Source organism: Oligoflexia bacterium (assembly GCA_035326705.1).
Classification (GTDB): domain Bacteria; phylum Bdellovibrionota_G; class JALEGL01; order JALEGL01; family JALEGL01; genus JALEGL01.
This window is the reverse complement of the sequence record DAOLES010000006.1, coordinates 1-90,266: the sequence shown is the minus strand read 5'-3', so window position 1 is coordinate 90,266 and position 90,266 is coordinate 1. Positions and strand designations below refer to the sequence as shown.

General features: G+C 36.0%; 89 protein-coding genes, 2 tRNA genes and 1 pseudogene. 41 read left to right on the top strand and 51 right to left on the bottom strand.

Annotation, left to right across the window (positions count from 1 at the left end; translation table 11 throughout):
* Positions 1–76: 76 nt before the first annotated feature.
* Both PKC21_09090 and mgtE read right to left on the bottom strand, forming a co-directional pair.
* Positions 77–1,642 carry an N-acetylmuramic acid 6-phosphate etherase gene (locus tag PKC21_09090; GenBank protein ID HMR25494.1) on the bottom strand — a complete coding sequence of 522 codons (1,566 nt, stop codon included), beginning with the start codon at positions 1,640–1,642 and terminating at the stop codon, positions 77–79.
* Positions 1,643–1,671: 29 nt separating this feature from the next.
* Positions 1,672–3,024 (bottom strand): magnesium transporter, encoded by a 1,353-nt coding sequence (gene mgtE / locus PKC21_09085; GenBank protein HMR25493.1) that lies wholly within the window; start codon positions 3,022–3,024, stop codon positions 1,672–1,674.
* A 135-nt stretch (positions 3,025–3,159) separates the two neighbouring features.
* On the opposite strand from mgtE, the gene PKC21_09080 reads away from it, so the two are divergent.
* Genes PKC21_09080 through PKC21_09070 form a run of 3 tightly spaced genes read left to right on the top strand, consistent with a single transcriptional unit; the run spans position 3,160 to position 5,642 of the window.
* A complete protein-coding gene (locus tag PKC21_09080) occupies positions 3,160–4,347 on the top strand; it encodes a cytochrome c (protein ID HMR25492.1) in 1,188 nt (395 codons plus the stop codon).
* 48 nt (positions 4,348–4,395) lie between these two features.
* Positions 4,396–5,373: a hypothetical protein gene (locus PKC21_09075; protein HMR25491.1), complete on the top strand. Its 978-nt coding sequence runs from the start codon at positions 4,396–4,398 to the stop codon at positions 5,371–5,373.
* The gene (locus tag PKC21_09070) at positions 5,370–5,642 is read left to right on the top strand and encodes a hypothetical protein (GenBank protein HMR25490.1); all 273 of its coding nucleotides are present in this window, start codon (positions 5,370–5,372) and stop codon (positions 5,640–5,642) included. The genes PKC21_09075 and PKC21_09070 overlap by 4 nt, the downstream gene beginning before the upstream one ends.
* Positions 5,643–5,675: 33 nt before the next feature.
* On the opposite strand, the gene ruvB is transcribed toward PKC21_09070, so the two are convergent.
* From ruvB to PKC21_09050, 4 genes are all read right to left on the bottom strand, one after another.
* A complete protein-coding gene (ruvB, locus tag PKC21_09065; protein ID HMR25489.1) occupies positions 5,676–6,743 on the bottom strand; it encodes a Holliday junction branch migration DNA helicase RuvB in 1,068 nt (355 codons plus the stop codon).
* Positions 6,719–7,330 (bottom strand): Holliday junction branch migration protein RuvA, encoded by a 612-nt coding sequence (gene ruvA / locus PKC21_09060; protein ID HMR25488.1) that lies wholly within the window; start codon positions 7,328–7,330, stop codon positions 6,719–6,721. The genes ruvB and ruvA overlap by 25 nt, the downstream gene beginning before the upstream one ends.
* Positions 7,331–7,394: 64 nt before the next feature.
* Positions 7,395–7,946 (bottom strand): crossover junction endodeoxyribonuclease RuvC, encoded by a 552-nt coding sequence (gene ruvC / locus PKC21_09055; GenBank protein ID HMR25487.1) that lies wholly within the window; start codon positions 7,944–7,946, stop codon positions 7,395–7,397.
* Positions 7,939–8,685, bottom strand: a complete 747-nt coding sequence (locus PKC21_09050) for a YebC/PmpR family DNA-binding transcriptional regulator (protein HMR25486.1) — start codon at positions 8,683–8,685, stop codon at positions 7,939–7,941. The genes ruvC and PKC21_09050 overlap by 8 nt, the downstream gene beginning before the upstream one ends.
* A 122-nt stretch (positions 8,686–8,807) precedes the next feature.
* Here PKC21_09050 and ispE point away from each other — a divergent pair, with 122 nt between their 5' ends.
* Both ispE and PKC21_09040 read left to right on the top strand, forming a co-directional pair.
* Complete coding sequence (gene ispE, locus PKC21_09045; protein HMR25485.1) at positions 8,808–9,674, top strand: 4-(cytidine 5'-diphospho)-2-C-methyl-D-erythritol kinase; 867 nt, start codon at positions 8,808–8,810, stop codon at positions 9,672–9,674.
* Between the two features lie 8 nt (positions 9,675–9,682).
* Positions 9,683–9,757: transfer RNA gene (locus tag PKC21_09040), tRNA-Gln, on the top strand.
* Between the two features lie 59 nt (positions 9,758–9,816).
* On the opposite strand, the gene PKC21_09035 is transcribed toward PKC21_09040, so the two are convergent.
* Positions 9,817–10,866 carry an AI-2E family transporter gene (locus PKC21_09035; GenBank protein HMR25484.1) on the bottom strand — a complete coding sequence of 350 codons (1,050 nt, stop codon included), beginning with the start codon at positions 10,864–10,866 and terminating at the stop codon, positions 9,817–9,819.
* A 215-nt stretch (positions 10,867–11,081) separates the two neighbouring features.
* Here PKC21_09035 and PKC21_09030 point away from each other — a divergent pair, with 215 nt between their 5' ends.
* The 7 genes from PKC21_09030 to dnaB all read left to right on the top strand — a co-directional run bounded on the left by PKC21_09030 (position 11,082) and on the right by dnaB (position 17,709).
* Positions 11,082–12,413 carry a mechanosensitive ion channel family protein gene (locus PKC21_09030; protein HMR25483.1) on the top strand — a complete coding sequence of 444 codons (1,332 nt, stop codon included), beginning with the start codon at positions 11,082–11,084 and terminating at the stop codon, positions 12,411–12,413.
* A 131-nt stretch (positions 12,414–12,544) separates the two neighbouring features.
* Positions 12,545–13,495, top strand: coding sequence for a ribose-phosphate pyrophosphokinase (locus tag PKC21_09025; GenBank protein ID HMR25482.1), 951 nt, complete (start codon positions 12,545–12,547; stop codon positions 13,493–13,495).
* A 228-nt stretch (positions 13,496–13,723) separates the two neighbouring features.
* Complete coding sequence (locus tag PKC21_09020) at positions 13,724–14,389, top strand: 50S ribosomal protein L25 (protein ID HMR25481.1); 666 nt, start codon at positions 13,724–13,726, stop codon at positions 14,387–14,389.
* Positions 14,390–14,430: 41 nt separating this feature from the next.
* Positions 14,431–15,000, top strand: a complete 570-nt coding sequence (gene pth / locus PKC21_09015; GenBank protein ID HMR25480.1) for an aminoacyl-tRNA hydrolase — start codon at positions 14,431–14,433, stop codon at positions 14,998–15,000.
* Between the two features lie 103 nt (positions 15,001–15,103).
* Complete coding sequence (rpsF, locus tag PKC21_09010) at positions 15,104–15,709, top strand: 30S ribosomal protein S6 (GenBank protein ID HMR25479.1); 606 nt, start codon at positions 15,104–15,106, stop codon at positions 15,707–15,709.
* Entirely contained in the window at positions 15,706–16,170 is a 465-nt protein-coding gene (gene rplI / locus PKC21_09005) for a 50S ribosomal protein L9 (GenBank protein HMR25478.1), read from the top strand. Before rpsF ends, rplI begins: the two co-directional genes overlap by 4 nt.
* Before the next feature lie 213 nt (positions 16,171–16,383).
* On the top strand, positions 16,384–17,709 hold the full coding sequence (gene dnaB, locus PKC21_09000) for a replicative DNA helicase (GenBank protein ID HMR25477.1): 1,326 nt from the start codon (positions 16,384–16,386) through the stop codon (positions 17,707–17,709).
* A gap of 71 nt (positions 17,710–17,780) precedes the next feature.
* Here dnaB and dusB read toward each other — a convergent pair whose 3' ends face one another.
* Both dusB and PKC21_08990 read right to left on the bottom strand, forming a co-directional pair.
* Positions 17,781–18,776, bottom strand: coding sequence for a tRNA dihydrouridine synthase DusB (dusB, locus tag PKC21_08995; GenBank protein ID HMR25476.1), 996 nt, complete (start codon positions 18,774–18,776; stop codon positions 17,781–17,783).
* Positions 18,777–18,818: 42 nt separating this feature from the next.
* Positions 18,819–19,547: a phosphoribosyltransferase family protein gene (locus PKC21_08990; protein HMR25475.1), complete on the bottom strand. Its 729-nt coding sequence runs from the start codon at positions 19,545–19,547 to the stop codon at positions 18,819–18,821.
* Between PKC21_08990 and lspA the strand changes: the two genes are divergently transcribed.
* A complete protein-coding gene (gene lspA / locus PKC21_08985) occupies positions 19,546–20,031 on the top strand; it encodes a signal peptidase II (protein HMR25474.1) in 486 nt (161 codons plus the stop codon). The two genes, PKC21_08990 and lspA, sit on opposite strands and share 2 nt — an antisense overlap.
* Here the strand turns inward: lspA and PKC21_08980 are convergent.
* The 5 genes from PKC21_08980 to PKC21_08960 all read right to left on the bottom strand — a co-directional run bounded on the left by PKC21_08980 (position 20,028) and on the right by PKC21_08960 (position 28,284).
* The gene (locus PKC21_08980; GenBank protein HMR25473.1) at positions 20,028–22,214 is read right to left on the bottom strand and encodes a hypothetical protein; all 2,187 of its coding nucleotides are present in this window, start codon (positions 22,212–22,214) and stop codon (positions 20,028–20,030) included. The two genes, lspA and PKC21_08980, sit on opposite strands and share 4 nt — an antisense overlap.
* The gene (locus PKC21_08975) at positions 22,199–23,647 is read right to left on the bottom strand and encodes a serine/threonine-protein kinase (GenBank protein HMR25472.1); all 1,449 of its coding nucleotides are present in this window, start codon (positions 23,645–23,647) and stop codon (positions 22,199–22,201) included. The genes PKC21_08980 and PKC21_08975 overlap by 16 nt, the downstream gene beginning before the upstream one ends.
* A 12-nt stretch (positions 23,648–23,659) precedes the next feature.
* A complete protein-coding gene (locus tag PKC21_08970; GenBank protein ID HMR25471.1) occupies positions 23,660–24,967 on the bottom strand; it encodes a glycine--tRNA ligase in 1,308 nt (435 codons plus the stop codon).
* An 89-nt stretch (positions 24,968–25,056) separates the two neighbouring features.
* Positions 25,057–25,980: a hypothetical protein gene (locus PKC21_08965; protein HMR25470.1), complete on the bottom strand. Its 924-nt coding sequence runs from the start codon at positions 25,978–25,980 to the stop codon at positions 25,057–25,059.
* Positions 25,981–26,043: 63 nt separating this feature from the next.
* On the bottom strand, positions 26,044–28,284 hold the full coding sequence (locus PKC21_08960) for a protein kinase (protein HMR25469.1): 2,241 nt from the start codon (positions 28,282–28,284) through the stop codon (positions 26,044–26,046).
* 93 nt (positions 28,285–28,377) lie between these two features.
* On the opposite strand from PKC21_08960, the gene PKC21_08955 reads away from it, so the two are divergent.
* Entirely contained in the window at positions 28,378–29,421 is a 1,044-nt protein-coding gene (locus tag PKC21_08955; GenBank protein HMR25468.1) for an NTP transferase domain-containing protein, read from the top strand.
* Between the two features lie 3 nt (positions 29,422–29,424).
* A complete protein-coding gene (glmS, locus tag PKC21_08950) occupies positions 29,425–31,245 on the top strand; it encodes a glutamine--fructose-6-phosphate transaminase (isomerizing) (protein ID HMR25467.1) in 1,821 nt (606 codons plus the stop codon).
* 86 nt (positions 31,246–31,331) lie between these two features.
* Here glmS and PKC21_08945 read toward each other — a convergent pair whose 3' ends face one another.
* The gene (locus tag PKC21_08945) at positions 31,332–33,668 is read right to left on the bottom strand and encodes an SEC-C metal-binding domain-containing protein (protein HMR25466.1); all 2,337 of its coding nucleotides are present in this window, start codon (positions 33,666–33,668) and stop codon (positions 31,332–31,334) included.
* A 270-nt stretch (positions 33,669–33,938) separates the two neighbouring features.
* Between PKC21_08945 and PKC21_08940 the strand changes: the two genes are divergently transcribed.
* Positions 33,939–34,172, top strand: a complete 234-nt coding sequence (locus PKC21_08940) for a hypothetical protein (protein HMR25465.1) — start codon at positions 33,939–33,941, stop codon at positions 34,170–34,172.
* Between the two features lie 157 nt (positions 34,173–34,329).
* Here PKC21_08940 and PKC21_08935 read toward each other — a convergent pair whose 3' ends face one another.
* Positions 34,330–34,554, bottom strand: a complete 225-nt coding sequence (locus PKC21_08935; protein HMR25464.1) for a hypothetical protein — start codon at positions 34,552–34,554, stop codon at positions 34,330–34,332.
* 624 nt (positions 34,555–35,178) lie between these two features.
* On the opposite strand from PKC21_08935, the gene PKC21_08930 reads away from it, so the two are divergent.
* The 4 genes from PKC21_08930 to PKC21_08915 are packed head-to-tail and all read left to right on the top strand — an operon-like array spanning position 35,179 to position 40,471.
* Positions 35,179–36,642 carry an ABC transporter substrate-binding protein gene (locus PKC21_08930; protein ID HMR25463.1) on the top strand — a complete coding sequence of 488 codons (1,464 nt, stop codon included), beginning with the start codon at positions 35,179–35,181 and terminating at the stop codon, positions 36,640–36,642.
* Positions 36,617–37,474, top strand: coding sequence for a hypothetical protein (locus PKC21_08925; GenBank protein ID HMR25462.1), 858 nt, complete (start codon positions 36,617–36,619; stop codon positions 37,472–37,474). The genes PKC21_08930 and PKC21_08925 overlap by 26 nt, the downstream gene beginning before the upstream one ends.
* Positions 37,458–38,738, top strand: a complete 1,281-nt coding sequence (locus tag PKC21_08920; GenBank protein ID HMR25461.1) for a hypothetical protein — start codon at positions 37,458–37,460, stop codon at positions 38,736–38,738. The genes PKC21_08925 and PKC21_08920 overlap by 17 nt, the downstream gene beginning before the upstream one ends.
* A complete protein-coding gene (locus PKC21_08915) occupies positions 38,714–40,471 on the top strand; it encodes a HAMP domain-containing sensor histidine kinase (GenBank protein ID HMR25460.1) in 1,758 nt (585 codons plus the stop codon). Before PKC21_08920 ends, PKC21_08915 begins: the two co-directional genes overlap by 25 nt.
* Before the next feature lie 141 nt (positions 40,472–40,612).
* Here the strand turns inward: PKC21_08915 and PKC21_08910 are convergent, their stop codons facing one another.
* From PKC21_08910 to PKC21_08875, 8 genes are all read right to left on the bottom strand, one after another.
* On the bottom strand, positions 40,613–41,443 hold the full coding sequence (locus PKC21_08910) for an SUMF1/EgtB/PvdO family nonheme iron enzyme (GenBank protein ID HMR25459.1): 831 nt from the start codon (positions 41,441–41,443) through the stop codon (positions 40,613–40,615).
* Positions 41,422–43,152, bottom strand: a complete 1,731-nt coding sequence (locus tag PKC21_08905) for a WD40 repeat domain-containing protein (protein HMR25458.1) — start codon at positions 43,150–43,152, stop codon at positions 41,422–41,424. Before PKC21_08905 ends, PKC21_08910 begins: the two co-directional genes overlap by 22 nt.
* A complete protein-coding gene (gene ribA, locus PKC21_08900) occupies positions 43,149–43,853 on the bottom strand; it encodes a GTP cyclohydrolase II RibA (protein ID HMR25457.1) in 705 nt (234 codons plus the stop codon). The genes PKC21_08905 and ribA overlap by 4 nt, the downstream gene beginning before the upstream one ends.
* 431 nt (positions 43,854–44,284) lie before the next feature.
* Positions 44,285–45,343: a class I SAM-dependent methyltransferase gene (locus PKC21_08895; GenBank protein HMR25456.1), complete on the bottom strand. Its 1,059-nt coding sequence runs from the start codon at positions 45,341–45,343 to the stop codon at positions 44,285–44,287.
* 26 nt (positions 45,344–45,369) lie between these two features.
* Positions 45,370–46,581, bottom strand: a complete 1,212-nt coding sequence (locus tag PKC21_08890) for an MFS transporter (protein HMR25455.1) — start codon at positions 46,579–46,581, stop codon at positions 45,370–45,372.
* Between the two features lie 114 nt (positions 46,582–46,695).
* On the bottom strand, positions 46,696–48,561 hold the full coding sequence (locus PKC21_08885; protein ID HMR25454.1) for a hypothetical protein: 1,866 nt from the start codon (positions 48,559–48,561) through the stop codon (positions 46,696–46,698).
* A 359-nt stretch (positions 48,562–48,920) separates the two neighbouring features.
* Positions 48,921–49,379, bottom strand: coding sequence for a hypothetical protein (locus PKC21_08880; GenBank protein ID HMR25453.1), 459 nt, complete (start codon positions 49,377–49,379; stop codon positions 48,921–48,923).
* A gap of 77 nt (positions 49,380–49,456) precedes the next feature.
* Entirely contained in the window at positions 49,457–49,987 is a 531-nt protein-coding gene (locus PKC21_08875) for a hypothetical protein (GenBank protein ID HMR25452.1), read from the bottom strand.
* A gap of 267 nt (positions 49,988–50,254) precedes the next feature.
* Here PKC21_08875 and PKC21_08870 point away from each other — a divergent pair, with 267 nt between their 5' ends.
* Entirely contained in the window at positions 50,255–50,725 is a 471-nt protein-coding gene (locus PKC21_08870; protein ID HMR25451.1) for a GFA family protein, read from the top strand.
* A gap of 60 nt (positions 50,726–50,785) precedes the next feature.
* Here the strand turns inward: PKC21_08870 and PKC21_08865 are convergent, their stop codons facing one another.
* On the bottom strand, positions 50,786–51,364 hold the full coding sequence (locus tag PKC21_08865) for a polyhydroxyalkanoate synthesis regulator DNA-binding domain-containing protein (protein HMR25450.1): 579 nt from the start codon (positions 51,362–51,364) through the stop codon (positions 50,786–50,788).
* Between the two features lie 328 nt (positions 51,365–51,692).
* Between PKC21_08865 and PKC21_08860 the strand changes: the two genes are divergently transcribed.
* Positions 51,693–52,820, top strand: coding sequence for a patatin-like phospholipase family protein (locus PKC21_08860; protein HMR25449.1), 1,128 nt, complete (start codon positions 51,693–51,695; stop codon positions 52,818–52,820).
* A gap of 1 nt (position 52,821) precedes the next feature.
* On the opposite strand, the gene PKC21_08855 is transcribed toward PKC21_08860, so the two are convergent.
* The 5 genes from PKC21_08855 to deoC form a co-directional block, all read right to left on the bottom strand.
* The gene (locus PKC21_08855; protein ID HMR25448.1) at positions 52,822–54,120 is read right to left on the bottom strand and encodes an NAD(P)/FAD-dependent oxidoreductase; all 1,299 of its coding nucleotides are present in this window, start codon (positions 54,118–54,120) and stop codon (positions 52,822–52,824) included.
* 144 nt (positions 54,121–54,264) lie between these two features.
* Positions 54,265–54,651 carry a RidA family protein gene (locus tag PKC21_08850; GenBank protein HMR25447.1) on the bottom strand — a complete coding sequence of 129 codons (387 nt, stop codon included), beginning with the start codon at positions 54,649–54,651 and terminating at the stop codon, positions 54,265–54,267.
* A gap of 40 nt (positions 54,652–54,691) precedes the next feature.
* Positions 54,692–55,222 (bottom strand): hypoxanthine phosphoribosyltransferase, encoded by a 531-nt coding sequence (gene hpt / locus PKC21_08845; protein ID HMR25446.1) that lies wholly within the window; start codon positions 55,220–55,222, stop codon positions 54,692–54,694.
* Positions 55,219–56,049, bottom strand: coding sequence for a purine-nucleoside phosphorylase (locus PKC21_08840; protein HMR25445.1), 831 nt, complete (start codon positions 56,047–56,049; stop codon positions 55,219–55,221). Before PKC21_08840 ends, hpt begins: the two co-directional genes overlap by 4 nt.
* Before the next feature lies 1 nt (position 56,050).
* The gene (deoC, locus tag PKC21_08835; GenBank protein ID HMR25444.1) at positions 56,051–56,869 is read right to left on the bottom strand and encodes a deoxyribose-phosphate aldolase; all 819 of its coding nucleotides are present in this window, start codon (positions 56,867–56,869) and stop codon (positions 56,051–56,053) included.
* On the opposite strand from deoC, the gene PKC21_08830 reads away from it, so the two are divergent.
* From PKC21_08830 to PKC21_08820, 3 genes are all read left to right on the top strand, one after another.
* Positions 56,861–58,354, top strand: coding sequence for a VCBS repeat-containing protein (locus PKC21_08830; protein ID HMR25443.1), 1,494 nt, complete (start codon positions 56,861–56,863; stop codon positions 58,352–58,354). The two genes, deoC and PKC21_08830, sit on opposite strands and share 9 nt — an antisense overlap.
* A gap of 31 nt (positions 58,355–58,385) precedes the next feature.
* Positions 58,386–58,628, top strand: coding sequence for a BolA family protein (locus PKC21_08825; protein HMR25442.1), 243 nt, complete (start codon positions 58,386–58,388; stop codon positions 58,626–58,628).
* 77 nt (positions 58,629–58,705) lie between these two features.
* Positions 58,706–59,515 carry a hypothetical protein gene (locus PKC21_08820; protein ID HMR25441.1) on the top strand — a complete coding sequence of 270 codons (810 nt, stop codon included), beginning with the start codon at positions 58,706–58,708 and terminating at the stop codon, positions 59,513–59,515.
* Between the two features lie 27 nt (positions 59,516–59,542).
* Here the strand turns inward: PKC21_08820 and PKC21_08815 are convergent, their stop codons facing one another.
* Genes PKC21_08815 through PKC21_08800 form a run of 4 tightly spaced genes read right to left on the bottom strand, consistent with a single transcriptional unit; the run spans position 59,543 to position 62,881 of the window.
* Positions 59,543–60,484, bottom strand: a complete 942-nt coding sequence (locus PKC21_08815) for an NDP-sugar synthase (GenBank protein ID HMR25440.1) — start codon at positions 60,482–60,484, stop codon at positions 59,543–59,545.
* A complete protein-coding gene (locus PKC21_08810) occupies positions 60,481–61,560 on the bottom strand; it encodes a phosphotransferase (protein ID HMR25439.1) in 1,080 nt (359 codons plus the stop codon). Before PKC21_08810 ends, PKC21_08815 begins: the two co-directional genes overlap by 4 nt.
* A 52-nt stretch (positions 61,561–61,612) precedes the next feature.
* Positions 61,613–62,071 (bottom strand): hypothetical protein, encoded by a 459-nt coding sequence (locus PKC21_08805; GenBank protein HMR25438.1) that lies wholly within the window; start codon positions 62,069–62,071, stop codon positions 61,613–61,615.
* Between the two features lie 27 nt (positions 62,072–62,098).
* Entirely contained in the window at positions 62,099–62,881 is a 783-nt protein-coding gene (locus PKC21_08800) for a hypothetical protein (protein ID HMR25437.1), read from the bottom strand.
* A gap of 353 nt (positions 62,882–63,234) precedes the next feature.
* On the opposite strand from PKC21_08800, the gene ffh reads away from it, so the two are divergent.
* From ffh to PKC21_08755, 9 genes and pseudogenes are all read left to right on the top strand, one after another.
* Positions 63,235–64,578, top strand: a complete 1,344-nt coding sequence (ffh, locus tag PKC21_08795; protein HMR25436.1) for a signal recognition particle protein — start codon at positions 63,235–63,237, stop codon at positions 64,576–64,578.
* A 67-nt stretch (positions 64,579–64,645) separates the two neighbouring features.
* Entirely contained in the window at positions 64,646–64,876 is a 231-nt protein-coding gene (gene rpsP, locus PKC21_08790) for a 30S ribosomal protein S16 (GenBank protein ID HMR25435.1), read from the top strand.
* 3 nt (positions 64,877–64,879) lie between these two features.
* Positions 64,880–65,113 carry a KH domain-containing protein gene (locus PKC21_08785; GenBank protein ID HMR25434.1) on the top strand — a complete coding sequence of 78 codons (234 nt, stop codon included), beginning with the start codon at positions 64,880–64,882 and terminating at the stop codon, positions 65,111–65,113.
* Positions 65,097–65,648 (top strand): ribosome maturation factor RimM, encoded by a 552-nt coding sequence (rimM, locus tag PKC21_08780; GenBank protein HMR25433.1) that lies wholly within the window; start codon positions 65,097–65,099, stop codon positions 65,646–65,648. Before PKC21_08785 ends, rimM begins: the two co-directional genes overlap by 17 nt.
* Positions 65,638–66,330 carry a tRNA (guanosine(37)-N1)-methyltransferase TrmD gene (trmD, locus tag PKC21_08775; GenBank protein HMR25432.1) on the top strand — a complete coding sequence of 231 codons (693 nt, stop codon included), beginning with the start codon at positions 65,638–65,640 and terminating at the stop codon, positions 66,328–66,330. The genes rimM and trmD overlap by 11 nt, the downstream gene beginning before the upstream one ends.
* A gap of 202 nt (positions 66,331–66,532) precedes the next feature.
* Positions 66,533–66,868, top strand: a pseudogene (rplS, locus tag PKC21_08770) (50S ribosomal protein L19).
* A gap of 326 nt (positions 66,869–67,194) precedes the next feature.
* Positions 67,195–67,476 (top strand): cell division protein ZapA, encoded by a 282-nt coding sequence (locus PKC21_08765; protein ID HMR25431.1) that lies wholly within the window; start codon positions 67,195–67,197, stop codon positions 67,474–67,476.
* Positions 67,476–68,051, top strand: a complete 576-nt coding sequence (locus PKC21_08760; GenBank protein ID HMR25430.1) for a 5-formyltetrahydrofolate cyclo-ligase — start codon at positions 67,476–67,478, stop codon at positions 68,049–68,051. Before PKC21_08765 ends, PKC21_08760 begins: the two co-directional genes overlap by 1 nt.
* A 19-nt stretch (positions 68,052–68,070) precedes the next feature.
* Positions 68,071–68,859 carry a TIGR00282 family metallophosphoesterase gene (locus PKC21_08755; protein ID HMR25429.1) on the top strand — a complete coding sequence of 263 codons (789 nt, stop codon included), beginning with the start codon at positions 68,071–68,073 and terminating at the stop codon, positions 68,857–68,859.
* 191 nt (positions 68,860–69,050) lie between these two features.
* Here PKC21_08755 and PKC21_08750 read toward each other — a convergent pair whose 3' ends face one another.
* Genes PKC21_08750 through gatC form a run of 6 tightly spaced genes read right to left on the bottom strand, consistent with a single transcriptional unit; the run spans position 69,051 to position 74,344 of the window.
* A complete protein-coding gene (locus tag PKC21_08750) occupies positions 69,051–69,575 on the bottom strand; it encodes an inorganic diphosphatase (protein ID HMR25428.1) in 525 nt (174 codons plus the stop codon).
* 24 nt (positions 69,576–69,599) lie between these two features.
* Positions 69,600–70,058, bottom strand: coding sequence for a hypothetical protein (locus tag PKC21_08745; GenBank protein ID HMR25427.1), 459 nt, complete (start codon positions 70,056–70,058; stop codon positions 69,600–69,602).
* Positions 70,030–71,085: an S-methyl-5-thioribose-1-phosphate isomerase gene (gene mtnA / locus PKC21_08740; GenBank protein ID HMR25426.1), complete on the bottom strand. Its 1,056-nt coding sequence runs from the start codon at positions 71,083–71,085 to the stop codon at positions 70,030–70,032. Before mtnA ends, PKC21_08745 begins: the two co-directional genes overlap by 29 nt.
* Positions 71,085–72,539 (bottom strand): Asp-tRNA(Asn)/Glu-tRNA(Gln) amidotransferase subunit GatB, encoded by a 1,455-nt coding sequence (gene gatB / locus PKC21_08735; protein HMR25425.1) that lies wholly within the window; start codon positions 72,537–72,539, stop codon positions 71,085–71,087. Before gatB ends, mtnA begins: the two co-directional genes overlap by 1 nt.
* A gap of 24 nt (positions 72,540–72,563) precedes the next feature.
* On the bottom strand, positions 72,564–74,030 hold the full coding sequence (gene gatA, locus PKC21_08730; protein HMR25424.1) for an Asp-tRNA(Asn)/Glu-tRNA(Gln) amidotransferase subunit GatA: 1,467 nt from the start codon (positions 74,028–74,030) through the stop codon (positions 72,564–72,566).
* A complete protein-coding gene (gene gatC / locus PKC21_08725; protein ID HMR25423.1) occupies positions 74,027–74,344 on the bottom strand; it encodes an Asp-tRNA(Asn)/Glu-tRNA(Gln) amidotransferase subunit GatC in 318 nt (105 codons plus the stop codon). Before gatC ends, gatA begins: the two co-directional genes overlap by 4 nt.
* Before the next feature lie 197 nt (positions 74,345–74,541).
* Here gatC and PKC21_08720 point away from each other — a divergent pair, with 197 nt between their 5' ends.
* Genes PKC21_08720 through PKC21_08710 form a run of 3 tightly spaced genes read left to right on the top strand, consistent with a single transcriptional unit; the run spans position 74,542 to position 76,665 of the window.
* Positions 74,542–75,120 (top strand): penicillin-binding protein activator LpoB, encoded by a 579-nt coding sequence (locus PKC21_08720; GenBank protein HMR25422.1) that lies wholly within the window; start codon positions 74,542–74,544, stop codon positions 75,118–75,120.
* Positions 75,110–76,264, top strand: coding sequence for a tetratricopeptide repeat protein (locus PKC21_08715; protein HMR25421.1), 1,155 nt, complete (start codon positions 75,110–75,112; stop codon positions 76,262–76,264). The genes PKC21_08720 and PKC21_08715 overlap by 11 nt, the downstream gene beginning before the upstream one ends.
* Positions 76,265–76,278: 14 nt before the next feature.
* Positions 76,279–76,665, top strand: coding sequence for a hypothetical protein (locus tag PKC21_08710; protein ID HMR25420.1), 387 nt, complete (start codon positions 76,279–76,281; stop codon positions 76,663–76,665).
* A 13-nt stretch (positions 76,666–76,678) separates the two neighbouring features.
* Here the strand turns inward: PKC21_08710 and PKC21_08705 are convergent, their stop codons facing one another.
* The 6 genes from PKC21_08705 to PKC21_08680 form a co-directional block, all read right to left on the bottom strand.
* A complete protein-coding gene (locus PKC21_08705) occupies positions 76,679–77,935 on the bottom strand; it encodes an EAL domain-containing protein (protein HMR25419.1) in 1,257 nt (418 codons plus the stop codon).
* A 137-nt stretch (positions 77,936–78,072) separates the two neighbouring features.
* On the bottom strand, positions 78,073–78,540 hold the full coding sequence (locus tag PKC21_08700) for a type II secretion system F family protein (GenBank protein ID HMR25418.1): 468 nt from the start codon (positions 78,538–78,540) through the stop codon (positions 78,073–78,075).
* Between the two features lie 269 nt (positions 78,541–78,809).
* Positions 78,810–79,490 (bottom strand): type II secretion system F family protein, encoded by a 681-nt coding sequence (locus PKC21_08695; GenBank protein ID HMR25417.1) that lies wholly within the window; start codon positions 79,488–79,490, stop codon positions 78,810–78,812.
* Between the two features lie 62 nt (positions 79,491–79,552).
* Positions 79,553–80,800 carry a CpaF family protein gene (locus PKC21_08690; protein ID HMR25416.1) on the bottom strand — a complete coding sequence of 416 codons (1,248 nt, stop codon included), beginning with the start codon at positions 80,798–80,800 and terminating at the stop codon, positions 79,553–79,555.
* Positions 80,801–80,811: 11 nt separating this feature from the next.
* Positions 80,812–82,203, bottom strand: coding sequence for a pilus assembly protein N-terminal domain-containing protein (locus PKC21_08685; protein HMR25415.1), 1,392 nt, complete (start codon positions 82,201–82,203; stop codon positions 80,812–80,814).
* 150 nt (positions 82,204–82,353) lie between these two features.
* A tRNA-Leu gene (locus PKC21_08680) sits at positions 82,354–82,441 on the bottom strand.
* Positions 82,442–82,697: 256 nt separating this feature from the next.
* Between PKC21_08680 and PKC21_08675 the strand changes: the two genes are divergently transcribed.
* Together PKC21_08675 and PKC21_08670 are read left to right on the top strand one after the other, a co-directional pair.
* The gene (locus tag PKC21_08675) at positions 82,698–82,940 is read left to right on the top strand and encodes a FeoA family protein (GenBank protein ID HMR25414.1); all 243 of its coding nucleotides are present in this window, start codon (positions 82,698–82,700) and stop codon (positions 82,938–82,940) included.
* Positions 82,941–82,950: 10 nt separating this feature from the next.
* Positions 82,951–84,774: a ferrous iron transporter B gene (locus PKC21_08670; GenBank protein ID HMR25413.1), complete on the top strand. Its 1,824-nt coding sequence runs from the start codon at positions 82,951–82,953 to the stop codon at positions 84,772–84,774.
* 34 nt (positions 84,775–84,808) lie between these two features.
* Here the strand turns inward: PKC21_08670 and PKC21_08665 are convergent, their stop codons facing one another.
* From PKC21_08665 to PKC21_08650, 4 genes are all read right to left on the bottom strand, one after another.
* Positions 84,809–85,258: a MerC domain-containing protein gene (locus PKC21_08665; protein HMR25412.1), complete on the bottom strand. Its 450-nt coding sequence runs from the start codon at positions 85,256–85,258 to the stop codon at positions 84,809–84,811.
* Positions 85,259–85,368: 110 nt separating this feature from the next.
* Positions 85,369–86,673: a dihydropteroate synthase gene (gene folP / locus PKC21_08660; protein HMR25411.1), complete on the bottom strand. Its 1,305-nt coding sequence runs from the start codon at positions 86,671–86,673 to the stop codon at positions 85,369–85,371.
* Positions 86,654–87,037, bottom strand: a complete 384-nt coding sequence (locus tag PKC21_08655; GenBank protein HMR25410.1) for a dihydroneopterin aldolase — start codon at positions 87,035–87,037, stop codon at positions 86,654–86,656. Before PKC21_08655 ends, folP begins: the two co-directional genes overlap by 20 nt.
* Positions 87,031–87,699 (bottom strand): CADD family putative folate metabolism protein, encoded by a 669-nt coding sequence (locus PKC21_08650; GenBank protein HMR25409.1) that lies wholly within the window; start codon positions 87,697–87,699, stop codon positions 87,031–87,033. Before PKC21_08650 ends, PKC21_08655 begins: the two co-directional genes overlap by 7 nt.
* 85 nt (positions 87,700–87,784) lie before the next feature.
* Between PKC21_08650 and PKC21_08645 the strand changes: the two genes are divergently transcribed.
* Entirely contained in the window at positions 87,785–88,693 is a 909-nt protein-coding gene (locus PKC21_08645; protein ID HMR25408.1) for a LysR family transcriptional regulator, read from the top strand.
* A 30-nt stretch (positions 88,694–88,723) separates the two neighbouring features.
* Positions 88,724–89,542 (top strand): LysR family transcriptional regulator, encoded by an 819-nt coding sequence (locus PKC21_08640; protein ID HMR25407.1) that lies wholly within the window; start codon positions 88,724–88,726, stop codon positions 89,540–89,542.
* Between the two features lie 14 nt (positions 89,543–89,556).
* Here PKC21_08640 and PKC21_08635 read toward each other — a convergent pair whose 3' ends face one another.
* Entirely contained in the window at positions 89,557–89,940 is a 384-nt protein-coding gene (locus PKC21_08635) for a phage holin family protein (GenBank protein HMR25406.1), read from the bottom strand.
* Between the last annotated feature and the right edge of the window lie 326 nt (positions 89,941–90,266).

The following is a 90,266-nucleotide window of genomic DNA, read 5'->3' as shown; positions in this document are numbered from 1 at the left end:
TCAGCCGAGTGTTCATTAAAAATAATCTGTACTATATCTTTGTTAAAGCACTATAGTCTAGAGCAGATAAGGTTTCTTAAGCAAACAGTCTTAAAATATCATAATAATCACTGACCAAATGCCAGCCGTGTTCTTGCGCCATTTCTTTTAAGTTTTGGTTATGTGGCGTGATATAAAAAATGGGGAAGCCTACTTCATCAAGAATTGTAAAGTCATTGGATGAATCACCTACATAAATAATGTTTTCTGGCTTTAGCTTATGGTTTTTGATCAGCTTGCCGTAACAAGCATGTTTATCAACATAAGGAACGTCTAAGTTGACAGTTCCATCAAAAACATGACCATCATGATTGAAGGTATTGGCCATATAAAAATCTAGATGAAATTGGTTTTGCATAGATTCTGCCACCATACTTAAACCACTGCTGAGAATTCCCACTTTAAGATGTTTTTTAAATAGGGGTAAAGCTGTTTGCAAGCCTCTATTGTATGGAGCAGTACCTGCACTACAGAATAAGCTTTTTTTAGCAATGTTTATAGGTTGATCTTTTAAGGCTTGCGCACATAGAGTCCAAATATCGGCATAAACTATTTTTTTTGCTTTGTATTGCTCTATCCAAAGCTCCATTTGATCATAAATATTATACGCCCAACCTAGGGCGGCCCAAGTAGAAAAGCCAATGGGTAGATGATAGCGCAACATGCTGCCATCCATATCAAGAATAAGCGCAGAGTAATGATCCAAGTGTAACTTTAAATTGTCACTCAAGGCTTGTCTTAAATGGCCTTTATGTTGGGTTAAAAGTTTTGCACTGTCAGCAAAGGATGTTTGTGTTTTTTCTTGTAAGATATAATGTTTAAGACCTTGTGTAAAAGGTTCTTGTGGAGCTTTAAGCAATAAGCTGTCTATGATGCGCAATGTTCTCTTAGAGAGTTTTGTGTTGGTGGCTTTCATATCCACCATTAAATTACCAAAGGTATGGCCCAATTTGATCATGCAGGCACTGGAAAAACAGTTGAGGAACATTTTTAAAGCCGTACCGGCCTTCATGCGCGTGGAGCCTGTCACTACTTCTGGACCGGTTGCAAGGTAGACATAATGGTGGCTAAAGTCTGAGTGTTGCAAAGGATTATTACTGATCATCCAAGTGGAGCAACCTTGTTGCTGTGCAAAATCCAAAGCTGATAAAACGTAAGGTGTGGTCCCACTGGCAGATAAACCAATAACAATATCTGTATTTTTAAGTTTGATGTTTTTAAGATCCGTGATGGCTAAGTCAGTATCATCTTCAGCGCCTTCAACGGCAGTGTGCAAAGCTTGTTTGCCACCGGCAATCAGTGCAATGATGGTTTCTTCACCTTGATTATAGGTGGGGAGACACTCAACCGCATCTAAATAACCCAAGCGCCCACTGGTGCCCGCCCCAACATAAATAATACGGCCACCTTGTTCTATTTGAGAAACAGCGGTGTTGACCAACAGCGTGAGTTGTTCTTGAACCTGTTTTAACAGCTGAGGTAAATCCTGATCATTGTTTTGAATAATATCAATCACTTGTTCAGTGCTGCGAGCATCAATATCTAGAGAGTTGGCTAAGGCTTGTTCAGTTAGCAAAAGGGTGTTCTGATTTTTCTCATTCATAAAACTGCTTTATAGGGAATAACCAGGTATTACAAATCTAATAAAACTTTGGCCACTGAAAAATAAATAACAATACCAATAACATCTACAATTGAGGCCACAAAGGGAGAGGACATGATGGCTGGATCTTGTCCCAAGTGTTTAAAAATAATAGGGAGTAGAGAGCCAACCAAAGCTCCAAAGGTCACCACACTGATCAAAGATATCCCAACGGCAATGCATAAATAAAGATCTGCTCCCCAAATAAAATGAGCCCAGACAATACCAATCAAACTTAAAAACAAACCCAAAAGCAAGCCTACCAAAGTTTCTCTACGCAAAACCTTAAAAAAATCTTTGCTTTTGACGTCTCCTACAGCCAAACCACGGGTAATCAAGGTAACAGATTGTGAACCGGAGTTTCCACCTGAGGATATGATGAGGGGTACAAAAAACATGAGCATGACGGCTTTTTGCATGGTGGACTCAAAGTATTGTAAGGCTGAAAAGGTAAAAAACTGTCCTAAAAACAATAACATCAACCAAAACCCACGTTTTTTGACAATGTCCATGATTTTAGACTGAAAGTAAGGATCTTCCAAGGGCTGCATGGCCCCCATTCTATGCGCATCTTCAGTATTTTCTTCAATAACGGTGTCAAAAGCATCATCATGGGTAATAATACCCACCAATTTCATCTCGTGGTCAACCACAGGAACGGCCAATAAGTCATATTTTTCAAAAGTTTTAACCACATCTTCTAAACTACTGTCCACTGACAAAGCAATGGGGTCTTTGGATAAAATCTTGCTAATGCTTAGTTCATCATCTGCCAAAACCAAATCACGCAAGGAAACCGTACCAATTAATCTGCGGTCATTGTCAACAACATAGACATAATAAATGGTTTCTTTATCCAGAGCGACTTTCTTAATATGAGCCAAAGCGCTTTTTACATTCATATCAACTGGGATGTTGACATATTCTGTGGTCATCAGTGCCCCAGCACTATCTTCCTGGTACTGTAAAAGTTTTTTAATTTCTTCACGTTCCGTACGTGCTATGAAAGGCAATAAAGTTTTGACAGTTTGATCCGGAAGTTTTTGAATCAAATCCACCCGGTCATCCGAGGAAAGTTCTTCTAAAATATTAACGGTTTCAGTTCTACCTAAATGATTTAAAACATTGGCTTGAGTTTGCAAGTCTAACTGTTCAAATACGTGAATTCCACTTGGGAAACGCAAAAAACGAATAATAGCGGCAACATGTTCGCTGGAGAGTTGATTGGCAATTTCAGCAACATCACTTGGGTGAAGATCTTTGAACAGCGTTTTAAGGCGTTCTAAGTCACCGTTTTCGATTGCCTGAACAATCTCGGGTAATATTACTTGTGAATCTTCCATATCGGATGCTAATGTAACACATTGTTGGGTAATCAAAAATGAAATTAATGGATAAGCTCGCAATTTCTTACGTTATTTTTGCATTTTTGGGCTGTATGAAAACTAAAGATTTTCTTTAAGTGCGCTTTTCTTTTTTTGATTAATGGTTATAATAATAAGATCACGTACTCTTCAACATATACAGTTCTTATTTTTTCACTCATTCTATTGTGTTTCTCTGCAATTGAAGCAGGTCCACTAGAAACAGATAATTTGGTTTGTGATCAAGAAGATAGACGTTTACTTGTATCAAAATTAGATTATGTATACCGGCATTATCGTTACGCTGTTTCAGAGCAACCCGTTAAGGTTATCTCTATTGATAAATATAAAATTGTGGAAAGAGTGTTAAAAAACGCCATGGAACAGGCTAAAAAATGCCTATCTAACCCTGTTACCCCAGAATTGGCTTATGTAGAGCAAATTGTAGCCGATTATAAAAACATTGCCAAACCCAGCAAGCTTGAAAGCAATATTGAACATATAAGAAATGATTTGATTAAAAAGTTTGATTTAAGCACTTCTCCTAAAAATATTCCAGATCTTAAAAAAGGTAAAAAAGTTTATGACACAATATGCGCGCAATGTCATGGAGATCGTGGAGATGCCAATACCGCCGTATCACAAACGTTTAAAGTAAAACCTACAGCATTTTCTGATCCTAATATTGTTGATCGGCTGTCACCTTTTCAAATGGCCAATACAATTAAAGATGGTGTAGAAGCAACAAATATGCCGTCATTTGCGGGTCTTAGTGAAAAAGAAAGATGGGCCGTGGCCAATTATATTTTGTTTTTAGCATCAAAAGAAAATTCTGGAGGGACTGCAAAAAAATCTGTGTATGTTCCTTGGTATAAAACCATGGACTTAACCAACGGTGAACTTAAAACAAGAATACAACGATTAGGGGTTATTCCGTCAGCATTGAATGCAAGTGTGAGTTACATAAGATCATTAGAGATGTATCAAGATAAAAAATTGCAAGCCCCACTCAATAGACTGTATCAAACTGAACTATTATTTGTTAAAACACGGATGCTGATTGAAAAGGATAATCAAAGAGAAGCCAGACAAATTGCTTTAAAAGCTTATTTTGATTACTTTAAAAAAATAGAGCCGTGGTTGGTTAAAGAGGGTTATGCGCAAGAGGTGACTGATTTTGAAACCCAGATGTTTAATTTTACGTCATCTTTTTCTAGGCCTGAATTAAATCAAGCGGATCTTTTAAATATAATTATAGAACATATTCAAGGTTTATCTAAAGATCTCATTAAAAAAACATAATTAGCACGGTATTGATTTACTGGCATATCCATTGCACCTAGAAAGCCTATGCTTTTTGATTTGCAAATTGATGACTGCATAAAAAAAACACAATACAGAAAACTTTTGTTTAAAAAAAATTACGGTATTGGAAGATCAATAAAAAACGATATTGTTATTTTAGATCGTGAGATCCCATTGTTTTGGAAAAAAATTAAACGCCAAGGGTTTCATTATATGATTGATGAACTGCCAAACCCTACAAAGCATGAAAATAAGTTTTTAATCAGTGTTGAGTACAGTCGTTTTTTTTATATTGCCTGTCTTATCATTGCAGCCAGCATTGCCTATGGCTTATACATCTTATTTAACAATGTAAATCCCAATTCTTTATTAGAGCAGGAAGTCTTTTTACCCGGTAAGAGTTCTTATGGAGTGTTAAATGATCAAGAACTAGCAAAACTAAAGATAAAATTTTATTTTAATCAAAATGATCTTGATAAAATAACTGACAAACAATTACATTTTAGTGTGGGTAATATTAATGATACGGATCAATTGAGTGTTTTTATTAATCAACAGTTAATAGGTTATGCCCAAGCATCTGGTTTTGGCTCCTGGGCAAAAGAACAACGTTTACGGATTCCAAAAGACATTATTCATAAAGGTAAAAATGAAATACATTTTCAACTGCAACGTAAAGATATTCATGAAAAAAAATGGGGGGTAAGAAATATCTATATTGAGCAAACTGTAAAAAATACAGGGTATGATTTAGATGAAGGTAGCATTAGGCAATATTTAGAAAACTTTTTAAAATTACCAAGTCCAGATGAGAATGATTATAAAAGATTTAATACAATGCGGTTAAAGTACAAACAATTAAAAGTAGAAAAAAATAAAAATTTTAAGCCATCAACTTTAGATAAGTTGTTTGAAGCCATTGAGTATCAAGAAGAGCAATTTTTTAAAACAAAAAGCTTGGTGCAGCAAAGACACAAGCAATTGCTTGAACAGGATAACTATGATGATGAGGAATATGATTGATGTGGTTGTATGTTTATTCAGATGAATCAGAATACAGTTATGTTGTGGATGAAGATGTAAAAAAAATCTTCTTAAAAGAAGTATCTTTGTATTATGATGGATGTGTACAAGACAATAATACTTTTAGAGTTTCTAAAATGAAGGATGGAAGTATTTTGTATAAGTCTGGAACCTATAGGCATAAACAACTTAAGCCATCGTATTGGCAACAGACATTGTTTTTTTGTGCATTATTTAGCCTGTTGTATTTAATGTTAACACAACTTTAAGCTCCAGGTTTGCTTGTGCCCTGTCAGGGGTGTTTATTTAGAATTAAATAACGAGTTTTGTTGATGCAAATAAGATGTTTGAGGAGGTTTTTTTCCTAAATGTTCATAAGCGGTTATGGTTACAATCCTGCCTCTTGGCGTTCTCTGAATAAACCCTTTTCTAATTAAAAACGGCTCATAAACTTCTTCCAAGGTATGGCGTTCTTCACTGATAGCAGAAGATAAAGTGTCAAGCCCCACGGGTCCACCATTAAACCTGTCTATGATAGCCAAAAGAATGGTTCTATCCATGGCATCAAAACCTTGTTGATCTACTTCTAAAAGTTTTAGGGCCTCTTGTGCATTTTTTATGTCTATACAGCGCTGACCATTGACTTGAGAAAAATCACGCACTCTTTTTAATAGTCTGTTGGCAATTCTTGGGGTTCCGCGTGAGCGTCTGGCAATTTCCAATGCCGCTTGTGGTATAATATCAATGTTAAGTAGCTTGGCTGAACGAGTGACAATTTTTTGTAACTCATGATCATCATAAAATTCTAAACGTTCTACTACACCAAAACGATCTCTTAAGGGTGAAGTAAGCAAGCCTGAACGAGTTGTAGCCCCCACCAAAGTAAAAGGAGATAAATCAATTTTAACTGTTCTAGCTGAAGGTCCTTGGCCAATAATAATATCCAGCTGATAGTCTTCCATGGCTTGATATAAAATTTCTTCAATGGAACGATTCATGCGATGGATTTCATCAATAAATAAAACGTCTCTTGGTTCTAAGTTGGTTAAAATGGCTGCTAAGTCACCAGCTTTTTCTATGGCTGGTCCTGAAGTTGATTTAAGTTGAACTCCCAGCTCCTTGGCAATAATCATAGCCAAGGTGGTTTTGCCTAAGCCTGGAGGGCCGCTTAATAAAGTGTGATCCATGGCCTCATTGCGTTGCGATGCAGCTTTTAAAAAAATAGATATTTTATTGATCAACTTGTTTTGACCAACATATTCTCCCAAACTTTGTGGACGTAAAGAATATTCATCTTGATCAACAATGCTGGTGACTTGGGGGTCAAGTTCACGGATAGTGGGATCTATTGTGAAAGAATTTTCAGACATTCTTTAAACGTCCTTTCAAAACTTAAGGGTTGTTCTTGTTTTATGCTACCAAGGGCATTGATGATATGTTCACGTTTATAACCAAGATTAGATAAAGCTGAAATAATTTCTTCTGAAGGTTCAGCAGAAATAGTTTGGTGATCAAAACTAGCAGCATGCATGCCTTTGTTTTCAAGGATCAGATTGCCCAATCTATCATTGAGTTCAACAGCAATACGTTGTGCAGACTTTTTGCCAATGCCAGGACAACTGGCAATGGTTTTTACATCTTTATGAATAATGGCATTGATTAAACTGTCATAGGACAGGGTTGCTAGCATGTTTAAAGCGGTTTTAGCGCCCACACCTGACACGGATAAAAGTTTTAAAAACAAAGCTTTTTCTTTTTTTTCTGCAAAACCAAATAAGCTGATTTGATCTTCTCTAACATGGGTGTAAATAAAAAAGGTATTTTTATGGCCTATTAAATGGCTTAGGCTTTGCTGTAATTTAGGGGAGATATAAACTTCGTAACCCACGCCTTGACAGTCAACCGTAACGGTTGCATCGTCTACAGAAAGTATTGTGCCATTAAGCAAGCCAATCATATTCTCATTCTTATCCCGTCGTTAATATTTTAGCAAGCTTGAAATGTGTAACGCAAATTTTACATTAGTCTGTTATTGCAGAGTTAGAAATCGCCTGCTGGGTTTTTTGTTGTAAAGTAGGGTGAGTATTCAGGTGACATAAAGCAACAGACAGAGCATCACTTTCATCAGCTTTACTTTTTTCTTTATGAGCAAACTTTGGAAAAAGATGTTGAATCATGCTGGCCACTTGATCTTTGCTGGCTCTACCGTAGCCTGTACAAGCAATTTTTACTTCAAGCGGTGAGTATTCATAGACCTTTAGTTTATGTTGCGCTGCCAAGAGCAATGCCATGGCTCTAGCATGAGCTAGAATCAAAGCGGACTTCACATTTTTTCCATAAAAAATAGATTCTACCGCTACGCTTGTTACTTGGTGCTTGAGCATAACAAGCTTTAAGGTCTCATAAATAAAGTTCAAACGTTGTTCAAAGGCTAAAGATTTATTGGGTGAAATGACGCCGCTATCAATATAAATCAAACGACTTCCTTGTTGGCTAAGCACCCCATAGCCAGTGTGAAGCGAGCCGGGATCAATGCCTAAAACTTTTTCTGTATGTAGCTTGGTTTTAAGCATCCAAAGCTTCTAAAATGGCCTCATCTATATCTGAGTTGGTGTAAACATTTTGCACATCATCATTGTCTTCAAGCATATCAACCAGTTTCAAGACCTTTTCAGCGCTGCTTTGATCAACTTTAACCCAATTTTTTGCAATTTTAACCAGCTCAGCACTTTCAATTTTTAAGTTGTTACGCTCTAAATTCTGTTTTACTTGATACAAGGCATCAGGAGCAGTGGTAATTTCAAAACCTTCAGCAGTGGTTGCAATATCATCTGCGCCGGCATTGATGGCCAATTCAAACAGTTCTTCTTCAGTCTTTTCAGTTTTAGTGATGGTGATCATGCCTTTAGAATCAAAGTTCCAAGCCACAGAACCCGGCTCACCCAAACTGCCACCATTTTTACTGAATATATGACGGACGTCGGCAACGGTTCTTATTTTATTATCTGTCAAGGTGTCTACCAATATAGCTGTGCCTGCAGGGCCATAACCTTCATAACAAATCTCTTCATAGTTAACATTGTCAGCATCACCGCTCCCCTTTTTAATGGCACGGTCAATATTATCATTAGGCATACTTTGTGACTTAGCCGTAGCAATTGCTTGGCGTAAACGCGGGTTTGCATCTGGATCACTTCCATTTTTTGCGGCGACAGTGATTTCTCTGATCAGTTTGGTGAAAATTTTACCTCGTTTAGCATCGTTGGCGCCTTTTTTACGTTTAATTTTACTCCATTTTGAATGTCCTGCCATAGGGGCATTACTACCAGAAAAAATAAGAGGGGAGCTAGTTTTTTAATGAGTTTTTTAAAAGTAAAATGCCAAGGCGCTTGTCGTGACAAGTGGAAATAACCTGCGTATGAAGAAGATACATCATGTACAAAAAATCTTTTGCCAAAATCAACTACAACCTTAAGGTCTATGAAAAAATGGCCAATGGTTACCATGCCATGCAAAGTTATATGCAAAAGGTATCTTTGTATGATGAAATGAGTTTTATAATTGAGCCCAGTAAACAGTTTGATCTTAAGGTTATCGTAGAAGGTGATTTACAACTCAGTGGACCGCAGAATATTGTTTTTAAAGCAGCTCGCTTGTATTGCTCACAAGCTGAGATCCAATCATCCATTGCGGTAGAGATAAAAAAAAATATATTTTTAGCGGCAGGCTTGGCTGGGGGCAGTTCTAATGCAGCTACATGTTTATTAGCTTTAAATGAGTATTTTAAGGCGTACTCCTTTGAGGAGCTGTTGAATCTAGCCAAGCAGTTGGGCTCAGATGTTCCCTTCTTTCTGTATGAGCATGATCTTATGTATGTTGATGGCAGAGGCGTTGATTGTAAAGCTGAACATAGTGTTGAAAAAAAGCCTCTTTTACTGGTCAATCCTATGCAAGCTGTATCAACGGCTAAAATATATGAAGCTTTAAATCGCGGGCAAAGGCCTATGCAAAAAATCATGTACAGGCCAGTACAAAACTGGCAAGACCTTGATTTTATTATGCAGCAAGGCAATGATATGCAAGAAAAAGCCATAGCCTTATGCCCCAAGATACAAGATATTTTAGACATTTTGTCTGAACAAGCGGGTTGTAGGTATACACAAATGAGTGGAAGTGGGGCTACCGTATGGGCTTTGTTCGATTCTGAGGAGTTTGCTTTGGCCTCGGCGGCGGCATTAAAAAATGTAGGAAAAATCATTTTTACGTGGACAGGAACATCATCTTGTTTTAATAGGCTTTGAATAATCGTTGGGGATTCGTCAAGTGGTAAGACACTGGTTTTTGGTACCAGCATTCGGAGGTTCGAATCCTCCATCCCCAGCCAAAAAACCCAGACCTCTTTATTTAGGGGGCCTGGGTTTTTTGTTTTATAGGCTTTTAAATTTATACTTCTCCATCACTCATAAGGTAGGCGGTGGCTTTAAAGTGATCTGAATGTGATAGAAAGATTCGGATGATCCCAGACACAGGCACAGCCATCAATGTTCCAAAAATACCCCAAACAGTTGTAAATAAAGCTAAGGCAATCACCGTTGTGAGGGGGTTAACACCCACACTGCCGCCTAAAATCCATGGTTCCAGAATATTGCTTTCAATAAATTGATATAAAAAAATGGTTCCAATTGTCATGGATGCCACAAACATACTGTTGTCTGATAACAGAGATATTAATACTAAAAATACAATACTAATCAGGTTTCCGGCGTAAGGAATGATATTAAATAAAGCAACCATAATGGCCACTGGAATAGCAAACTTTAAGCCAATGATACTGAAAAAAATACTGTAAACAACAGCAAGTATACCTGTAAGCAATAATCTTCCCCATACATAGCTGTTGATGGTTTCTATAGATTCCCTTAGCGCAGAAAAAATTATTTTTTGTTTATCTTTTGGGTAAAGCTTTTTGAAAAAACCTTCTATTCTTTCCTTTTCTAAAATGATTAATATCATAAATAAAAAAGCAGTTCCTAAATAAGCAAGCATTGATAAAAAAGAGCCAACTAGGCCTATGACTGCTTCTTGCAAGGCTTGAAAGATGCTTTCAAGTGTTGGTTTAAAATAACTATTTTTACCTGATGACAGAGAGTTAATGGTTTTTGAGGCCTCACTATCTGAATAGCTTTGTTGAGTTTTTGTAATTTTCTTTTCAATGTCAGACCACTTTGAAGAGATGATGGATGCTTGCAAGGCTATGCCTGAAAGGAAAATAGCGATAAAAACGGCGAAACAAACAATACTGAATATTTTTGCAAGTACAATAGGTATTCCTTTGTTTTGAAAAAACTGAATGATGGGAATAGTAATCATTGCAAACAAAGTACCTAAAACCAAAGGAAGCAAAATGGTCTGGGCGTATATAGCAAGTAAAATGAACCCTGATAGCAAAAGTATTTGTTGTACAGTGATTAAAGAGCCTTTTTTTGTTTTCATTATTTATTCTTTCTCATGCCATATGCACTCAGGTTAGCATTTTTTTCAATTTACATATTAACAAAGTTTAAACTTCAGAAACCTAACTTTTGGTTAAAAGCTTAAAGCTTATTTTTTTAAAACTTTTGATCCTTACTCAATTTTTCTCAGTATGATATTCAAAGTGAATGATTACTTTTAGATTATTTTTAGTGTTGTTTGGGCTAGGGGTATGCATGGTTTTTCCTCAGAAAAAACCTATCCATGATGTTTCAAATTTAACACTCAATGATGAAAATATTCAAATTGATCCAAAACCCAAAGACGTTTTGATCCAACAGAATTTAAACAATATTTTTAAAACCATGGGTTGGTATGACAATGTTGAGCTTAACGTAAAAAACGGAATTGTTTTTCTCAATGGTACTGTTGTTGAGGAATCTCATAAACGTCTTGCCTCTGAGCTAATCAGTAAAATGCCTGATGTTATTGCCAATGTTAACAATATCAATGTTGCCAGTCCGCAAAACATTGATCTGAAGCCTGCTATCCAGGAAGTTAGTTTTCTTAAAACAAAATTTTCTAGAATGATTCCTTATTTTGTTTCTGCACTAATTATCTTTATTTTATTTTTCTCTCTGGCTTTTGCAATGCATACTTTGTTAAAAAAAGCTTTAAATAGAAAACTGGATAGTCCTTTATTTGTCAATGCGGTAGCAAAGATATTATCAGCTCCATTTATTTTATTAGGGCTTTATTTTATGATTAAAGTCAGTGGCCTCAATGCTTTGGCTACAACAATTTTAGGTGGTACTGGGGCGTTGGGTTTGATTTTGGGTCTTTCTTTAAAGAGCACCTTAGAGAACTATATATCTAGCTTGATGATCAGCTTAAAGAAACTATTTTCTAAAGGAGATATTGTACAAATAGGTGAGCACAAGGGAATTGTTCACAGTGTTACCACATCTGGAACAACCTTAATTGATTATGATGGAAATCAAATCATCATACCTAATTCAAAAGTATTTTCTGAAGTCATAAAAAATTTTTCTTCTAATCCCAAAATGCGAGATGTTATTAAACTGGGGATTGGTTTTGATGACTCCATTGGTTTGGTAAAAGAGTTGATTTTTAGTGAATTAAGTCAGTTTGGTGAAAGAGTTTTAAAAGATCCAGAGCCTAGCATTATAGTGAATGAATTGGGTTCGGCTACGGTCAATTTGTTAGTCTATTATTGGATAGATATGCGTTACACCAGTGCGGTAAAAATTAAATCTGCAATTACACAGAATATCAAAGAACGCTTAATGAGAGAAAATATCTCCATGCCAGATGATGCCAGAGAAGTGATTTTTGCCAATGCTCTGGATATTAAAATGCTCAATTCAGATTCAAGTGCTATTCAAGATATCCATAAAAGTAGTGATTCAGATAAAAAAACACAGTCAAAAACAAGAGCGCAAGATCTTCAATCCAATAAGGCAGATTTAGAAACCGAAAAATATGATTTGCAAGAGCAAGCCAGCAAGAGTGACATCCATAGAGAAGAGGATAATCTTTTACAGTAATGTTAAGCATAATTTTCTGTGGCTAAAGGCGGTGACGGAAATTCTTGTTCTTAGAACAGCAATTTATTAAAAAATATTATAACTTATTGATTTTAAGCAAAAACACCTTGTCATTCTGGGCGATTTCATCTATGTCAAAGTCACTTATGAAAGTATTTACAGGTAATTCAAATCAAGGTTTAGCGGTCAAAGTATGTGAATATTTAGGAGTAGGCTTAGGGGATGCTATTGTAACATCCTTCAGTGATGGTGAAACCTGGGTTGAAGTTAAGGAGAACGTGCGTGGAGAGGATGTATTTATTATCCAGTCTACGTGTTATCCTGCCAATGATAATTTGATGGAGCTTTTGGTATTGATAGATGCCTTAAAACGAGCATCTGCCAAAAGAATTACGGCTGTTATTCCTTATTATGGTTATGCTCGCCAAGATCGTAAAGTAGCCCCCCGTACCCCAATTTCTTCAAAATTGGTTGCGGATTTATTAGAAGCGGCAGGCGCAGATAGAGTGTTATCAATGGATTTACATGCAGCTCAAATTCAAGGTTTTTTTAATATTCCTTTTGATCACTTGTACGCAAAACCTGTTTTGGTTAATTATTTTGAAAAGCTAAAGCAAGCGGAAGACCCTTTGGTTATTGTATCTCCTGATGCTGGCGGCGTAGAGAGAGCACGTTCTTATGCAAAACATTTAGGCGCCTCTTTAGCCATTATCGATAAACGTAGAGAACAAGCCAATGTATCCAAAGTGATGAATCTGATTGGTGAAGTTAAAGACATGACCGCAATTATTTTGGATGACATGATTGATACGGCGGGCACATTAACTCAAGCTGTGCCAGTTCTACTTGAACGAGGCGCAAAAAAAGTGTATGCAGGAGCAGTTCATCCGGTATTGTCAGGTCCTGCCATTGATAGAATTGCTGATTCTGCTTTAGAGGCTGTTGTTGTATCGGATAGTATTCCTTTAAGTGAAGAAGGAAAGAAGTGCGAAAAAATTAAAGTTTTATCGGTTGCCAAGTTGATTGGTGAAGCAATGAAAAGAATTCACAATGAAGATTCAGTGAGTTCATTGTTTATATAAGGTTTACCTGAGGAAAAGAAGGTTTATCCTGAATTTTCCCCGGGTGGGCGCCACGACAAGCGTGGCATAAGTTATACTAGATCATCGCAAGGCCAAAGCCTTGCTCTTCACAAGTATAGCTTTATGAATTGGTCAAAAACTACGTTTTTTGACCGAGAAGGGGGGAAGATCCCCCCTTGAAAAGAAACAACAGAGGACTAAGTACCCAGAAGGGAATGGAGTAAAATTATGGAAACTATCAATTTAAAATTAAGTTTAAGAGAAGAAAAAGGTAAAGGTGCTGCACGTAAAACTCGTGCCAATAAAGATTTACCAGGTGTTTTTTATGGTCCAAGCATGAAGACTCCTTTAACAGTAACTGCAAATACCCTAGAGTTTGCTAAAGTTCATAAAAAAGCCCGTGTAAACTCTATCTTAAAAATTGAGTCTGATCATAAAGATCTTGTTGGTAAAATGGCATTGCTTAAAGAAGTCCAATTGCACCCAGTAACGGAAGACCGTTTGCACTTTGACTTGTATGAAGTTAAAGCAGGTGAGCCATTTAAATTGACTCTTCCAATTGTACTTGAAGGTAAACCAAAAGGTATTGCTGAAGGTGGCAAGCTACAACAAATCAGAAGAAGCATTGAGATTAAATGTTTGCCTAAAGATATTCCAACTCAATTGAATGTTGATGTCAGTGAAATGAACATTGGTGATATTTTGCATATCAATGATATCACTTTACCAGAAGGAGTCAGTGTTCTTGGTACTGCCAATGTGACCATTGCGTCTGTTGTGCTTCCACAAGAGAAGAACTTAACACCAGATACAGATGCAGCTGAAGAGCCAGAAGTGGCTGGTGAAGGTGGCGCTGAAGCAACTGCAGAGGCAGCAGAAAAACCTGCTGAATAATTTTTGCTTCTAGTCTGAATCTGCTACGGTATTTTGTACATATGGAACAAACAATAAAACTGATTGTAGGTTTAGGAAATCCAGGGCAGCAGTATATTGAAACCCCGCATAACGCGGGGTTTTTACTTTTGGATCATTTTTTAGATGAGTGTGTGTCTGAGCCTGTGTCTTGGAAAGAAAAAGGTCACGCATTATTTTGCAAAGTCAATTATCAAAATCTGGACTATTATTTTTTAAAGCCACAAAACTTTATGAACAGAAGTGGGCCGGTGATTCAGAATTTTTCACAATTTTATAAAATTAATCAGCAAGAAACCTTGGTTATTCATGATGAAGTGGATTTGCCATTGGGTAGTTGTAAATTAAAATTTTCTGGTGGAGCGGGGGGCCACAATGGCTTGCGGTCTATTTTTCAGTCTTGGGGCAAAGACTTTTGGCGGTTTAGAATAGGTGTTGATAAGGACCCAAAGCAAGACACAGCCAAGTATGTTTTATCCCGCTGGTCTAATGAAAAACTTCTTAAATTTATTGATCCAGCTCTGGCTGATTTTAAATTGATTCTAGAAAAAGGCCCCAAATTGGCCATGAATCAAGTTAATCAAAACAACTAAGCTTGGGTTGCATTTTTTAGGGATGTCTGCTAAAGACAGCCACTTATAACTAAATAACCTCGCTTGCATATGAATGCAAGCTGTTAAACCAGGAGGAGTCTACGTGACCAAACAGTATGAAACGATTGTTATCTTTAAAGCGGATGCTTCAGATGACTTTATCAATAAAATCAGTAAAAAATTAGAAAAAGCTGCCGGTAAAAAGCCAGGTAAGTTTATCAATAGAAAAGACTGGGGAACCAAACGTCTTAGCTATGAAATTAAAAAAGAAAAGCAAGGTAAGTACATTTCTTGGGTGTATGAGCAAGAATCAGGTGCTCCACAAGAAATGGATAAACACCTTCGTTTTGAAGAAGATCTATTAAGATATGCTACCTTTGCTTTTGATAAGAAAAAACGTGCACAAGTTGAAATTGAACGCAAAAATGCTAAAAATGAAGCTGCTGGCAATGAAAAAGGAATCAAAGTTCCCGTAGACTTTCGTGAGCCGCTAACTTTAGCCAAATACATCACTGAAAAAGGTAAAATTATACCTGCCCGTATGTCAGGTGTAAGTGCCCAAATGCAAAACTTAATTACACGCGAGATTAAACGTGCAAGACAAATGGCTTTGTTATCGTACACATCCAGTTATATCAGCGATAAAGCGGACAAAGATCGTTATGAAAAAAGAGATGCTGCAGCTAAAAGTGAAAGGAAGTCATCATGAAAGTAGTATTGATTGAAACTGTTGGTAGCTTGGGTAACGTTGGCCAAGTGGTTAATGTAAAACCTGGTTATGCGCGCAATTTTTTATTTCCACAAAACAAAGCTGTTTTAGCGGATGCACAAAATATAAAACAAATTGAGCATCAAAAGAAAATGTTGGCCAGCAAAATTGAAAAAGCCAAATCAGCTGCACAAAAAACCAAAGAATACATTGAGTCTGAAAAAATTATCATCAGCAAAAAAGCTGGAGAAAATGATAAGCTTTTTGGTTCAGTAACATCAATTGATGTGCAGAGGTTTTTAGAAGAAAAAGGCTATGTGGTCAGCCGTAAGTCTATCTTGTTGGACAGCCCAATCAAAGAAGTGGGTGAATACGATTTAGATATTAAGTTGGATGGTGATCTTATGGCTAAAGCTCATTTGGTGGTTGAAGGTATTTCAGTAGAAGATGAAGCTGAATAATTAACCAACTGCATAATATATTAAAAGCTCCTTAGGTTTAAAAGCCAAGGAGCTTTTTTTATGGATTACATAAGTTTTGGATACAATGATTTTTATTTGACGAGCATAGATGATGGGGAAAGCTCAAATTTTTAGCAGGTTATAAGAGAGTGAACAAAATTCAAAGCAGAGGAAAAGCTTGTTAATTTTTTTAAGCAATAGTAAGACACTGACATGAGTTCGCGTGTACCTCCGCAAAACATTGATGCAGAGAAGTCAGTTCTAGGCGCTATTTTACTGGATAATGATTCAGCTTCAGATGTATTAGAAGTTTTATCTGCACAGGATTTTTATCAAAAAAGTCATTCAGACATATATGCCATTATTACAGAATTATTAGAAAAAAGACAGCCCGCAGACTTAGTGACCTTAACCAACGCTTTAAATGAAAGAAATTTATTAGATACCATAGGAGGCGCGGTTTATTTGGCTTCATTGGTTGAAGCAGTACCTACAGCAGCCAATGTCTTGCATTACGCTAGAATTGTTAGGGATAAGAGCATCTTGCGTGGGGTGATCACAGCTGCAACCGATATTGTAACCAAAGGCTATGATGAAGGCACAGATGTAGCGGCTTATTTAGACCAAGCTGAGAAGGTGATTTTTGAAGTTGCCCAAAATCAAAATAGCAGTCAACTGACACCCATTGCACCTATTATTAAGGAATCATTTATTCAAATTGAACAAAATTTTGAACGCAAAGAAGCGGTTACCGGCTTATCCAGTGGTTTTAAAGAAATAGATAAAATGACTGCCGGTTTACAACCATCAGATTTGATTATCATTGCTGGAAGACCTGCCATGGGTAAAACGTCTTTGTGTATGAACATTGCAGAAAATGTGGCTCTGGGTGAAAAAAAAGGTGTGGCTGTTTTTTCTTTGGAAATGTCCAAAAAACAGTTGGTCATGCGTATGTTATGTTCGGCAGCTAGGATTGATGCTTCAAAATTAAAAACAGGAATGCTTAATGAAGAAGAGTGGCAACGTTTAACCCATGTAGCTGGACCTCTATCAGAATCGGGAATTTACATAGATGATACCCCTTCGCTTAGTAGTTTTGAATTAAGAGCCAGAGCAAGACGAATGAAAGCGCAAACAGACCTATCTTTGATTATTGTTGATTACTTGCAATTGATGACCGTCAAAGGCAAAAGTGAGAGCCGGGAACGGGAAATCTCTGAAATATCCAGATCTTTAAAAGCCATGGCCAAAGAGTTGGATGTGCCAGTGATTGCTTTATCACAGTTGAATCGTGCGGTTGAGTCCAGAAATGATAAAAGACCCATGCTTTCTGATTTGAGAGAGTCTGGATCTATAGAGCAGGATGCTGATTTGGTGGGCTTTATTTACCGTGATGAAGTTTACAATGAAGATACTGAAGACAAAGGCATTGCTGAATTTAATATTGTCAAACACAGACATGGCCCTGTGGGTAAAGTGCGTTTAGCATTCTTAAACGAATGCACCCGTTTTGAAAACTTAGCCATTCAGTTTGATTGATATTTTAAAAGTTGCTTATGTTTGCGTGGTACCCAAAGGTACCGACTACCTTTGGGGTATTTTGGAATTAGCTATTTGCGTTTGAATTGATCTTCATGCTGATCTGGATATTCTTGGGGATCAAATTGGCTAAAATAATTATGCAGCATTTGTTTTACTTTATCCAAGTCATTTTCTTTAAAGACCTTAACTCTAAAGTCTGTGGCATTGCGCATGCCTTTGGTGTACCAGACAATATGTTTTCTAAAGGTAATCATAGCGGAGCGTAAATTGGGATAAAAACTTAAGTGTTCTTCAAAATGTTGCATTAAAACTTCATACACTTCACCAATGGTAGGTCTTTTACCAGTAAAAATCCAAGGATTGCCTAAAGCTCCACGCGCAACCATCACTCCGTCAGCACCAGTTTGAGCATACATTTTTTCAACATCACCCGGTTCAAAAATATCGCCATTGCCAACTACCGGAATATCAATTTGTTCTTTAAGTTGTTTGATTAAATTCCAATCGGCTTGGCCTTTAAATTTCTGTGATCGTGTTCTGGCGTGGACAGAGACTAACTTTGCACCAGCATTTTGGGCAAGTTTGGCAATGTCCATACCACCATGGTAGTCATTGTCCCAACCGACACGGATTTTAACGGTAATAGGAATGGATTTAACAGATTCAGTTAAAGCTAAGATGGCTTTTTCTGCTTTTTTAGGATCTTTAAGCAGTGCAGCCCCAGAACCTCTTTTGACAACATTTTTAGCGGGACATCCCATGTTAAAATCAATAAAGGCAAAGCCCATATCTTCCACTTTTTTTGCGGCTTCAGATAAATACTCTGGCTCACTGCCACAGAGTTGAAAGCCAACGGGTTTTTCATCAGGATCTAAGGCAGTTGCTTCTTGCATCCTTGCTTGCTCACCTCTTAATAAGCCTTGGGCATGGATCATTTGCGTGCAAATGATATCACAACCGTGATTTTTGACCAGGCGTCTAAAAGGAATATCCGTTATTCCTTCCATAGGAGCCATAAATAATACAGGGCGTTTACCCTTTTGTTCCTCAAAACCAAAATTCATGCAGCCTGCATAACGCATATTTATCCAATGATCAATACAGTTTTAAGGTTTTATTGCAAAGCTAAGAACGTACACATTTTTGGCTTTGGCATTAATAAGGAGTTGGCTGATGTAAGATACCGTTGATCCGCTAGTGTAAATATCATCAATTAATAAGATGTGTTTGTTATTCAAGTTCTGTGTGACTTTAAAGGCACCCTGGATGTTTTTTTGCCTTTGTGCCAGACTTAATTTTTTTTGGGCAACAGTTTTTTTTATGCGTATGATTAAGTTGGGTTTAAATGTTAAATCTAGGTGGTTTGCCAATTGTTGTGATGCATAGTGCAGAAGATCAAATTTTCTTTTTTTAAGTCTCTGTTTCACTCCAGGAACATGACAAATATAAATGTGGTTTTCAATATCAGCTGAATAAGATAAATTTTGTATTAAATAATGTTTAGCAGCAGTGATAAAGACATTAATGTCTGGGTAAGCATGTTTAAATTTTGCCCTAATCAGGCTTTGTCGACAAAGATGGTCATAGATAAATAAATTGATATGATAAAAATACTGGCTTGGCTTTTTAAGCAAACCAATTTGATACGAAGGCTGATGATAGCTTAAATTGCACAACTTGCAGAGCATTAAGTGATCTTGCTGGTACACTATGGGTTTTTTACAAAAAATACAGTGAAATGGAATCAGGTATTGCAAGCTGTGAAGAAAATATTTTTCATAAAATACTGTTATCTTACTGGAGAATTGACTTAATTTAACATAAAAGGGGCGCATGAAAAGAAACTTTTTAAACAAGGACGCGCTAAAATATTGTGTGGTTTTTATTTTAGTATTGATTTTAGATGCCATAACAAAAGCTTATTTTGCAAAAAACATGCAATTGGGAGAATCATGGCCAGTTATCAAAGGTTTTTTTCATTTTACCTTGGTCTATAACCCAGCAGCAGCATTTAGCATTGGTCATAATTGGCCACGCTGGATCTTTCATTTAAGCAGTTTTTTAGCTTTAACAATTTTGTTTTATATGTTTTACAGCATGCCCAAAAAAAGTGAGTTGATAAAATGGTCAGCAACGTTGATTTTTGCCGGTGCAATAGGCAATATTATTGATCGAGTTCGTTTAGGCTATGTGGTGGATTTTTTAGATGTGTTTATTGGTACGCATCATTGGCCAGCATTCAATGTTGCTGATTCAGCCATAAGTATTGGAGCCGTTCTTTTTGCAATTGATACCTTGTTTTTCAATAAAGCCAACTAATAACGTAGGCTTTTAATACGATTCAATTGATGTTGGTAGTAAAACCGTTCACCTTCTGTGTGAGCATGGTTTTTTAATAGTTTACTGTACGCCATCTGGGCACTATTCCAGTCTTCAAAATACTCGCTGGCTTCTGCCTGTAGTTTTAATAATAAGTGTTGTTGATCTGGAAGATTTCTACTTGCAGCAAGAATTTGATTCAGTTGCGTTGAGTGCTGGGTAAAACTACTGTAATCATTTTTTTGATAGATTAAAGCTAAATTATAGATTGAACTGACTTTAAGCTCATCCCAAGGCAAGTCAGATAAACGGTTTGTCTGATAATAGCGTTGAAGCCAATTTTTTAATGTAGGTGATTCTAAATTATTTAATCTAAACTGGATATGCAAGGTCAATAAAAAAGTGTTAAAGCTATTTTGAGCACTGTCTTTGAGCTGCTTTTCTAAAGTTAACAAAGCGACTTCACTTGCTTTGGGGCTATCATTCAAAGTGTAGAAATCAGCCTGCAATAAATCCAAGTAATTGTGTTGCATGCGATTAAGATTCTCAAAGCTTAATTTTTTTATCAGCGATTGTGCGGAGTCAAGTTGTTCTTGAGCAAGGTAATAAGTGAGAAGTTGGAGTTGTAAGTTGGGTTGCTCCCCTTTGCTATACTGTACTAGTTTTTCTTGAGTATTTACTTTGCAGTCAAAGGTAGGGCAGTTCAGTTGTTGTTTTTTTACACATGCCAGTTGATGTGGGCATTTTATTTGAGTAATGGGTTTTTGTTGCAAAAAAGCCATGGCTTTTTCTCTAGCATCTTCAGAGATTGTAATGGTTTGTAAAAAGTTAAGCCATTGGTGCTCAAGTTGAGCAAGGGGCAGTTTAAGATGTTTTTGAAAATTGCCACTTGCATAGCTGGCCAAGACTTTTTCTTTTTCAAAATTATGCAGCAACCAATGCATGAATGACCCGGTATAAAGATAACTGATGTAGCTGTTAGCAGACCAAAAACTTGTGGGTGAAAAAAGGCTTTGTAGTGAAGGCGTTAATTTTTTTTGGGCAATGATTTTACTCCACTCATGAACAGATAAGCCATGCCGTTCATATTCAAAACTGGTGGCAAAGCCTTCAATAAGAGCAGGAGATGTTGATAAACCATAAAAACCATATGGTCTTAAAATAATGTGAGCCAATTCATGTCTTAGAATTGAATTGCTTGCTTGGGTGGGCAAGGCATGAATGCTGTTTTGCATGGCGTTGCCAATTAAAGTTAAGCCTGTGCCAGTTAAATCTTTTTTAATGTATGGGTCTGGATAAATATAAACATTCACTGGGCTGAGCGCTTGTTTTGTAAAGTTGAGTTCTTTGGCCAAAAACATGTATTCAAAATGTAAGCTTTTTAATAATACCTTAGCTTGATTGGGGGTGTAAGTTGTTGGACTGTAATAAAGGTGAACAGGGCCCAAACCTATATGTTGAGTTAAGTTTTGTTTGATATCAGTAAAGTTTTTAACCCAATTGAGATGATGTCTTAAAGTCAGTGGAATTATAAACAAACCAATAAGAAAAATTGTAAATGAGCGTTTAAATTTTTGTGTAAAAAGACGAGCATTTTTATAAGAAAAAAAGTAAATGATGATGAGGGCTAAGCCGCTGCTCCATAATCTAAACCATAAAAAAGAAGATGGTTTTGGAATGTAAGCATCATAAATTGGTCCATGATAATAGCCAAATAAAATATGATAAAAAGATAATTGTGGGCCAGCAATCAAATCATAAACAACAGGTAGACTGAGCAAAATAATGAAAAAACAATGAAGCAAAAGGCGTTTAAATGTTTTATAAATAAAAAGATATTGGCACAATTTAAAAAGAGCAACATTGACCAATAAAGCGCTAAGCCCTTGTACTGTCAACCAATATAAACTGTCATTAAGATTACATATAGATTGATTGACTTGATTGACAATAAAACAAGTGAAAACAGCAAGAAGATAGCCAATTAAAATGTGTTTTATAGAAGCCTTGCCAACTCTGCGTGCTTGTAAAATAAGGATATGAAAAGATGAAAAAAGGTTAAGCACAAAGAAAAACTCATAATCAAAGTTAAATAAAAATGTACTTTGAGCAACGTAAAATAAAAAAAAGAAAAGTGTAAGATAATAAATAAGAAGAATTTTGTTTTTTAAAAAGAATGCCATAGCAATATTTTTGTACGATCTTTGCTTAATTGTATGCGTTTAATCTTATTCTGCCCAGTTTTTAGCGTCCATTGTACAAGATAAGTTCCGGGTTTTAATTGCAGAGGATCAGCAGGTAAAGTCAGAACATGTTTACCATTAAGCAAAACTTTTGATCCTTCTGGGCCGACAAACCTTAATTTTGAGCTAGCGTTTAATGGCGATGAACTTTTTTGTTTAGAAACATTAGTCACTGTGGGCGGGGTATCATTTGAGTTTAATTTTTTTTTAGCGGGGGATGTAATCAGATTTTGTTTTTTTTCTGCATCTGTAATGCTATTGGCTTTTTGTAAGTAGGATTCAGTTTTTTGGTGTTTAGAGGTTAATATAAAATCATTTTTAGCCAATAAAAAAATTAAAATACATACCGCCGCAGTAGCTAGCAAAGCATAAGAATATTTATTTTTTTTAAAGTTTTTGGTTTTTAAGGTTTTAGTATTTTGATGAGTTAAGATAACCGTTTTATCCAAAGTATTCGTTTTGGGGCTAATGGATTGAAGGTTGTGTTGCTCTAACCATGTTGCAAATAAAATATCACCATTAGAAAGCCAGTCTTGATCTTGAATTAAGTTAATTTGATGAAGCAGGTCTTGTGCTGAAAGTTGGGTTTCATGACCACTTAAAATAGAATCAAGGAGAGGATGAATTTTTTGTGGAATGGTTATTGTTAGTTGCCTTGAGTTAATATAGGCAAAGTTTTCTATGTTTTTCATGGTTTCATAGTCTGTTGGACCAAGAAAAGGATTGCGTTTACAAAGCAACTCATAAAGAACAATGGCGCAAGCAAAAATGTCTGTGTAGGCAGTGATAGAATTTCCATTAAGTTGTTGGGGAGAAAGATAGGATGTTTTGCCTTTGAGTATGCCAGAACGGGTTTGTTCTTGTTTTAACTTTGACCAGGCAATTCCAAAATCCGCTAGCTTGACCTGACCATTGTTGGCCAACAAGATATTTTGTGGACTAACATCTCTATGAACAATACCTAAAGCATTAGACTCACTTTTTTTGTGATGAATGTAATGCAAAGCTTTTAAGGTTTGACTAAGAATATAAAGACTTGCTTGCCAAGGAATATCTAATTTGTGAGTCCATAAGTGTTTACATAAATCTTTAAGGGCAATACCCTCAATGTACTCCATGATTAAATAATACTGTTCTTGGTCATGGGCAAAGTCATAAACTTGAACAAGGTTGGGATGGTTAAGTTGAGCTTGCAAATGGGCTTCATCAAACAGCATTGCCGTAAAATGCGTTTTATCAGAAAACGGGGGTAAGATTCTTTTTAGGGCAAAGGTTTTTTCAAAACCTTTTGCTCCAGTTTTAACCGCTTTGAATACTTCGGCCATACCACCCTGGCCAATTTTTGCCACTATGTGATATTCACCCAAAGTCATGTATCTTGATGCTTATATATGATCAGTCAAAAATTGATTGAGTTGATCAATGTTTACACTTTCTTGTTGCATGCTGTCTCTATGACGAACCGTGACTGTATTTTTTTCATTGCTGTCATGATCAAAAGTAACACAAAAAGGAGTACCAATCTCATCTTGCCGGCGGTAACGCTTGCCTATAGAACCACTTTCATCGTAAAAACTGACCCACTGGGCGTTAAGTTGGGCTTGAGCGGCTTTGGCTTTTTCAGGCAAACCATCTTTTTTTACCAACGGTAGCAAAGCAACTTGAATGGGAGCAAGCTTTGGAGAAAAACGCATTACCACACGTTCATCATCTTCATGATAAGCATCGCATAAAATACAAAGAATACTGCGGTCACAACCGGCAGATGTTTCTATAATATAAGGTAAATATTTTTCTTTGCTGGCTTCATCATAATAGTGAAGATTTTTCTTTGAAAAAGTTTCATGCCGTCGCAAATCAAAATCAGTGCGGTTGTGAATGCCTTCTAATTCATGCCAACCAAAAGGAAATTCATATTCAATATCAAAGGCCCCTTTGGCATAATGCGCCAGTTCTTTTTCTGTATGCTCATGGAAGCGTAATTTTTCAGGATTAATGCCTAAACTTAAATACCATTGCCAACGCTTTTCTTTCCAAGCAGCAAGCTCTTGGTCATCTTGTCCGGGTTTAACAAAATATTGCATTTCCATTTGTTCAAACTCACGGGTTCTAAAGGTAAAGTTACCAGGGGTAATTTCATTGCGAAACGCCTTACCAATTTGAGCAATACCAAAGGGAAGCTTTTGTCTGGAAGTGGTTAAAACGTTTTGATAGTTAACATATATCCCTTGTGCTGTTTCTGGACGTAAAAAAACAACATTGGCGCTGTCTTCTACAGGACCCATAAATGTTTTAAACATCAGGTTAAATTGTCTTGCTTCTGTCAGTTCATTTTTTTTGCAATTGGGACATTGATTGGGATTTTCAAGTTGATCTGCACGGTAACGACTTTTACAATTTTTACAATCCACCATGGGATCAGTAAAGTTTTCTACGTGGCCTGAGGCTTGCCAAATGGTGGGATGCATTAATATAGAACTGTCCAAACCCTCAATGTTTTGCTGGCTTCTGACCATGCTGTTCCACCAGTAATCTTTAACACGTTTTTTTAATTCAACACCCAAGGGACCGTAATCATAGCAACTGTTAAGGCCACCATAGATTTCACTGGAAGGATAAATAAAACCTCTTCGTTTACACAATGAAACAATTTTTTCCATCGACGCATTATTTTTTGCAGGTTTTTTTGTCATAAATTCTAGAACTCTTTTCTTAAAACAAGTTACAAAGGCAAAGCTTGCTCTTACCAGAGATTAATGGAATTGCAAAGTAGTAGCAGGCTTTACTTGACCAGAAGCACACGAATGTCTTGGTTGGTAATGCTATTGAGTAAGCTTAAAATAGCGTTATCTGAAATGCCTAACTTTGACAATGTGCCCATGGATAAAGTGCTGATAATTTCAGCATGACTTTGTTTGGATTGAGCGTATTGGATAATTCTATTGGTGCTAATGATACTATCTGCTAAGCGGTAGGCTTTCTCTCCCAAAACGATAGGGTCAATGCTGGCACTAAATAAGGGGGTATATTGTGTAGAATTGTATGGATTTAATGATACCCAAGCAATACCATTGCTTTGACAAAAACTGCCAATGGCTTCATTGGCATCAGGATGATTAAGGGTAATGTCCTTGAGTTGAAGAAATGCCTGAATTTTACCCTTAAACGCAGGTAAGGCAGATTTAATATCAATGATTTTATCCGCTTTAACCGCCAATACTTTTATGCCTTTTTGTTTGGCCAGTAAGGTAATGGCATCATAATCAGCTTGAGAATATTTTGGGTCATAAATCACACCCCATGTGATGGACCGTTTAAAAATCATCTCCACAATATCAAAGGCATGGCCAATGGGTTGTGATTGATCGAGCATGATTAAATTGGCTTTGGATTTTAATTTGTTGTCATAATAATCAGCTGCAATGATAGGGGTAGTAGAAAATTTTTCTATTAATTTTTGTAAAGGCACGGCGCCAATGGTCATGATGACGTCTGGTCGTATGCTATGAATTTTTCCCATCAGGGACAGTTCGCTATCAGGACTGTATTTGTAAGCAGAGACTTTGTGTTTGACCAAAGAAGAAAAACCAGCAAAATATTTTTGGCCAAAGGCAGTATGATCACCTTGAATTACAACAATGCTGCCTGCCTGCACGATGGTCAGCAAACTAAACAAGAATATAAAAAAAGAAACTCTATAGTGCATATGTTCTCTATTATGGCTGGTTATGAATAAGCTGGCAAGACAAACAATATAGAAAAAAGGCTTTTAGAAGTTTTTACAGCATCTAAATCCCAGATCAGGCTCTTGTAAGTCTGCATCCAATTCAATGTGTGCAGAACAGCGAGCTTGATACAAAGGTCTTTGCATTGAGCCGCCTTTGGCTACATAAGTGTTGGGACTGTGTTTGCCAGCGCTTTGAGTCCATTCAAGGACATTTCCACTGAGATTGTAGATATCCAAACTGTTTTTGCAAGCGCTTTTGGAGGAATTGCTCAAGAGTTCAAGCGTTTCAAAAGTGTCATTTTGAATGGCGCATTGGCTTTCTTCAAATGATGTAGAAAAACCATATTTGCTGTCTTCTAAGGATTTGCAGGCATATTCCCATTCTTGCACGGTACACAGTCTTTTGCCTTGTTGTTGGCAGGACTTTTGCGCGTGATGCCATGAAATATTGATATCTGGAGTGGAAGCTTTTTTAGTGCTGTATTCAAATTGATCCATGCAAAAACTTTTAACTTTGCTTTCTTGGGCCAAAGGTTCAGTTAAGTCATTGCGATCAGGATCATTTTCATCTGAGCCATATTGAAAAGAACCTCCTTGCACTTTTTTCATCCCAGCTGGACATTGTTTTACAATTTCTTGTTGGGCGCCTTTTTTTAGGGTTTCCAATTCATCCAAAGCTTCTTCTAGGGCTTGGGCTTTTTCTTGATTTTCTTGTTTAAGAGAGGCCACATCTTTTTGTAGCTCTTGAATGGTTTGTTCTGCTTCTAGGTCTTGATGAATTTTTTCTTGTCTTTGCTTAAGTTGCTTCATGTCATTGAGGTCATTGGTGACAACAGTTGAACCCGTCCCTGTAGAAATTGTAGGATTTTCGTCCAATAAAGGTTCCTTTTCTGCGTTTGAACTGAATTGCTCAAGGCTATGCTCCTCAGTATTTAAAGAGTTTAGGGATAAAGGATCAGTATTTGTTGGTGGATAGGGTTGTGCAGAAGGGCTGTCTGGGCTAGGAGCTAGTTTTTCTTGGTTTTTAACTACTATGGGTTTGGGTTGTACTGAGTTGTTGACGGCTAAGAAAAATGAACTGGCTACACTGATAAACAGTAAAACAATAAGGATCCCAAAGGTGTATTGTTTTCTTTGGCCCTCAAATAAATAAACCGACGCAAGTTGAAACCATTCTTTTATTCTATGAATCAACAAGGGCTCTTTTTTATGGCGTTGTTGTTCCACTTCATGATCAATGGAGCTTAAATCATCAGGCCGCACTTCTGTTTGGGCGGAAATTTCTTCAATCAAGTGTCCTGGGACATCCAACAATGACGGAGTTTTATTGAGTTGGCTGGCTTCTGTGCTGCTTTCTTTGGGGAATTGGCTATGCATTAAGTTGGATAGCTCCAGGGCCAACTCATCCATGCTGTATTTTTTGATGGATTCAGATAGTTTTTGAATGACTTCAGTACAATTGTTAGGTCGTGCCCAAGGGTCTTTTTCTAAGAGTTGCATGACACTCTGATTTAAATAGTCAGAAATATCTGGGGCCAAGGATTTAAGCGGCTCAATTTGCGCTTTGCGGATGCGCTTGTAGCGTTCACTGGTGTTTTCTGAATTGTAGACTTTTTCACCAGAGATCAATTCATATAAAATAATACCCAAAGAAAAGATGTCAGAGCGTCTATCCAAGTTTTTACCCATGGCCTGCTCAGGTGACATATAACTCAGCTTGCCTTGAACTTTACCGGGTTGGGTTTTTGATAACTTGATGCTGGCTTTGGCAATACCAAAATCCGTCAGTTTAACTTGGCCATCATGGGCAATAAGAATATTTTGCGGACTGATATCTCTATGCACCAACTCTAAAGTGTTATCATCATCCTGTTTGATTTGATGGGCATACTCCAGGGCCTTGGCCACTTGCAAAGCAATATAAATGGCTAGGTGTCTAGGAAAAAGGTTCTGAGATTTTAAGGTTTTTCTAAATAAGTTTTTAAGATTGCTGCCATCAACAAACTCCATGGCAAGATAATAGGCATCATCCACCTGACCAAAATCAAAGACTTGAACAATATTGCCATGATGCAATTTGGATGAAATCCTTGCCTCATCCACAAACATGGCTACAAACTCTTCATCTTCACTGAATTCAGGCAAAATGCGTTTAATGGCCAAGGTTTTTTCAAAGCCTCTGGGGCCATACAGCTTGGCTTTAAATACTTCAGCCATACCGCCCACCGCAATTCTACGGGTCAGCAGGTATTTGCCAAATTTTATGGGATAACGATAAGACATTAAGGCTTTGTTTTTCCTCGTTTTTTTCTTGTTAGGCGCACTTTTTTTATTCCTTGTCTACAGCCTAACTTCAGTTTATAACTCATTTTCATCATGACATCATCACAACATCAACACCCAGAACACCCCTTAGGTGCCATTATCCTTGCCGCCGGCAAAGGAACACGCATGGACTCCAATATTGCAAAAGTATTGCATAAAATAGCAGGAAAACCCATGCTTCACTATGTTATTCGCACTGCGCAACAATTGCAAGCATCAAAAACAGCAGTGGTTATTGGCCATCAGGCCGATCAAGTCCAAGATTACTTTAAGGCTGAAAAAAACATTGATTGGGTGATGCAAAATAACCCCAAAGGCACAGGAGATGCTGTGGCCAGAGCCAAAGAGATCTTTACTGATTTTTCAGGCCCCATTGTGATTTTGTACGGGGATATACCTGGTATAAGAGTAGAGACCTTGCGTCGTTTATGGATGATGCATGAGTCCGGAAATCATGCTTTAACCATACTTACCGCAGAATTAGATGATCCCACTGGCTATGGAAGGGTGATTGTTAATGCTGATGGCAGCGTCTCAAAAATAGTGGAACACCGAGATGCCACAGCTTATGAGCGCGAAATTTATGAAATCAATACCGGCATAGGCATTTATGATTCCAAGTTTTTGTGGGAGAATATCACGCAACTTAAGCCAGCCAACAAGCAAAATGAGCTGTATTTGACCGATTTGGTAGAAATGGCCCGCAGCCAAAATTTACGGGTAGGGCGCATGGTTTTAAAAGAATCTCTGGAAATCATGGGAATCAATGACAGAAGCGCCTTAGCGGATGTAACCCGATTTTTCTTTGATGAAAAAGCCTCTTATTTTCTGGATAACGGCGTTCATTTAGAAGATCCAGCCAGTATTACGCTTGAGTCAGATGTTAAAATTGGTCAAGACTCTACTTTACAAGGAGAAGTCATTGTCAGAGGCCAAAGCCAGTTGGGTGAAAATACCCAAATTGCTTCTGGCACCTGCATTATTAACAGTCAATTGGGCAATGGGGTGAAGGTGGCCAATAATTGTAGCATTTACCAGGCTGAGCTTGGTGAAAACGTGAGGGTAGGGGCAAACACGGTTTTAGGAGAAGAGTAGCCCATGTGTGGAATTGCCGGTTACATTGGTGAGCAAAACGCCAAAGACATTGTCATCAACAATTTAAAAAAACTAGAATACCGTGGTTATGATTCAACCGGGATTGCGGTTTTAGATCAAGACATTTCTGTGATTCGGGCCAAGGGTAAGTTGGTAGAATTAGAAAAAAAATTAGAAGATGAATCTGCTCCCGGTCACGTGGGCATAGGCCATACCCGTTGGGCCACGCATGGCAAACCCAGTGATGAAAACGCCCATCCGCACCGGGCAGAGCATGTGGTGGTGGTGCATAACGGCATCATAGAAAATTATTTAGAGATCAAACACAACTTAATCAACAATGGCGCACAGTTTAGTTCAGAGACAGACACAGAAATCATTCCACTGTTAATAGAGTACAACATGCAGCGCAATGGTCTGGATTTTGAGCAGGCCGTGTTAAGCAGTATTGCACAACTCAAAGGTTCTTTTGCTTTTGCCGCCATGTCTACAACAGAGCCAGAAAAAATTTTGGTGGCTAAAAATGCCAGTCCCTTGATTGTGGGTATTGGCAACAATGAAATGTTTTTGGCCTCAGATATCCCTGCTTTATTAGAATACACGCAAGATGTGGTGATTTTAGAAGATCACCAAATGGCCATTTTAGAAAAAGATCAACTGACCCTTAAAGATTTTAATAATACTGAATTGGACTACCAAGTAAAAAAAATCACCTGGTCACGGATAGCCGCAGAAAAAGATGGTCACAAGCATTTCATGTACAAAGAAATTTTAGAGCAACCCAGAGCCATTGCAGACAGTATGCGCTCCCGCATCAGTAAGCAAGCCGCCAAAGTCAGCCTGTCTGAGCTGGACGGCATGGATACAGATAAGTTTAACAAAATTGTGTTTTGTGCCTGCGGAACCTCTTATCATTCAGGCCTGTTGGCCAAACAATGGTTTGAGCGTTATTTAAGAATTCCTTGTGATGTAGAATTGGCTTCTGAGTTTAGATACAATGACCCCATCATAGATGATAAAACCCTGTGGGTGGGGATCTCCCAATCTGGAGAAACCGCAGATACCTTGGCTGCCCTGCATGAAGCCAAAGATAAAGCTGCCACCTGCTTGGCCATTTGCAATAACATGGACAGCTCCATTGCCAGAGCCGCTGATTATGTCTTGTACACGCAAGCCGGCCCTGAAATTGGCGTGGCGTCTACCAAAGCTTTTTCTACGCAACTGTCGGTTTTGGCCATGTTGTGTGTGCATATGTTACAGGCTAAGAGTAAAGATAAGGTCAGTGAGCTGGTGCATGCTATTTTACATCTGCCAGAAGCCGTACAACAGTGCATAGATTTAAACCTTAAGCTTGCTCCTTTAGCGCAAAAGTACATGCAGTATTCTAGTTTTTTGTTTTTAGGCCGTGGAGATGCTTATGCCATAGCCCTTGAAGGCGCCTTAAAGCTTAAAGAAATTTCTTACATTCACGCAGAAGCCTATGCCGCCGGAGAAATGAAGCATGGTCCTATTGCACTGATAGACCAAAACATGCCAGTCATGGCCATTTTGGGTGAGGGCATTCATCAAGAAAAAACCTTATCCAACATAGAAGAGGTTAAATCCAGAGACGCCAAAGTTTTGATTGTCTGTACTGAACAACAAGTACAAGATTTAAAGCTAGATCAAAACTATGATTGCTTACTTATCCCGCAATGCCACAACTTCATCAGACCCATCCTAGAAAACATTCCTCTGCAACTTTTTGCTTATCATGTAGCGGATCAAAAGGGTTTGGATGTGGATCAGCCTAGGAATTTGGCTAAGGCTGTTACGGTGGAGTAGGAGAAAAATTAATTAATCCCCAAAGTAACCGGGTTACTTTTTTACAGCCAGCTACATCTTTAATGGTAGGGCTTGGTGTTGATAAATCAAACCAAGCAGCACTTTTTATATTTTTTGCTGCTGCCACATGGACAGGGATCATTTCTTCCAATTTTTTTCTTTTGTGGCTCGTCCGATTTTAAATCAATATAAGAGGTCCTTACTAATTCAGGCAGATGCTTGCATTGCTCCTCAAGCTCGGCATCCTGGGTCCAGGGTGTGTAGTTGTATAAAATTAAATCAAACGGAGCTCGACTCTTCTTCAAACTACCTAAGCCCAACCAGTAATCGGCCTTACTTTTATATTTTCTTAAGTTACCTAGAACTAACAGGTGGGTTTTAACTTCTTCTAATGAGTCAGTTTCTGAGGATAAATAGGTAATGCAGAAACGAGTTTGGTATTTGTCATCTGGAGGCATAAAAAAGCTGTGGAATTGATTATCTTCACATGTTTTCATTTTTATGCTTTTAATTAATTTAACCAGACTATTTCTGGCACTCCCAGACAGATCATAGAGATGAAATATGATATCCGTTATTTTATCATTGCCAATTTTCTTTATTTGATTGCATAGGTAGTCAAAGTGATCATCTTTCCATTGTGCTTTGATTGAGTCGCCTTCATCTGAGACTAAAATTGCCGCCCGAAATGGATAATAGTTTCGATCAATTGCCTGTGCGAAGTCGTAATTTAGTGAAACAGAGCCGGCATTATCCTTCCACAACTTATTCTTGAGGTGGTACCCTAAATAAACCATCTCTTCATCGCCCCGGAAATGATTAATCAGGTTTATTCTCTGTCTTATATAATAAAGCAAATCATAAGGGTCGTTCAGATAGTGAGTTACAATTTCAAGATCAAATGCTGTAAAAGCTAAGGGTGATGGCGAGTTTTCTTTCAGTTTAAGAAGTGTATGTGTTTGGTGGGCAAGTGATGGATAGTTTTCAGACGTCACCACAAGCATATAAACATCATCAATTTCCTCGGAGAGTTTTATCTCATTTCCATGCTCGTCAAAAAACTTCGAGGTTCTATCTAAAATTTTTTCTCTAGCAATCCATGCCTGTTCGTACGCATCTTGTACTGCACCCTGAAAATCCTTTTGTAGGGAATGAAAGTCACCTTTTCTTGATAATTTAGTTAACTTTTTGGATTTTACCTGAACGCAAAGGGCTTTGCTGCCAAGAATACACAAAACATCAATATCTGTATTCATTTTACTGTTGGTCGTTTTTACCAAAATCCTTCTGTAGGCCTTATCCCCAAAAACTTTTGATAAAAATTGGAATACAATGTCTTCGCCTGCATTTCCCCTGTTGGTAGAAGCCGTATCTTTATAGGCGGCATCACTTATCATCCAGTAAAAAGGAGCCTCATAGATGGCTTCAGATAAAAGGAATGGTATCGGCAAAAGAAGTCGCTCATCATCCAGCTCAATCAAAGGATGTGAATTTGCAATATTGTATGCACCGATTCCTTTGAAGCGAGAACATTCGGGGTCGCCACTTTTTATAGAAAAGTTTTTAATGAACTGATCACCACCTCGTAGCTCTCGTACCTGTGTTTTTGTAACGGTAAATAAATCTACTAGGTTTCGGCAAAAAGCCTTTTGTCCAGTCCTTATGAATTCTTCACTTCCTGGCTTTAATTCCAGCATTGAGCTGTCAATAAATAGACTTGCATATTGATGCATCTCAGCCAAGTCTGTTACGAATTGGAAGTCTTTTTCAAAATTATCACCTTTATATTTTTTACGAGCTTTTTCTTTTATCTCTTCTTTGTTTGGATTCAGAGAAACATATAGATTTACCTGATCGGATTTTTTATGAACGATCTCTTTAATTTTTTTAAAGATCTCAATAACCTCATTGAATACAAACCCTCGATTAGTTTTCAACCAATTGCTGTCGTACTGATATTTTTTTGAGAGGAAGTCGAGATATTGGAAGTCATAAACTCCTGTGCCAGAATAAAAAATTGGTTCTGTAAGTAGATTGCCCTGATTAAAAAAATTTTGGATGCTTTCCTTAGAGGGCTGCTCATTGTTTTCATGAATTATTTTTTTAAGTTTTTCAAAAAAGGGATTCATGAATGCTTGGTGTAGTTCCTGCATCAATTCACGAGTTCTCTTTTTTGCCTCAATAAAGTTTTGCACTGATTGTGGCTGAGTAAAATCAATGGGCTTTTGTATTAAGAGGCCAACCAACATGGCAGCTTCGTTCATGTTCAGTTTTGCCCACGAATCCACTTTATGTAGATTTTTCAGGTCAACATGGAAGTCTTCAAAAATGATCATAAGAAGTGTATAGATATAACCGGGAGTTTCAACTAAAGCCTGAATGTCCTTTAGAATATCGTCTTTACTTCTTAGCTTGTTCAGCACTCTAACCTTTTATATTTTTGCAGTAATCTAATGACTTTACCTGACAATGATACTGTAGGCATTAGATTATCGCAATTAATTCAGAATGAAAAAGTAATGAAAAGGTATCCATTTACTTTGGCAAATTCCGGGCACAGTCGACTGAATTATAATTGTATAGACGGAAGAATTTCAGTAGCTGTCCCCGGAATTACCGGAATTTTTCAGGAGCAAAGTATTTTATAAATTTTTTTCTTCTTTTAACCTGATTTGAAATAAGTTCTTAGCTATGTGAAAAAGTACCCGGTTACTTTGGGGAGCAGATTTTTTCTAGATAAATATGTAAAAGGTACCCAGTTACTTTGGGGAGCATGTGAAAAAGTACCCGGTTACTTTGGGGAGTTTAAAGTTAATTTATTGAACCGTATCTTTTTTGATTCTAGAGGTAGTCGACTGAGTTTGAATGATAAAGATGGAAGAGTTAAGGTAGCTTTTCTGGGTATTTACATTCGCCAGGAGCTTTAACTTTTTATCTACTCAGTAACCAGAATCCTTTTTTAAAAATTTTCATTTTTCCTCATATCAAACAATTGATCTTACAATACATAAACCCTAAACGTAGTATAATTTTATTAAAAGTAAACTAAAAATCACAGGATACACTATGTATTCTTATTAGGTTTTATTGCCAATTTAGGTAACCTTTAAGGTTAATGACAAAGAAAGCTAAATTACCCAGGATAATGCCAATGCTATCCATTAAAAAATAACCAATAGCTATCCACAAAATATTTGCTCCAGCAAACACAATAAAGCCTAATCTTATTTTTTTCCCTAATAAATAAACGGCCAGTATGCTGAGTAACATTCCAATTGAATCTAAAAAATAATAGCGAGAGATATCCATAAACGTGCTGTTAGATATCTGTAATTATTTAGAATTACAAGAAAAAGTGTCTTGCTGAATGGTCGCAAAATGGAACCTGTTTACTTTAGGGAGTTGAAAGTTTTACTCGTAAATTCCGTAAATTCCGGGGACGTGTACCGTAATCGAAATTATCTGGGTTTAGGACTTCTTTTGAAAGGTAAGTCAAGGTGCCAGGCGTATATTTTGGAAGAGGTTCGTAATATTGGATGGGTGCATTCAAATAATACACCTGGAACCTAATAAATCAATCTATGTTTCTTTTGTCTTATTAATAACTTATTTTTATATACCCTTTATTGTATTAAATATGAACAAGTGTCCAAAAAATGTACATTTTTATCATGGTTTATTATTTTCTAAGTTATTGAAAAATATAGTAATATACTTTTCTACATTTTGGCATTTTATTTGCTAGTCAAGTTTTCATGTTTGTAAGAATAAAACAAATACAATTGTAAGTTTTTTTAAATGAAATTTTATTGTATGTAATGTGTATAGAAAATATAGTTTTAATGAAAGGATATAAAATGGATGTAAATGGTAAATTTAACTTAGATATTCATAAAGATAATATTATTGGTGAAAAAAGAGTAAGCGGCGGTATTGGCAATTAAGTTAAAAATCGCTTTTATAATTGCGGCATTTATTTCAAGTGTCGCAATAGCCAAAGCAGATGTATTTGAATGTGGTCTGAAAATACCTGTTTTAAAGATATACTCGGAATACAATCCGTATAAAAGTAATGATTTAGAATTAAATAGAGTTGCCAAGCAAATTCATAAATCTTTAGTAAAATTTGGACCTTCTGGGGTTATAGAGCCAAGCGTAGCTAAAAGCTGGATAGTTAATTATCAAAATAAAACTATCCAGTTTAAGCTAGACAATTCATATACATTTTCGGATAAAAGTGAGATCAAAAGTATAGATGTTTATAACTCATTTAAGGTGAGCGCATTATATGGGAATAATCTGATTAAATTTCTTGATGAATATGAAAAATGTAAAAATATAAGTACTTGTGATTCGTTTAATATTATTAGCGATAATGAATTTATAATTACACTTAAAACAAAAAATTTTTCTTCTTTCTTTAAATTGTTAGCAACATTGCAGGCATCAATTACAAAATACGATAATAAAATGCTTTTGGGTGTTGGTGACTTTATTTTGGATAAACATGATCACAATAGTCTAAAATTAGTTAGAAAAGGAGTTAAGCTAACGTCTGAAAAAGAATGTATTAATTTTTTGTTATTAAAAAATGAAGACATAATAAAAGAATTTAATAAAGGAAACATTGATGAATTAAGATTGAGTAGTGTTAATGAATCAAAGATAAAAAAAGAGTTTCAAAAAATAGAGTACATCCATCCTTCAGTTATGTTGATTGAGTTAAATTTAAGAAACACATTTTTTAATAATATAAAAAATAGAAAGCTATTTTTTAATATAATAAATCCAGAAGAGTTTAAGAGTTATGTAGGGGGAGATTTTTTCCCGGCTACTGGTTTTTCTCCAAAAGGAGTTATGGGTTATAAAGCAAAAAGGCACGTTAATGTATTAAAAAGTAAAAAATTTATTTCTAATAAAAGTGTTGTGTTTGGTTTTGAAAAGGGAGCACCTCAAAGGTATAGAGATTATATACTAGATAAGTTAAAAGGATACGATTTAAATGTAAAAGTTGTTAGTTATGATTTTAACAGTTTGTTAAAAAAAATGCGGGAGAATGAAATTGATTTTATGTTCAGATCTGTTTCTTTGCAAAATTACGATGAGAGTACAATATTTAGCTCTTTCTTAAGTCATTCGGATGCTAATATCAATGGCTACAAAAACTATACATATGATGATATATATCAAAAACTTTTATTAGCGCATACAAAGAAGGAAAAAAATGATCTCGTTTATAGATTAGTTAAGCATATTGAAAACGACATTCCAGCAATCCCAATATATTATCCAAAAAGAAGCATATATTATAGTAAAAATGTAAAACTTCCCAATGTTACGTCCTTAGCATTGAGATATTGGGAATTTCCGTATGAGGAATTTAATTTTGGAAACTAGAAGTGTGATTTTTTATGATCAAAACATTGTAAAGGAATACATCAATTTTTTGAGGTCAGAGTCAATTAAAGGGTTAATAGAGCATTTTACTTATTCTAAAGATTATGATTCGCTTTCAACGCCGGCTCTAAGTTATTTGTATTATAATATAGGTGATTTTGAGGAGCGTTTTTTAGAAACTTTTATAAAAAAAGACTTGAAAAGGCAAGAGAATGTAACAGGTTTAGATATTATAGAAAGTAATGAAATTAAATACAACAAACAATGGGAGGATTTGTATTTAGAAGCCAAAAAGATGATTGCTACTCATTTTTCAACATTTAGTTTTTTAATAGATCATTTGTGCAATAGAATCAATTACCCTATGATTGGAGATGATAGTGAGTCATTTTCCGATCCTAAAAGATTGGGAGAGTTTCATTATATTATGAGTGGACAAAGTTCTTTTAAATGGGCAGAAATAATGGTTCATGAAATAACACATAATTATTTGTTTATAATTTCTTCTTTGCCAGGATTTAGTAGTTTAGCACAATGGGAAAAATCTGTAGATTTATCATTGAAAGATACCAAAAGACCTTTGATTGGTTTGTTTCATGGTGTATTTGCACAAGTTTCAATGATAAAGCTTTCATTAAATATAATACAATCAGATTCAAAAAATAAAATAAAAGAAGAAGCAAGTAGTTTAATTAAAAAATTGTATAGTGGATTTAATAAGGATGTTAAAGTTTTAAACAAATATATAAAAATGAGTTTTGATAAGGGCCTTCATGAATACCTATTGTCAGTATCGCATGAATTAGAAAAAATTTATGGAAGCTGTAAGTAATAAATATATTTTAAGACGACTAGGTTATTTTAATGCTTGGTTTGGAGCTATAGTTCAATTTAATTCAATATGTTTTAGACTCATTGCCGGCATTTTAGGTCTACTCCCTCTAGAGAGCGTAGCAATTATTTCATTTTTTGAATATACGTTAAATTGCTTGCTAGAAGTTCCATTAGGATACTTTGCAGATAAGTTTGGACGTGTATTGTCAGTTGTTAGTGGACTGGTTTTAGTTATTGTAGCTCTTTGTTGTTGTTTTATAGCTATTGAGCTTGGAGGTCACAGTAAGTTAGCACTACTGTTTGTGTACCTTGATGGTATACTATTAGGAGTTGCTAAACCTTTAATTAGTGGTTCAGTGCAAGGTTTCTATCAAGAGTTTTTAAAAAAAAATAATGAAGATCAAAATGAAGAGCACAATTCATTCACATTTTCTATGAAATATGGAAAATATATTTCATCATTGGTTATAATTTTAGCAATTATTCTATTAGTTTTATTGTCAAAAACTAAATACGTTCATTATTTATTAATTTTTGGTGGTTTGTTGTATTTTATTAATATCAAAATGATTTTAAAAGATTATGTTGTTTTTAAAAAACTATACTCAGAAGATATTATTGAATTAAACTATAAAATAAGCAGTTTTTTCCAAATAAAAAATGTAAACGAAGCTTTATTCACGAATATTGTTTTATGGATGATAGGCGCACCTATCATGAGTTATTTGATTATTTCTCTAGGAAGAACTTATGATGGAATAAACTCTAAATATACATGGTATACAATTGCTTCTTTTATGCTTGGAATGCAGACCCTAGGCAGCATACTTAATGGAACTTTGTTGCAAGTTTTAAAAAATAAACTAGATGACAAATATTATATAATATTGTTGATTTTGATACCTGGTATATTGGTAATATTTCCATTACTGTTTGTAAGCTTTAACTCAATTTTTGCCTTTGTAATATGGCTATATTTTTTTGGGGCATTTTACTTTATGGCTATTAGAGGAATTGGAGCTTATTCTTCAAATAAAATATTAGAAGGTGTTGACAGTAAACATTACTCAAAAGTTTTAAGTATGTTGAGTATGGTTGGTTTTATTTTTCATGGATGTTATGATCTATATATTGCAAAGTATAGTAATGGAGCCCCATTTTTATTAAGCTCATTTAAAATGGTGTTAGTGATTTCTGTTGTGTCAGCGTTATTGTATTTAATTTTTTGGAATAAAAAGTGCCAGAGAAGTTCGATCGCGTAATCTTAAAGGTCATTAAATATAATTTGACCATCTTTATATTGTTGTTTTCAATTATTTTTTTTATATCATTGGCAATTTTTTCAAAATCATCGCAAAATATAAAATTAAACAAATCAATCTTAGAAATAATTAATATTTCCAAACCGTATTTGAGAATAGGAGACGATTATACAGTAAACCAGGTTCTTCAGATATTTATAAGTAATCCAGAAACTAATATTAGCCAGATAACTATTGAGAATAAAAATAATTTATTAATAAATATTATTGGTGCAAGTGCAGAAAGTAATAAAGAAGAATTGTCTAAAACTTTTTATTTGTTTGATGATGACGATGATGATCCATACATAATAAAAATAACATATAATGACGAATATTTAATTTACCCACTGGTTGCAACAGCCTCGGCTTTTATAATTATTGTGTTGTTAATTTTAATGTTAGGCCTTAGGGCAAATAAAATTATTTTAAAAAAATCAATGCATCCATTTAAATTAGTTACTAAAATTTTAGAAAATTATGATGAAAATGCTCCTGATCGTAATGAGATTAATAAATTTGTAGAAACAAAAAAAATTTACCAAAAATTAAAAAATCTACATGAAAAAATTATTTTTCAACGTAAGACAATAGAAGATGAAGAAAAGAAAATATATCTATTGTCTATTAAAGAAGATATTGCTCAGCAAGTTGCCCATGATATACGATCGCCATTAACGGCTTTGAATGTGGTTTCTAAGGATTTATCTGGGTTACCTGAAGAGTCGAGGGTGTTACTTAGGTCTTCTATTGAGAGAATTCAAGATATTGCGAATAACTTGGTGAGCAAGAGTGAAATGTATGATCGAGGTGTGGAGGATAATATTGGACAGGAAGTTTTAAGGTCAAAATTATTGTTGCCAATCATTGAAGAGATTTTATCTGAAAAAAGATACCAATTAAAAGACAAAGTACATGTGGATATTACTTTGGATAGTGAAGAAGCTTATGGTTTGTTTGCTAAAGTGGATGAACGCATTTTAAAAAGAGTTTTATCTAACTTAATTAACAATAGTATAGAAGCTTTTGAAGACTCAGGAAAAGTAGTTGTTCAAATAGCAAAATGCATTCGATATGATGAGGTTTTGATTAGTGTCAAAGACGATGGAAAAGGTATCCCAAAAAATATACTACCTAAACTAGGTCAAAAGGGAGTGTCTTTTGGTAAGGCTGCAAATCAAGAGTCTGGTGCAGGTTTGGGCTTGTATTATGCTAAATATAATATAGAAAAGTGGGGAGGACGTTTTGCCATAGAGTCTGAACAAGGTAAAGGCACAGAGATTAAGTTGTACTTACCCAATACAGAGTCTCCAGACTGGTTTGTACAAAGAATTAACCTTAGTGGTATAAAGACTATTATTATATTAGACGATGATGAATCAATTCATAAAGTATGGGATAAACGTTTAAAGACCTATGTAAAAAAGTATAATATAGACTTAAAGCATGCTCGATGCCCAGAGGATTTTAAACTGTTAATTGAGGGTCAAGCAAACTTATTATGTTTATGTGATTATGAGTTACTGGGATTTGAAGAAACTGCTTTAGATTTGATAGAAGAAAACAGTTTAGAAGCTGTATCTATCTTGGTAACCTGCAGGTATGCAGAAGAAAAAGTGCAAGAGCGATGTGAAAAATTAGGTATAAAACTCATTCCTAAGACCTCAGCAGATTTGGTTCCTCTAACAGTTTAATTCTGGCAACTAATTCTGGGGACAGTCGACTGAATTAGAATTATATAGAGAGTTGTGGTAGCTGTGTGCGGAATTAATTGCGGTAAATATAAGCTTATTTACATTAAAATATACGTTGAATAGAGGGCCCAATCACCGTATTTATTCTAAACTTATCACTTTTAGTAAAGTTTCTTCTAGTTGAAACTTTTTATCTAATGACCCAAATGCTAGACGAAACCCAGTATAGCGAAACTCCGGTTTAGGAAAAGGTCCATGCCTTCGAGCTCCACGGCTAAGATCTCCACCACGTGCGAAGGAACCTCCTCTTAAAACGAAATAATTATCACCTAAAGTACCTGAGAGATCATCTGAAAGGTTCGGTCCACCTGGATAGGGTGAATATTGGGTATCAACCCACTCTTCTACATTTCCAGCCATATCAACAACTCCAAAAGGAGAGGCATATTGTTCATATAATGTAACAGGAGTGGTATGACCAATACCCGTTTCATAAGTATTACCTTTTTTAGAGGAAAACGTTTCTCCGTAAGGGTATTGTAGCCGTTCTATGCCACGTGCAGCTATCTCCCATTCATATTCGGAAGGTAGGCGCAAAGGTAGCCCTAAATATTTTGCATACCAATGAGCACAGGACTTTGCATCATCAATAGAAACACCCCACACAGGATTATCATCACCTTCGTTACTTTGAATACTTTCTGGTATTGTTTCATATCCCGATTTGTTTAAAAATATTTGATATTGGGCATTGGTTATAGGATATTTTCCAATAAAATATTCGCTAGCAAAGACAATGTGAACAGGGAGTTCTTTTTTAATCCATATGCGAAACTGTTTTTCTGTATAGCTTTTATCAACCAGATGTTTTTTCCATTCTTGAACACATTGATTGACTTCAGATAAAGTACTCCCAATCGAATAAGCTCTTCTTGGAATTTTTTGAAACTCTAAATTGTACTTATTGAACATGATCCCATTTCATTTTTTATGTGAACTTGATAGAGTAAGCCATTGTAAGAAGAAGCAATAAACGTTTTATCTATGTTTGACGAATGGATCGACGAGATCCCAGAAGAAGATAGACTTAGTTTATTAACAAATTTGCTTTGTTTTAAATTATAAATACAAACAGTTCCATCATAACTTCCCGTTGCCAACCAATTCTTTTCTAGATCTGTAGAGATACATTTAATTGAATGCGAATGTGGAGACGAAATTTTTTCTATGGAATTGATTGACCAAAAACGAATTTTTAAATCCCTACTTACAGAGGCAAATATGTCATTACCAATCCAAGTCGCCCCATTCGCAATTTTTTCGTGACCATTTTTATAATATTTAATCAATGATAGATCAGTCAATGAGTAAAATGAAACTGACGTATCTGCACACAAGCTAAAAAGCAAAGATGCATTAGAAGACAGTGATTTAATTGCATTCTGATGAATCTTAATTAACTTTTCAAACATTATTTTCCCACTATCAGAAATTGAAAACTTCAATAGATCACCTGTATAACTTCCTATATAAATATTTTTTGGTTCTTTATCTGAATCAAATACAAAACAATTTAGAGGAGAGTAATGTTGATATACTATCTGTTGGTCCTTTACATTATATAACGCACCTGTTTGCCCCCCAGCATAAACATTTCCCTCAACTTCAAAAGAAAAGTTAAGAAGACTTGGAACATTTCCAACCTGAGATTGATTAAGTAAAACCTCTCCAGCATCTCCACATGTTAAAAATCCAGCTTTAGTTGGGAATACATGGTTAAGTCCTTTTGTAGAATCATAACCGCGAGTATCCCATGATTGCCTTGGCCAATTCAACGTCACATAAGTGGTGCCGAAAGTTCCAAATACTATGTATTCATCAGTAGCAAAAGCGCATGATCTAGGCCAAACTATCCATGGTAAAATCGCTGTGGACTCTAAGCTAAGATGCTGTTTATCATTGATACGCCAAATTTTGACACTCCGATCATAACTCATACTAACTATGAAACCTAAAGAAGGTGACACAACAATGCGTTTTACTCCTGAATCATGCGCTTTAATTATGGATTTTTTACCGTTTAAAATGCAAACAATCTCTCCTTTATCATTACCAGCGTAGATTGTTTGCTCATTTATGATTGCAATTGTATCCGTCTCAACATTTCCAAAGTAATACTGATTCAGCTCTTGACCTTTTTCATGACACCACTTACGAAGAATTCCATCATCACCTGTAGAAATTAAATGGTCTCCGTCTTTGCTCCAAGCCACCGAAAGTGCATCAGAGTTATGGTGCCCCAATAACTGTGATGATCCTGTTTTAATATTGTGAATTTGTACGGAACGATCTCTAGAAGCTGATGCAATCAACGGCTTGCTAGGATGAAAGGTTACCATTTCAACATCATCTTGATGACTTCTAAAAATAGTGTGATTTTGCAAGCTAGGGATCTCCCAAATACGAACTGTATAATCACTACTGGCTGTAGCCAAAAAACGACCATCTGGGCTAAACTCACACGAGTTTACCAAATGTTTATGCTTGGCTCGAGCTAAAATTTCTTTATTCAATCGATTCCAAAGAATCACTTGATTGTCATATCCCGCAGTTGCTACAAGTTCATCTTTAAATGTTGAGATGCCACTAATAGGAGAATGATGGCCCGATTTATTATTCAAGACAACCCTCCATCAATATCCAATGTATGACCACATACACGTTTCTTGGCTTCCAAATATTTCTCGTTTTGATTGTTTAAATAGGTTTTTGTTGGTACAACTTTATGTACTTCAATTCCATATTGCTTAAGTTGTGCTACTTTGACTGGATTGTTTGTAAGTAAATCAATCTTATATATGCCAAGAGCTTTAAGCATATTAGCCGCAACTTCATAATTTCTCCCATCTTTGTCTGCTCCAAGAGCCTGGTTTGCCTCGTAGGTATCAAATCCTTTGTCTTGTAAAACATAAGCTTCCATTTTTTGGTAAAGTCCAATTCCTCTTCCTTCTTGTCTTAAATAGAGGAGTAATCCTCTTTGCTTTTTAAGTGATGCTATTGATTCTTGTAATTGATTACCACAATCACATCTGTCTGACTGGAAGAGATCACCCGTGAGACATTCAGAATGAATTCGAATAAGAGGAATAGACTTTAATTTATCATGTTCACAAAATGAAATTGCCAAATGCTCTTTAGAATCTCCTAGGCATGAAAAAGAAGAAAAATAAGCTGTTGTTCCATTTAAAGGCATCCGAACAGATGTCCGAACCTTTGGCATTTCAGAAAATTTGATATGTTTTAAATCTTCAGGCCTTATGTTTTTATCCACATAACCCATATTTTTTCTCAACGGATCAGTTGTTTTTATAGAGTTGTTCATGTTTGTTTTTATTGCAGGAAATATACCAAAAAACCAAAAGTCAAAATACGATAAGCTAGCATGGACAAATATCCATTGTTTTAAATTATCTTAAGCATTCTCTTTCTTAAAAGGGGTTATAGTTTATGATGTTTGTTGTAGTTTCTATAGATTTAAAAAATTTCGCTAAAAAAAATACAAGATAGATTAATATGTTTCAATAACGAACAACTTGTATGTAATTGGAACACCTTTAGTGATTCTTGCATTACACACTTATTTCTCATAAAATATTATGTAGAGTTGGAAGTACAATAAGATTATTTATCGTACTTTTCTTGCTCTAATTTAGTTAGCGGGAGTAATACGATATAATACATATTACATAGAGTAATAGAATATTGCATTGTATAGATAAATGATCTTATAAAAAAACCAAACCAATATAGAGATTATACTTTTATTGCAGTAATTAGAGATTTTAATTCTCCAAGTGGTCTCACTTGAATCTCTGCTCCTCCAAGACTTTTCAATAGATCAACAAGCTCTTCATCAGTTTCTAAATAACCTCTATGAATGGAACTTAGATTAATTTTTAAGGAAAACAGATTTGCCATTTTATTTTTGGGAGAGGGTTCATCTAGAGTGAATTTAGAAATCGCAATTGTTCCGCCAATACGTAAAGATCTAAAAGCACGTTGTAAAGCGGTCTTTTTTTCTGTTGCTTTAAAATAATGTAAAACATCATTAATCATGACTAGATCGAATGTATTACTGTAATTCATTAAAAGTACATCACCAACGGCAAAGCGAAATCGATTAAAATTTGGATTTTTATTTTGTAACTGCTTACAATATTCAATAGGTGCCTTGAAATCTAAGATTGTAGCTTGAATCTCTTTATGTTGATTTAGAATTTGTTCAGAATAGTATCCATGTCCTCCACCAATATCAAGAATATCAGAGCATCCATTTAAATCTTGTCTTAAAACGTGAATCATTTCTTCTGCATAGGCTTTATTAAAATCTTTGATTGATTTTAAGTATGATGTAGCTACAGATGAGTCATTATCTCTAAGTTTGATTGAAGTTTGATCTGGCGTACCTTTCATATAATCATAAATCGATAGCCAGCGTAGGTGACGCTCTTTGTAAAGAAGCAAATGATCTCCAAGATAGCTTGAGCCTTTTTGAAGATGCTTCTTGAATCGATCTGAAATTTGAAAACACCCACATTCTTTTTCTAAAATTCCAAGACTTGTTAGTGCATTTAGCAATAACTCTAAATTTGATTGAGGAATATCTAAAATTTTAGCTAACTCACCAACGTTATTTCCACTTGAGGATATATTCCGAAATAAATCTAACTCTAAGGCTGTAAACAAAACTCCAGATTCGAAAAGAGGTTCAGAAAACCCTGATACAATAGCTTGCAATTCTATATGAGATTGATCACTCTGATCTAATTTAAAATTTGATAAAGTTGATTGATGATTTTTATTTAATATCATGGTTTAAGGTTCTCCTGTTGTTAAGTTTAAGCTTGAGCGCTCTGAAGCTTTCGAGCAATGTTAGGTAAAAAATAAAATCCCAATGAAACTACAATTCCAATAAGACCAGATATTGCCCATAAAATTTCAGGACTCCATGCTGCATAAATGAGGCTGCCTAAGACGGGTGCTAGAATATGAGACAATGAGAATAGTGTGTGATATATTCCCATAACTTCTCCTCTATTTGATTCTGGCGCCTGGTTGGCTACTATACCCAAAGCAGTTGGAAATATGATCATTTCACCCGTTGTCCAAATGAGAAGGTAAACAAAGGCCAAAGATTTCCAAATAGATACAGGTAATAAGGCAAATCCGAAACATAATAAAAATGCGCCTAATGCAGCCATGGATTCAGTTCGGAATTTATTTGTCCATGAAAGCAGAGGCATCTCAAACAATAAAATAATGATGCCATTCAAAGACATTAATAATCCAAATTGTACGCTGGATATTTCATAACTATCTCTTAGATAAAGAGGGTAGGTTGTTTTGATCTGGAAAAAAACGAAAGCTGCACCCATCATTATAATACAAAAGAAAAGAAATACTGGATCCTTCCAAGGCCGATCAAAAGTATAGGTCTTTTTTTCTTCAGATATTGGTAAACGTGCAACAAGTTTATGATAACAGGCTAACATGACTACAGCAGCCAATATGGAAGTCAGAGCATCCAGTTGGCAAATCACAGAGAAATTATTTTCCGAAAGAAACCCACCGATAACGGCACCCATTGAACAGCCAACGTTGATAAATACACGGTACAAAGAGTAGGCTCTTGCTCTATTTTTTGGAGGACACAGGCGTGAGATAGTAGTGTTATACGCTGGCCGAAAACCGCTTTCTGAAAATCCAACAAAAAAGATGACCAATATGATCCATTCTATGGTCTGTGTCATGGAGAGAGAAAAAAACCCAACTCCTGTTAGAAAAAGACTTGCAATAATCACTTTTCTAGAATCAATAGAGTCACATAACTTCCCACTAAGAATGCCTCCAATAATGCATCCAAAACCATAGGCCATCATAATTTTTCCAACCATTGTCACACTTTGGCCAAGTTTTTGTGTAACAAATAGGGCCAGAAATGTGATAACCATCTTGCCCACACTATTTGTAAATGCCATTATGGAAAGTATCCATACAGATTGGGGAAGGCCTTTGTAGGAATCTAAATATTTTTTTAAAGTGATATTCATTGTTTTAGTAATGTAAAGCAAAAAAAATTTAGATCAGGTTGTTGCTCAATTTTATGAACAACAACCCTAATCTTATTTAGATATCTGCAATCATTGTCTTTCTCCTTTCTTTTTTTAGGTTATAGCCACGGGTCCGAGTGAAATAATACGCTCATCGTGAACACGGAAAAGGTTTATGCGGCCGCTTCGACCAAAAGTTATAAAGTCAGTTCGATAGCCGGACAGAGCAGTATCTTTTTTTAGAAACAAAATTCCTTTACTATAGTCCATACTATCTCCGTGGATATCTAGTCGCTTTCCAGAAGCAAAATCAAAAAGATAAATGTCTCTTGAGTAGCTAATTGCAACGATGTATCTACTGTTGATATCCCAATCAAAATCTTCCATTGTATTAGAAACTTTAGCAACAAGTGTTAAAGAGCTTTGCGCTTTTTGGTTTAATTGACGAAGGCTGCCACTAGATGCAACAAAGAGTCTATTTGAATCGTACCATTTTAACCTTTTTATAAAACGGCACTCTGTGGATACTTTTTCTATTTTATGCTCAGATAAATTTAAAAAATAAACAAAATTCATGCGGGTTCCAACGGCTAAGGTTGTGTCATCTTCATTTAGAGCAACTGCCCATACAGGCATTTCAAACTGTTGAATACTGGTTGCTGTACCAAGACTTATATCAACTTTGTACACGTGCGAATCCTCACACGCTACATATACAGCTTTACGAGATTGAGAGTATACCAAGTCACGTACGGCTGCTGGCAATTTACAAAGTGTAGTTGAGTTTTCTGGTTTAGATAAAACGAGACTCCCGTCTGATCTTCCTAGAAGAACTTGGCCGTCTTCACCAACAGAAATGACTCGTTTTGTGTAATATTTTGAGTCCGCTTCAAACTGGATTTTTTTACTTAAAAATGTGGTTGAGCGTTGGTTAAAATCGCTGCCTGTTGCCTCTAAAAGACGCCAGTAATCACCTTCTCCAGCTAGGATGAAGTTATTTTGTAAAATAATTCCGCTCCACAGAGCATCAGGAGTGTCCTTGATAATGCCTATACTCTTACCATCGTTAATATTTACTTTATACAACCCTCCATTTCGGCAATTAACAATCATAAGGGATGGATCACGTTCAAGTGTCTTTATCCAACGACATTTGAAAGGTGCTTTCCATATTGTACCTAAGGACTCACATGTATCAGGATCAATTTCATAAATGTTTCGGTCAAAACTTGAACAAAAAGCTCTACGTTCTTTTCTATTCAATGTGACATGCTCCAGATGATCCTTTGCTACCAAAGGTCCTTGGGTGACAGGTTCAGTATCAGTTATACTGAAACGAATGATGCGCTGACCATCGCTAGCAATAAGATAATTTCCATCACTTAGATGTTCAAACCAATGAAGGGCTTGATTTCGATTGCCCTTACCAAAGTCCCACTCCTTAATAACCTTGCCTCCATCTGTAAGTGCAGCATGGCCTCTAATTGAAGCAACTAAGAGTTGATCACTATTTTCCACATATTGAGTAGTGATAACATCTAGGTTTTTAAAGATACGACTGCAATGTAGAAGATTGTATGATTGATCAGATATATCAATTTCAAACACTCCAGAGTTACCACTATGCCCAGCAAGACGTTTTTTTGTCTTATGCCAGCACAAAGCCTGACTGGTAGATTTAAAGGGAGGTTCATTATCGGGTGGCGAGAAATAACGAGTCTGGATATCCTGAATTTTTGTAAGCTGCCCAGCATCATTATAACTCCAAATAGAAACCCATCCATCTTTACCATAGGCAGCAATTAATTTATGATAACTATGGCCAGCCATGGTTTCAATTAATCCATCATGAGCTTGAACACTGTTCATAACGGAAAAGGTATCCACGTCCACAACTTCGATTTGTCCTGAGTTAGTGCCTACAAAAATAAACTGTTCACTGATGTCTATACAAAATGAGTTCCGATTCCATGCTGACATTTCAATTCCTTTTTAAAATTATTCTTATCTGAATAAAAATAGCAATTGACGTGCCAAAGTTTTAAGAACTATTTCAGGTTGTAAATTTGAAACTTAAAGAGATTACTACATAGGTTTAGCTTATATATGACTAACAATACTAAACGATTAACAACAAACTATTTACATTCATATAGAAAGTTAACCAACAGATGTTTAGAATTGATACATGTATGTACAAAAAATGGACATGCATTGAAGTGATCAGGTTTACTGGAGAGTAAATAATAATTGGGAAATTCCGGGGAGAGTTGACTCAATTATAATTATATATGGAAGAGTTGCGGTAGTTTTCTGCGGAAAAAAGCTGATAAAAATATTTACTGATTATTTGAAGTAAAAAGAGTGTTCATGGACACTTTTATTTGTTCTATAAAGTCTTTTTCTTCTTTTGATAAGGTCTTTGAGTATTGTCTGCCACAACAATTTACAATTACGGTTTCATCTAAAAAGTTAAGTGACCCTTTGTCCGTGGTAATAACAAAGTTATTTATGTATGTAGCGGGTGTTGGTTTCCAATTGCGGTTATTTTGCTTCCACCATAGGTTAAGCTTTTGTTCAATAGACAAAAATTTGTCTGCTAAATCTTTATTTAACTCTAAGGGCTCATTTTTTTTATGTAATCCCGTGTGCTGGATCTGAAAGTTTTCAAACCCATTTAATTTTCTTCCTATATTAAAATAAGCAAAAACAATGCAAATAGAGATAAGTAAAATTATAGAAAAATATTTAAGAATAGATGTCATTTTTTTTGTATGTAAATCTAAATACTGGGACACACTATGTATTCAAATTAGGTTAATGTCTTTTAATTAAGAATCCATTGCGTGTCCTTGTATTTGGTTTAGGTGCTAATCTATTGGATGGCGTCCTTTTCTTTTTCTTTTGCCTTTTTTTCTTCAGCAGCTTTTTTTTCTGCTTCGTATTTTTTGGTTTCTAGGGCTAACTTTTCTTTATTGTTGCGTTGCTGCTCTTTTAATTGGTCTAAGTTTTTTTGGGTCTTTGCAATTTTCTTTTCTGTTCTTTTAAGGAACAAATTCTTTTTCTTTATATCTGATTCAAGTCTTTTGACTTTTTTTTCACTGAGGCCCTCTTTGGAGCTTTCTTTTTGGGCGATCTCTTTTTTGTATTTGCTTTCTTTGGTTTCTAGTTTTTTAAGTCTTTGGGTGAGGTATGCAATCTTTTGTTCTGTGGTTTGTACCATATGTTGTTGGGTAAGCATTTGTTGCTGCATGCGAAAATTTTCATTCATGCGTAAGTGTTGTTGATGGGCTTGCATATGCATACGATGCATAGATTGATTGGCTTGGTAAGCGGCACCTTGACCCATGACTAAGGTACAGCCAAAAATCATAAAGATGGAACATGATATTTTAAATTGCTTCATATTGAATACCCTCACTATTGTTTTTTTAATTAAATTGAATGTGTTACTGTATTACGGATAAATAGTAAATCCAATTCAGCTTTATGTACCTTGTATAACAATATATAGAGTAACATGATTTTATCTTTGGTAAAAGGATGAAAAAGTACTGGATTATTTTTCTTGGTGGCTATAGATGTCTTGTTAAGACAATTCTATTATTTGAACTATGAGACCACATGAATTCAGCTAAATATGTAAGCATAACTTTAACAGGAGTATAAGTTAATGAATCAAAAAAACATTAAAAGAACGGGTGGTTGTCAATGTGGGGCAGTTCGTTATTGCGCCAATTCACTGAAAGACAATGCGCATGTTTGCCATTGTCGGATGTGTCAAAAAGCATCTGGTAATTTCTTTGCGCCTCTGGTAGGAGTGTTACATACTGATTTTGCTTGGACCAAAGGCAAAGCCAGTTTTTTTCAGAGTTCTGGACAGGTTAAGCGTGGTTTTTGTGCTCAATGTGGAACACCCCTGTTTTTTCAGCATGAAGATAGTCAGCATATTTCTTTATTTATAGGCAGCTTTGATCAACCTAGAGAGATTGTTTTGGATTTTGAATGCGGTATGGAGGGACGTATGCCGCAGCTGGATCAATTACAAGGAGATTTGCCTAATTATGGCAGTACGGAACAAGCCATGGAAGACTCGGTTGCTGAGATTCGAAACACCAATCATCAGCATCCCGATCATGATTAATCTCATAAAAAAACCCGCCATAAGCGGGTTTTTTTAAAGATTGAATTAAAAGATTAAGCCTTAAGCATTTTCATACTTGGATAATCTAGATTCTAATTCCTTGATTTTGTCATTGAGTGTACTGATATGGCCTTCAATTTCATTGATGTGGGTTAATTCTTTTACAGATCTTGAAACTTGTTGGCTTAGGTGCTCATTGAATTCATCTTCAATGCTGTTATGTGTGGTTACATTTTTCAGCAAAGATTTTCCTTCTGTTTTGCTGAGCTCACCATTGTTAACCAATTGATCAATGTATTTTTGCGCTTCTAACCTTTGCTCTTCCTCAGAGTTTGCCCCTAAAACGACATAACGATGCATAAAATCTGCAATAGACCCTTTACCTTTACGAATAAGATCTCTTAACAGGGTTTTGGGTAGGTTGGATTGAGTGTTTTTTTCTTGCTCAACCAAAATTTGGGTAAAAATTACCGAGGTCACATCATTTTTAGTCTTGTTATCAATGACTTTAACTTCTTCATTGCGTTTAACCATATTGGCAATATCATCTAAAGTAATGTAGCAGCTCTCTGTTGTGTCATAGAGTTTACGGTTTTGATATTTTTTTATGATGCGCTGTTCTGTATTTTCGTTTTTCATAACTTCCTTAGTTTTTTATATTAGGGCTTACATTTCAACAACTTACTTTGCAGTTCTAACATTTTGCGTCAGATTTTGCAAGAGTTTTTTCTCTTTGAGTCATTATAGAACGGATTTTTTTAAAAGCAAAAAAAAAGCCTTAAATTATTTTAAAAATCTAGTTTAGGTATACCCTATTTTTTAGAGAAAAGGTGTAAAAATAATCTTTAACTTGTGAAGTACTAAGAATTTGAAATCTATTGTAAAATAAACTAGTTATAGATTTTAATTTGGTTGGGCAGCATTAGCTTTGATGATTACGTAGGGTTGAGAAGAAAACAGTGGTTGTATGAATAAAAGCTCAAAGGTGGCATTGGTATTAACAGGAGGTGGGGCAAGATCCGCCTATCAAGCGGGTGCTTTAAAAGCCATTGGTGAGATCGTTGAGGGCCAGCCTTTTCAAATCTATTCAGGTCTTTCAGCTGGCTCAATCAACTGTGCATTCTTAGCCAGCCACAGCAAAACGTTTAAACAAGCCACAAAAGAGCTTTGGAACTTATGGGATCAAATAAAATATGAGGATGTATTTCACACCGAAACCCGGTTTTTTGCCTCAAAAGGGGCCAGATTGCTTAAAAACGTTTTGGGTGGCGGCTATTTCAACGATTTTTCCTCAACGCATCTTTTGGACAATAGTCCACTCATAGACCTTTTATCCAAGAATATTGACTTTCTAAATCTTAACCACAATATTCAAAGTAAAAAAGTATTGGGCATGGCGGTAACAGCAACCAATTACGCAAGCGGAGAATCAGTGATCTTTTTTAATGGGCAAAAAAAGACCAAAGAATGGATTAGAAGCCGTAGAATTGCAGTCCGTACTAACCTTAAGGTTGAGCATATTATGGCATCCTCAGCCATCCCAATGTTTTTTCCTCCAGTTTATGTGGACAATGCTTATTATGGAGATGGTGCTATGCGCTCCAGGCAGCCTTTAAGTCCGGCCATTCATTTAGGTGCAGACTCAATTTTGGCCATTGGTGTACGGCGTGCCAAGCCCCAAAAAGAAAAAAGCGAACTTGAACAACAACAAAAACCCAAAACCATTGTTATGGCAGACGTCATGGCCACCATCTTAAACTCTATTTTATTGGACTCTTTGGATTCTGATATTGAACGTTTGAGTCAAATTAATCAGTTTGTCAGTGAGCATCCAGGGTCCAAATTTAAAAAAGTTCCTATTTTGGTCATTAGACCACAATCTGATTTAGGTGCCATTGGTTCAAGCTTGTTGCAATATTATCCAAAAGTTTTACGCTATTTGCTCAAAGGTTTAGGTATTTCTCGGATCAAAGGTGGAGATTTGTTAAGTTTTCTTTCTTTTCACCATGAATTTACTTCAACTTTGCTGCAACTGGGCTATCAAGATGCCTACCAGCAAAAAAAGGAGATAAAAGCATTTTATGCTCAGAACTGAATCAAATGTTTAATGTTTTTGATTGTTTTGTTTCTGAGTTGTTTGTATTTGGTTCAGCTTGGCTGACAATCAAGCGGGCGCTTTTTTCATAAGAGAAATAAGCCCATGCCCATTGAAAAAAAACTATCAATCGATTACGAAAACTCATCAGTTGAAAAATGTGTATCCAGGCCCATAGCCACCAGGCTAAAAATCCTTTTAATTGATAACCCGCAACTTCGGCAATGGCATCTTTTCTGCCAATGGTGGCCATTTGACCACGGTTTTTATAAACAAAAGGTTTGAGAGGAGGAAGATTTTGTAATTGTCCTAGAATATGTTGGGCTACATACTTCCCTTGTGCCATAGCCACGGGTGCCAATGCCGGTAAAGGCTTGTTATCAGGTCCAGTAAAGTTGGCGGCATCACCGATGACATAAATATTTTCGTAATTGGGCAGGGTTAAATCCGGATTAACCTTAAGTCGGCCACTTTTATCTGCATCTGCTTTGAGCCAGTTGGACAATTGCGGCACTTGCACACCGGCGGCCCAGATAACGGTTTTAGAAGCCAGGCTAGCATTGGGTGTTTCAATGCCTTCTGAAGAAATATTTTTTACAGCGGTATTGACTTTTACCTCAACGCCTAAGCCTTCAAGGGTCTTTTGCGCGTGATGACTGAGGTTTTCAGAGTACATGGATAAGATACGGGAACCTGCTTCAAATAGTAGGATGCTAGCATCTTTTGGACTGATATTTTTAAATTCTTTTTTTAAAGCAAACCTGGATAACTCGGCAATAGCTCCAGCAATTTCTACACCGGTTGGGCCACCACCAACAACACAAAAAGTAAGTAAAGCTTTTTTCTGGATGGGATCAGGAGTAGATTCAGCTTGTTCAAAGCAGGTTAAAATTTTGGTACGAATGTTGGTGGCATCAGGAATGGTTCTCAGTGAAGGTGACCACTTTGCCCAATCGTCATGGCCAAAGTAACTGTAGGCTGATCCAGTGGCAAGGACAAGATAGTCATAAGCAATTGTTCCATTGCTGGTTTCAAGCACTTTTTTTGTAGGGTCAACGCCGGTCATACGTGTCATTTCTATGCGTGTGTTGCGTTGTTTACCAATGATATGTCTTATGGGGACAGAGATATCAGCAGGAGATAAGCCGGCAGTTGCAACTTGATATAAAAGAGGAATAAACAGGTGATAATTGTTTTTATCAATAACATGGATATTGGCATCCGCTTTGGCTAAATGCTTAGCAACAGCTATCCCCGCAAAACCGGCACCAACAATAACCACATTTTTTTTACGGTCCACAGCGTATCCATACCTTATACTAGAATGCTTTAATAGAAATTTAGGCTTAGATTTTAAATTATACAATTAAGAAAGCATGACATACCTAGAAACGGTAAGCTCTTTAGGCTTACCGTTTCTATACATCAATAAAAGAAATAAACCTTATGCTTGTTTATGGGCAATAGCTTCAATTTCAACCAAAACATTTTTAGGCAGAGCTCTTACTGCAACAGTAGAACGTGCAGGTTTAACTTGACCTAAATACTCTTCATACACGGCATTGAGTTTAGGAAACTCAGCCATGTCGGTAATGAAAACTGTGGCTTTAATAATATGATTGAATGAACAGCCAGATTGCTCCAGAACGGCTTTGAGGTTTTTAAACACTTGATGTGCTTGTTCTTCAATGGTTTCGCCTACAATCTCACCGGTTTCTGGATGAAGAGGAATTTGTCCTGAGCTAAATACCCAATCACCCAAAGCAATGGCTTGTGAATAGGGACCAATAGCGGCAGGGGCTTTATCTGTGTAAATCACTTGTTTTGACATGTGTTGTTCTCCTTATTGTTAGTTTTTAATTGGTTTTGTTTTAAAGATTAAGTTTGCCTATAAAGGGCAAGTTTCTATATTGTTCAGCAGCATCAAGACCATAGCCCACCACAAAGTGGTCATCAATGGTAAAACCAAGATAGTCAATGTTTACATCTTTTTTTCTTCGACTGGGTTTGGATAATAAACTGCAAAGTTTAATGGAAGCAGGATTTCTCAAACGCAAGGTTTCTAGCAGGGCGCTTAAAGTATTGCCGGTATCAACGATATCTTCAACGATCAGTACATGCTTGTCTCTGATATCAAAAGATAAATCTTGCAGAATTTGTACAACGCCAGAAGATTCTAGGTCATTGCCATAAGAAGAAATACGCATAAAATCAATTCTTATATCATCATCAATGGCTCGAATAAGATCAGAAAAAAAGATAATTGAGCCTTTTAAAATACAGACGCAGATAAGCTCTTGGCCGGCATAATCCTGAGCAATTTTTTGCCCTAGGTCTTGGATTTTTTGTTCAATCTTGTCTTGGGAAATATACGGTTCAATTTTTGAAAAAAATGAGGTCATAAGGGCCTCTCCTCTATCATGTTAATAAGCATTTTGGCTAGTTTTGGTCCAGCGTCGTGGGCTAAGTCAAGGACGTGTTCATGATCAATGAGGTTATCTTTAATTCCAGCTCCATAATTGGTAATCATGGATACACCAAACACCTCAATACCCATATGACGTGCTGCAATCACTTCACTCACGGTAGACATGCCCACAGCATCGCCTCCCCATTGATGAAACATTTTAATTTCTGCGGCTGTCTCAAAGTTAGGGCCCAAGACACCCACATATACGCCGTGATGCAGAGTTAGTCCCAGCTTTTTAGCCTGTTGCATAGCAACTTCACCCCAGGCAGAGCTGTAGGGGTGGGTCATATCAAAGAAACGTGGACCTAAGCTTTCTTCATTTTTTCCAATGGCCGGGCTTATTGCTTGAAAATTAATATGATTGTTGATGAGCATAAAGTCACCCGGATTGTATTTTGGATTCAGTGATCCAGCAGCATTGGTCACAAATAAATGTTTAACACCCATGGCACCCAAGGTTCTGACCGGAAGCACCACTTCTTGCACCGGGCACCCCTCATACAAATGTTTTCTTCCTCTAAGAAAAGCCACTTTTTTGTCTCCAACCTTACAAAAAGCAATGATACCTTTATGACCCTCTACTTTGGGAGCTGTAAAACCTGGAATTTGATCAAAATTAATTTCATGCTGAATGTCCAAGTCTTTTAAGGCTTCACTCATGCCTGAGCCCAAAATGACAGCAACATCCGGAATGAAATCACCACATAGTTTTTTTAAGCTTTGGCGGGCTTCTTGGATTCTCTTTATATCTGCATTCATTTTATTGTACTTCCTTTTTGAGTTGAGAAATCAAGTGTTTTGCCTTACTGGTCCCTAAACGATTGGCTCCCGCTGCAATCAGTGCTTGGGCAAAGGTAATATCACCAATACCACCACTGGCTTTAAGTTTTAAGTTTTCACTGGAGGCCGCATGCATCAAGGCAATATTATCTACACTTGCGCCAGTTTGTGAAAAACCAGTTGAGGTTTTGGCATAATCTATATGAGCCGCATCCAAGAGTGCACATAGCGCAATAATATCAGCGGGTTTAAGATAGCTGGTTTCAATAATAGCTTTTAAGCAAGTTTTAGGGGCAGCTTCTCTGATCTTACCCAGTTGTTCAAATGTGTTTTGGATGGCATGGCTTTCAATAAATTCAGAATAATTGATCACAAAGTCTACCTCATCACAACCCTGGTCAACCAAGGTTTTAATGCTAGCAACTTTGATGGCCGTAGAGCCACTACCAAAAGGAAAATCTGCAACGGAGCAGACGTTTACAGAACTGTTTTCTAAACGTTTTTTGATTAGTGGTACAAAGTAAGGAGGGATACAGACACTGGCACATGAGTATTCTAGAGCAAAATCACATAATTCTTCAACTGTTTGCGAAGAAAAAGGAGGGGAAAGGTAGGTTGCATCTATATAAGAAGCCAATAGAGCTGGTGTTAAATCAGTAAGGTTTGATTTAGATCCGCTTCTTAAATCTGGTAAACCGATGCCTAAATCTTTAATTTTATCTCTTTGAATAGAAATAAATTCTGAGGATATTTTTGCAGCACTGTTTTGCATAACTTGGTAGAATAAAGCATGTCTCATTTTCGACTGCAAATCACAATGATTTTTTTGAATGTTTTTTTTACCTTGGGTGGCTTTTTAGTGCATGCACAAAGCTTTATGCCCCAAGAAAGGCCATTGTTTAATCAATTTAGTTATCCAATAAAAGAACGGATCAGAGCCATTGATGTGGTTGTGGGACAGAAAAAAAGTAATATTTTACTGTTAACCCGGCAAGGAGAATACCCAAATTGGGATTACAGTTTAAGATTATTAGGCTTTGAACAAAAACAGTGGCAAGTGAAGTATCAATACAAGCTTGGTGCAAAAGTTCTGTACTATTCTAGTTTAAATTTGCCCAATAATGAACAAGCGATAGTTTTATGGGATGATCAAGGCATTGTCATGCACAGAACTCAGCAAGGGTCTTGGCAAAACTATCAAATATTGCAATGGCAGAATGAGTTACAAAAACCAACCTTATTTAATCGAAACAATGAACCGGCCTATGTTTCGGTATTGAAAGACCCAAAAAGTCCAAACAACATAAGTTTATTTATGAATCAAAGTTTACATCGTTTTACAATTAATGCAGATACAATTAAACATGAGCTTAATTATCAACCCAAATTACCTTTGTATGTCTCAAGCAGTAGACATAGCTTGCCACTAGAGTTTAAATTTGCTGCCAAACAATCGGTGTATTATCCCAATGTTGCTAAGGGTAAGTATAAAGGCAATGACGCATTATTTTTTTCATGGGTAGATCAAGTGGATATTTTTTCTTGGCAAACGGCTAAACATTTAAAGCATTTTAATTTCAATCAACTGTCTGAGAATGAGAGAGACTCTGGGCAAGCCATGAGTAGTGTTAACATGCTTGACCTTAATGGCGATGAGCATATGGATTATGTTCTTAATATTTCTTTAGGAAGTCCCACGCAAATGCGTTCACGAAGCAGTGTGCATTATGGTCAGGCCAATGGTGAAGTGAATATGAAAGGAGTAAAGTTTAATGCCAATGCCGATAGAGCATCAGGTTTAATTGCCTATGATTTAAATAAGGATAAGCATTATGAATTTGTCAGCGCCTCAGGGCAATTTAATGTGTGGAGTATTTTAAAAGCCTTAACCAAGCGGCAAGTGGACATCACGTTTTCTACCTATGAAGGACAGAAAAAAATGCAGCAGTTTGGACCTGCCATAGCTCAGAAAAAATTGACCTTTGGCTTTAATCTCAATGATTTAAATTTAGAAGGTATTTTGCCCAACATAGAACATGACTTTAACGCTGATGGTTTAAATGATGTATTTTATGCACAGAATAATCGTAAGTTAAGCGTGATTTTACAAAAGAAAGACAAAGAAATGTATTTTGAAAATCAAGTTGTGGGCGATTACGAGGTTAATATTCCTAAGTATCATCGCTTGGGAGACTTTAACGGTGACCAAAAAACCGATATTGTTTTATTCAGCACCAAACCTAAAGAAAATAAAGCCATTACCACCTTAATCAATAATCTTTAACCTTTTGATAGATCATGTTATAGCCGCTACTATGATAACCATTGATCATATTAAAAAAATTTTAGAAGAAAATTTAACCAATGCCAAAGTCATGGTGCATGACATGACGGGCACCAGCGATCATTTTCAAGTGCAAGTGGTATCCAGTGATTTTGCAGGTAAAAATGCTGTGCAAAGGCACCGTATGATTTATGACCTTTTTGGTGCCGATGTAGGCAATGCCATTCACGCCCTTTCAATTAAAGCTTTGACTCCAGAAGAAGTTAACCAGTAGATTTGACGCAAAGCGTTTTTTATGCTATAAGTCAGAAAATTTATATTTACAATTATTTTTGTAAGGGGAAAATCAGTATGTTTACTATCAAAAAAATTGCTTTGTTTACAATTGTATTGAGTGTCATGTTATCTAATCAAGGCTTTGCTAAGATTAATTTTATACATCATAATCAACAATATATTGATTATGTAAAGTCTGGCTTTGATCAAATAAGAGGTAGGTCAGAATTATTTAATAAATTGTATAATCAGGTGGATAATTCAGGTCAGGATGTTTACGTTGTTATTGTAGATCAATACAATGCTGTTTTGTTTGGCTTGCAAGGAAATACTCAAGCAGCAGCGTATCCCTCAGCATACACATTAAAAGAGTTTGGTACAGTTGACCCTCAGTATGCGCAAAACCCTCAAGCTTTGCAATATTTACAGCAGTTACAGAGTATTTCAGGTAATCCTTGGTTGATGGTTAAAACCATAAAAATGCGTGGTACAGATGAAATTTTATATTCTAATATGATTGCCCATGAATTGTTCCATGTATATCAAGATATTATTTCTCCAATTGATATTGATGATGCTTACCGTACGAAACTCAATGAGGTTGAAGCCTATTCATTTGAGTTGGTTTTTAATATTATTGAGAACAACAGTGATCCAGCTTATGTGGCTCTCAATAATATTGGTAATATTATTTATCTAAAAGATCATTTAAAAACAGGTTGCGCTTTGGGAGATCAAGACAGAGTATTGCTTGACGCTGCTTTAAAAGAAATGTGGCAAAAGATAGTATCATTTGGCACAATTTATCAAAGGGTTAACCAAAATACGCGTAGAGATGTGAAGTTTGACGACTTAACAATATTAAGAAATTTCATGCGTAACTAAAATTTTTTATTTACTTAAAGGCATCATTTAAATGCTCTCACCTTGAGCAATGATGCCTCCTTTGAGGACATTTTTGGGGCCGACTGTGTTGTGTCCTGCCAGTACTGTGCCTTTCATAAGTACGCAACCATCTTTTAAAGTGCAGTGGGGGCCAATGAAAATCTCATTCATATCAACATTGTTGCCAATCTTACTACTGGGGTGAACCCAACTTTGGTCATGCTTTTGGTAGTCTTTAAAGTAGTCAGATAGCCATGGGCTGTCTTCAATCAAACGCATACATTGTATATGTGCAGTAGAATAGTAGCGGAGCTCCCCAACATCAATCCAATGGTCTTGGTCATTGACATGGGCAAAAACGGGCAAGTTTTTTTCAATCAATTGTGAGTAAACATCTCGGTTAATACAGAAAAACTCTTTATCCTGTGGCATATGGTTAAAAATTTTCTGATTAAAAATATGAATCCCCGTGAAGTGACCATAAGCGCTGGTTGCAGGATTTTTTTGATGAGGCGTTATCTCAGTGAGCTTTTTGAGTTGGTTGTAACCCACTTTACCATAAGCTTTTTTTGGCGGAGTTAACACCATGGTAGCTAGAGCTTTGTTTTTTTTGTGTTCGTCAATAGCAGCCTTTAAATCTATGGTACTGATAAAATCACAGTTGATAACAACAAAGTCAGAATCTTTTTCAATGAACGGCGCCATATTGGCAATACCGCCACCTGTACCCAAAATAGTTTCTTCAAAAAAAAGTTCAATAGGCAGTTTTTTATCGAGAATAAATTTTTTGAGAACGTTCTTATGATAATGAGTGTTCATAGCAATGTGTTCAATGCCATAGTAATTTAAATAAAATTTTTGAAACTCCAGTAAGGTGCTATCAAAAAAGGGCACCAGTGGTTTAGGTAGCTTGTCAGTTAAAGGTTTCATGCGGGTAGATAAACCCGCAGCTAAAATTAAGGCTTTCATGCTTTATAAAGCTCTTTTCTTTCTAGCAATTGTGCAATAGGATCTTCTAATAAATTTTTGAGCTGCTTTAAGTTTGAATAGCGTTCTAAGGTGTCCTGAATATAAGTTAAACACAAGGGGATATCTTTGAGATAATTGGGATTGCCTTTAACTTGATCAATATAGAAAAATCTACCGGCAGCCTTAAGGTTTCTGTGTGTGGCCACCAAATCAAATTGATATTGAAATTCATCGTAAGAATTATCTTTACTCAGAATTTGGCGTTCAAGCGCACATTGATAAGCATACTGAACCAAGTTATAACGGGTATCCCTAGGAATTTCAAAGTAAGCATCTCTTAGTAAAGATGCAATATCATAGGTCAAAGGAGCCATAAGAGCATCTTGGAAGTCAATGATGGCAAACTGTTCTTCTTTAGGTAAATAAATTAAATTGCGGGCATGATAGTCTCTGTGACAGAGATGTTGCGGATAGTTGGCAAGCTCTATTGAAAGGTGCTCAAAAGTTTTCATCAGTTCTTGGCGATGCGTATCAGAAAGGTTGAGATGAACATCAAGGGCACATTCTACAAAATGTTCAAATTCGCCCAACCATAATTTACGGTCAAAGCATCTGTTTTTGATAAAAGATGTAGAGCTAAGCTGATCTGTGGTCAACGCTAAATCAGCAAGCTGTTCTAAAGCTTTTTGGTAATAAAACATTAGCTTGCTTTTATCTTTAGAAATGAGGTTGAAAAGTAAATCATCCCCTAAGTCTTCTAATAAGATTAATTTTGGGCTGTCATGTTGCGCTAAAATTTTTGGAACTCTTAGCCCGTGCTCATGTAAAAAGTTTTGCACTGCAACAAACTGTTCTGAAGGAGAAAGTTTTTGACTGGCCACAGAAATTTCACCCTGAATGGGACCTTTTTCTTCATAGATCAGCATGAGAATGCTGTTTAACTGATTCTCAAACTTTAGTCTAAAGTACTTTCTATTTGAGGCGTCACCGGGTAGTTGTGATTTACCAGAACATTGTCCAAATTGTTTTGAAAGGTGCCCTAATGAGGCATTGAGATCTTGAGCAATTGGGTTCATGCTGCCCTAGGTATCATAAAGTGCTAAGAGTAAAAATATTTTTAAGTTTTTATTATGGAATACAGTTATTGAGCTCTATGCCAGCAAAGGGACTCCAAGCAGAAAAACCAGTTCTGTTTTCTGCACGTATTTTATATTCAACAAATACCGATGAACTGGGAAGAGCGTCAAAAAAGTGGCGCATACCCATACCAGTTTTTTCTTGTTCAGAACTATCGTAGGTTAGATTTGAAACTTCCGGAAGCATATTATAGTTATGATACAATGAGCGCTGTACTATAAAACGATCTTCACTGTCTGAGTTATCCATCCATCTAACTCTTACGATACAATCTTCACCAGTAGAAAAATCCCATAAATAAGGTAAAGATGGCGTGTTAGGGGCAGCAACAACCGAATTATTCAATGTAAATGATTCTCCATTGGATGAATTGGATTGCCCACAAGAAAAAAGAACAAGGGGTAATATATAAAGAACTAAACTTTTTCTACACATACTAAAATGACGCATACATGAAAAAATAGTTTTTGTAAAGATTTACCCACAATCAAAGCCAGAAGTGTGTTGCCAAGCAGTCCAGCTTGAAACATTTTCTGGATTTTCAGCGCGTATACGATAGTCAACACCAATTAAATAATCTGGCAAAGTCTCGTAAATGATGCGTTCTCCAGTTTCTATGATATCCGTTGTTTCTGGAACATGACTACTGGTTTGGACTTCACTGCTGCCATCCACATAGTAAATGATTTTTTCTATGCTATAAGCCGTTTCATTTTGAGAGTTGTCCATCCACGCCAGTTGGACAACACAGTGTGTACCGTAAGAGTAATCTTCAAGGTTAGTGATAATAGGTTTAGTTGGAGCTTGGGCAAAAGGGTCAAATAGAATAGTAAAGTCTTGTGAATAGCTGGTCAGTTCACCTTGAACAACTTTGATCCGAAAAGTGTATTGTGTACCATGTTCTGCATAGTATTGACTTGAAACAGGATAACTGCTGGAAAGGGCAAGAAAATAATCTTCTTGTGGTCCATAGTAGTAAGTTTTTATGTCAGTAAAATCAGGATCATTGGCACGCTTTCTTTGTATTATGAGAAGGTCTTTGTTTGGGTTATAGTCTGACCAATAAAGATGAATGCCATAAGACCAAGAAAAACTTGTACTATGAATGTTGAACTGGGGTGCGTCTAAAGCGTTTGATGTTTGATTACCATTAAGGATAAACTTTGCTCCATTGAAGGTTTGTGTGTTGCCACAGGCAGCCACTAATGTGAGTAACATTAATAATGAAGAGCGTTTTAAATACGTATAAAATAATTGCATTGTTCCCCCAATAATCTTTATGAAAGGGAATATCACACATTTTTTATGAACAAGTAAAGCGTAAATTAAAAAACCATTTAATATCAGCGTCTTACAATCTTTCTGAAATAATGCTTTGCATTATCTAGTCATTTTTCACTGAATACTTACAAAGTCTATAATTCTGACTCAGATAAATAAGATATGAAGGACTTAATTTGGTTTTGCCAAAACCATATTTGACAATAGAGTGTAAACAATAATATACCATAGCACACTGGATATGAAATGAACTGGCGACCTATTCCGGTTCTAAAGGCTGTTGTTTATTTTACAACGGACTGTGATAAAGTTTTATAAAGGTAAAAAGATTTATGTTTGAAAGTTTACAGGAAAAGCTGTCTTCCACTTTGAAGTCATTGCAAGGTAAAGGCAAGATTTCAGAAAGTAATATTACAGAGGCATTGAAAGAGGTTCGTAAGAGCCTATTAGAAGCTGATGTACAGTATAATGTTGTTCAATCCATTATTGATTCGGTCAAAAAAGAAGTTTTAGGTGATAAAGTTCTTTTGGCTGTTGATCCAGGACAGCAGTTCATTAAATCTGTATATGATGAGTTGCGCAGAGTCTTGGGACAAGATACACCAGAGTTTCCTAAGTTTGGTAGTAAGCCGGTAAAAATCTTAATGATGGGTTTGCAAGGTACCGGTAAAACCACCACCGTGGGTAAGCTTGGGCACTATATTAGAGATGACTTAAATGCTATGCCCTATATGATTCCGGCAGATACTTCCAGACCGGCGGCCATTGACCAACTTAAAGCCATTGGCCAAGAGCATGGCTTTCATGTCTATGATCATAATCAAAGCAATGCCATTGATGTCTGTAAAGACATGCTTAAAAAAATAAAAGGTAAGGAAGTTCCTGGCCAATATTTTATTTTTGATACAGCTGGACGCTTGGCTGTAGACACAGACTTAATGGATGAGCTTAAACAAATTAAAAATATTGTTGAGCCTGATTTGGTCTTGTATGTTCTTGATGCCATGGCGGGGCAGTCTGCATTGGAAACAGCGCAAGAGTTTCAGTCACACGTTGGTTTTGATGGGGTTATTGTTTCAAAGTTAGATGGTGATTCAAGAGGTGGAGCCCTGATCTCTGTTAAACAATCCTTAGAGGTTCCTGTTTATTTTTTGGGAACAGGTGAAAAAGTTGAAAATATTGAGCGCATGCATCCAGACCGAATGGCCTCAAGAATCTTGGGTATGGGTGATATCGTATCTTTGGTTGAAAAAGCGCAAAAGGTAATTGATGAAAAACAAGCGCAAGCTATGGCCAAGAAAATGCGTAAAAATCAGTTCACCATTGAAGATTTTGCTGATCAGATGCGTAACTTGCAAAAAATGGGCGGTATTGATGCCTTGATGGGGATGCTGCCTGGAGCTGCCCAAATAAAGAAAAACTTACCTGTGGGCGTTGAAGAAAAGCAAATGAAGACCATTACGGCCATTATTGACTCTATGACCCCTAAAGAACGAAGAAATCATCAACTGATAGACGGCAGTAGACGCAAAAGAATAGCCAATGGAAGTGGAACGTCTGTACAAGATGTAAACCGCTTTTTAAAGCAATTTTTACAAGCTAAGAAAATGATGAGCAAAATGGGTAAAATGGGGGCCAAAGGCTTCGCTAGATCCAACATGTTTGGTTCACGTTAAAAAAAGCGTAAAAATGATTGAAAAAAGTTTTAGAAAAGGATAATAGGAAGCGCCTTAAGGAGAAATCATGGTAAAAATTAGAATGAGCCGCTATGGCCGTAAGAAAAGTCCATTTTATAGAATCGTTGCTGTTGATGAGCGTAAGCGTCGTGAGAGTGACTATATTGAATTGTTAGGCTTTTATAATCCACAAAGAAAAGAAGAGTTTAAGATTGATAAAGATAGAGTCAACTATTGGATCTCTCAAGGTGCACAAACCTCTGAGACCGTGGCTAAACTTATCAAAAATGCGAGCTAAATTATGTTAAAAGATCTTCTGACAGAAATGATATCCAACCTTGTTGATCATCCTGAGGATGTTTCTATCAATGAGATTGCTGGTGAGCACACACATATCTTTGAATTGCGCGTCAATAAAGAAGATCTTGGTAAAGTGATTGGTAAACAAGGCAGAACCGCCAAAGCCATTCGTACAATTTTAAGTGCTGCCAGTGTCAAAGATAACAAGCGTGCTATGCTTGAAATCCTTGACTGATTCACAGTTTTTATCGGTGTCTCTAACCGAAGAATATATTACTCTTGGAAAAGTAGGGAAGGCCAAGGGCCTTCAGGGCCATTTTTTTGTTGAACTTTATTATGAAGCCTCAGAATTTTTTTCCTATGCAGATTGTGTTTATATTGGAGATCACCTACAGCCATACTCAATTTTATCGGTAAAATTTGAAAAAGATCGTTGGTTGCTTGCGCTAGAGGGTATTAATAATAGAAACCTTGCACAAGCTTTGGTCAACCAAACCATTTATTATCCAAGAAAAGATTTGCCAGAGACCAGTAATGATGAAGTCTATGTTCATGATTTAATTGGACTAAATGTGGTAGATCAAGATGATAATATTTTGGGTAGAGTTCAAGGGCTAATTGAGAGTAAGGCCCATGAAATTTTAAGTATTATAGATTCAGAAACAAATAAAGAGTGGCTGTGTCCTTTTCATGAACAGTATATAGAAGCTGTAGATTTAGATAAAAAGGTTATTTGCTTAAAAAACTGGGAGGAATTGCGTGCAATTTGATGTTGTTACTTTGGTTCCAGAATATATTGAATCTATTCGTCAAAACACATTGTGGCGGCGAGCAGAGGAAAAAGCACTGTTAAAACTTAACTGTCATCAACTTAGGGATTATGGTCTTGGTCCGCAAAAATTGGTGGACGATACCTTGTATGGTGGTGGCCCAGGCATGTTATTGCGTGTAGATGTTTTGGTTAAAGCCTTGGAGAGTATTAAAAAACAGTCAAAGTCTAGGGTTTTATTGGCATCTCCACAAGGCCCCGTTTTAAACCAAGCCAAAGCAGAACAGTTAAGTCAAGATTATGAGCAATTGATATTGATATCAGGGCGTTATGAAGGGGTGGATGAACGTTTTATTGAAGGTTGGGTGGATGAAATGTTTTCCATTGGCGACTATATTTTACCTTCTGGGGATCTGCCCTGTATGGTCATGATGGAAAGTGTCTCACGCTGTATAAAAGGTGTGGTTGGCGATCATAGAAACGTGGCAGAAGACAGCTTTAGCGATCAATTGTTAAAATACCCACAATATACTCGACCTGAAGTGTTTTTGGGCCGAAAAGTGCCAGATATTTTACTTTCAGGCCATCATGAAAAGATTGACCAATGGCGCAAAGATATGGCAAAAAAGAACACTTTGAAAAGACGTCCAGATATGGTAGAAAAGTCGACTACAAAAGAATAGGGCGTTAAAAGCAAAATAAAACCGAACTTTTGAAGAATTGAGGCATATTCTAGGCTTGAGGAGATGAGCTGCCAGAGCGTACTGAAGGTACGTGAGGATAGCGAGTCGACGAACAACTTTGAGTCTGGCCAATTATTCAAAAGTGATAAAGGACTTGCTAAAATACATTAAACAGTCTATGTAGCAGCCGCAGGAGAAAAAAATGACAACAAAAGACATTATCGATAGCTTAAGAGAGAAAAAAGATTTTCCAGAATTTCGTGTTGGCGACACTTTAAAAGTTCACGTTAAAATTAAAGAAGGTGAAAAAGAGAGAGTTCAGGTTTTTGAAGGCGTAGTTATTAAGAAAAAAGGCCGCAATAAAAAAGAAGCCAGCTTTACAGTCAGAAAAGTGTCTTATGGTATTGGTGTTGAGAGAGTTTTTCCTTATGAAAGCGCTAGCTTAGATAAAATTGAACTTGTTAAACAAGGTAAAGTCCGTAGAGCCAAGTTGTTCTATTTGCGCGATTTACAAGGTAGAGCTGCTCAAATTAAAGAAAAAGAAATTATTAAAGAGAAAAGTGCTAATAAAATTAAAGCTCAAAAGCTACGTGGTCAAGCTAAAACTAAAACAAGCAATAAAACAACCAGTGATGAAGCAAATGAGCCTGTTGCTGCAAACGGTAACTAGTTGTTAAGTAAAAGGGGATTTTTTCTCCCCTTCTTGACCAAAAAACGCGGTTTTTGGTCAATGCAAACCCACCCAGGGAAAATTCAGTATAAAAGCTCTTTTCCTTTTTATTAATAAATATGTTTATTAAGGTTAAGTCTCTGTTTTGGAGACTTGACCTTTTTTGTATGATGCATGTACAGTAATGAGCAACTATGAAAGTATCCATTTTAGGTAAACTTTACTCTATAAAATCATCTCATGATTCGGAATTCATGCAGGAGGCAGCGACTTTGTTTGCAGAAAAAATTAATCAACTGCAAAAAAAAATGGGACCTATGTCAGCTGAAAAAATCGCAGTTTTGGCGGGACTAAACTTAGCTGGTGAATTTATTGAATTAAAAAAGAATCATAAAGATAATGCAAAAAAAATAAAAAAAAGAGTTGAACACGTTTTTGAAAAAATAGAAGCCTTAGAGAAAAATCAAAATCAATAATGAAAATTGAAGAAAATAAAGAATATTATAGAAAACAAAGTGTTAAAAAAATCCAAATGCTAAGTGCGAAACAGAAGAGTGACAGTGCTAAGATGCTGTGTGATTTATTTTTTCAGACAATTGATGTAAGTCAAAAAAAAATTAAGGCGGTAGCCTGTTATGCAAGTGATGATAGTGAACTATCCGTTGACTCTATATGTGAAAAATTATTATCCATGGGGATAACAGTTGCTCTTCCACGAATAGAATTAAACAGTATGACTTTTTACTCAGTTAAAGAGATTAATAATTTACAGCGAAGTAGTTATGGCATACGCCAACCTAAAAAAGACACTTTTAATAAAGTCAATGAGTTTGATCTTATGCTAATTCCAGGTCGGGTATTTGATATTTTTGGTAACCGTATTGGTCGTGGTGCAGGGTATTATGATAAGTTTTTAGAACAAAACTCATGTTCAAATAAAGTAGGAATTGCTTTTGATTTTCAAGTTCAGAAAGAAGCTTTGCCCATTGATGTTCATGACATAGTAATGAATAGAGTCATAACTGAAAAAGCAGTGTATGGCACAAATTAGAAATTCTTGGAGAATATAAGTGGAAACAAAGATACTGGTTGTGGGCGACGTTTATGGCCGTCCTGGACGGCAAGCCATTAAAGAAGGATTAAAAATCATCCAAGAGGAGTATGACATTGATTATACCATTGTGAATGGTGAAAATGCAGCTGGTGGAAAAGGTATGACAGAAGAAATTTGTTCTGATTTTTTCAACTGGGGGACAGATGTGATTAGCTCAGGCAATCATGCGCGCTCAAAAAAAGAAATTGATAAAGTTTTAAAAACCAACCCAGCTGTTTTAAGACCCTACAATTACCCAGAAAAAGTTCCTGGTGTTGGTTTACATGTGGGTAAGGCAAAAAACCATCAATCTGTAGCAACTATTAATATTCTCGGTCGTGTAAATATGGCAGAGGTGGCTTGTCCTTTTACCAAAGCTATGGAAGCCATTAAAAAAGCGAAAAAACTGGCTAATATAGTAGTGGTTGATTTTCATGCAGAAGCAACATCAGAAAAAAGAGCCATGGGCTGGTTTCTTAACGGTAAAGTCAGTGCCGTGGTGGGAACGCACACACATGTTCCAACAGCTGATGCAGAAATACTGCCGGGTAAAACAGCCTATATTACCGATCTGGGTATGACCGGGCCTTATAATTCTGTGATAGGTTTAAAAACAGAATTAGCCCTAGAGCGTTTTTTAAATAACAATAGAAAAAAATTTGAAGTGGCCAAAGGCGATGTGCGATTGTGTGGAGTTGTTATCACAGTTGAAGACAGTGGTGTGGCTTTACATATTGAGCAGGTAATAAAAAAGCTAGATCTATAAAATTATTTTTTATTTTATTCTGAATAATAAACGCTTTTATAAATTTATATTTAATGGTTTTTAAGTCTAGTGCACCATTAACTTAAAACTTTTACTAAATCATCAAAGTCATCATCTTCAATGGCATCAATGATATAATGCAAATGTTTCGCTATAATCGATTGTTTGATGGTAAATGAAATTGTATAAAGTTAAAAGTTTTTATTGTAAAGCAGGATGGCATCAAGAATACACTGTTTGGCTGCAGCAGTATCTAGAAAATCTTCTACCACCACAGTTTTATTTTCTAAGCGTTTGTATTCTTCAAAAAAGTTTTTTACTTGTGATAAGCGGTGCGGAGGCAGTTCAGAAATAGATTCATAATGATTGTACTCTGGGTCATCATTGTGGACAGCAATAATTTTATCATCCGCTTCTCCTTGATCCAACATTTTTAAAAGACCAATGGGTTTGGCCATCATGATGGATCTTGGATAAACAGAAACTTGTCCTAGAACTAGAATATCTAAAGGATCATTATCTTCACAATAAGTTTGCGGAATAAAGCCATAGTTGGCGGGGTAATGCACAGAGCTGAATAAAATTCTATCAACTTTGATAAGGCCTGTTTTTTTGTCCAACTCATATTTAACTTTTGAGTCTTTGGGGATTTCAATGATAGCGGGTACACAGTCAGGTGTGTTATCACCAAGTTCTACGTCGTGCCAGGGATTCATATTAATAGCGCATCTCCAAAAAAATTAGTGTTTTAAGGCCTCAAAAATACTTTCTTCTAAAACTTTGTCACTGGGAACACTTTCCCATTGATTGTTTTGAAAAATCTTAACTTGTTTATAAATTCGCAATGTGCTGGCACCAGTTTCATCATCTGCATGGACTGAAGCATTGATACGATATTTTTTTGGGCCGTGAATACTTTGTTCTCTTACTTCAGTAGTAGATAAAATGTATTTTGATTCATCAACAAAGTCATAATTAAAATCAAACTTAGTTTTTAATGTTTCAAGTAACTTTTTAAAAACATAATCGGGAGACTCTTTGTACATGCGTTCTAAAGTATTGTCATCTGAAGGTAAGGTTACAGCACTCGGTTTTTTACCTGAACATGAAACAAATAAAAAAAATGTAAGGGTAAGAAAGACCAAGCCTATTGAGTTTAGTCTATTCAACTTAAAGAAGTTTGGATAAATGCTGCTCATAGTCACCTTCTACCACAGCTTTCTCAGTTATAATAGCATTAATTAGCTTGTAAGGAGTGATATCAAAGGCAGGGTGGGCAACATCTACGCCATCGGGTGCTATTTTATAGGATCCTATGTGAGTTACTTCTTGTTTTGAGCGCTCTTCAATGGGAATGCCTTCACCTGTTTTAGTTGCAATATCTATAGTAGAGCTTGGAGCTGCAATAAAGAAAGGGATATTGTGGTAATGGGCCAGAACAGCTAAGCCATAAGTCCCTATTTTATTGGCGGTATCACCGTTGGCTGCAATTCTATCTGCACCAACAATAATGGCATCTACCTGCTGTTGCTGCATAAAGTAACTGGCCATATTATCAGTTATCAAAGTACAAGGAATTTTGTCTTCTAACAGTTCCCAAGCAGTTAAACGTGCCCCTTGTAAGTAGGGTCGTGTTTCATCAACCCAGACTTTGTTGAGAATATTATCTTGGTTTGCGCTACGGATAACTCCCAACGCTGTTCCCCAAGCTCCCGTGGCAAGAGCACCAGCATTACAGTGGGTTAAGATGTTAAGTTTTTTGTTTTGCTTGAGTTTGTTTTTACATGTTTCTTGTAAAAGAGAACTTCCTAAATTTCCAATTTTTTTACAAAATTCAATGTCTTGCTGATGAATGCTTATAGCCATGGACTCTAAAGCATCAAACCAAGCTTGTGTTGATGGATGGTTTTGTTCAGCACATGCTTGCATTTTATCCAGTGCCCAAAATAAATTAACTGCTGTAGGTCTGGTTTGGGCAAAAGTTTTAAACCATGGTTTAAGTTGAGATTGGGCATTGTCTAAAGTTAAAGTGCTTAAGGTTTTTGCAGCCAAAACTATGCCGTAAGCGGCAGTAATCCCAATGGCAGGAGCTCCACGGACAAGCATATTTTTGATAGCACTGGCGGCATCTTGCGCTTGATCAATTTGATGTTCAACAAAAACTTGTGGAAGTTTTAATTGGTTGACCAAATATAAACTCTGATTTTGCCAGCGAATGGGTTGAATCATTTTAATGCATCTTTTAACAGTTGGTTGACCATGCCAGGGTTGGCTTTGCCTTTGGTTTCTTTCATGGTTTGACCCACAAAAAAACCAAACAACTTATCTTTTCCACTTTTGTATTGCTCAACTTGTTTGGGATTGTTTTGAATGATTTGATCAATGATGGGCTTTATATCATTAGGGTCACTTAATTGCTTGAGTCCCTTGCTTTCAATAATGGTTTGCGGTTTTTCACCAGTCTCTGCCATACTATCAATAATATCTTTTGCTATTTTACCGTTGATGGTGCCATCCTCAACAAAACTAAGAAGCTGCGCCAAGTCTTGCGCATCAAATTTTAAATCATTGATACCCACAGACAACTCTTTGCATAAACGTAAAACTTCTGCCATGACAAAATTACTCAGGTTTTTTGCATTTTTTTCTGAAACACCAAGTGTATTTAAAGCATGTTCAAAAAAAGCAGCGACATCCTTATCACTGGTTAAAACACCTGCATCATAGCTGGGTAGGGCATAGTCAGTAATATAGCGTTGTTTTTTTGTATCTGGGAGTTCTTCTAAGTTTTCTTTAATTTGATCAATCCATGCTTGCGCAATATCAAGGGCTTTTAAATCTGGTTCAGGAAAATAACGGTAGTCGTTGCTTTCTTCTTTGCTGCGCATGGTAATGCTTATGCCTTGGTCAGGATTCCAAAGACGCGTTTCTTGGTGAATCTCTTCATCATTATCAAGCGCCAAACTTTGTCTTTCAATTTCATATTCAATGGCTTTTTGTACATGCTTAAAGGAGTTCATATTTTTAACTTCAACTTTTGTACCTAAAGTTTTTGAACCAATAGGACGAATAGAAACGTTGGCATCACAACGTAAACTACCTTCTTCCATGTTGCCATCACAGACATTGATGTAACGCAAAATATTACGTAGTTTTTTTAGATAAGCAGAAGCTTGCTCCCCAGAGCTCATACAGGGGGTGGTTACAATTTCTATCAAGGGTACACCAGCCCGGTTAAGGTCAACCAGTGAGCCACCTTTGTTTTCTGTGCTATCACCGTGCAAGAGTTTGCCTGCATCTTCTTCCATATGAATTCTTTCTAGAATTACAATGGTTTTTTTCTCATTGACTTCAATCTCAACCTGACCGCCTAGACAAAGAGGTTTATCAAATTGTGAAATTTGATAACCTTTAGGTAAATCAGGATAAAAGTAGTTTTTTCTAGAGAAAACTGAATTGAGTTGAATATTGCAGTTTAAGGCAAGACCAGCTTTAACCGCCTGCACAATAGCAAACTGATTAATTTTAGGTAAAGCTCCTGGAAGTCCTAAGCATACAGGGCAAGTAGCACTGTTTGCTTCTTGTCCATATTCATTTTTACAACGACAAAAGAGTTTGGTTTGTGTGTTCAATTGTGCGTGAACTTCTAGACCTATAACTGCTTCATATTTAGTGTTCATGTTATTCCTCTTAAGTTTTTAATACTATCCCTGTTGATGAAAGCCTATGGTTTGTTCTAAAACATAAGAGGCTTTTAATAAATCATCTTCGTTATAATAGGACCCAATCAGCTGCATACCAAAGGGCAATTTATTTTCTGATCTGCCAGTGGGCAGTGAAATAGCAGGTAAGCCAGCAATTGAAGCAGGTACAGTGTACATGTCTGCAATGTATTTTTGCAAAGGATCTTTGCTTTGTGCACCCAACTTAAAAGCTGTGGTGGGTGAAGTGGGTGTTGCAATGAAGTTTACTTTTTTAAAGGCTTGCATAAAATCTTGTTGAATTAAGTTTCTAATTTTTAATGCTTTAAGATAATAAGCATCGTAAAAACCTGAGCTAAGAACAAAAGTACCCAATAAAATCCTACGACAAACTTCATCTCCAAAAAACTCTGAACGTGATGAAGCTATCAAGTTGGCAATACTGCTACTATCATCTGATCTTTGAGTATAACGTATTCCGTCATAACGAGCCAAGTTGGCTGAGGCTTCAGCTGGAGCAATAACATAATAGCAGGACACACCATAATGCAAATGCGGTAGATCTATATCTTCAATTTTAGCACCTAAACTTTCAAAATGTTTAAGACTATTTAAAAAGTTGTCTTTTACTTCTGAAGCAACTCCATCATTAAAAAATGCTGAGCTGTAACCAATGACTTTACCTTTAAGAGAGTCATTTTGCTCAAGACCATCAGTAGCTTTTTTAACAGGATGATTGAGTGATTTTGAATCTCTATGGTCATAGCCCGCAATGGCTTCATAAGTATAAGCCACATCTTCAACTGTTTTTCCCATTGGACCAACTTGATCTAGAGAAGATGCAAAAGCAACCACCCCATAACGACTAATGCGTCCATAGGTTGGTTTTAAGGCAGTAATACCACAAAAAGAAGCCGGCTGCCTAACAGATCCACCCGTGTCAGTTCCTAATGCCACACAACTTTGGTTTGCCGCTACAGCACTGGCTGAACCACCGCTGCTACCACCAGGAACATATTCAGGGTTAATTGGGTTTTTGACGGGTCCAAAAGAAGAGTTTTCATTGGATGATCCCATAGCAAACTCGTCCATATTGGTTCTACCCAGAACAATAGCCTGATTGTTTTCCAACTGTTCAACTACATGGGCATTGTAATGAGCTTTGTAGGACTTAAGAAACTGGCTGGCTGCAGAGCAAATTTCATCTTTTTGGAGTATGTTATCTTTTAGAGCAATTGGAATACCGGCCATGGGAGATAAATTACTGTTGTTTTTATTCAGTTGTTGATCTACCAGCTTTGCCTTTCTTAGAGCTTCGTTTTCCTGAGTTTGCAAAAAAGCATTGTAGGTTTTGTTTTCCTGTTTAATTTTATCAAGGTAAGCTTGGGTTAATTCCGTACAGCTGAATTCTTTTTTTTTATAAGCCTGGTTTATTTTTTTAATACTTAAGCCTTTTAGCTCATGGATCATGATGCATCTCCTTGCTTTTTACTGTCAATAACATCTGGGACCCAAAAATAGTTTTCTTGACTTGAAGGGGCATTGGATAAAGCTTCTTCTACAGAGAAACAGTGTTCAATTAAATCTTCATTGAGTGGAAGAGGCCCATGGTCAGGGAGTCGAAAGTCAGCATCAATATTATCGGTATTAACTATATTAAGTCTTTCAATATGTTCAAGCAATTGATTGCAATCATTCATCAGTTGTTCTGACTTTTCTTGGTTAAGTCTTATATGGGCAAGCTTACAAAGCTTGTCAAAGTCAGCAGTGTTAAGTTTTTTCATGGATTGGCCATACCATAAGCAAGCAAAATTGTGTAATATTTGTCTTTTCCATATAATTTACCTAAATAAGCCATAGTTTGCTTTTAAATAAGAGACTCGATAAAATCTTGTCCTGTAAGATTTATAGAAAACGTCGGGTAAAACTGTTCACATAGGGGTTGTAAGACTTCCCTTAACAAAAAACAGAGGAGAATATAATGAAAAAAAATATAGTATTAATGGCCTTGCTTGTTGTTTTAGGAGCCTGTGTTCCTAAAACTTCTAGAGTTGGGGTAGCAACAGATGAACCTTTTTCAAGTACAGAGACATCCAGTAAAGATTTACTGACGGTGACAGAAAAAATGGCGGCATCTTTATTGGAATTACCCCAGATCAATAATGCAAATAATCCAGTAAAAATTGCATTTGTAGATGTTAAAAATGAAACCAATGAAATCATCAATAAAAACTTGTTTATTGAAAAAATGCGAACCATGCTGATGAAAAATGCAAAAGGTAAAATGGTTTTCTTGGATAGAGAAATTTTAGATGAAATCAATACTGAAAGAGAAGACAAAAGAGCGGGAGAATACACACACTCGCAATTGGCTAAAAAACTTGGGGCAGATTATTTCTTAACCGGTAAATTATCTTCTATTGATAAAGTGGGCAGTGGAAAGCGCTCAACGTATACTCGTTACGCTTTTAGGCTGACGGATACTGAAACGACGGCAATTATTTGGGAAGATGATTACGAAGTAAAAAAAGTTGGCTCTTACGGCCTTTATGATCGGTAAACATTATAAAATTATTCTTTTAAGCTTTGCGCTAATTGTATTAAACAGCTGCTCTGTAGGACTACCTGTAAAAGCAGTGAACGATTATTATACATGCTCGTACGATGAAGCCTATGATACATTTATAGCCAAAGCGCAAAGCGCAAAAGATAAAGACAAAGCGGTATTTTATTTTGCGGCCTTAAGCGCTGCTTTTTCTGCACAACGTTATCAAGATGTTGTGAGAATTGGTAGCCAGTTGGTGGATTTTTCATGGTCCAATGAAGTGGGTAAAAAACAAGGTAAAGCTTCTTTACTGAGTGCACAAGCACTTAGATATTATAAAGGAGAACCTTTTGAGAAAGCTATGGTTTCAATCTATACAGGTTTGGCTTTATATCAGCTAGGTCAGTACGATAACGCTAGAGCTTCTTTTGCTAAAGCTAATCTGGCCATTGCTAATAAATATAAAAAGACGGGTGAGTCAGACTTTGCTTTGAGCCTATTTTTATTGGCATGGATGTATGCTCAGCAAGGAGAACTTGATAATGCTAATATTGTTTTGAAAAAAGCTAGCGCACGGTTCCCTGATAACCCTTATTTAAAAAGCCTTAAGCAGTTACAACAAAATAATGTCCTTGTCATTCAACAAAGAGGTCTGGTTCCTAAAAAGACAATGACTGGTCCTGGGGACAGTATGGTTGCTTGGGCTCCCAGATCCAGTAATAACATGAGTAGGCCAAGTATAAGTCTGAATAAATTGGTTAGTTATGACTTGTTTGAGGTGGGTGATTTGTATTACCAAGCAACCAGTAAACAGGCTACTGGACAAGAGACAGTTCAGGCGGTTAAAGGCACATTAAGAGAGGCGGCTGTCATTACTGCAGTAGCAGCAAGTCATCAAAATGCAAGTAAAGAAGCAAAATGGGTTGCTCTTGGAGCAGGACTTTTTGCTATAGCCAATCAAAGCCAAGCAGACACACGACAATGGGAGTTATTGCCGGAAAAGTTTTATATGGCAAATATCAAGCTTGAGCCAGGAAAGTACCAAGTACTATCCAGTGCAGGCCAAGAATTTGAGATAGAAATTACTGCTAACAATCCAGCAAAAATTTTGTTTATCCAAGAAAATACATGTAAACCTATGGGGAGTAAACCTCAGTGATAAGGAGAAGTATTATGAAATATGTTGTGGCTTTAGGATTGAGTTTATTGTTATTTGCTTGTGGGGGGCCATATAGAGTTAATACCGTTAACAACCCAATTCAGAAAAAAGAAAAAATAACCATGACAGACATTGTTTTAAAAAATTTAAACTTGGTGTCTTTGTCTTCTAACAAAACAGAGAGTGGAAGACTAAATGTTGTTTTAGAAATGCAAAATGAAAAAAAGAAAGATATATGGACGGATATCCAAATTGCTTTTTTTGACAGCAACGATACAGAAATAGAACGTAGTTCATGGGAAAGCTTTAACTGGGAAAGACGTGCTGTTAAAACTTATTCAAAGTCTGCACTCAATGATAAAGCCGTAGATTACAGAGTGTTTATAAGAAAGATACGCTAAAAGTTTACAAAACTTAAGCTTCTATCATTAAGGCGTTGGACTCTTTTGGTGTGGAAAATAAAAAGCCCTGACCAAGAATAAGTCCCATATTTTTTAATAATTCAAAATCTTGGGTTTGTTCAATGCCTTCAGCAATAATTTTTGCGTTAATTTTGTTGGCCAATAGAGAAAGCATTTTGAGCATTTCTTGTTTAACTTTGTTTTTATGGATGCCATTGACCATAGAAATATCACATTTGAGGTATTTGGGTTTTAATTCAATAATGGCTTCTAGGGCAGAATAGCCTGTTCCTGTATCATCAATGGCAAAAGTAAACCCTTGTTTCATATAGTATTCTGTTGCAGCAGCAAAGGTTGCATAGTTTTCAATGGCATCACGTTCATTGATTTCAAAAATAAATTGACTGGGTTTTTTATTAAAACTTCTTAAATAGTCATTCATTTTTTTACCTTTAAATTCTGGGTCATAAATGGTTGAAGGCATAATATTGATAAAAATTTTATAGGCATCAGGTATGTTTTGTGCAGCTTCAATGGCTTTTAAACGACAGATTCTGTCCAATTCAAACAATAAACCCACTTCTTTAGCCATAGAAAACAAAGCGTGTGGGCTTTCTAAATTGGTTCCTTTGGGGCCACGGCTTAAGGCCTCAAATCCCATGGGCTTATTGCTACTAAAATCCATGATAGGATGAAAAACAGTGCTTAAATTTTGGCTGATAATAATATCTTGAATACGCTCTCTGTACTTAACTTTGATGGCAGGTAAAGAGGCGCGAGTCATATTTTTAACATCTTCAACCATACGTAAAATAGTTCTTCTAGGGTGGGTTAGTTCATTGTATAGGGTAAGAGAGCTGCCGGTTAAGATTTTAGGAATTCTTTTCATGTAAGGTTGTAAAATGGGCATAAACTTAGAGCTGCATTGAAAGCGAATATACTTTGAAAGCTGTTTGATTTGATAGCGACTCAAATAAGCATCTTCACTAAGACTCTCATGAAAAAAGAATAAGAAAGAAGGGTGCCCTACATCAGAAAAACAAACAGTGGTATTGTTAGGATATAAATGGCCTCTTTGCTGCTTTATAAAGTGACACAGTTTATGCAAAACCTCGGTATAGGAATCATAGCCATTTTCATGCTCTATTACATCCAAATCATTAAGAATTAGGATCATTAAGCCTAAAGATTTGTTTTGTTTAAGTTTTTTTTCTAATTTAGGTAAAATTTGAAAATGGTTGGGTAAAGCTTCGTTGAACTGAGAAGGCATCAGTAACAGTATAACATTAAATGGCAAAGAATAAGAAGTACAAAAGCAGATTATGGCATATATTTAACTTTATGATCTCAAAGCCTTGTTACTAAGAAGCATATAATAATATCTAGTCTAAAACTAACAGTTAGCCCTTACTGTATAAAAGAAAGAATAATAGGCATAAAAATAATAATAAAAGTAACCGGGAAGATGCACAACATTAAAGGTGCAAGGAGTTTGACAGGTGTTTTTTGAATCTGTTGTTCTGCATCAAGATAGATTTGATTTTCAACATCGTTTGCAAAGGACTGCAGACTCTCTACAATAGGTGTTCCATGCTGGATAGAGTCTATAAGAATATTACAAAAGCTTAGTACGTATTTATTGGGATAACGCGCATAAATTTTATGGGTAACAATATTTAAAGATGGAATTGTATTTGATAGGGTTTTGAAATCTAAAAGCATATTTTTTAAAGGACTTGGCTGTAAGCATAGGTCTATTTTTTCAATGGATTGATAAATACTTCTTCCTGTTTTCAGTTGGCTTTGCAATAAGTTAAGAAAAAAAGGAAAATCTAGAGTTAAGGCTTGCAACATTTGTTGTTGTTTATTGCGCAATCGAGCAAGGTGTAAAACTATAAGTGTGCATAAAAAAATTAGATAATAAATGATATTGATAGGGGAAATGTATAAAAAAACAAAACTGAGTAGGATTAAACTAGGAATTAACTTTTTTAATAGCCTTATATGCTCTGACGGTGACAAGTTAATTAATAGGGATTTATTAATATGGCTTACGAATGACGTTTGATTATTTGTAATCCAGGGTATAATTTTTTTTAATAAGAAAAAAAAGAATAGCAAGCAATTGATAAAAATAAAAAGTGTCATTGTATTAGATCTTTGTTGATGATTAAATTTATCCAGTATGCTCCAAGAGAAAGCAATATGATGCTTATCACTAGAGATATTTTTCCTATGCTTTGAGTGAATAAAGGTAAAATGAAATTTGGAGTTAAAAAATAAAGAATTAACATGAAAAATAAGGGGAGAGCAATACATACATAAGCCTGTAACTTGCTTTGAGAGACCATGCTGTTTAGTTTGTGTTTAAGTTGAGTAGATTTACGGACTTTTCTGAGCAAGAACTCCATTTGCTTTAATAATGATTGGCCGCTCTCAATTGAGGTCTGAATAGAAATTAAGTAGTGCTTGAGGGTTTTATGTTTAATGCTCATAGCACAGTTGAATAATAAGGTTGAAAAATCCTCTCCATTTTTAAGACCATTTGTAATGAGAGCAATTTGTTTTTGTAAAAAAGGATGAGAATTAGATTGAGCAAGAGTAAAGGCCTGTTCACGACTGGTTCCAACTTTTAAGTGCCGTATAAAAGTATCAAAAAAATCAATACAATAATAATCCATCTTTTTTTTATGATAATCATTAATCAGTTTAGGATAGGTTTTAATAATTAAAATTAAGATTAAAATAAAAACAAAAATAAAATAAAAATGAAAAGCCAGTGAAAGAAAAATTAAAAAAACACTCAATACAATAGTTTTATTCATATATTGCTGTTCAATGAGAAAACTAAAAAATAATAATAAAGTTAAAAAGAGTAGTATACTCATTAAAGCTGGCTTTCATTTACACTTAAGATGTTTCTTAGTTGTTTCTTTTGTGACTCTGATAATTTTTGTAAAAAATTAGGATAGTAACGACACCACTTTAACAATCCTTTCTCCAATTTAAAGATGTCCAAGAGAGAAATATTGCCTTCTTCCATGTGTGAAACTTCAGTGATATGCGTGAGAATTCTTTTTCCCTGATTGTTTCTTTGAATGAAGATAATGAGATCAATGGAAGAAATAATTTGTTCACGTAAAGCCTGACTAGGAAAAGAATAACCAGAGAGCAAAACTAAGTTTTCAATTCTTTTAATAGCATCTCTTGGACTGTTAGCATGAATTGTTGTCATAGATCCACTGTGCCCAGTGTTCATGGCTTGCAACATATCTATGGTTTCTTCACTTCTACACTCACCAACTATAATTCGATCTGGACGCATGCGTAGAGAATTTTTAAGTAAATCTCTTATGGTCACTTCACCTAAGTTTTCAGTATTTTTGGTTCTCGTTTCAAGTTGTATGACGTGAGGTTGGTTGAGTTTGAGTTCAGCGGAATCTTCTATACTGATAATACGTTCAGAGGCTGGTATGAATTGTGATAAAATATTCAGTAAGGTGGTTTTGCCGCTACCTGTCCCTCCTGCGATAAGAATGTTTTTTTTATGTTGAACACAGAATTTTAAAAAATTTGCGCTTTGAATAGATAAAGATTGTTGGTTTATCAATTCTTCAAGGCTTATTTTTTTATGTAAAAAACGGCGGATGGTTACAGTGGTTCCATTTAAAACAAGGGGGTGAATAATAGCATTTAGTCGTGAACCATCAGGTAAACGAGCATCAATCATAGGCGAACTTTGATCCAAGCGTCTGTTAACCTGGCTTACAATTTTATTGATAATATTACGTAAAACCTGTTCTGAAGAAAAAAACAATTGGCTTAAGTGTAACTTGCCATATTGTTCGTAGTAAATGCAGTTGGCTCCATTGATCATGATTTCACTGACGTCTTCAGTCTGAAGTAAGTTATCAATAGCTCCTAAACCAAGATTTTCATGGACAATGAAACTTAATAACTGTTTGTGTCCAGCAAGGGTTTTGTATTGTGGGTTTTTATAGCAAAAGTCATAATAGCATTGTGTGATGAGTGCTTTAATTTGTTGTTTGTTTTGCTGTTCAAGGCTCTGCTTTGCAAAAAGATGATCTTTTAAGTATTGATTTGTGTTTTGAATAAACTCTATATGTTCACGCATATTGATGATCCTTAGTCAAAAAGTGAAAAGTTATAGTCATTTGTATTAACGTTAAGTGTTTTTGAGTGTTCAAGAAGATTACTGTGGTATTTGTCTTTTGCTTTGCCTGAATAAGCTGTAAGTAGAATGAAAAATTGACTTTGTTTTTTTTGAAAACTTCTGCTTTTAAAAAGTTCACCTAAAATTGGAACGGTACCTAAGACAGGGAAGCGCTTAACATTTTTCCGCATTCTATCTTGAAAAAAACCACCTAAAACAACGGTTTGATTGATTTGTGTTTGTGCGGATGTTTGCAGGTGATGTTCAATCATAGCAGGAATACCTTCTATAGAAACTGAGCTGTCCAAGTCACTTATTTTTATTTTTAAGTCTAGAAGAATATTGTTACTTGAATGAATATGAGGTTTTATTTTGAGTGAAACCCCGTAAGGTTTAAATATAACATTAGCCACTCGTTCAGATATTAATCTGATTGGAATTTCACCGCCGGCAAGAAAAGAAGATACAAAGCCATCTCTGCATAATATTTTTGGGTTGGATAAAACTTTGGCTTTGCCATTTTCAGATAAAGCTTGCAAGACTAGGTTTAAACTTTGTCCTGATGATACAGTGCTTTGAATCATATTATTGTGAGTGGCAATGTTTGCTTGGGCTGAGATTGCATCTGGCCATTGAATCCCAATATTTTTTATTTCTGAGTTATGAATTTCTAAAAATTTAACATCAATAAAAACAGAAGGTTTTTGTGAGTTGTAAATGGTTATTTGATCGTAAATAAGAGGGTATAGACTTTTAGCAATTAACAAGACTCTTTTTTTATCATCCGCATTGTAAACATAGCCTTTGAGTTTAAAATAGTTTTTTTCTACTTCAACAAATACATTTTGGAAGTGGTATTGATGAATTTTGGTCTGTAAAAGTTTATGTATCAGAGCAAAAGATTTTTTATCAAAATGGCTCAAATCAATGATGTTATGATAATTTTTTTTTATGCTTTCTAATAAAACCAGATCTTGAGTTTTAAAAAGAGTTCCCTTAATTAAATATTGATTGGATTGCTTTTGTATATAAAGAGTTTTTATTTTTTGAAGTTGTTTGATTTGCTTGATCAGAGATGAAGCGTTGCTTTTATGTCCTACTTTAACAATGTATTTGTACTTTTGTTGATTTTTTTTCCAAATAACCAAAGAGGTAGAACCAGCTTTAATACCTGTTAAAATTATTTCTTGGTTGCTTTCTATGATGGTGACATCTGCAATTTTAGGGTTACCAATAGACACACGTACAATATTGTCACCTGGTATAATTTTCTGATGACCAACATCCAAAAAAATATTTTTTTGTGCATACAAGGGAAGTGCTAAAAGTATTACTATAAATGGTGTCGCCTGAGTAATGCGCATGCTTTAAGCTTAAAGCAATATAAATGCCAGCATACAATGTGAATAAATACATTTAAATCAATATATAACGATGCGTAAATCTAGTAAACGATCGATTTTCTTACGGCGGCGATTGAATTTAAGATCTGTGATATGAAAAGTGAAATGAGATGGTACCGGGGGCCGGAATCGAACCGGCACAGCTTAAAAAGCCGCAGGATTTTAAGTCCTGTGTGTCTACCAGTTCCACCACCCCGGCACAGAGTAGGTTAAGAAACCTTGGTAGACTGAGCTTATTACCGACTTTATCTTAATATTGCGAGGATTTTTTTGTTTTTTTCATAAAATCTATGACTGGGAGCGCTATGTAAATAACATTTTGCTGCCGCAAACTAACTTGGAGTAAGTCAAATAGCATGGCTATGCCTTACTATTTTTCACTCTAAGTAATATCTTTTTTCATTTTTTTTCACATTGATATTGATTATCAATATCCAAAAAGGTATGGGCATAGGGTGAAATTATCAGAAGTCTCAAACAAAAATATGCGGGTTAAGGTAGCAGCGTTTAACCAAGACTACAACACTAAGATTATTGATCGTTTAAAAAACTTGGGGATTGTAGAAAATAAAATAATTTCTGTTCTTCACAGTTTACCTTTTGGTGGGCCTGTGGTTGTTCATGTTGGCAGTTGTGTGTTTTCTTTATCTAGAGAAGTGGCACAATGGGTAGAAGTTGAACTGTTAGTAGAGAGTTAAAAGTCAGAATATGTCAGAAAAAAAACAAAAAAAAATACTTTTGGTGGGTAAGCCTAATTCTGGAAAATCGTTATTATTTTCCAAATTAACGGGTGTTAGGCAAAAAGTATCTAACTTTCCTGGTGTAACGGTTGAAATTAAACAAGCTCAATACAAAGAATTTGATTTGGTGGATTATCCTGGGATTTACTCTTTGGATAGTATTTCTATTGATGAAGATATAGCGATTAAGTCTTTTAACAATGCTTTAGAGTTTGAAAAGGACAGTGTTGCCGCTGTTGTTTGTGTTGTGGATGCTACCCGCTTTGATATGAGTATGTCTCTTGCGTTGGATATAAGGCAGGAATGTTTAAAACATAGTGTACCCATGATTTTGGCTTTGAACATGATGGACGAACTGGATAAAAATCATCTCAAAGTTAACCTCAATGGCATAGAAAAGATGTTGAATGTTCCGGTTGTAGGGATGTCAGCAAAATCTAAACAGGGCTTTTCTGAACTTTATGATGAGATCAGCAGAGTGGGTTTTAAAGATATGCCTTTGCCAAGTTTCAATAAAAGCAAACAAGAGCTATTAGAAGAATTAAATGAGAAGTTTGCCCCCAAGTCAGACATTCTTATTGCCAAACAGAATCGTTTTGACCGAGTATTTCTATCCCCATGGTTGGGTGGTGTGTTGTTTGCTTTGGTCATGGTGATTGTGTTTCAATCTATTTTTACTTGGGCAGAGCCACTTATGGAAGGTGTAGAAAGTGTTTTTGCCTACCTAGGAGCGTTGACCATGGCTTGGGTAGGACCGGGATTTATTAGAGATTTCATTATTGAAGCATTGATTGAGGGTGTGGGTGCTTTTGTTATTTTTGTGCCACAAATTTTTGTTTTGACTTTTATTATTGGGATTTTAGAAGATAGTGGTTACTTAGCACGGTCAGCGATTATTTGTCATAGAATTCTAAGCTTTTTTGGCTTCTCAGGTAAAAGTTTTGTGCCTTTATTGACCGGTCATGCCTGTGCTATTCCAGCTATTTTAGCGGCCCGTACCATAGACTCTCCTAAACGCAGATGGATCACCATGTTAACTGTGCCTTTAACAGCCTGTTCAGCGCGCTTGCCAGTATATAGCTTACTTATTGTTACCTTGATTCCAGCCAATGCAGTAGTGGCAGGTTTTTTTGGTTTAAGAGGTCTCATGTTTTTTGCTTTGTATGCTTTTGGTATCATGATGGCTTTGCTCATTGGCATATTAATTGATAAGTTTTCTTCTAATAAAGGTACAGATGACTATCCTTTTATTTTAGAATTGCCTCCATATCGAGTTCCAGGCCTTAAACCACTTTTGCAAAAGTCATTTAGAGCGGCGTGGTCTTTTTTAACAGGGGCAGGGCCAATGATTTTTGTGGTAACCGTTATCGTTTGGGCTTTAGGTTATTTTCCTAATCACGGTGAATCCTTAGAGCAGTCCTATTTGGCTAGTTTAGGACATTTTTTTGAACCGGTTTTTAAGCCTCTGGGAATTGATTGGAAATATGGTGTGGCTATTTTGGTTTCATTTTTAGCTAGAGAAGTCTTTGTAGGTACCTTAGGAACCATTTTTGGGATTGAGTCTGCTGATGAAAACTTATTAAGCTTAAGTGATAAAATTCAAAACAGCGGGTTTTCTTTAGCCTCTGGTATTGCTCTGTTGGTGTTTTATGCGGTGGCTTTACAATGTGTTTCTACGGTTGCAGTATTGGCCAAAGAGTTAAAAAATAAATGGCAAGCGTGGGCTGTTTTTGTTGGCTATGGGGTTTTGGCCTACATTATGGCATGCATTGTATATGCGCTCTTAAGCTAAAGCTTTGATTAAAGATTGATAGTAAAGACAATGATTAATGTTGATGGCAATGGCCTTCCCAACATTTGTATTTTCTAATGGTCATGATGTGACCAACAAAGAGCATTAGCCCGCCAATAATAAAACAAACTTCTTCCCAAATATGATTGTGGGGATGGCTGTGATGGTGATGATGTGTAGGAGAAAAGCTTTCTGGTGGAAAAAAGCCTAAAGCTGTTACAGCTATTCCCAAAACAAGCAGAGAAAAAATGAACTTGGATTGATGCATTTTGTAATGTCTTATAATTGTCCAAAGTGCTAAGGCCGTCATAGCCACAAAAAAACCAATGTGGACCCATTGGTTTTCAAAATAATGTCCAAGTGAGGGTAATGAAACCAACAAAATGGGGGTTAGCAAGCAATGAATTGCGCACAAACTTGAGCAACACATGCCAATAAGGTCAATGTTCAGTTTTTTATTTTTTTTATGTCCATGCTCAACCACATGCACTAACTATATAAAAGTTAAATTAAAAGCAAGCGCTTGTTCATAATTTTATAGGCTTGTTCTACGGGGAGCAATATTTAGTAAACCCCTTGTCCCTTCGCTTTACTCTAAGTTATATGTTGTATTTTAGTGTGTTGAGAAGCTAGCCATGCTCTTTGGTGTTTTGGGGCTTGGTGAACTCTAAAAATATCAACCGGATGTTGAGAAAGTGCTACAGAAATCCCTACACTTTCATAATCTCTTTCAAAGGCATCCGCCGCAGAGAATAACTTCATAAAAGATTTTCTAGAGTGGCCAATGAGAAGACGACAAGGGATATCATTAAACTGATCCAGGTTTTGTAAGATTTTTAAAGATTGATTGGCAGTTTTACCAAAACCTATACCTGGATCAAAAATGACTCTTAAAATATCAATGTTATGTTGATCCAATAATGTTAGTTTTTGATCAAGCCATTGTTTTAAAAATACAACAGGGCAGATATCCTCTGCTATTACATTGTTTGGGTCAACGGGTGCATTTAGACTATGCATCAAGATATAGTCACAGTTATTTTGTTGGAGTAGGTTAGGCATTTCAGGGTCTTTAAGTCCACTGACATCATTAATGGTATGCAAGCTTGTCTGTTCAAAAACATGATGCACAACTTTGGCGTGCATTGTATCTAAGCTTAATCTTGGTTTTAACAGCTGTGAACTAAAGTGAGAGTTCCATAATTCAAGGAAGGGTTTAATGCGTTCTATTTCTTGCTGTGGAGAAACAATAGCGGCATTGGGCCTTGTTGAGGCTGCTCCAATGTCAAAATATTGAATTGTATGCTTTTGTATATAACATAGTTGTTCAATACAATGATTAGGATTAAAGTCTTGTCCATCGGAGAATGAGTCAGGACTGAGGTTGAGAATATGCATCCATGCCGGTAAACGAACAGATTTGGATTTTCTTTTGATTTCTCTAGCATAGTTTTCTGGAATGTCATTGGGATTAAGAATATCAAGCAAGGGCTTTAAAACAAAATCACGCTCAAGAAGCCTTGGATGAGGGATAGAAAGTTGTTCTGATTCAACAATAGAGTCCCCAAAAAATAAGATATCTAAATCAATGGGACGTGGCCCCCATTTTAAGTTTAAGTCTCTACCTAGTTTGGCTTCAATGTTTTTTATTTGAAGAATTAACTCTTGTGCAGAAAGCTTGGTGCATAGTTTTAGCACCGTATTTAAATAAGGTTGATTCCACTGGTCCGGAGCATTGGTAGGTAGCACAGCTGGAGTTTGATAAATTGGAGCAATTTTAATGGAAGAAGTGACAGCGCAGGTTTTTTTTAACAAGCCTAAAGCTTGATTAAAGTACTGTTGTCTTGGCTCCATGTTTGAGCCGATGGCAATATAACAGTTAGTCAATCCAATCTCCACAGGTATAGCTTACGCCATTATTATAACTGTTCTTGATGGGAGGTGTGAGTTTTAAGAGCTTTACTTGAGCTTTACAATGTTTAGGAATATGCTGTGAAACAATATTAAAAAAACTACGACATAATTTTTCAATCAGTTCGTAATGGTTTTGATCAACATCGGCTTGCAATGCCTGACATAGTTTTAAATAGCATACGGTATCATCTAGATTGTCTGTTTGTTCTGCCAGTGGGTTGTTGGTAAAAGCAATTTTTACAGTTGCACTCACTTTTTGGGCATGAAAGCGTTCTTGTTCAGAATCTCCTAGATGCACCCAAAAATGAAAATCATGCAAGGTCAAGCATGAAGAAGACTGGCTTAGCATGCCAGCTTCTCATCATAATCATTCATTTCTGTTAGAAAGTTCCATAGCGCTTTGGCTGAGTTTTTTGCCGCTTGCAAAGCTTTGTTTTGCTCTGCTGGGGAAAATTGATCAAGCAGATTTTCACAAGCTTCTCTGTGAATAACATCCGCACTTTGATGGACTTTAAAAAATGCCAAACTTTTTTCGTCATCAATAGCATAAAACTTTTTTAAACCGTCTATTTTGGTTTTAGCCACTTCGGGTACTTGATATTCATAGGCATAGAGGGACGCTAAACCTTCACTGTAAGAACTGCGAGCACACTTAAAAAAAGTATCAATAACATGGTTGATAGCTTTTCCACCAGTATGCTGCTGTAAGCTTTCTTCACTAGCACCAACACCTGTTGCAAATTCGGACCAGAGTTGCGGGTGGTCTTTGCCCATTGAGCCTTCTTCTTCATTTAAGTTTTCAAGCAACACTTTTCTTTTGGTGATGTCTTCGCATAAAGAGTGTGTGGCACTGATATAGCGGGGAAAAGCTTTGACATATTGGTAGTATTCTTTGGCATAATGTTGCAAGGTTTCAGGGTTAAGCTGGCCTTCAGTCCATTTTTGATAAAAGAGGTGCTCAAGTAAGTGATAACCAGCAATGCTTTGTTTAAGTTGTTGTGAAAAAGACATTTTTACTCCTTACGTTAATTTTTGTTGAGATTAGTGTTTGTTGTTTGATTTGAAAAGCTAAACATAATAAACAACTTGTTAAGTTATGCTTAACAAGATTGATTTGAATAAATTAAATATTTTCTTTGTGGTGATGGAGAGTAAGTCCTTTAGTGATGCAGCAGAAAAACTCAATGTATCTAGATCTGCTATAAGTCAAGCCATGGCTATTTTGGAAAGTCAGATAGGGTATGGTTTATTTTTAAGAAAGTCGCAAAAAATTTATCCAACGCAAAAGGCACAACATATTTTTGCAAGTTTAAAGGACTATCAGCACTCATTAGCATTAAGTTTAATGTATGAAACCAAAAGTGAAGTAAATATTAAAGGAATGGTTAAAGTTGGTGCGTATGAAGATTTTGCTAAAACTCATTTAAGTAGAGCTGTAAAAAAATTTCAAGACCTATACCCAAACATTGTTTTGCAGTTTCACTTTGCAGCGCCTAGTCAACTGCAAACTATGTTAGAAGATAATCGTTTGGATATATGTTTTTCTATCTTTCCTAGCCAGGGTGTAAAGTCAATTGCAACTAAAAAAATATACACAGAAGACTTGATTTTAATAACTCCCAAAAGCTTTGCCAGTGAATGTGAACAGCTCAATACATTGATTGAATTACCCATTGTTGATTATTTTCCAAAACATGTTTTATTTAAGCGTTGGTTGTACCAGCATTATAAAAAAAGAAAATCTAAGCTCAACATTAAACTTTTTGCCAGCTCATCTGAGATGGTTTTACAATGTGTTTCTGATGGGATTGGGATTGGGGTAGTTCCCAACTATGTGTATGAAAAGCGGCGTCAAAGCATGTTGCATGTTACAAAAATTTGCCCTACTCAAAAAAGTCTAAAGGATTTTATATGGTTAAACCAACATCAAGATCAGTACAGCAGTCAAGCGCATCAAGTCTTTTATCAATTCATGGTGCGGTACTTTGATTCATATATTGAATAGTATTTAATTAATGATAATATATAGTAATCAATGATTGAATATGTTCAAACCTTAAAAGCCTTGGCAGATTTCAAAACCATGCATAAGGCAGCAACGGCCTTGCGCGTCAGTCAGCCAACAGTCAGCAAACGTATTGCGATATTAGAGCGGCAGGTCAACAAAAAACTCATTCAAAAAAATGGACGCAATGTTGACATTACTGCTGATGGAAGGCTTTTACTGGATCAAGTTTATCCGCACTTGCTTAGCATTAGATCTATTTTAAATGCACAGCCCAATAGTCTTAGCACAAACATTCAGGTGGGGTTTTCAGAGTCAATTTTAATTGCTTGGGGAGGAGATTTGCTGTCAGCAGTCAACGAGTCTAAAAAAATATCTTTGCAACTTGTGCCGCACGCGCACAGAAGCCCAGTTGTTTTAGATAGAGTTATTTCGGGTGAATATATGTTTGGTTTATGTGCCGGGGGCGCAAATAAAGTTGGTGATATGCAAGTTGAAAAGCTATTTGATGAGCCAATGGTTTTGATTAATCCAACCCTTGATAAGCCTTTAATGGGGATTGAGCAGTCATCAGAAACCATGCAATCCATTGAAAGAAAGCTTAGTAAACAGGGTTTAATTCCCAACCATTATTTAGAATCTTATGCGGCGATAGTTCGTTTGGCACAAAAAAAACTTTTTAAAGCCATTGTTCCCTTAGGCGTATGCAAGGCATTCAACATTTCTTTTAGTTATTATAAAAAACTCAATATCAGTCGTCCGCTGATTTTTGTAGCCAGACAAAATATTTTTCAACGGGAAGATATACAAGTGGTTTATCAATTGCTTAAACGTTTTTTTGCGCAGTAAGCTAAAAGCCAAACTTAACGAAAATAGCCCACATGCATGTTTTTAGGTTCATGTTTTTGTAACATGGCATTGATTAGTATAGAGAATAAGCTCATTAAAAAAGCACCGGCAATGGCAGAAAGAATGTTGCTGATGTAATAGCCTTTAACCAAGCCAGCCACCAGCCAAAAGCTTAAACCGTTGATCACCAAAAGAAAAATACCAAAGGTAAGTAGCGTTAGCGGTAGGGTTAAGATGACCAACAAGGGTTTAATAAAACTGTTGACCAGACCAAAAACAGCACCAGCTGCAACAGCAGCTAAAATACCATTAAGCTCAATACCCGGAATGATTGAAGAAATAACAACAATAGCCAATGAATGCAGAGCCAAACGGCTCCAAAATGTTGATTGAATCATAATGTCTGCAATATATACACAAAGAAAGGTTTGGCCAGTGAAAAAGTATAAAATTTTTAAGTGAAGAATTTTTTGGTTGGTTACTAAGGCAAGTTATTGTCTTAGTGGGTCTGCTATTGATGATTTACTTAATTGAGCATCCACAGCCATAGCTGCGAAGCAGCTAAAAAACAAACAGACAAACGCTTGTGTTCGAAGTGCGCAAGATAGAGCGAGATTTATTGAATTAATAACAGATGCAGATAGGTCGATGAGCTTCAAATAATGGTGCACCCGGAGCGATTCGAACGCCCGACCCCCAGATTCGTAGTCTGGTGCTCTATCCA

Bases quoted from the DNA above. Each gene is read 5' to 3' on its own strand.
- PKC21_09090 (HMR25494.1), bottom strand. From the start codon at position 1,642: ATGAATGAGAAAAATCAGAACACCCTTTTGCTAACTGAACAAGCCTTA.
- mgtE (HMR25493.1), bottom strand. From the start codon at position 3,024: ATGGAAGATTCACAAGTAATATTACCCGAGATTGTTCAGGCAATCGAA.
- PKC21_09075 (HMR25491.1), top strand. From the start codon at position 4,396: ATGCTTTTTGATTTGCAAATTGATGACTGCATAAAAAAAACACAATAC.
- ruvB (HMR25489.1), bottom strand. From the start codon at position 6,743: ATGTCTGAAAATTCTTTCACAATAGATCCCACTATCCGTGAACTTGAC.
- ruvA (HMR25488.1), bottom strand. From the start codon at position 7,330: ATGATTGGCTTGCTTAATGGCACAATACTTTCTGTAGACGATGCAACC.
- ruvC (HMR25487.1), bottom strand. From the start codon at position 7,946: ATGCTTAAAACCAAGCTACATACAGAAAAAGTTTTAGGCATTGATCCC.
- PKC21_09050 (HMR25486.1), bottom strand. From the start codon at position 8,685: ATGGCAGGACATTCAAAATGGAGTAAAATTAAACGTAAAAAAGGCGCC.
- ispE (HMR25485.1), top strand. From the start codon at position 8,808: ATGTACAAAAAATCTTTTGCCAAAATCAACTACAACCTTAAGGTCTAT.
- PKC21_09035 (HMR25484.1), bottom strand. From the start codon at position 10,866: ATGAAAACAAAAAAAGGCTCTTTAATCACTGTACAACAAATACTTTTG.
- PKC21_09030 (HMR25483.1), top strand. From the start codon at position 11,082: ATGGTTTTTCCTCAGAAAAAACCTATCCATGATGTTTCAAATTTAACA.
- PKC21_09025 (HMR25482.1), top strand. From the start codon at position 12,545: ATGTCAAAGTCACTTATGAAAGTATTTACAGGTAATTCAAATCAAGGT.
- PKC21_09020 (HMR25481.1), top strand. From the start codon at position 13,724: ATGGAAACTATCAATTTAAAATTAAGTTTAAGAGAAGAAAAAGGTAAA.
- pth (HMR25480.1), top strand. From the start codon at position 14,431: ATGGAACAAACAATAAAACTGATTGTAGGTTTAGGAAATCCAGGGCAG.
- rplI (HMR25478.1), top strand. From the start codon at position 15,706: ATGAAAGTAGTATTGATTGAAACTGTTGGTAGCTTGGGTAACGTTGGC.
- dnaB (HMR25477.1), top strand. From the start codon at position 16,384: ATGAGTTCGCGTGTACCTCCGCAAAACATTGATGCAGAGAAGTCAGTT.
- dusB (HMR25476.1), bottom strand. From the start codon at position 18,776: ATGAATTTTGGTTTTGAGGAACAAAAGGGTAAACGCCCTGTATTATTT.
- lspA (HMR25474.1), top strand. From the start codon at position 19,546: ATGAAAAGAAACTTTTTAAACAAGGACGCGCTAAAATATTGTGTGGTT.
- PKC21_08990 (HMR25475.1), bottom strand. From the start codon at position 19,547: ATGCGCCCCTTTTATGTTAAATTAAGTCAATTCTCCAGTAAGATAACA.
- PKC21_08980 (HMR25473.1), bottom strand. From the start codon at position 22,214: ATGGCATTCTTTTTAAAAAACAAAATTCTTCTTATTTATTATCTTACA.
- PKC21_08975 (HMR25472.1), bottom strand. From the start codon at position 23,647: ATGACTTTGGGTGAATATCACATAGTGGCAAAAATTGGCCAGGGTGGT.
- PKC21_08970 (HMR25471.1), bottom strand. From the start codon at position 24,967: ATGACAAAAAAACCTGCAAAAAATAATGCGTCGATGGAAAAAATTGTT.
- PKC21_08965 (HMR25470.1), bottom strand. From the start codon at position 25,980: ATGCACTATAGAGTTTCTTTTTTTATATTCTTGTTTAGTTTGCTGACC.
- PKC21_08960 (HMR25469.1), bottom strand. From the start codon at position 28,284: ATGTCTTATCGTTATCCCATAAAATTTGGCAAATACCTGCTGACCCGT.
- PKC21_08955 (HMR25468.1), top strand. From the start codon at position 28,378: ATGACATCATCACAACATCAACACCCAGAACACCCCTTAGGTGCCATT.
- glmS (HMR25467.1), top strand. From the start codon at position 29,425: ATGTGTGGAATTGCCGGTTACATTGGTGAGCAAAACGCCAAAGACATT.
- PKC21_08935 (HMR25464.1), bottom strand. From the start codon at position 34,554: ATGGATATCTCTCGCTATTATTTTTTAGATTCAATTGGAATGTTACTC.
- PKC21_08925 (HMR25462.1), top strand. From the start codon at position 36,617: ATGAGGAATTTAATTTTGGAAACTAGAAGTGTGATTTTTTATGATCAA.
- PKC21_08920 (HMR25461.1), top strand. From the start codon at position 37,458: ATGGAAGCTGTAAGTAATAAATATATTTTAAGACGACTAGGTTATTTT.
- PKC21_08910 (HMR25459.1), bottom strand. From the start codon at position 41,443: ATGTTCAATAAGTACAATTTAGAGTTTCAAAAAATTCCAAGAAGAGCT.
- ribA (HMR25457.1), bottom strand. From the start codon at position 43,853: ATGAACAACTCTATAAAAACAACTGATCCGTTGAGAAAAAATATGGGT.
- PKC21_08895 (HMR25456.1), bottom strand. From the start codon at position 45,343: ATGATATTAAATAAAAATCATCAATCAACTTTATCAAATTTTAAATTA.
- PKC21_08890 (HMR25455.1), bottom strand. From the start codon at position 46,581: ATGAATATCACTTTAAAAAAATATTTAGATTCCTACAAAGGCCTTCCC.
- PKC21_08885 (HMR25454.1), bottom strand. From the start codon at position 48,561: ATGTCAGCATGGAATCGGAACTCATTTTGTATAGACATCAGTGAACAG.
- PKC21_08875 (HMR25452.1), bottom strand. From the start codon at position 49,987: ATGAAGCAATTTAAAATATCATGTTCCATCTTTATGATTTTTGGCTGT.
- PKC21_08870 (HMR25451.1), top strand. From the start codon at position 50,255: ATGAATCAAAAAAACATTAAAAGAACGGGTGGTTGTCAATGTGGGGCA.
- PKC21_08865 (HMR25450.1), bottom strand. From the start codon at position 51,364: ATGAAAAACGAAAATACAGAACAGCGCATCATAAAAAAATATCAAAAC.
- PKC21_08860 (HMR25449.1), top strand. From the start codon at position 51,693: ATGAATAAAAGCTCAAAGGTGGCATTGGTATTAACAGGAGGTGGGGCA.
- PKC21_08850 (HMR25447.1), bottom strand. From the start codon at position 54,651: ATGTCAAAACAAGTGATTTACACAGATAAAGCCCCTGCCGCTATTGGT.
- hpt (HMR25446.1), bottom strand. From the start codon at position 55,222: ATGACCTCATTTTTTTCAAAAATTGAACCGTATATTTCCCAAGACAAG.
- PKC21_08840 (HMR25445.1), bottom strand. From the start codon at position 56,049: ATGAATGCAGATATAAAGAGAATCCAAGAAGCCCGCCAAAGCTTAAAA.
- PKC21_08830 (HMR25443.1), top strand. From the start codon at position 56,861: ATGTCTCATTTTCGACTGCAAATCACAATGATTTTTTTGAATGTTTTT.
- deoC (HMR25444.1), bottom strand. From the start codon at position 56,869: ATGAGACATGCTTTATTCTACCAAGTTATGCAAAACAGTGCTGCAAAA.
- PKC21_08825 (HMR25442.1), top strand. From the start codon at position 58,386: ATGATAACCATTGATCATATTAAAAAAATTTTAGAAGAAAATTTAACC.
- PKC21_08820 (HMR25441.1), top strand. From the start codon at position 58,706: ATGTTTACTATCAAAAAAATTGCTTTGTTTACAATTGTATTGAGTGTC.
- PKC21_08815 (HMR25440.1), bottom strand. From the start codon at position 60,484: ATGAAAGCCTTAATTTTAGCTGCGGGTTTATCTACCCGCATGAAACCT.
- PKC21_08810 (HMR25439.1), bottom strand. From the start codon at position 61,560: ATGAACCCAATTGCTCAAGATCTCAATGCCTCATTAGGGCACCTTTCA.
- PKC21_08805 (HMR25438.1), bottom strand. From the start codon at position 62,071: ATGCGTCATTTTAGTATGTGTAGAAAAAGTTTAGTTCTTTATATATTA.
- PKC21_08800 (HMR25437.1), bottom strand. From the start codon at position 62,881: ATGCAATTATTTTATACGTATTTAAAACGCTCTTCATTATTAATGTTA.
- ffh (HMR25436.1), top strand. From the start codon at position 63,235: ATGTTTGAAAGTTTACAGGAAAAGCTGTCTTCCACTTTGAAGTCATTG.
- rpsP (HMR25435.1), top strand. From the start codon at position 64,646: ATGGTAAAAATTAGAATGAGCCGCTATGGCCGTAAGAAAAGTCCATTT.
- PKC21_08785 (HMR25434.1), top strand. From the start codon at position 64,880: ATGTTAAAAGATCTTCTGACAGAAATGATATCCAACCTTGTTGATCAT.
- PKC21_08765 (HMR25431.1), top strand. From the start codon at position 67,195: ATGAAAGTATCCATTTTAGGTAAACTTTACTCTATAAAATCATCTCAT.
- PKC21_08760 (HMR25430.1), top strand. From the start codon at position 67,476: ATGAAAATTGAAGAAAATAAAGAATATTATAGAAAACAAAGTGTTAAA.
- PKC21_08750 (HMR25428.1), bottom strand. From the start codon at position 69,575: ATGAATCCCTGGCACGACGTAGAACTTGGTGATAACACACCTGACTGT.
- PKC21_08745 (HMR25427.1), bottom strand. From the start codon at position 70,058: ATGAGCAGCATTTATCCAAACTTCTTTAAGTTGAATAGACTAAACTCA.
- gatB (HMR25425.1), bottom strand. From the start codon at position 72,539: ATGAACACTAAATATGAAGCAGTTATAGGTCTAGAAGTTCACGCACAA.
- gatA (HMR25424.1), bottom strand. From the start codon at position 74,030: ATGATCCATGAGCTAAAAGGCTTAAGTATTAAAAAAATAAACCAGGCT.
- gatC (HMR25423.1), bottom strand. From the start codon at position 74,344: ATGAAAAAACTTAACACTGCTGACTTTGACAAGCTTTGTAAGCTTGCC.
- PKC21_08720 (HMR25422.1), top strand. From the start codon at position 74,542: ATGAAAAAAAATATAGTATTAATGGCCTTGCTTGTTGTTTTAGGAGCC.
- PKC21_08715 (HMR25421.1), top strand. From the start codon at position 75,110: ATGATCGGTAAACATTATAAAATTATTCTTTTAAGCTTTGCGCTAATT.
- PKC21_08710 (HMR25420.1), top strand. From the start codon at position 76,279: ATGAAATATGTTGTGGCTTTAGGATTGAGTTTATTGTTATTTGCTTGT.
- PKC21_08705 (HMR25419.1), bottom strand. From the start codon at position 77,935: ATGCCTTCTCAGTTCAACGAAGCTTTACCCAACCATTTTCAAATTTTA.
- PKC21_08695 (HMR25417.1), bottom strand. From the start codon at position 79,490: ATGAATAAAACTATTGTATTGAGTGTTTTTTTAATTTTTCTTTCACTG.
- PKC21_08690 (HMR25416.1), bottom strand. From the start codon at position 80,800: ATGCGTGAACATATAGAGTTTATTCAAAACACAAATCAATACTTAAAA.
- PKC21_08685 (HMR25415.1), bottom strand. From the start codon at position 82,203: ATGCGCATTACTCAGGCGACACCATTTATAGTAATACTTTTAGCACTT.
- PKC21_08670 (HMR25413.1), top strand. From the start codon at position 82,951: ATGTCAGAAAAAAAACAAAAAAAAATACTTTTGGTGGGTAAGCCTAAT.
- PKC21_08655 (HMR25410.1), bottom strand. From the start codon at position 87,037: ATGCTAAGCCAGTCTTCTTCATGCTTGACCTTGCATGATTTTCATTTT.
- PKC21_08650 (HMR25409.1), bottom strand. From the start codon at position 87,699: ATGTCTTTTTCACAACAACTTAAACAAAGCATTGCTGGTTATCACTTA.
- PKC21_08645 (HMR25408.1), top strand. From the start codon at position 87,785: ATGCTTAACAAGATTGATTTGAATAAATTAAATATTTTCTTTGTGGTG.
- PKC21_08640 (HMR25407.1), top strand. From the start codon at position 88,724: ATGATTGAATATGTTCAAACCTTAAAAGCCTTGGCAGATTTCAAAACC.
- PKC21_08635 (HMR25406.1), bottom strand. From the start codon at position 89,940: ATGATTCAATCAACATTTTGGAGCCGTTTGGCTCTGCATTCATTGGCT.